Source organism: Dysgonomonas sp. Marseille-P4361 (assembly GCF_900343125.1).
Lineage (GTDB): Bacteria > Bacteroidota > Bacteroidia > Bacteroidales > Dysgonomonadaceae > Dysgonomonas.
This window is the reverse complement of record NZ_OPYL01000010.1, coordinates 1-102719: the sequence shown is the minus strand read 5'-3', so window position 1 is coordinate 102719 and position 102719 is coordinate 1. Positions and strand designations below refer to the sequence as shown.

Annotated in this window: 72 protein-coding genes, 1 tRNA gene and 2 pseudogenes; 25 read left to right on the top strand and 50 right to left on the bottom strand. The window is 35.1% G+C overall.

All coding sequences use genetic code 11. From position 1 onward, the window contains the following. Positions 1-233: 233 nt before the first annotated feature. Positions 234-929: a S24 family peptidase gene (locus DHU68_RS13840; RefSeq protein WP_108823593.1), complete on the top strand. Its 696-nt coding sequence runs from the start codon at positions 234-236 to the stop codon at positions 927-929. Positions 930-1660: 731 nt separating this feature from the next. On the opposite strand, the gene DHU68_RS13835 is transcribed toward DHU68_RS13840, so the two are convergent. Further along, positions 1661-2173 (bottom strand): hypothetical protein, encoded by a 513-nt coding sequence (locus tag DHU68_RS13835; protein WP_108823592.1) that lies wholly within the window; start codon positions 2171-2173, stop codon positions 1661-1663. Between the two features lie 148 nt (positions 2174-2321). Here DHU68_RS13835 and DHU68_RS13830 point away from each other — a divergent pair, with 148 nt between their 5' ends. Both DHU68_RS13830 and DHU68_RS13825 read left to right on the top strand, forming a co-directional pair. Then, positions 2322-3635: a YihY/virulence factor BrkB family protein gene (locus DHU68_RS13830; protein ID WP_108823591.1), complete on the top strand. Its 1314-nt coding sequence runs from the start codon at positions 2322-2324 to the stop codon at positions 3633-3635. Then, positions 3636-5009: an MATE family efflux transporter gene (locus DHU68_RS13825; protein WP_108823590.1), complete on the top strand. Its 1374-nt coding sequence runs from the start codon at positions 3636-3638 to the stop codon at positions 5007-5009. Positions 5010-5011: 2 nt separating this feature from the next. Here the strand turns inward: DHU68_RS13825 and queF are convergent, their stop codons facing one another. Next, on the bottom strand, positions 5012-5479 hold the full coding sequence (gene queF / locus DHU68_RS13820) for a preQ(1) synthase (RefSeq protein ID WP_108823589.1): 468 nt from the start codon (positions 5477-5479) through the stop codon (positions 5012-5014). 1 nt (position 5480) lies between these two features. Further along, the gene (gene queC / locus DHU68_RS13815; RefSeq protein WP_108823599.1) at positions 5481-6137 is read right to left on the bottom strand and encodes a 7-cyano-7-deazaguanine synthase QueC; all 657 of its coding nucleotides are present in this window, start codon (positions 6135-6137) and stop codon (positions 5481-5483) included. 147 nt (positions 6138-6284) lie between these two features. On the opposite strand from queC, the gene DHU68_RS13810 reads away from it, so the two are divergent. Continuing rightward, a tRNA-Lys gene (locus DHU68_RS13810) sits at positions 6285-6357 on the top strand. A 308-nt stretch (positions 6358-6665) separates the two neighbouring features. Here DHU68_RS13810 and DHU68_RS13805 read toward each other — a convergent pair. The 5 genes from DHU68_RS13805 to DHU68_RS13785 form a co-directional block, all read right to left on the bottom strand. Continuing rightward, positions 6666-7142, bottom strand: coding sequence for a hypothetical protein (locus tag DHU68_RS13805; RefSeq protein ID WP_108823588.1), 477 nt, complete (start codon positions 7140-7142; stop codon positions 6666-6668). A 151-nt stretch (positions 7143-7293) separates the two neighbouring features. After that, positions 7294-8316 (bottom strand): BT4734/BF3469 family protein, encoded by a 1023-nt coding sequence (locus DHU68_RS13800; RefSeq protein WP_108823587.1) that lies wholly within the window; start codon positions 8314-8316, stop codon positions 7294-7296. 54 nt (positions 8317-8370) lie between these two features. Further along, positions 8371-9273: a phage/plasmid primase, P4 family gene (locus tag DHU68_RS13795; RefSeq protein ID WP_160111156.1), complete on the bottom strand. Its 903-nt coding sequence runs from the start codon at positions 9271-9273 to the stop codon at positions 8371-8373. Between the two features lie 6 nt (positions 9274-9279). After that, positions 9280-9927, bottom strand: a complete 648-nt coding sequence (locus tag DHU68_RS13790; RefSeq protein WP_108823585.1) for a hypothetical protein — start codon at positions 9925-9927, stop codon at positions 9280-9282. Beyond that, the gene (locus DHU68_RS13785) at positions 9924-10241 is read right to left on the bottom strand and encodes a hypothetical protein (RefSeq protein ID WP_108823584.1); all 318 of its coding nucleotides are present in this window, start codon (positions 10239-10241) and stop codon (positions 9924-9926) included. Before DHU68_RS13785 ends, DHU68_RS13790 begins: the two co-directional genes overlap by 4 nt. Positions 10242-10352: 111 nt before the next feature. Between DHU68_RS13785 and DHU68_RS13780 the strand changes: the two genes are divergently transcribed. Further along, on the top strand, positions 10353-10952 hold the full coding sequence (locus DHU68_RS13780) for a hypothetical protein (RefSeq protein ID WP_108823583.1): 600 nt from the start codon (positions 10353-10355) through the stop codon (positions 10950-10952). A 244-nt stretch (positions 10953-11196) separates the two neighbouring features. On the opposite strand, the gene DHU68_RS14230 is transcribed toward DHU68_RS13780, so the two are convergent. The 12 genes from DHU68_RS14230 to DHU68_RS13730 all read right to left on the bottom strand — a co-directional run bounded on the left by DHU68_RS14230 (position 11197) and on the right by DHU68_RS13730 (position 24672). Next, positions 11197-11364, bottom strand: coding sequence for a hypothetical protein (locus DHU68_RS14230; RefSeq protein WP_160111155.1), 168 nt, complete (start codon positions 11362-11364; stop codon positions 11197-11199). 99 nt (positions 11365-11463) lie between these two features. Further along, positions 11464-11649 (bottom strand): hypothetical protein, encoded by a 186-nt coding sequence (locus DHU68_RS13775; RefSeq protein WP_108823582.1) that lies wholly within the window; start codon positions 11647-11649, stop codon positions 11464-11466. A 43-nt stretch (positions 11650-11692) separates the two neighbouring features. After that, complete coding sequence (locus tag DHU68_RS13770) at positions 11693-11905, bottom strand: hypothetical protein (protein ID WP_108823581.1); 213 nt, start codon at positions 11903-11905, stop codon at positions 11693-11695. 52 nt (positions 11906-11957) lie between these two features. Beyond that, positions 11958-13157 carry a tyrosine-type recombinase/integrase gene (locus DHU68_RS13765; RefSeq protein ID WP_369831348.1) on the bottom strand — a complete coding sequence of 400 codons (1200 nt, stop codon included), beginning with the start codon at positions 13155-13157 and terminating at the stop codon, positions 11958-11960. Positions 13158-13697: 540 nt separating this feature from the next. Then, positions 13698-13853 carry a hypothetical protein gene (locus tag DHU68_RS14225; protein WP_160111154.1) on the bottom strand — a complete coding sequence of 52 codons (156 nt, stop codon included), beginning with the start codon at positions 13851-13853 and terminating at the stop codon, positions 13698-13700. A 236-nt stretch (positions 13854-14089) separates the two neighbouring features. Continuing rightward, the gene (locus tag DHU68_RS13760; RefSeq protein ID WP_108823579.1) at positions 14090-17323 is read right to left on the bottom strand and encodes a T9SS type A sorting domain-containing protein; all 3234 of its coding nucleotides are present in this window, start codon (positions 17321-17323) and stop codon (positions 14090-14092) included. A gap of 86 nt (positions 17324-17409) precedes the next feature. Beyond that, positions 17410-18357, bottom strand: coding sequence for a fimbrial protein (locus tag DHU68_RS13755; RefSeq protein ID WP_108823598.1), 948 nt, complete (start codon positions 18355-18357; stop codon positions 17410-17412). Continuing rightward, positions 18293-19696, bottom strand: a complete 1404-nt coding sequence (locus tag DHU68_RS13750) for a fimbrial protein (RefSeq protein ID WP_185117525.1) — start codon at positions 19694-19696, stop codon at positions 18293-18295. The genes DHU68_RS13755 and DHU68_RS13750 overlap by 65 nt, the downstream gene beginning before the upstream one ends. Before the next feature lie 37 nt (positions 19697-19733). Next, positions 19734-20714: a FimB/Mfa2 family fimbrial subunit gene (locus tag DHU68_RS13745; RefSeq protein ID WP_108823578.1), complete on the bottom strand. Its 981-nt coding sequence runs from the start codon at positions 20712-20714 to the stop codon at positions 19734-19736. A 161-nt stretch (positions 20715-20875) separates the two neighbouring features. After that, positions 20876-22534 carry an Mfa1 family fimbria major subunit gene (locus tag DHU68_RS13740; protein WP_108823577.1) on the bottom strand — a complete coding sequence of 553 codons (1659 nt, stop codon included), beginning with the start codon at positions 22532-22534 and terminating at the stop codon, positions 20876-20878. A 77-nt stretch (positions 22535-22611) separates the two neighbouring features. Continuing rightward, complete coding sequence (locus DHU68_RS13735) at positions 22612-24078, bottom strand: DUF3868 domain-containing protein (RefSeq protein WP_108823576.1); 1467 nt, start codon at positions 24076-24078, stop codon at positions 22612-22614. Positions 24079-24084: 6 nt separating this feature from the next. Beyond that, complete coding sequence (locus DHU68_RS13730; RefSeq protein WP_108823575.1) at positions 24085-24672, bottom strand: DUF3575 domain-containing protein; 588 nt, start codon at positions 24670-24672, stop codon at positions 24085-24087. Positions 24673-25342: 670 nt separating this feature from the next. On the opposite strand from DHU68_RS13730, the gene DHU68_RS13725 reads away from it, so the two are divergent. From DHU68_RS13725 to DHU68_RS13710, 4 genes are all read left to right on the top strand, one after another. Further along, positions 25343-26386 carry a linear amide C-N hydrolase gene (locus tag DHU68_RS13725; RefSeq protein WP_108823597.1) on the top strand — a complete coding sequence of 348 codons (1044 nt, stop codon included), beginning with the start codon at positions 25343-25345 and terminating at the stop codon, positions 26384-26386. Positions 26387-26421: 35 nt separating this feature from the next. Further along, a complete protein-coding gene (locus DHU68_RS13720) occupies positions 26422-26811 on the top strand; it encodes a hypothetical protein (RefSeq protein ID WP_108823574.1) in 390 nt (129 codons plus the stop codon). Beyond that, positions 26756-27619 carry a hypothetical protein gene (locus DHU68_RS13715; protein WP_108823573.1) on the top strand — a complete coding sequence of 288 codons (864 nt, stop codon included), beginning with the start codon at positions 26756-26758 and terminating at the stop codon, positions 27617-27619. Before DHU68_RS13720 ends, DHU68_RS13715 begins: the two co-directional genes overlap by 56 nt. A 438-nt stretch (positions 27620-28057) precedes the next feature. After that, positions 28058-29278, top strand: coding sequence for a site-specific integrase (locus tag DHU68_RS13710; protein WP_108823572.1), 1221 nt, complete (start codon positions 28058-28060; stop codon positions 29276-29278). Positions 29279-29487: 209 nt separating this feature from the next. Here DHU68_RS13710 and DHU68_RS13705 read toward each other — a convergent pair whose 3' ends face one another. Both DHU68_RS13705 and DHU68_RS13700 read right to left on the bottom strand, forming a co-directional pair. Then, complete coding sequence (locus DHU68_RS13705) at positions 29488-29793, bottom strand: helix-turn-helix domain-containing protein (RefSeq protein WP_108823571.1); 306 nt, start codon at positions 29791-29793, stop codon at positions 29488-29490. A 24-nt stretch (positions 29794-29817) separates the two neighbouring features. Continuing rightward, the gene (locus tag DHU68_RS13700; RefSeq protein WP_108823570.1) at positions 29818-30084 is read right to left on the bottom strand and encodes a helix-turn-helix domain-containing protein; all 267 of its coding nucleotides are present in this window, start codon (positions 30082-30084) and stop codon (positions 29818-29820) included. A gap of 476 nt (positions 30085-30560) precedes the next feature. Between DHU68_RS13700 and DHU68_RS13695 the strand changes: the two genes are divergently transcribed. From DHU68_RS13695 to mobB, 3 genes are all read left to right on the top strand, one after another. Continuing rightward, positions 30561-30875, top strand: a complete 315-nt coding sequence (locus DHU68_RS13695) for a DUF3408 domain-containing protein (protein ID WP_108823569.1) — start codon at positions 30561-30563, stop codon at positions 30873-30875. A 221-nt stretch (positions 30876-31096) separates the two neighbouring features. Continuing rightward, complete coding sequence (locus DHU68_RS13690; RefSeq protein WP_108823568.1) at positions 31097-31534, top strand: hypothetical protein; 438 nt, start codon at positions 31097-31099, stop codon at positions 31532-31534. Beyond that, positions 31519-32766, top strand: a complete 1248-nt coding sequence (gene mobB, locus DHU68_RS13685) for a conjugal transfer protein MobB (protein ID WP_108823567.1) — start codon at positions 31519-31521, stop codon at positions 32764-32766. The genes DHU68_RS13690 and mobB overlap by 16 nt, the downstream gene beginning before the upstream one ends. 35 nt (positions 32767-32801) lie before the next feature. Here the strand turns inward: mobB and DHU68_RS13680 are convergent. Further along, positions 32802-33116, bottom strand: a pseudogene (locus DHU68_RS13680) (ABC transporter permease); the annotation flags it as partial. Between the two features lie 3 nt (positions 33117-33119). Here DHU68_RS13680 and DHU68_RS13675 point away from each other — a divergent pair. Continuing rightward, positions 33120-34775: pseudogene (locus DHU68_RS13675) on the top strand (glycoside hydrolase family 92 protein); the annotation flags it as partial. Positions 34776-34789: 14 nt separating this feature from the next. Here DHU68_RS13675 and DHU68_RS13670 read toward each other — a convergent pair. The 9 genes from DHU68_RS13670 to DHU68_RS13630 form a co-directional block, all read right to left on the bottom strand. Further along, complete coding sequence (locus tag DHU68_RS13670; protein WP_108823564.1) at positions 34790-36634, bottom strand: hypothetical protein; 1845 nt, start codon at positions 36632-36634, stop codon at positions 34790-34792. A 213-nt stretch (positions 36635-36847) separates the two neighbouring features. After that, positions 36848-38905, bottom strand: a complete 2058-nt coding sequence (locus DHU68_RS13665; RefSeq protein ID WP_255412515.1) for a hypothetical protein — start codon at positions 38903-38905, stop codon at positions 36848-36850. A gap of 26 nt (positions 38906-38931) precedes the next feature. Continuing rightward, positions 38932-39873 (bottom strand): alpha/beta hydrolase, encoded by a 942-nt coding sequence (locus DHU68_RS13660; RefSeq protein ID WP_101690427.1) that lies wholly within the window; start codon positions 39871-39873, stop codon positions 38932-38934. A gap of 113 nt (positions 39874-39986) precedes the next feature. Continuing rightward, the gene (locus tag DHU68_RS13655) at positions 39987-41837 is read right to left on the bottom strand and encodes a right-handed parallel beta-helix repeat-containing protein (RefSeq protein WP_108823563.1); all 1851 of its coding nucleotides are present in this window, start codon (positions 41835-41837) and stop codon (positions 39987-39989) included. 111 nt (positions 41838-41948) lie between these two features. Next, positions 41949-43076 carry a sialidase family protein gene (locus tag DHU68_RS13650; RefSeq protein ID WP_108823562.1) on the bottom strand — a complete coding sequence of 376 codons (1128 nt, stop codon included), beginning with the start codon at positions 43074-43076 and terminating at the stop codon, positions 41949-41951. A 15-nt stretch (positions 43077-43091) separates the two neighbouring features. Continuing rightward, a complete protein-coding gene (locus DHU68_RS13645; protein WP_108823561.1) occupies positions 43092-44651 on the bottom strand; it encodes a RagB/SusD family nutrient uptake outer membrane protein in 1560 nt (519 codons plus the stop codon). A gap of 11 nt (positions 44652-44662) precedes the next feature. Then, positions 44663-47794 carry a TonB-dependent receptor gene (locus DHU68_RS13640; protein ID WP_108823560.1) on the bottom strand — a complete coding sequence of 1044 codons (3132 nt, stop codon included), beginning with the start codon at positions 47792-47794 and terminating at the stop codon, positions 44663-44665. A gap of 17 nt (positions 47795-47811) precedes the next feature. Beyond that, entirely contained in the window at positions 47812-49062 is a 1251-nt protein-coding gene (locus DHU68_RS13635; protein WP_160111153.1) for a hypothetical protein, read from the bottom strand. A gap of 189 nt (positions 49063-49251) precedes the next feature. Then, on the bottom strand, positions 49252-53364 hold the full coding sequence (locus DHU68_RS13630; protein ID WP_108823558.1) for a hybrid sensor histidine kinase/response regulator transcription factor: 4113 nt from the start codon (positions 53362-53364) through the stop codon (positions 49252-49254). Between the two features lie 410 nt (positions 53365-53774). Between DHU68_RS13630 and DHU68_RS13625 the strand changes: the two genes are divergently transcribed. The 6 genes from DHU68_RS13625 to mobA all read left to right on the top strand — a co-directional run bounded on the left by DHU68_RS13625 (position 53775) and on the right by mobA (position 64149). After that, entirely contained in the window at positions 53775-55445 is a 1671-nt protein-coding gene (locus tag DHU68_RS13625) for a right-handed parallel beta-helix repeat-containing protein (RefSeq protein ID WP_255412514.1), read from the top strand. 663 nt (positions 55446-56108) lie between these two features. After that, positions 56109-57362, top strand: a complete 1254-nt coding sequence (locus tag DHU68_RS13620; RefSeq protein WP_108823556.1) for a site-specific integrase — start codon at positions 56109-56111, stop codon at positions 57360-57362. Positions 57363-57517: 155 nt separating this feature from the next. Next, positions 57518-57748 (top strand): hypothetical protein, encoded by a 231-nt coding sequence (locus DHU68_RS14220; RefSeq protein ID WP_160111152.1) that lies wholly within the window; start codon positions 57518-57520, stop codon positions 57746-57748. A gap of 208 nt (positions 57749-57956) precedes the next feature. Further along, the gene (locus tag DHU68_RS13615) at positions 57957-59063 is read left to right on the top strand and encodes a PDDEXK nuclease domain-containing protein (RefSeq protein WP_185117524.1); all 1107 of its coding nucleotides are present in this window, start codon (positions 57957-57959) and stop codon (positions 59061-59063) included. Between the two features lie 39 nt (positions 59064-59102). Further along, positions 59103-62918 carry an SIR2 family protein gene (locus tag DHU68_RS13610; protein WP_108823554.1) on the top strand — a complete coding sequence of 1272 codons (3816 nt, stop codon included), beginning with the start codon at positions 59103-59105 and terminating at the stop codon, positions 62916-62918. A 787-nt stretch (positions 62919-63705) separates the two neighbouring features. Next, positions 63706-64149: a conjugal transfer protein MobA gene (mobA, locus tag DHU68_RS13605; protein WP_108823553.1), complete on the top strand. Its 444-nt coding sequence runs from the start codon at positions 63706-63708 to the stop codon at positions 64147-64149. 137 nt (positions 64150-64286) lie between these two features. On the opposite strand, the gene DHU68_RS13600 is transcribed toward mobA, so the two are convergent. From DHU68_RS13600 to DHU68_RS13575, 6 genes are all read right to left on the bottom strand, one after another. Beyond that, positions 64287-65138, bottom strand: a complete 852-nt coding sequence (locus DHU68_RS13600; protein ID WP_108823552.1) for an RteC domain-containing protein — start codon at positions 65136-65138, stop codon at positions 64287-64289. Between the two features lie 177 nt (positions 65139-65315). Beyond that, positions 65316-66029 carry a LytTR family DNA-binding domain-containing protein gene (locus tag DHU68_RS13595; protein ID WP_108823551.1) on the bottom strand — a complete coding sequence of 238 codons (714 nt, stop codon included), beginning with the start codon at positions 66027-66029 and terminating at the stop codon, positions 65316-65318. After that, a complete protein-coding gene (locus DHU68_RS13590; RefSeq protein ID WP_108823550.1) occupies positions 66026-67081 on the bottom strand; it encodes a sensor histidine kinase in 1056 nt (351 codons plus the stop codon). The genes DHU68_RS13595 and DHU68_RS13590 overlap by 4 nt, the downstream gene beginning before the upstream one ends. A 5-nt stretch (positions 67082-67086) precedes the next feature. After that, positions 67087-68145, bottom strand: coding sequence for a histidine kinase (locus DHU68_RS13585; RefSeq protein ID WP_160111151.1), 1059 nt, complete (start codon positions 68143-68145; stop codon positions 67087-67089). A 9-nt stretch (positions 68146-68154) separates the two neighbouring features. After that, positions 68155-69597: a serine hydrolase gene (locus DHU68_RS13580; RefSeq protein WP_108823548.1), complete on the bottom strand. Its 1443-nt coding sequence runs from the start codon at positions 69595-69597 to the stop codon at positions 68155-68157. 12 nt (positions 69598-69609) lie between these two features. After that, positions 69610-70515, bottom strand: coding sequence for a DUF6268 family outer membrane beta-barrel protein (locus tag DHU68_RS13575; protein ID WP_108823547.1), 906 nt, complete (start codon positions 70513-70515; stop codon positions 69610-69612). A 256-nt stretch (positions 70516-70771) separates the two neighbouring features. Here DHU68_RS13575 and DHU68_RS13570 point away from each other — a divergent pair, with 256 nt between their 5' ends. From DHU68_RS13570 to DHU68_RS13550, 5 genes are all read left to right on the top strand, one after another. Then, entirely contained in the window at positions 70772-71116 is a 345-nt protein-coding gene (locus tag DHU68_RS13570; protein WP_108823546.1) for a helix-turn-helix domain-containing protein, read from the top strand. A gap of 12 nt (positions 71117-71128) precedes the next feature. Further along, positions 71129-72400: a hypothetical protein gene (locus tag DHU68_RS13565; protein ID WP_108823545.1), complete on the top strand. Its 1272-nt coding sequence runs from the start codon at positions 71129-71131 to the stop codon at positions 72398-72400. Between the two features lie 90 nt (positions 72401-72490). Next, complete coding sequence (locus DHU68_RS13560; RefSeq protein WP_108823544.1) at positions 72491-72751, top strand: hypothetical protein; 261 nt, start codon at positions 72491-72493, stop codon at positions 72749-72751. Next, entirely contained in the window at positions 72712-73671 is a 960-nt protein-coding gene (locus DHU68_RS13555) for an SUMF1/EgtB/PvdO family nonheme iron enzyme (protein WP_108823543.1), read from the top strand. The genes DHU68_RS13560 and DHU68_RS13555 overlap by 40 nt, the downstream gene beginning before the upstream one ends. A 46-nt stretch (positions 73672-73717) precedes the next feature. Then, complete coding sequence (locus DHU68_RS13550; protein ID WP_108823542.1) at positions 73718-74650, top strand: fimbrillin family protein; 933 nt, start codon at positions 73718-73720, stop codon at positions 74648-74650. Between the two features lie 210 nt (positions 74651-74860). Here DHU68_RS13550 and DHU68_RS13545 read toward each other — a convergent pair whose 3' ends face one another. From DHU68_RS13545 to DHU68_RS13525, 5 genes are all read right to left on the bottom strand, one after another. Then, positions 74861-75865 (bottom strand): DUF4973 domain-containing protein, encoded by a 1005-nt coding sequence (locus DHU68_RS13545; protein ID WP_108823541.1) that lies wholly within the window; start codon positions 75863-75865, stop codon positions 74861-74863. A gap of 36 nt (positions 75866-75901) precedes the next feature. Next, positions 75902-77902, bottom strand: coding sequence for a RagB/SusD family nutrient uptake outer membrane protein (locus tag DHU68_RS13540; protein ID WP_108823595.1), 2001 nt, complete (start codon positions 77900-77902; stop codon positions 75902-75904). 13 nt (positions 77903-77915) lie between these two features. Beyond that, positions 77916-81062 (bottom strand): TonB-dependent receptor, encoded by a 3147-nt coding sequence (locus DHU68_RS13535; protein WP_108823540.1) that lies wholly within the window; start codon positions 81060-81062, stop codon positions 77916-77918. A gap of 26 nt (positions 81063-81088) precedes the next feature. Next, complete coding sequence (locus DHU68_RS13530; RefSeq protein WP_108823539.1) at positions 81089-82516, bottom strand: IPT/TIG domain-containing protein; 1428 nt, start codon at positions 82514-82516, stop codon at positions 81089-81091. A gap of 1035 nt (positions 82517-83551) precedes the next feature. Beyond that, positions 83552-84748: a site-specific integrase gene (locus DHU68_RS13525; protein WP_160111150.1), complete on the bottom strand. Its 1197-nt coding sequence runs from the start codon at positions 84746-84748 to the stop codon at positions 83552-83554. Between the two features lie 565 nt (positions 84749-85313). On the opposite strand from DHU68_RS13525, the gene DHU68_RS13520 reads away from it, so the two are divergent. Next, entirely contained in the window at positions 85314-89336 is a 4023-nt protein-coding gene (locus tag DHU68_RS13520; RefSeq protein ID WP_369831347.1) for a glycoside hydrolase family 2 TIM barrel-domain containing protein, read from the top strand. Between the two features lie 206 nt (positions 89337-89542). Here the strand turns inward: DHU68_RS13520 and DHU68_RS13515 are convergent, their stop codons facing one another. From DHU68_RS13515 to DHU68_RS14400, 7 genes are all read right to left on the bottom strand, one after another. Next, entirely contained in the window at positions 89543-92083 is a 2541-nt protein-coding gene (locus DHU68_RS13515; RefSeq protein WP_160111149.1) for a TonB-dependent receptor, read from the bottom strand. A 379-nt stretch (positions 92084-92462) separates the two neighbouring features. Next, a complete protein-coding gene (locus DHU68_RS13510; RefSeq protein ID WP_160111148.1) occupies positions 92463-93530 on the bottom strand; it encodes an Ig-like domain-containing protein in 1068 nt (355 codons plus the stop codon). A 21-nt stretch (positions 93531-93551) separates the two neighbouring features. Then, positions 93552-94490 (bottom strand): BT_3044 domain-containing protein, encoded by a 939-nt coding sequence (locus DHU68_RS13505; RefSeq protein WP_108823534.1) that lies wholly within the window; start codon positions 94488-94490, stop codon positions 93552-93554. Between the two features lie 87 nt (positions 94491-94577). Continuing rightward, positions 94578-96605, bottom strand: a complete 2028-nt coding sequence (locus tag DHU68_RS13500; RefSeq protein WP_108823533.1) for a RagB/SusD family nutrient uptake outer membrane protein — start codon at positions 96603-96605, stop codon at positions 94578-94580. 25 nt (positions 96606-96630) lie between these two features. Next, a complete protein-coding gene (locus tag DHU68_RS13495) occupies positions 96631-99738 on the bottom strand; it encodes a TonB-dependent receptor (protein ID WP_108823594.1) in 3108 nt (1035 codons plus the stop codon). A 27-nt stretch (positions 99739-99765) separates the two neighbouring features. Next, positions 99766-101190 carry an IPT/TIG domain-containing protein gene (locus DHU68_RS13490; protein WP_108823532.1) on the bottom strand — a complete coding sequence of 475 codons (1425 nt, stop codon included), beginning with the start codon at positions 101188-101190 and terminating at the stop codon, positions 99766-99768. A 1195-nt stretch (positions 101191-102385) separates the two neighbouring features. Beyond that, positions 102386-102719, bottom strand: a 334-nt coding sequence (locus tag DHU68_RS14400) for a tyrosine-type recombinase/integrase (protein WP_160111147.1), incomplete at its 5' end; no start/stop codon positions are given.

Sequence of the window (102719 nt, the reverse complement as noted above, 5' to 3'; positions counted from 1 at the left end):
TTGCAAACTTCCTGACAAACATGATCGCCGCTATTGCTGCATACAGTTTCCTCCCTAAGAAACCTTCGATCAAATACTACACGGAAAAGACAAATCAACTTGCTTTTTATTAATCGAACTCAGGTTAGTAAGGAATTCTTTTTCTATATTTATATATTTGTTTCCAACTTCAAGACAAAGAAAGTTGAAAATTATCAACTTTCAAAATAAAACGACGATAATTTCCGGTTGAAATGAGTGGAATTTTAAATAGAGTAATGCAAATTGCTGAAAATGAAGGTATATCTATAACGGCATTAGAAAAGAATATTGGTGCTAGTAAAGGTGTGCTTTCGAGAGCATTAGCAAAGAATACAGATATTCAAAGTAAATGGCTACAAAGTATAGTTGAAAATTATCACCAATATAATGTCGAGTGGCTTTTGACTGGAAATGGTGATATGCTAAAGGGAACTAGCTTAGTTGATGATACACCTGCAATATATCACCTAAAACCCTACGAAAAGAAATATAATAAACAAGACATACCATTATATGATATTAATGCAGCAGCAGGATTAAAAACACTTTTTGCAGGAGGGAAACAAAATATAATTGACACATTGCGTATTCCTAATCTATCCAAAGTCGATGGTGCAATGTTCCTAACTGGTGATAGTATGTACCCCCTTATGAAGTCAGGGGATATTATTATATTTAAAGAAGTTCACAATTTAGACTATTTACATTTAGGTGATATTCATATATTAGCTTATGAAATTGATGGTGATGAATATGTGGTTGTCAAGTATGTGAATAAATCAGAAAAGGAAGGATTTGTGAAACTTGTATCATACAATGATCATTACCCACCATTAGATATTCCAATTTCATCCATCCTGACGATAGCGTTAGTAAAAGCAAATATTAGATACAACACAATGCAATAACAGCACAATTTTGATATTTTTTTGCAAAATGAACCAAAACAAGATAACGCACACAGTTATTTAAGTAGAAAAAGACATATTAAGACCACTGACAGCTGATTATAAATACTTTATGCTGTTTATCCCGTGCGTATCGTTTAAGATTAAAGGTCTTAACTCAAAGCAAAACAACCTTACTTTGATACATTTTCAATCTTTATTGGTCAATACTGAATATATTTCTATATCATATTTTGTTCACCCTCTGTTCACCCTTTAGTACATCCACGCACTTTTTGGTATGATTTTCAAGAACACATCAAACGATGATATAAATGCCGTTTAATTGGCTTTTATATCCGGTTTAAATGGTTATTAAATCGCTGTTTTAGTATAATGTAAGCCGTTTTTAGCTGTATTTAGGGTGTGGTCAACAAAAAAGGGTGCATTTAGCACCCCTTTCCATATTGCAATCACCATGCAATCCACATAAAATGTACAATTCATTTTAAAATAAAAATGTGTCCTTTTTCACTTGAAATGCTTATATATAAACGATTTGCGAGCATTTTTAATGCGAAAAATTTTGCGCTTTTTATTCTTTATACCCTACTCTTGTAAGTATCTAAACGCTTACCCGACAATTCTATGAATAATATGGGATTATTCCAACATTTATTTACCTGATGATACGGCTGAGTGAGGTCAATAGCATATTGCAAAAAACACTGACAGTACCTATAAAGAGATTCTTAGTATCCCTTATAATTGGGATTGGAGTAAGTATAGCTAGTATAAGATATATTTCCCTTTCTGCCTCCTTTTTCAAAAGAGAACCGATCAACCATATATCTTAATAGTTTGATTTGATTATTTAATCTTGGGATTCCTTTTACCTCAAAAATATTAAAAGTAAATTTCTTCTCAGAAAACTGCATAATCAGAGGAGCCTGAACATTTATTTTTGCAACATCTACACCCTTTATATATTTCAATTCATCCACTGACGATTCGTACTTTTCTTCTCCATTCATAAAAATGGAAATTCTATTTTCTTCTGTTATTAACACTTTAACCCTCTTCACTGAAATGACCAAAGACAAAATTATATAGACAAAAACAAAGATCATTATATACAAGAAGTTTGCTTTGAAATAATCCTGTGCTAAAAATGTAAGATAAAATAGTAACAGAAAAAAGAGAATAGCAATAGGATAATAATATTTCAAAGGAATGGTATTCGCCCAAAATTTGAATTCTTTCATAGTCTTTCTTTAAGTTTATTCTTTCCCAAATATAAAGATTCTATGCTTATCAACTCTCCTACGTTCTAAACAAAGTGGAGACTAAATACGTTTTCTTAAAAAGAACAAACTATCTTTGTTCAATATTTTTAGGTAAAAAGATATACCGATGATAGAAAAGATAAAAGCATTCGTTACCAAACTTATCCGATTTTTGACCTATGACATTTGGCGTGTCAGCAAAAAAGACGGCTCGGCAAAAAAGATAGGCTTTTACAATATCGTCAAAGCTTTTATACTCGCCATCCGAAATATTGACGGACAACAGCTTTTTCCTAGAGCATCTGCCCTCACCTACAGCACTCTATTATCAATAGTTCCCACGTTAGCAATACTGTTAGCTATTGCATCCGGTTTTGGCTTTAAGGAGTTGCTAAAGAAAGAACTCACCGACTACTTTGAAGGTCAGCAAGAGATCTTGAATAAGGCAATGGAAATAGTAGACCGTTCCATCGAATATGCTCAGAATGGTGTATTTGTCGGAATTGGTATTGTCCTCCTCTTATATACAGTGATCAATCTACTGTCTAGTATAGAGTATAACTTTAACAAGATATGGCAGGTAAAAAAAGGAAGAACTTATTACCGAATGTTTACCGACTATTTGGCTCTGATTATCATTACTCCTGTATTTCTTATCTGTCTGTTTGGTATAAATATATTGTTAAGCTCTACGGTCGAACAGCAATATCTGCTGGGACTAGTAATGACCCCAATAATGAAGGTTATTCCGTTTGTTCTTACCATATTACTTTTCACTATTCTGTTCATATATATCCCAAATACAAAGGTAAAATTTATGAGTGCGTTACTTGGCGGCATTTTTGCCGGAGTATGTTTTCAGGTTTTCCAGATGCTCTATATAAGCGGGCAGATATGGGTGTCGAAATACAATGCCATTTATGGTAGTTTCGCTGCATTACCGTTGCTACTTTTATGGTTGCAGCTCACTTGGTTCTTTATCTTGTTTGGGGTACAATTATCTTTCGCTTATCAGAACGTACATAAATATAACTTCGAACACGAGACTTCGAATATTAGCCGTAGATACAAAGACTTTATCACTCTGCTGATAATGACATTGATCGTAAAACGTTTCGAAACGGGGGAAACGCCATATACTGCCGATGAACTGTCGGAACATTACAAAATTCCTACAAAATTGACGGGTGACACACTATTCTATCTTCAGCAAATTGGACTGATAGTGGAAACACCAACCGAAGATGCGCTGATACCGGCTTACATTCCGGCAATAGATATAAACCAGATTAGTGTCGGCTACTTATTCGACAAGATGAATAAGACCGGCTCGGAAGATTTTGCAATAGATACTAAACTTGAGTTCAAAGACGAGTGGGATACTATTCTTGAAGTCAAGGAAATCTCTTCTTCAAACCCCAAATTATTGAAAGATATTTAAATGAAATCAGGTGTTCAAAACCTTACGGAAGGAAAAATATTTTCCACCCTGCTTCGTCTTGCTCTTCCCTTGATGGGAACAAGTTTCCTGCAAATGGCATATACTCTGATGGCGATGTCGTGGGTAGGCAGACTTGGCTCTGTATCCGATCCCGAAATAGCAACTAAATCGGAGGCGGCAATTGGGGCAATAGGAATGATACTGTGGCTAACTTCATCTGTAGCTTATCTAGCTATGATTGGTTCGGAAGTAGCTGTCGGTCAATCGATAGGAGCCAAAGAGATGAAGCGTGCGGCTATATATGCCTCCCACTCTACTACGGTATCTATTATCCTTGCAGTACTGTGGGTTTCTATACTATTCATATTTGCATATCCTATCTTATCTTTTTTCAGACTAGAAGCGGATATCACAGCCGATGCTGCATTATACCTGCGAATATTGACGATAAGTCTTCCATTTCAGTTCTTATCCTACAACTTTACGGGAATATACAACGGAGCCGGAAGAAGTATTGTCCCGTTCAGAAATAATGCAGCAGGACTGATACTGAATATGATACTCGACCCTATACTTATGTTCGGCATGGACATGGGGTTACATGGAGCTGCTATTGGCACAGTTGTGGCGCAATTATTTGTGTTCGTTTTATTCTTTTACCAAATTAAATTCGGCAGTCGTATCTTAGGAAATTTCTCTTTTTTTATATGGCCAAAAGCAATTTACCTGAAAAGAGTATTCTTTCTTGGAACTCCCGTTTCTGTAATGAACTCTCTGTATGCCATCATCAATATGAATCTGGCACGAGTGGCTTCTATACATGGAGGACATTTGGGATTGATGGCGCAAACCACAGGCGGACAAATAGAGGCTGTGACATGGAATACCTCGCAAGGTTTTTCTACGGCTCTCAGTGCTTTTGTAGCACAAAATTATGCAGCAAATAAGATAGAACGAGGCAAAAAAGCCTATCTCTATACCATCAGGGTAATGCTATTGCTCGGGATATTTGTCAGCATTTGCTTCATCTTTTTCGGAGCCGAGATCTTCGGAATAATAGTACCCGAAGAAAATGCGATGAAAGCCGGAGCCCAGTACTTGTTTGTAATGGGATTGGTACAAGTGTTTATGATGCTGGAGCTTACTACTCAGGGAATGTTTAACGGAATAGGCAGAACAATAGAGCCTGCTGTTATTAGCATCACATTCAATGCCCTGCGTATTCCTTTAGCTTATTACTTAGCCGGTCAGATGGGAATCACCGGTGTTTGGTGGGCTATTGCTATATCCACCATTCTGAAAGGAACGATCCTACCTCTTTGGTTTTATGTCGTTTACAAACGAGTTAAAAAGAAAAGGCCAAAGGTAGGGTAATCTTACTTATAAATTTGTTGAGGATTGTGTCTCATCATACGTTCCTCAGCCAACTTTTCGTATTTCGTGTTTGCACGTCCATAATTAGCATACGGATAGATACTAATACCCCCACGAGGAGTGAAAATGCCGACTACTTCGATATATTTAGGATCCATCAACTTTATCAAGTCTTTCATAATAATGTTGATACAGTCTTCATGAAATGCGCCATGATTGCGAAAACTAAACATATATAGTTTCAAGCTTTTACTCTCTACCATTCTCACATCGGGGATATAATTGATATGAATAGTAGCAAAGTCAGGCTGTCCTGTAATGGGACATAGACTTGTAAACTCAGGGCAGTTGAAAGTTACCCAATAATCGTTTCCTTGATGCTTGTTTTCGAATGCTTCCAATACTTCGGGAGCATAGTCGTCTTTATATTCTGTTTTTTCGCCCAAAAGGCTTAATCCTTCTATTGACATTTTATTTTCTAATCTTTAAATAGTTTTCTAATCCTTCTCTACGCAATTTACATGATGGGCAATGACCACAACCATCAGCCATCACGCCATTGTAACAGGTCAATGTTTCGTTTCGCACAATATCAAATACGCCCAATTCATCAGACAGTTGCCATACGGCAGTCTTATCACGCCACATCAATGGTGTATGTATCTTGAAATGTTCATCCATAGCCAGATTGATAGAAGCATTTGCCGAGAGAATAAACGTATCTCTACAATCCGGATAACCACTATAATCTGCTTCCGACACTCCAGTAATGATATGACGAATACCGTGCGAGCGTGCTATTACAGCAGCAAATGTTAGGAAAAGCAGATTTCTACCCGGTACAAATGTATTGGGGTATGAGTCCGCTGGCTTCTCCTGATCCATTACAATATCGCTGGTCAAGGAATTGACTGATAGTTGACTGATGATAGAAGCATCTAGCAGTTGAAAAGGTACATCTGCTTTCTCAGCAATGGCACGAGCGACATCAATCTCTTGAGAGTGACGCTGTCCGTATGTAAAACAGAGTGTGCGAACTGATGAAAAGTATTTTTTAGCCCAATAAAGGCAAGTTGTAGAGTCCTGTCCTCCAGAGAACAAGACCAATGCTGGTTCGTTTTTAAACATTTTATCTTTGTTTTTTACGTGGTTATTCCTAAGATACACGGAACAGGTGTTATCCTTTCGGATGCAAATTTATTACTTTTTTTCGGACTTTAGCCCTGATTTATTTTTCTAAAAAAAATAAAAGTGATACTTTTGCATCACCATCAAGACTTCGTAGCTCAGTTGGTAGAGCAACTGACTCTTAATCAGTGGGTCGAGGGTTCGAGCCCCTCCGAGGTCACCTCAGAATCAAGCAGTTACATACACATGTAACTGCTTCTTCTTTTTAGTTGCACACGTTTTGCACACGCTATCATTTTTGTCAAAACTACCACATAAAGACATCATAACCAATACGTTACGTTCATTATTAGTCATTTTGTAATTTCCTCAGAAAAACGAGTTAAATCACTGTAAATTGCATATTTAGAGATCGTTCTTGTTTCTCCTTCGAATATGCAATTCTGAGAGATTGATGCCCGGTGTGCATATTTAGCATTTCGATAATATTTTCAGCTTTGTGTGTTATTTGTGTGCAAAACCTCCATTCTATAATTTTTGTTCTTCAACTGTTGGGAATATACTAATCAAGAATACGGTCCAAAACCCATTTGTCCGCTCCACCTTGAAACCGATCATTTCGAGTTTTTTACGGAAAAATGTCCGACTCCCTGAATCATATTTATTTTCATTACAGATTTTTTTATAGGAATCGAACAAAATATCGACAGAGGTTCTCTCCTTTTCTGAAACTTTAGCACCGATACTAGCCAGATATTTATTCACAACCGAAGGATTTTCGGCCAGATATACGAAAACCTTATCATTTACCCTCTCCATCGGACATTTGATTTTTTCCAGGTAGACTGAATACTCTTTATAATTCATAGTCGAATAGTTCAAGTCTTTTGCAAATGCCAAGTATGAATTATACAAATTACGTAACTCGTAATATTCCTGCGCCTTGATTATTGTTTTTATATAGTAGCTAATTGATAAAAGCTTTTTTTGTTCATCTTTTTTCATCTGATACTGAGTTTTAATAATGAGGCAAGTGAGTTAAGTTAACATCCTTTTAATAAATAAATTAAAGTCTTTTTCTATTAAAGATATATTTTATAAGAATAGAAAAAAATGTTTTATAAAATAGCTTAACTTAACTCACTTACTTAACTGTTTATAATTTGATATTGTATTTATCCAGAATTTCGAAGAATCTGTCAGTGTTATAATTGTATTTGTTGTTTAACATACCATCATAGAGATCATTGCATTCTTGCTGCGTATAAAAATATTTGCCTTTGCGGTAGAATTGACTTATCTGATGAAAGAGAATCCTCCCGTTCTCGCCAAAATAGCGGGCAATAATTCCACAAATTTGAATCCAATCTGATCTTTTATAGGTTATATCAACTTCAGATGCAACAACCTTCATTATATAAGGGAATAGAAGTTGTTTTTTATAATCATCAGGTTTCTCACAAATTATCGGATAATTACTGTAGTCAGGTAAGGGCTGCCCGATATAAGACATTTCGTCCATAAAGTCAGTCTGTTTACGGCTTATTCTTATATCTGCAACAGAATAAGATATAGCTGTATTATCTTTGTCAGTTTTTCGTCTTGGACTTTCTTTGATATCTGTTCTGTCCAGCTTATCGGTATAAGAAGTTGCTTTGTGATTGAAATACGGTTTTTCATCGTAAGATTTGTATCTGAGACGAGTAACATCTTTACATGCAGCATCTACACTAATCTCCAATTCTTTAAACTCTTTTTCAAGTGCAAAAAAATGTTTTCTGTGGCACTTCGGTTCTTCAATCGGAATAATACACATAAGTCCCTTTCCACTAACAGATAAACCGCAATACAAGATATAAGGCAATTCAGAGAGCTTTATTTTGAGATCTTCCATATTTGTGACGTGCGGATTATCTGCCCCGTCAATGTCTATACATATAAGCCCAGAATGTTGCATTAATCCATCCGAATTTCTGTTATAGAATATACCGGATATCGTCGCACAAGGTAAAGATGCCTTTAATTTCCGTTGTTCTTCCTTGTCTTTGCACTGCCTTATTTTTGTTATTAAAGGCAGATAATTCTTATCGGAGTAAAGCCACCACCATAGATTGATATTCCCTTCAGGGAACCTCCTTGAATGATTTGAGAAATACGAGATTTCGATGTTTTTATACATAATTTTATTGTTTTAGGAGGTAGCCCGGACCGGGCTACCCAATGTTATTAATTTTTACAGATTAAATGCTTGCTTTACAACTTCATCTGTGCTTTCGTCGTTTAAGTCTATTACTCTTTCACAGTGAACATAGGTTATATTTTGAGAACCTGGTTTAATCTTAAATCCTAAATTTCTTAGACGCTTTGAGAAAGTTCTTTTTGAGACGATTCTGTATCCACCCTCTTTGCAATGCGCTTTATAACAATCATATAAACCTGCAAATGTTTCGCGCGTATCAACAGACGGCTTATAGTTTTCATCATCTATAAACATCGCAACAGAATCTGTTTCTTTCTTCATTTCTGATAGCATCCGGGAAGCTTCTGGAGATTCTGTAAATCGTTCATTTTTTCTTATTCTGTAAAGACCTTCAAGAGCCCAGTTGAAGATTCCACTCAACTCTTCCCGAATGATTTTTTTTGCAAGATTTTTGTCTTGCTTCTCTTCTGGTATTTCAACTCCGAAATTAAGAATGATAAAACGTCTGTAGTAGGCTCTTGTCTGTTCTACATCGGATGGCATAGAGTTGGTATTGAACATAAATTTACAGTAATCTTCAATCTGATATGGCTCTCCATATGGGAGACGGGCACTTATTGGTTCATTACTAATTAGTTGTTTTACAGTATCTGGGCTACAGTCCTTACTTCCAAGTTCTGAGCAATAGTTTAGAAGTTTATCTTTCATTGACGCCCTGAAATAACCGCTTTCATTACAGAGATTTTGCAATGTGAACGAACAGATATTATCCCTTCCCAACAAAGCACTTATTATGTCGAAAACAACGGATTTACCATTTCCTCCGGGACCAATAAGCACTAAGCATTTCTCAAGTTTAAGACCTTTGGTTAACACATATCCAATATATTCTGCTAAAATCATTTGAGATTCTTTCTCTGGTAAAACCTCATCCAAAAATGCCTAAAATTTAGGAGCTGTGGCTTCTGTATCATAATTGAAAGGTAACTGATACTTAAAAAAATCGTCGCTACTGAACTTTTCTAATCTAGGCTCATCATTCTCTTTAATCACAAAAGTTCCGTTTTTCAGGTTTATTTTTATCAGATTTTTTTCGTATTCTACAACTGGTATTGCAGAAGAATAACGAAATTGAGACAACAAAGATTCAATTTGACCTATCACTTTAACACTGTACTCTTTTAACCCTGTTTTCAAAGCTGCATTAAGGAGTAATTCCTTTATTAGATTTCTATGAACAAGTTTCCAATAACAACCATTGTAAACATAATGGTCTGAGGCATCTGCCCCTAAACTAAATCCTATCGAATCTGCAGCATCCAATAAGGCATCTGCTAATATTGCATTTTTTGAAGCATTATTCGGATCATACCTCTTAAGTCTTTCTCGAATATCCTGCTTCTCATTCTGATCTGTCTCCTTCTCTAATTTGGCACGTAAATCCAGTATATGAGCTATTAATTCAGGTTTTTCTTTATGATATATAAGTGTGTAATCAAGTTCCTGCATTTTATCTAAAATACTTTTAAAACTCTCACGTCTAAGTAAATCTATTGTAAGTTTTCTTGTGTAATTTATATTCTCTATCATGATTTTTTCTTTTTATTAATTATTACTTCTTGTGAATTATGGTCGCACCAGAGCAATAGTTCTCTGGAAGTAAAAACAAGCCTGTTTGCGAACTTCCTGTGAGGTATCTTTCGGTCAGCTGTCAGCTTGTACAGCTGGGATTTACTGATCGGATAGCCTTGTTCCAATAAGAATTCAAGTGCTTGTTCTAAACTCATATTCTTTGGGACTTCTTTTGGCAATTTTATTTGTACTTTTAGAAGCCTTTCTATAAATTCGACTTTCTCTACGATTCTGTCGATCTGTTCGAATAAATTTCCTAAGTTTGTCTTCATAATTTTTTTTTATTTTTGTTACGAAGGCGAAAGTACAATCCAACCTTATGCATTATTTTAGCATAGGTTTAGCATCTTTTTAGCATTTACAAAACACTTAAATATCAGCATATGGAATCCTTATCTTTCTCAGAATTGGAAACTCTAGTAAACGAGATAAAAGAAAAACTCAACTTGGAGGGAAGAAACAACAATTATATAGCTTCAAAGATTGCGACTCAGCCTGGTGTAGTAGTTAGTGTTTCCCAACTGAATCGTATTTTGAGAGATATTGATGAAAAAGAAAAAGACACATTTGACAAGAGAGAGGACACTATAAATGATTTGGTTAGTATCTTAGGTTATGAGAATTGGGCTGAGTACAAAAAGAAACAGCATGAAAAGATTTTAAATAATATCAAATCTGCAGGTGTTTATTACCCAATTGATGTTGATATTTCAAATAAAATAGGAGAGACTATTACATTGGGATGGGAGTCTAAATATTCCAAAATAAAAATAATAGACGGATTTGAATGTAAAGTTATTGAGAGTAAAGGTATGCATAAACAAGCGGGAGATAGTTTTTTTACGCTTGGTTTCAGTCTTAAAGAGAATCCTCCGGGACTACCTGATATTATGCTTGATGACTTTGGTGAAGGCTATTTCGATATGCTGAGAAACGATAAGGATAGTAAATTCAACCCTGATGATGAATATTTTTATCTGTAAAATACAAAATATTATCTTCTTACGCCTTGATAAAAATAGTTAGGTAAGTGAGTTAAGTTAACTACTTTAATAAACTTTTTAAAAGGACAAAAGAGTCTTATAGTCTATTATAAATTCACATATATAAATAAGATTAGAATATAGGCTAACTTAACTCACTTACTTAACTGTCTAAAATTAATTTATAGACAAAAAAAGAGACAGAAAATCCTGTCTCTTTTTCAGCTTAATAATATTGATTGGTTTATTCGTACACAAATTCCATAGAGTCACCGAAGCCGTCAACGCCTTTCAGGGGATAGCCTTCTGAATCATATTCGTAAGTATAGTTATAAGTCATCCCATCATACACCAAGGTCTTGGTATTATTTGCTCCGACAGGCAAGATAGAATCAGCTTTCTCTCCGTCCATGATCCAATAGAATGGAATACCTAATGATTGAGCATAGGATTTTTTGTCATCGTAGGTGTAGACATAAGATCGCTCTCTGGTAGAATCTATATCTTCTGCTTAGAGCCATTCGAGTAGCTCTCGTATTGCTTCTTTTGTATCTTTCGTAGCCTTTTCAGGCAGCAGGTTGAAGAGTTCTTTTTCTATCTGTTCGTCCCGGCTTATGTTTGCGGGTGACAGATCCAGTGCTATTTCCTGCTCTACATCATCTATACATCCCATAACGTATGCTGCGAATCCTTTCATGTCTTTTTTGTTTTAATGGTTTATAATATCTGTAATTTTATTCTCAATGGGTAAGCCAGTACTGTTCAAGAAGTATTCTGAATGCCCTGGGCTCGTCTTCGGATCCGATATCAGGGAAGACGATATGTACCTGAGCCTTTATCATCTCTGCTATATCTTGCCATGAGGGTGCAGAATTATGTATCATATCACACTCTCCTTCGCTTAATGACCTGAGTACTTCTTCAACAGTTCTTTTCATACGCTTATTATTCATTGTTACCGGTTATTATATCCCTGAAAAAGCAGATATATAAGCGTACAGTCATTTATTTGTGCATGAATCCGGATAAAAGACGCGAATTCTTTACACGCTCATCCTTCTCGAAATTGGCAAGGTAGTGTTCTGTCGTCTTCAGGTCACTATGACCGAGGCTCTCACTGATATAAGCGATATTCGCTCCGCTGCGTTTCAAAGTCGTTGCAAACGAATGTCTTGCCGTATAGGTAGAAACAGACACACGTCCGATACCGACTGCATCTGCAATCATTTTCATTCGCTTGTTGATGCGGCGGGTAAGTTCCATCGTGATCTTTTTGCGTTCGATGGCTGTTTCATTGCCTTTCAGATAGGGAAAGATGTAATTATCGGGATCGGGCTTATTACCCCATTTCTTAATGATTGCCTTTGTCTCTTCCGTCAGAGGTACACTGATTGCTTTTCTTGTCTTGGTTGTACGCTCGGTCTTCTGACGGATAAAGCAGATTTCATCATCCCTGATATCAGAGTATTTCAAACGGACAAGATCGGCTACGTTGATTCCATTGCAGAAGTAGATAAAAAACCAAAGGTCATGATACTTTGCAGAGGCTTCGAGTCCATCCGAATAATTCCAGAGCAATGACATTTCTTCGGAATTCAGGGCACGCTTTTGGGATTCTCCCGTCCTGATTTCGTATTTGTTCTTTCCGAACGGGTATTGGCTGTCTTTGATCACTCCTGTGCTTCGTGCCTCATTCATCAGGGTACGGATATTGCGCATCTGTATGCCGATGGTTGTATATCCCCTGCCTTTGGACAGCCAGAAGGTTTCGCAGCGTTTAAGCCACTGCGGTGTTATCATATCGAAGCTGATGTTGTCTCCTGCAAACTCATTCAGCTGGCGAAGGGTTTCTTCATAGGTCTGCTTCGTGCCGATACGTTCTTCTTTTTCTAAGGACTTAATTCTGGAACGGATTGCATTGTTCAGGGTATCGCCCGTTGATTTGCCCATCCGCGTGTCAAGCAGGTGGAAAGAGAATTCGCCTCTTTCGAGCAGGGATGAAACGTTGTCTTTGACCAGATAGAAACTGCTTTCGATTTCTTCTCGAAGGCATTTTGCTCCTCTTGATCGTTCTGTGGGTAGTTTCTCCCACTCTTCACGTGTCAGCGATTTGCCTGTCGGATAATATTGTCTTACACGTTTCTGATTGACTCTGATTTTAACGGGATATTTCCCTTGTGCATTGGCTTTGCGCGTATCGATCATTGCGGCGACCGTTACGCCGTCTTTGGAATAGGTATACATACGAATGTTGTTTTTAAATTACATTCGATATATCCCTTAAAAACGTTATATATAAGTTGAACGGACGTGTTTGGGATTTTCGAGAAAGGAATGTTTGAAGGGGTTTGATAAGAATTATTTAAGAATGTTTGATATGAAAAACACTTAAGATCTAGTGGTGCACTTTAGTTTGAAGACATACAATCTTCATACACAGATCTGATATCATATTCGCCGAGATTGAATGTTCTGTCCATTTTCTTAAGCATGCATAACAACTGAGAATTTACTAATCTTTTCATGTCATTCTTTTTTTAGGTTTTTATTAAATGTCGATATGACTAATAAACTAATTATAAGATCCTTTTGGTTAAATATTCGATAAAAGATTATTATTTGCTCTGAGAGACGTACTGTGGTATCTTTATGTACTACTTAATATAATAGAATATGTATGTCATTCTTAAAGTTCACATTCAGTAAACTCTGTTGAATTACACGAAATATCATTTAAGAATTTAACTATAGGTACATAAGTTGAATATCTATTTGGCAACCTTCTCCACAAGCAGTAAATAAAGAAAAGATTCCTATAGCTATAAGGATATCAATGCCGAGGATTACCAATATACCAGCAATTTTGATCCAATCATATTTTTTGAAAAACTGTTTCACCATTTAAATCAGTTTTACTTTGTTTTTCCTTTTTATTTAATTTTCTTTAAAACTTTATTTTAAGATCATATATCTCAAACCTACGATTAGAGATGCATCTATTATCTATAGCGTTTGCTATATCATCCGCATAGTTGCATAAACCGCGCGAAATATCACATCTCACGCGGATCATTCTTAACACAAACTTTACAAAACTACACTGCTACCAATATTTAATCGGTAGCATTTTTCTTTTTTCACCTCAATAAAACACGGTCTGTTTTGTTGATAGAATTACTCTCTCCAAGAACTTTTACAATATAGACTCCAGTTTTATTTTGATTGATATTTGTAAATTCAGTAATTTGACTTTTGGGAGCTTGTTTATTTGCAACTAATCTTCCCATCAGATCGTAAACCATAACTGAACAATCCTCTTCGCTCTGATTATCTACGATGATAATGTTATTCATCACATAAATATTTATTGGGGAAGACATGATGTCTTCGTCGATTAAACTAGAGGAGGATGCTACAATTTTGAATCTATTATTATTCGAATTATTTGTTCCATTAATTACATATTCAGCATTATTCTTTATTGAATAGTTACGCCCTGTAAAAAGGTCACGAAGGAAAAGATTCCGGGATTCCACATCCGGTGTTACGGAAAAATTGATTGAATAGTTTTCATTCAACCCGGAACTGACACCAATCGTTGTGCCGATTATTTCAGGAACAGTCGCTATCTGATAATCGGATTGGTCACTACCCAAAACATATGTCTGAATAAGGTCTCCCTCTTTCATCTTATAACCATCCCAACCATTGTCAAATTCGGTGGTAGCATCAGCCTTTTCGAAAAGCCATACGCGGTCTGCCGATCCATTACTGATGACATCCATCACAATATGGGGTAACTGTATCGTACTGCTTCTAAGTTCCGCGGATTTCCAGGGTTTGACTGTCGATGCATTCAGTTCATTTTTTAGCAACTGGTCATATTTCAGTGTAATATTACCAGGAGTTTCTACATCCAACATAAATGTATGCATGGATAATATCCTGTCCGGTATCTCGGCTTGTCCGGCAAGATCGAACGGAACAGCTTGATATTGCCCTGCTGCAATTCCACTTGAAACTCCACCATTCAGTTTTCTCCATTGGTCGCGCGTACCGGTGTTAAATAGATATACTGTCTTTTTCCAATGGTCATATTTAATTGCATCTGCCGAAATAGGTATCGCCGCAGTAAATGAATTAGCAATCAGGTTCATACCCTCGTAGTTTACACCTGATGTTTTAGTCAAGTAAACTTCCGCATCACCCACATTCAATTTTCCTTTAAACTCATAGATATGTTCTGGCTGAGTCGTTGATTTATTATTGATTTCATAACCTACAAATGCTTCTAAATCACCTGTCGGTGTAATCCACTTATTACCATTGGTTGGCTCGTCCCATTTGTGAATGGTTTCCAATAAGGAATGTTCATTTGGAATATACGGAAATTCTGCACTTGCTACCGGAATCCCAAAATATTGCCATTGTTTTTTATAAAACCCACAAGTAGCACATTCGTAAGCCTTATTATAAAATTCGACAGTAGCATTTACATGCCGGTTATCACTAGGATTGGAAAAGAGCAATGTTCCTGTCGGTTCATTAGTTGAAGTCTTCACTACAATAGTCCCTTCGTTCGGATTATCATCTTTTACCACACCGTTGATAGTAAGTTGGTTCCCAGTAGTTACCAGTAAATCTACATTCGAATTATTAATAAGGTTTCCGATCTCACGATCTGTATCAAGATGTAAGTCACGAATTGCGGTTCCAAGACCATTTCCATTTCCTGAAGAACCATTATTGTCATCTGTAGCAAACTCGATATCTTCTCCTGTTGCAGGTACAAACTCTGCTGTCCAATTATCAATATTAGTCCATTCATTACTCACCGTTCCATGCCAATAATTTTTTTGCATTGAAGATGGTACAACTTTTATTGTCACCTTTGCTGGGTTAGAGGTGTGGCTATCTGTATCCGTAAAAGTGTAATTGATTGGTGTTGGTTCTTTGCTAAAACCATTTATAGGAGTAAAGGTTAGTTTGCCATTTTCGTATTTCCACTCACCTTCTCCATCGACCATCATAGGACCATTTTCAACAGGTATAAGGGTGTGTGGATTAATCAAAGTGACTTTTTTTATTTTTGCTGGATCTACGGGTGCCGGTTGGTTCGCCGGTTCATCGTTAGCAAAGATGTCTATCGGAATCGGTGTACCTGGTTTGATTTCTGTTACCTCTTTAATATCATCTACGGCTCGAGGATTACAATCACTAAAGACCTTGATAAATGCCCTGTTAGATCCACCACCTGTTTTACGGTTATACAAACGATAAGAAATAGGGGATGGATTTCCTGTAAATCCTACTTCGGGTTTAAATGTAAGAGTATGATAATATGTCTTAACACCAGATTTTAAAAACCAAGTACCTTCACCTGCAACAATAACTTCTTCTTCTTTGGCATCTCTCCAACTATCATCTCTTACTACATGTTTTGCTCCTACAGGGACATCTAATCGAACAATAAAATCTTCAGCAGAAACAGGGGCTCCATTCTCATCTTTATCATTGAATAAAAAACCAATATGCAGTTCACCTGTATGATTACATTCCATTGCAACTTCATCATCGAAAGCAACAGGTTCATTTATGCCACAATTAACCTTAGCACTCGGAGGTAGAGCATCTTTTATTGATTGCTCTACATCTTCCGGCTCATACACTTCGAACAATAGATCATCAATTGCATAGTCATTTCCCTGATCATCTTTATGTGCATTTTCTATCGAAATCGTATAATTTCCAGAAGAACAATTTTCCGGCATAAAAAACCAATAATCCTGTTGTTTCCAATTACCGTCTGCATATTGAGCAGTACCCTCATAAAGAGCAACAGAAGTTCCACCACTAGAGCTCAAAACACGATGATTAATTTTTACCGAAGAGTTTTCAACGAATAATTGATAACGAAGACGGTAATACTTTCCTGCTTGAAGATCTACTATACGCGCATAAAATGCAGCTAGAGTTGTCCCTGCATTAATAATCATTGCTCCACCATTTCCTTCGTGCCCTTCAGTTATATCTCCTTTCTCTAGAATAGATTTCCAAATTTTAAAGGAATGTTCAGTAATACCAGTGACACTTGTATATATATTTCTAGGGCAAACAACTGCATAAAAGTTATTGTCTATATGCTTTGCTTCCGGCCAGCCATTTTCATTTCCAACATCTTTAAGATTCTTTGCATCAGGATGAGCAAATACAAAAGTATTTATACCGACAGGCATATATGGCCAGATTTGTCTCTGTTGAACCCCGGGTCCGGGAGCTCCGAAGTCATCACTAAATATGCGGGTTTGAGTAAAAGCTTGCCCCCATATATTCAGTAATAAAAATAAAATTAAATATATCTTTGGTTTCATAAAAATTAGTTTTAGATAGATGCTCCCCCTTGTTGTAGATGCAGAATTTCTCGTTTAAGGAAATACCCGAGAATTTGCTCATCACTTCATATATGTATATCATATTTATACCAATGATTCCGTTCAATTTTAGTTGGTAACTGTAATTTATACGTCTCGTCTCCAAACTCTGGTGGAGGTAAGAATCCCCCGTCAAAATAAGGTAGACTGAGTTCTATGCTTGTTCCTGCATTATCCCGTTCGTTGAGGTAAGTTGTCAGGGTCAGTTTTGTTACTTTTCCATCGGCATCAAGCGTATAGGATGTTATATCATCGTTCCAGCTCACCCAAGCCGATGAACTAGTCAAATTATCAGGTTTTGATGTGGGTTTCAACACATAGGTATCCTTGTCAAAGTTGATAAACTTGTATTTATATTGGTCACTATTGTCTTCACCCGACGACGGTTTCCCCTGATGCACAGATGTAAGATTTACGTTGAGTTGTACCTTCGCAACAGCACGTATTAATTTAACATTATTAAGCTGATAATTTTCATTGAAATTATGAGTCTTATTGCCCGACATCAGGATAGGAGTTTTCAGTATTGTAGACCATGGCATTTCGTTCGTTTGGAACACATTTTGTAAATCAGATAATAGCTTTACTTGATCAAGTTTTTCTTTTAAACCTGAACAGTTCGCTACAATATAAACATTTCGGGTACCAGCCTCAGCCTGTGTTAGGTTCAGTGACACTTTGTTATCCGTACTGTTCCACGAACCGCCAGTGAAATTCGGCGACTCTATATAATATTTATTAAATGATTGTGTATCTGACGTAGGGAACAAGAAAACATACAAATTCTTAATTTCCTGTTCAGCGTCAGAACCATTGTCTGCAGCCGCTTTCAGATTACCCTTAACAAAACTGTTTACCTGAAATGAGAGTGTTATATTTTCATTATCAGAACTCCCTCCAAGAAAATCATCACTTGATGAACAAGCTGTTAGCAGCAGGCTTAAGAACCCTATTATGTATATATACTTTTTCATATTCATTCTCTTTTTTACTGAATGTCTTCACCGGATTATCATTGTAGTATACCTCAAGATATGCACCATCATCCGTTTGAGGGGTAGGTTTCAATCTATATCCGGATGAAGCATCCGCTGCAAGTGTATCAAATATCTTTTCTGTTGTACCGTCATCGAATGTGAACGGCGAAATAGTTTTCAGTTTTACCGAGTGAGGAGCACAAACATCTACTGTATTACTTACTGTTACATATCCGTCATCATCAACGTTTACATTATATCCGTAACCCATATAAGTAGTACTTGTCTTTACTGTCCAGGGATCAATGGTATAAATAACTTCTATCGTCTGTAAATTCTTTATAACATAATAGTAGTGCCTGTTACGATAGATATTATAGTCGGGTTTATCTGTGTTTTGTCCTGTAGCAAAGGCTAAATAATCTGTAGCGGTTATCGTACGGTTATCGGTTATGATCGGTATTTCATAATGATGACCATCAAGAGTTTCAATCAGAAAGTAATTAATCGGTTTGTGATCTGTCGTAGACCAGCTTGGAGTTACGCTTGGAGTTACCATCATTGCTTCCGGCATATAATACAGGTATGAATTATCGACTTTCTTTAATGGCTTATCTTCATCATAATACCCAACTGTAACAGAAGACACTTCGGAAAGAAGACTAAACTGTCTGTATGCATTTTTATAATAAATGTTTTTAACACCGGAACCGATAGATGCTCCATCTATTACGACTTCAAGCTTAGCGACGGAGCGAATCAGCCTTACTTTATCTTCTGGTGTTCCATTGACAACTGGTCGAAAAGGTTTTGGCTGATAGATATTCCCTCCTTCACTTATCGTTTGGTTCAGATATACTCTGGACATCGGAAATCCCTTATCTTTCGTAGCTGCAAGATACAGGTCTGTATGAAGATCACGAAAAGCAGCCATATAGTTATCCATCTCTGATTTTGTAGAGATTTTTTTCAGATCTTCTATAGGCATATTGGCTACAAAATAAAAATCACGTGTACCTGAGGTCATCTTCACGGTAAAAGTTTTTTCTTTTTCCGTAAAAGGTATTCCTTCATCAAAATATTGACAGACTTTCTCTCCTTTAGGTGATGAATTGAAGACCAACAGAGCCAGGTCGTGTACACGATCCTCATAATTCGTTTCATCTTCATTTATTGTTTCTGTATCAGCTGCCTGTGCCCTGGTAACAGATAGGTAGACTTCTTGTCCTTTAGTTTGCTTATCTATCTCATCCTGATTTTCGAAGATGAAAGAGTCGCAAGCCATAAACAGTAGCGGCAGGAAACACAGAAATATATATCGTATTTTTAATTTCATAATCGTTTGGATTATTCAAGCCCGGCAGGCTCAAATTCTATAAATCAGTGCTATAGCTATGAACAAGCCAGTTGTTGACATATATGGAGCAACTAAAGTGTGTCCAACACTCTGCACAATAATCCTTAATCAGGAATTTGATTGTAAAATCATTTTCACAATCGAGATTCACTCCTTTGTCAACAGCTCTTAAGAGGATACTGGCAATCAGGTCTCCATCAAAGACGGTTTCCTCTTTATCATTTCCCGTATATGTTATATTTAGTTTGTTGCTGTAACCGGTAGAAAGATCAAGCATGGCATAATTCCATTCACCGATATTTCCTTCCAGATTTGTATATATTGACGGATAAGTTAGTACCGGTGTATTCATAGGCATCGTTCCATCTATGCGTACCGTACTGTTAGCTGATGAAACAGCCACATTAAGTTTTGCAGGATCATATGATTTCATGGTCGCTTCATCAAACTCAATGATAATTTTAATCCGGTTGGTAAGTTCTTTCAAATTGACGGCAGTATGTTTATACATCGAGCCGTATTCTTCAGGATCAGGAAGAAAAACAATAGGACTTTCGCCATGCCATATACGTTCGTCAGAGGACAAAGCTTCCGCCACATTGTTTATTGAATTAATAGTCATCATCACATCCTCTTTGGTAGTTACCCCAGAAGTGAAGGTATATTTATTGAATTTATCATTTATCCCTGCCCAGCCAATGAATGAATAGTTCCCGTCAGATACGGGCACAAGCATTTCAAAATCTCGGTTCAGGTTTACATTTTGTTGTTGTACTGTAGTTGATAGCTTGCCATTCTGATCGAATGCAAACACAGTAAGTGAAGGCATATTTCCTATAAATAAAGAATCGTCCGCACATGGGGTTTTGGAGTAGAATTTTACATAAACACCCTGTGGGCAATCTTTCAGGTCATCATAGATAAGGGAATCGCAACCCCAGAAAAGAGCCCCTGTCACAAACAATGCCATTATAATCCTGATTCGTAAATTCTTCATCCCTTGCACTTTTTATTAATTTATTGTTTGAAGGCCGAGGCCTTTTTTTATTCTTTTAATAAGTGAAACAGCTAAAATATAAGACAGATTTCCTATTCTTTATTTTAATAACCTGCATGGAGCTGCCACTCCATGCAGAGGTTATTATTATTATTTTTAAATTAAATTCCCAGTTCTACTTCATATGAGTGAAGCTTCCAAGGAAGAACCTTCACATCTACACTCATCCATGTTTCAGGGGTAGTCAAAGGATCTGTTGGATCGATCGGGTTCTCCGGTTCCTCCACAGGAATTTCGGGACCGCCGGGATTCTCAGGATCTGGAACCGTAACATTTGGTTTCGGATCTGGATTCTTTGGATCTTCAATATTATTTGGGTCATCCGGATCATACTCTGGGTGAGTAGGGTCATAATATTTTGGATCCTCTGGATATAGTGGATTCCAGTTGGTACCGATGGTCTTGAAGCCGGTGATGTGAATGTGGTAAATATTATTTCTCAATACGGGAGAATTATACCATTCAGGAATCTCATCCGGGTTGGCCCACGCGTAGTAAATCACTTTTCCGCCCACATACTTGGTCACTTTTTGAGTGACCCCGTTTCCGGCAGGATCATAAGCAGCTTTAGCAGAAGTATAGAATTGACCATTAGCACCCAAATAAAATGTACCGTCTTCATCAGGTTCACCGTCATCAGCAAAAGCCCCGGGAGTAAACTTCGCGCGGATCATCGCATAAACGGTATTTCCTTTTTTAAAGCCGGAAGCCTCGCCTGTTGCAATTTCGTGCGTAGTAGGAAGAACAAATTTGCCATTAACAGCATTGTCATCCAAACCTAAAGAAGCTAAAACTTCTGCTTTGTTATCTCCAGCAGCATTCAATGCAGCATAAGTTGATAGCTCAGGAACTGTTGTTCCACCAAATTTAGTAGCTGCGTCGTAATTCTCAAAAAGACCTGAGTAGTCATAATTATCACCTGCTTTCCAATAAGCTTCATCAGTTGTTGGGACGAAATCCCATTTAGGAGTTACCCAATCGGTTTTGCGCTGTATGAATAGTGAGTTTTCACCCTGTGCCAATACCCACGTAATATTGGAGATCTTACCAATGGTTGTTCCTCCATCAGCAGTAACATCATACGAGGTAGCGGCGGTGGTAACCATTACACGGGCCACCGCTCTTTCCACGTTGATGTTAACTTGGTTCTCGCCGGCAATGGTGGCTGCTTGATCCACGTTGGGATACACTTCGATAGTTTGAGGCTCCACGTTGGTCATCATAATTACATCATAATCATCATCTACCTTGGCAATCTTTGAAGCAGAGGTTTCAACAGGATCATGCGCAGTGCCTGAATTTTCCAATTTAAGGACAGCGGCATAAGCAGCTTCAAAAGCGTTGGCACCAGTACCGGCGGCTGCTATTTGATTCAATGCATCCTCAGTTGCGTTAACTAATACAAACACTTTCTTCGGCCCGGCAGTTGTTTTAATCGCGGCGGGTGCCAGAGGTTTTAAGAAGTTGCCCTTAACTACGTAATCTTCCCCTACAACAAAATTATGAGTTGTAACTGCACTCATATTAGAAACAAAAATTGTAATTGTTTCTACTTTGTCTTTACCTGCCCACTCACCAACTTCATTATAATCATTTGGAAGTGCACGGGTAGATGCTCCTCCCAGCTTAAGGGCTACACTCACGTGGGTGTTGCCTTTCTCTTCTCCACCTGATGTTGAAATATCATCATCATTGCTGCATGCACTCAATCCCAATCCAAGGACTATTGCTACAGTTAAAAATAATTTGGTTACTCTCATTTTTTTTAATTTAAAATTAAAAATCTATTTTTGTTTATTTTGTGAATAATGCGGTTTATCAGTATTATATATTATTTCTATTTGAGGACTCTATTAATAATTTCCAGATTGGCCTTTGCATCTTTGTCTCCGTTATCTGCCGATTTATTGAAATACCCTAAAGCCTTTTCCACATCCCCTTTCAGGATATAGGCTACGCCCAAATTATTCCAAGAGATTGGTTTGTCTTCTATCTTTTTCAGACGTTCGATGGCAGCATTGTAATTTTTATTTTCAATGTCTGCGGCAGCTGAATTCATAATTGCGATTTCACTGTCAGGATATAATCTGACGGCGATATCGAATACTTCCCTGAATTCTTTACTGTTTGACGGATAGCTCTCAGCTACCAGATACATTTCGTTCAGGCTGAGAAGTTTCGGATTCTTCTTGATGACTTCTCTGGCTTCTTCCACATTAAAGGCACGCACCACATAGGCTACGGTATATTCCGTACGTCTCAAAAGTGGATAATAATTATTAAGTAGTGTTTTGTAAGTGTCTCCGTTTGAAAGTTTCAACAGTTCAGTATCTCGTGCATCTGGATTCTGAATCCGATCAATGATATTCAAAATATGCTGTTTATCTGCCAGATATGAGACGGAAATAGCTTTACGCAGGCCCTCCCAGTCTTCGCCTTTACTCTCAACCGTAAATTTATCGCGTGATATATCAAACTTGGATATCAGATAATGGGCGAAAGAATTGGCTCTATTTTCCGCCAGTATGCGGTTATGCTCAAAACTGCCTTCAGGAGATGCATACCCAGTAATGGTGAATTCAGTTATTTCAAGGTCTTGGTTATCTCTTATTTCACCAATAACCCTGTCTACTTCATCAAATTGAACTTTATTATTCCTGTAATCCCTTAGCAGTTCATAGCGATCAACATGATAATTGAAAGTCGCTGTGTGACGGTCACTACGTGCTTTTACCGGCTCTACTTCAGGTATGATAAATGTCAATTTATAAGATGCAGGGTCTGGCTTTGGCAAAATATTTTGAACGATTAATTCACTGCCTGCCTCATCATAACAATTAGCGCATCCGGATACAGCTTTTTGAACTGTTAGCGAGGCATTATCCATCCATGCCCTATAAGCAATGGAAGTATTATATTTAATGGTTTGAGGCGTATTATTTTCCTTTTTCAGAATAGTTTGTGGTTGCCTTTCAAAAGGAAGCTGATCCATATTCCCCAATTTTTCCTTGCGGTTAATAATTTTATTACGCAAAGTTCCGGTTATAACCACCGGTGCAAGTGATAATACTTCTCCATTAGGTTCATTTGATTTAAGAACAGGAGTTAAAATAACCATTTCATTTCGTTTAACGATCAGCTCATCCAAATCAATAACCATCGAAATAGATACATGATTGCTTTCTTTACTGATATGTTCGGACGAAACCTTAAAATCTCCTGATTGTATCATCTGGGAACGAAGAGGTATTATAAAGCCTAAGAAGATTACAATCAGTATTGCTTTCATTATATTATTGTTCATTGTGTCCTATTTTATTATGTAAATAAATGAGAGCTCAGCTTTTGTCACACCCCAAAAATTATAATTACCTTCATCCTGCTTAGTTCCGCAATCTTTGCAGGGGTATTCATTATAATGAATGCGGGCATATCCTGCTCCGATATTGAACTCGAAGTTCCAACGATTACTCAACACCCATTGATAACCATAACTAAGGCCTCCACCATACAGATAACCCTCATAGCGTTTATCTTTAAAGACATCCAGTCTACCGATAGGAATATCCCATCCTCCTACATTAAATTGAGCACCATGTGCGTGCACTCCAAGAAAATGTCCGTTAAAGGTTTCACAGAACCACCAACGGTATTCCGGTTGAACGAGCCAATGCTTGAACCTCTTATTATCTGAGAATTCAAAAGGATTGAAACCTCCGCTGATTTCAAGTGTACTCTTTTTGCCTAAAGCAAACTCCATTCCCAAATTAGGTGTTGTAGTAGCCCAATAAGCCAGATTAGTCTTTATTGCAACCTCTTGGCCCCGAACTTGCTGGTTACAAAAAATAAAGATTAAAATGACGACGTAGACCTTGTTTAATTGATTGCTGAAATTCATCTTTAAGTTCAATTGTTAAAGTGTTTTACAGCAAGAAGCCTCTTTCTTTGTGGGAAAGAGACTTCCAACTGTGTCTGAAATATTTGCGGCGCAAAGATAATTATATTTTTTTTTAAAATTCGACAAATATAGACAACATTTATTAACTATCAATTCGTAAAATAACCGACAGATAAAAAAGATCTAATTATATAATAGGCGAATAGACTATTAATCAACTCGTTCAATGAAATCGATTCGTAAAACAACCGACAGATTAAAAAATATTTAATTAAGCGATGGGTCTATAGTCTATCAATCAACTTGTTCAATGAAATCGATTCGTAAAACAACCAGCAGTTGAAAAACATTATATTAAGCTGCAAAGAATCAAGGAAAAGACAATCAGAAAAAGAAGAATGAGCTATCAAATGGAAAAACTGTGTAACGCAATCACACCAAATTAAATGGTTGAAGTTTTTAAACGTCCTCCCACAAAAAAAGAGGACTTAAAAAACAACAACTATGAAACAATTTTACTATGTTTAAAAACCAAAACACTTAACACCTAATGGTAAACTTTAGTTTGAAGACATACATCATCATAACATTTACTTTTGCAATACCAACATTAGAAAATAAAATTATAGAATCAAAAGTAGTTTTAATCGCAATTAAAGAAATTATAGAAATGAAAAGAATTTATTTATTTATCGTATGCTTTATCTGCCTGGTAACAATACCTAAAGCGAGTGCATGTACACGTGTAGTTTATACAGGAACAAACGGAATGGTGGTAACCGGTCGGACGATGGACTGGAAGACGGAAATGCATAGCAACATCTGGGTTTTCCCCAGAGGAATGGAAAGAAACGGTGAAACAGGGCTTAATTCTCTAAAATGGACATCCAGATACGGAAGCGTAGTTACCTCCGCCTTCGAAATAGCCAGTACCGACGGGATGAATGAAAAAGGGCTGGTGGCAAACCTGTTATGGCTGAACGAATCTGTATATCCGGCATGGGATAAGAGTAAGCCGGGACTAACTATAGCTGCCTGGGTCCAATATATGCTGGATAATTTTGCCACGGTAGATGAGGCTGTATCTTTTGCAGAAGAAAATTCTTTCCAGGTAGTTTCTGATAAGATGCCTGATGGATCCAGGCTGGCAACATTACACCTTGCTATATCTGATGCTACAGGCGATAATGCCATTTTTGAATATATAAACGGGAAGCTAAATATTTACCATAGCAAGGATTACAAAGTAATGACCAACTCTCCAACGTATGATAAGCAGCTGGCATTGAACGACTATTGGAAATCAATCGGTGGATTGACTTTCTTACCCGGAACTAATCGTGCTGCCGACCGTTTCGCCAGAGCAAGTTTCTATACCGGTGCGCTTCCTCAAACAGACGATCAAAAATTGGCAGTCGCCAGCGTATTCAGTATTATTCGCAATGCTTCTGTCCCTTATGGAATTTCTACTCCTGATAGCCCTGAAATTTCTACTACACAATGGAGAACGGTATCGGACAGCAAAAACCTAACTTACTTTTTTGAATCAAGTCTGACTCCGAATATATTCTGGGTAAACCTTCAGGATATGGATTTGTCAAAAGGGGCTCCTGTACTTAAATTATCTTTAGCGAACGGAGAAACTTATAACGGAAATACGGCTAAGGACTTTAAGGTGGCACAGCCTTTTAAATTCCTGGGAGTAATAGATTAAATAAAAAGATTGAAAAGTCCATAAAAAATGGGGTTATGAAAACAACGAAAATCTTAGCGGTTTCCATTGCTCTTCTTTTCAGTTCATTATCAGGTTTGAAGGGTCTTAATTTCGGGGCTATAGCCCCGATACCCTTTCCAAGCTGTCAATTGGATATTAAAGAAGTTACATTTAAGAGCAAACATAGGGTTAGTATTTTTTTGGATACAAATATTCTAGCTGATATTCTTGATGAAACATTTGAGAGTTTAAACTATTCTATAAATTATTTAAAGGAATCTTCTTTTGTTACCCTAAAGTCTTCTCATTATGTCATTTTTGAGTTAATCGAAGTTCGAAAAAGAGAACATTTTTTAAGGAATGTAGTTGATGAACTTCGAAATAAAAAAGTGTCTATTTCTAAACTTTTATCAAAAAATAAATAACTGGAAGTTTGACAACATAAATTATAATAATTATAAAGACGATGTAAAACAAAAAGTACTCGAAGATAAAGAAAAAATCACATCTGACTTCGGTATAATTTGGGACGATAATATTTTACATGATGGTCTATTAAATCCTACTCTAACTTTATGTCTAGAATCAACAATATCTCGCGAGGATAGTCTTGTATTATTGTCTTGCGCATATCCGCAAAAAGAGAAAAAAGAGGAGCTTGTTTTACTTCTAAGTCGAGATAAAGGATTTAATGATAGTTATAACTCTCAAAATATATCAGAGGTACTGATCGGCTGTGATCTATCTATGCCTGAAATGTTAAAAACAAGTTCTTTGTTTTGTGATAGTGGAACACAAATTAATTTAAATGGAAATGGAGTACACTCCGAGGCTGAAATTAATCAGTTCTGGAATAATAAAATAATTGAAGGAATAATAAAAAAAAATGCAAATACATTTTTAGGCTATACATATACATATGGAAGTAAAAATGGAAGTGCGGCAAAATGTGTGTACTTTAAACATCAACCTAATTGCCTATTAAATAGAAATATTGGGCTAACGATTATTGGAAAGAACCTCGATTTTATTTACAAAACGAAAATTATTCATGAGTTTTGGAATAATACTGTTATTTCCCAATATCCTTTCGTCGAAGATCAAGTAGCTAATATTTCATTTAAACCTTACGATTTAAATGACAATAATGAAAAAACTGATTTTATGAATATTGAATTGCTTAATAAACTTAGAGAAGAGGGGAATCTAGTTTTTATAAATCAAGATTCTTAATTCTTAATAAAAAAACTCTGTTGCACACGTTTTGCACACAACTTCGAAGAAACAATGAAAAAGGATGTAAACGAGAGAAAATCAAAAATTGCATAAAGGCCTGGGAACCAGCAACCCATTGACTATTTGAAAAGAGAAGAAAACGTCTGAAAACTAGTCAATTGCGACTCTTAATCAGTGGGTCGAGGGTTCGAGCCCCTCCGAGGTCACACTTCAGAGAAGAAGAATGCAGCAAACTCCTAATAATCAATCGATTTTAGGAGTTTTTCTTTTTACAAACCTTCCAAAAATAGCATAATAAAGCACCTTAACGGTGGTGAAAAAGGTGGACTTTATTTTCATGCTGCGTTGTCCACCTACCAGAGCCTTATTCGCTGATTCACTGCTTTTTGCATAGGTTGATTTCGAATTATAAAAACTAATTTTAAATCAAATTAAATGCGTATGAAACGGAATTATTTTTCAGTGCTGTTTTTTATCAAGAAATCAAAACTATTAAAGAATGGAGAAGCTCCTGTATGTCTCCGCATTACAGTGAACGGACAGCGGGCTGAAGTGCAGATCAAGCGGAGCGTAGATACCCATAAGTGGAATAACAAAAAAGAATGTGCCGTGGGTAAAGATCGGCAGTCTCAGGAATTGAATCATTATATCTATACTGTTCGTACTCGGATTCTACAAATACACCGCGAACTGGAGATGGACGGAAAACCGATTACCGCCGAGATTATCAAACAGCAGTATTATGGAGAAAACTACAAGCCGAAGATGTTATTGGAAGTATTTAACGAGCACAATCAAAAATGCAGAGATCTATTAGGAAAGGATTATGTCTTGGGAACAGTGCTTCGTTATGAGCGGACTGTAACTTATCTTTCAGAGTATATGAAAAAAGATTACCGCATCTCCGATCTTCCCATTCGTGAATTGGATCAAGCTTTTATAAAAGGGTTTGAGCATTTTATAAAAACAGAGAAATCATGTGCCCAAAATGCAACAGTTAAATATCTCAAGAACCTGAAACGCATAACCCGCATTGCTTTAGCCAATAAATGGATGGATACCGATCCTTTCTTTGATATCCAATTCAAGTATACACCAACTAATCGGGAGTTTCTGGTAGAAGAAGAAATACGTCTACTTTTAGAGAAAGAATTTGCTATTCCCAGACTTGAAGTTGTTCGTGATATCTTTGTTTTTTGTTGTTTCAGCGGGTTAGCATTTACCGATGTACAACATCTCAGAGCAGAACACATCTTTTGCGATAACAACAATGAGTATTGGATTCGCAAGCCCAGAGAAAAAACCAGCAATATGTGCAATATCCCTTTACTGGATATTCCCAAACAGATATTGAAGCAATACAAGAATCATCCAGAATGTCTACGAAAGGGTTGTCTATTACCTGTCCCTTCCAATCAGAAGATGAATGGATATCTCAAGGAAGTGGGTGAATTGTGCGGTATTCAAAAGAAGCTCTCGACTCACGTTGCACGTCATAGTTTCGCTTGTCTGACTTTGGCGAACAAGGTTTCTATGGAATCTATAGCCAAAATGCTGGGACATACCGATATCAGAACAACTAAAATATATGCACGTGTTCTAGATCGTACTATATCGGATGAAATGCAAACTTTAAAGCAGAAGTTTGCAATTTAAATTGGATCATAAATTAATAGAGAATCTTTTTTCTTCTCTTCTCACAAAAGAACAGGAAGCGAATAAAACGCCAAACTCCAGTCCTTGCGGATTTCTGAACGAAAAGGTTGTCTAATTTATTCACTTCCTGTAAGGGGAAGGTTATCAGATAAGAAAAAAGAAAATAATATTTATTGGAGTTGTGTGGGAGTGGGATTTGGCTGTGTTAGTTAATCTTGCTCCCATGCTTTGTAATAGTTATCCTCCAGCATCTTTTCAATATCCGATAATTTGTAGAGAATCTTGCCTTCCAATTTGTAGAAAGCAACTCTACCCTTGTCCCTGTAATCCTGCAAAGTACGTTGACTTATATGAAGCATCTCGCAAACCTGATTATTGCTCAAATAACGCTCTTGACTGTGAGAAGAAGATAAACAATCCAAGCCTGCTTCCAGATTCTCGGCTACTTCATCAATAGCAGCCAGTAGTTCTTTTATCTCTTCCGAAGCCGAGTTTAGAAAATCGTTTGATTCCATATTTTTTACCTCTATATTTTTAGACTATCTTTTTGACTTCTCAATAAACGAATGAATGTCATTTGCTTTATAATAGCACTTGTGCCCAATCATCGAATAAGCAAGGATTCCTCTATCCCGATAGCTTTGCAAGGTTCGAAGTGATATGTTAAGTAACTGACAGACATCCTGATTATCCAACCATTCTTCCCTATTGCGATAGCGAGCCAAACCTCTGCTCTTTTCTAGTAAGTACTTTATACGCCCCTTTATCATTTCTAAGGTTTTCCCTTCAATAATTTTCAATTCCATTATTTTATAAATCGGTTATTCTTTTATTCGTCTGCAAATAAATAGATTAATTTTCACAGTATCCCCTTGTTTTTAGTTACTGGAAGCTTGTGTCTGCTTATGTCCGGTGTCAGTGTTATTTTTTATTCAAGCAATTTGAAGTTAAAACAGATTTCAATCTTTATTTCAATACTGCATTCACAAAGTCCATCATTATTCTGTTCACTCATACATTCCTACTTGAGATATACTCCTGTATCAATGGGAATTATCAGGACAGCAGAATCAAGTAATCCAATCCTCTTTACTATATGATTGAAAATGAGAATTGCAGCAATATAGCGAATAGGCCTCTCTGATAATACATTGATAACTAGAGTCTAAAATCTTATTTGTTTCTTGGGGATGATTCTTTACTTATTCAGGTCTTCATTGCAAAAATGGACAAAGTATAGGAATCAATAAGTCCATCATTTATTCACTCTTTAATTCATTAAATGATGAAACATAAAAAGATTTCTAAAGAGAAATACATCGCTCTATTCTGTCGGGACAAGCGTATTCGGGGACGTAATGCGATCTACGTCAGTCCCGAAGTACACAGAAGACTGAAAAGGATAGCTGCTTTATTCCGATTCGAGCATTATACCAGTCTATCTTCTTTAGCTGATCGGATTCTGGATCATCACATTGAAACCTATGGGGAACTTCTGACTCAACTGAAGGAAGAAGCCGACAATAGATTCTTGAACGGTTCAGATTATTCAAAGAATAATGAGGATCTTATCGAAGATCCTGAAGAAAGCGATTGATTGTTATGCACTACTCAATCTTTCCACTTAATGAATCCGCCTCACAGCGGATTTTCTTAGACACTGGTCTAAGGCGAGTTGTATTTTGAGCCACCGGAAATAAATTCCAGCCACTCAAAATAACTCGCCCACTCATCTGTCGATTCGGGGGAGGACAGCTCCCAAGTCGCCGTCCGAATAATAAGTTTTCTATAGAATAAAAACTTAAAGACTTTTTCTCAATGAAAAAAGAAAATCAGAATATAGGACGAAAGTCCAAAGCTGGCAGGAAACCTAAAGTCAATCCTGCTATCTATCGCTGTGATATCCGTTTGAATGAGACAGATAACTGTAAATTTGAGACCTTGTTCGAATTATCAGGCTTCAAATACAGAGGACATTTTATTAAAGATAGAGTCCTAAATACTCCCTTGAAGATTATAGAAGTTGATAAAATAATCAGCGATTATATCATCAAACTATCTCAAATAAGAAGTCAAATAAGAGGAATTGGGAATAATTACAATCAGGTTTTACACTTACTAAAAGATCAGTTGGGAGAACGAAAAGCATTGGCCTATCTCTACAAATTGGAAAAAGCCATGATCGAGCTGATACTCACCTACAAAGAAATAGAACAACAGTTACAAATACTAGAGACAAAATGGTTGCAAAAATAAGCTCGAATAACTCTCTTTTTGGTACACTTTTATACAACAAAAACAAGCTGGATAAGGAGGAAGCGAAATTACTTTCTTCTAGAAATGTATATGAAAGAGTAGACGGGTCATTCTCTATGCAAACGACAATCAAATCCTTTGAGCCTTACTTGATAGCCAATAAGAGAACCGAAAAGCCAATCTTTCATGTATCACTAAATCCGAATCCAAAAGACATACTCACAGATGAACAATATAAAGCCATAGCTGACCGCTATATGGAAGATATGGGGTACAGTAATCAGCCTTATATAGTGTTTAAGCATACGGACATCTCAAGAACTCATTTACACATCGTATCTATCAGAGTAGATGAATCGGGAAAGAAATTGGATTCCAACTTTGAGAATATGCGTTCTATGAAAATATGCAGGCAGATAGAAAAGGATTTTAACCTCCATCCGGCTACCAAGCAGGAACAGCAAGCCTATAGCATTCCAATCAAACCGCTCAATAACAAAGAAGGCAATGTAAAACAACAAGTGGGTAATATTGCTAAAGCTGTGTTGAATAACTATAAATTCCAATCCGTTGAAGAATTCCGAACACTTTTAGAAAAAATGAATGTAAGTGTGGAAGAAGTCAAAGGCTTGAAAAATGAGAAGTCTTATCATGGGCTTGTCTATACAGCTCTAACACATGATTCAGTAACAATGAAAAAAGAAAAAGTTGGCACTCCTTTTAAGTCTTCTCTCTTTGGTAAATCTATTAATTTACAAACTCTTGAAAAGCACTTTGAGAAATCGAAGCAACAGATACAGGACAATAAGACAAGAGAATACCTCAAATCCATACTATTTAAAGCGATGCAGCAATCAGAATCAATGGATGAGTTCAAATTGCTGTTGAAAGAGAAAAACATAGAACCGGTATTCCGTCAGAATGTAGAAGGACGAATCTATGGCGTTAGCTTTATTGATTATCAAAACAAGGCGATCCTTAATGGCTCGCGATTGGGTAAAGAGTTTTCGGCAAACGCATTTCATGAAAAGTTTGCGGATGAAAATAGAGTTTTGACTATATTAACAGAGCAAACAGAGAAGAAGATTGAATCTGAATCGGATTTTATTACTTCCCTATTTCCTTCATTATTTGAGCAACACAGTACAGATTATAATGTTGAAAATTTTGCTAGGGAAAAACAAAGAGAAGAAGAAGTAAGAAAAAGAAAAAATAGGCAAAGAAGACTATAAGGTTAGGAAATACACCTCTCTCATTAATTACTTTTCTAGTAACTTATTGTTAACCAGGTATTTATCGTTGTGACAAATCCACACAATGTAAGAAATTGAGCTAATAAATCCATCAACCCACTCCCTTTAAGATATATACCTCTTAGAACTTGCATAAAATAGCTCAATGGATTGATTTTTGTTATCCACTGAGCCCATTCAGGCATACTATTAATTGGTGTGAATAAACCACTAAGAAGAACAAGTATGAGGATAAAGAAAAACATAACAAACATTGATTGTTGCAATGTATCCGAATAGTTAGATATAATGAGTCCTAAGCCTGAAACGTCCAAGATACCGAATATCATCCAGATATTGAAACTTTACAAGGAACAACAGAAAGTACTCCGAGAGAAAGTTCTGGTTGGACTTATCACGACGCACCTACATCGGGTGTCAGTGCCAAGTATAAAGTCAGAGCAGGTGATCAAATAAAGATAAAAATGGCTATTTCTTATGCGAGTGTTGCCAATGCAAAGGAAAATCTGCTGAATGATTGTAATCACTGGGATTTTGATACTGTAAGAAATAGTTCACAAAAAGAGTGGAATGAATGGCTCGGCAAGATTGATGTAAAAGGAGGTACGGATGCTCAGCGAATTAAATTATATACTGATCTCTGGCATACATTACTGAGAAGACATAAGCTGGATGATTTCAATGGTCAATATCCCGATTATACCCAGGGTGGCGAAAGAAGAGGATCACATACCTATGGGGTACAACTGAAAGTAAGACAATTACCTAAAGATAAATTAGGCAAATCTATTCATCATATGTATAACTCCGATGCCCTTTGGTTGAGTCAGTGGAACTTGAATACACTATGGGGACTAGCCTACCCTTCCGTACTAGATGACTTTGCTGCATCTTTTATTCAATACGATACAAATGGAGGCTTGTTGCCACGCGGACCAAATGCTGGTGGATATTTTTACATTATAACTGGTTGTCCTGCAACCTCACTCATTACGAGTGCCTATCAAAGAGGTATTACAAAGAAATGGAATCCGACTATTGGCTATAACGCCATAAAGAGAAATCATGCTAAAGGAGGAATGTTAGCTTTAGATATGGATAAAGAACTGGACTTTTATATAAAAAATGGATATTGTCCCGATCAGGCAGGCTTAACTATCCAATGGGCCTTTGAAGATTGGGCTTTAGCCGAAATGGCATTAAAAATGAAAAAGCCTAGTGATTATCAATATTTTCATAAAAGATCATCAGGATGGCATCATTCTTTTAATAAAGACCTGAAACTTATCTTACCTAAAAGAGAGGACGGGACTTGGCTGCATACCAATCCACTGGATGGTTATGGATATGTTGAAGCCAATGCTTGGCAAGCGACATTTGGACTTTCACATGATATACCCCTATTAGCCACACTGATGGGAGGGCAAGATAGTTTGTGTCATATGCTGAATCATGCATTCGAAGAAGCAATCCCTAGTGATTTTGTTTATGGCTACGGAGGCGGGTATGTAAGTTATGCAAATCAGCCTGGATGCTCAAACGCTCATGTATTTTCTCATGCCGGTAAACCATGGTTAACTCAATACTGGGTTCGTCGTGTCAAAGAACAAGCTCACGGAGCAATTACGCCCAACAAAGGATATGGTGGACATAACGAAGATCAGGGACAAATGGGAGGAATCAGTACACTAATGGCAATAGGCCTCTTTAGTTTGGATGGAGGATCAAAAAGCAATCCGACTTATGATATTACAAGTCCTGTTTTTGATGAAGTAACCATTAAGCTTGACCCTACCTATTATAAAGGAGTTGAATTTAAAATCAAAACACATAACAATTCGAAAGAGAATTGCTACATACAACGCGCACTCTTAAATGGAAGAGAATACAATTCCTATCAACTTCTACACTCAGACTTCAGAGAAGGAGGGATCTTAGAATTATGGCTGGGTAATACACCCAACAAAAATTGGGGTATTAAAAATTAATGACATATAGAATCTTATTGAATATCAGCACAATTCAATTCCTTTATAACAAAACCACTTCGTTTTTTAGTTTTAACGTCTGATTCTTTCATATTCTCTATCAGGATATTTCTTGTAGTATATGCTTCATCAATCCGATTTTCACCAATCACAACTTGTCGGCAACCATTCAATAAAAATGCAGATTTCTGCCACGTATAAGGCTTGTAATCATCCGTTTTGATTATTTTGTTATCAATAAAATATAATCCATCGACAGAAATAGCCCTTACCAGAGGAGCATCGAAAACTTTGAAAATATTATTCGATATATTAATATTCTTATGGTAAGTTTTATCATCTATTGTTCGTGGCACATACGATGGAGTGATAGTTATTATAGCTTCACCCCATTCACTACGAGAGCCACTCTTATTTCCCGATGTCAAGCAATTGTCAAATATATTATTCCTAATCAGAACATTATTATTGGCTCCTGCTTCATACCAATAATCAAAATCTCCTTCAAGCAAAATAGCAGCACCTGCCGATGCAAAATAATTATCTTCTATGATAACATCTTTCGGAGTCGTGACAAGTATTCCTCTTGCTCTATTTCGTTTTAATACCTTACAATTACGAATTTCTAAACTTGCACTCCATGTTTTACATTCGATAAAATCTCCACCCTGAATATTCTTCGGTATAGGTTTAGCAAAAGTGAGTAAATAATCTCCCCCTTTTTCGTCAGTTAAAGAGTCCTTCTTTATTACTTTATTAACCTCTCCACGTTGAGCATCGTCTAGTTGGATGAACCAGTATTCATCGCCAACGGTTACAGACATTCCATTACCTTTACCATTAGAAGCAACTCTCAAAGTATAATCATCTACGACATCAGTTATCTTAACATTAGTTCCATGTACATTTATAAAATCATCTGCCTGTCCAGTATGCGCACAATTTTGGACTAGAATAGTTCCTGCACATTCAGCAAAATGAGAAGCATCAGCTACAGAGCTGAAATATCGACCTTTTTCGTCATTAACAATCACTGATGCATTATCCATTGTTATATTTTCTGTGCGATATCCCAAGAATGCATTGCCCAAACTATGATATAATTTGATATCCTTTAGCAAAATATCTTTACTATGAGTCATCACAATACCATTTGCAAAATAACGCACATGAAAGAGAGTTACAACCATCTTATTGGGATCCGGTTTTATAGCAGGTTTTCCGTAAAAACGGATAACACCTTTACTTATTTCTTCTGCAGGTTGTTCAAATATATCACCTAGAGTAGAATCCCATGTATTGTACGCTATCTCTTTACTGTCTTTGTCATACAATGTAGAATACATCGTTATAATAGGTAATTCCCACCCTTCACCAATAAAAAGGACTTTTCCATTTGTCACCTTATAAGGATAATTATCCTTATCTACTTCAATATCGAGATAGTTATCCTGAGCATTAATAATTTCAGCTTGCGATATCATCGGATGGTCCCAATCTACAGAAAAGTTTTTTAATATTATATCCTGACAATTATGGACAGACATTATTTCCATCTTACCATGATAAATGAATTCAGAATCGTTACCATCTAAGGTAAAACCAGTAAGTCCCTCAAAATTTATACCAATTGTTGCTTTTTGCTTAAGAATATTCTTTTCTTTTAATTGACCTTTATCTGGATAAAGGTCATATCTACCTTTAGGGAAAGTAAGAGTTCTTATCCTTTGCTCTTTACAGACTTCCAAGGCTTTTATAATGTAAGGACGAGCATCTTCTCCTGTATTAGGCAGAAGTCCAAACTCACTTATTGATATAAATGTTCTTTTCTGACAAGACAAGCTTGTACCTATAAGCATCGTCATCAAGATTAGAGCACAAAAATTTCGCAATTTTAATTGATAAACATTTCTCATACAATAGTTAATCTTCAAAGAAGCATCCCTTTGAACTCACTCAATTATAAAATACCAAACATATACCTTTCTCTGGCTAACAACATTAACCTGCCTTTTCTAGTTGACAGGTAATGTCATTAGATAAAGTTCAAATTCCACCTCCACTTTTTAGAGTTAGTGAAGTACTACTTTTATAGTATTTCCTGCGTGTATACGGAATTGTTGCGTTTTTCTACCTTTCTGAGTTATATTGACCTGCAAACGTCCATCAGAAATACGCTGTACAATAATATCGAAATCTGAATCAAACGCTTTAATATGTTTTAAAGAAGCTTGATCCCATTTTGTTGGGAGTGATGGAGTCAGATCGAATGAGCGGAGTCCTGTAGGACGAAGTCCAAATAAGCCTTCAGTAATAACTCTACAGTAAAGACCACTCTCGGCCGAGAGATGTCTTTGTTCACCTTCGGGCCATGCTTCAATAGGGTATGGAACATGGTCTCCCAACAAACGTCGTTCTGAATAGTGATGTAAAAACTCAGTAGCACGATCTGTCTGCCCTGCAATGTAGATACCTCGTAAGGAGTATAAAGTTGATCGATCCCAGAAAGTTGTACTTCCTTGCTCTGTTAACAGTCCTTCTTCAGTCATTAATTCTGGACCTAAAAGAGCTTGTACTGTCCCTTCTGTTCTACCTTTCAATCCTGCGATGAGTGGCATACATATCCATGAACGCAATTTCGTATTTCCATCGTAGTATCGATATGTTTCATATCCTCCAACATTCGCACCAAAGTAATTTTCAATAGCTTTTGCCAATACCTCTGACTGTTGCTTATACTCCTGTATTTTTTTTGTAGACTTTCCAAGTTCTTGAGCTAAATATATTGTTGAACGAAGTGCATCATAATAGAGTGTTGAGGTACAAAGATTTGCCTTACCTGCAGGGAAACGTCCTTCCAGTTCATCGGTATCTGAAGCAACTACACCCTCAGGAAGGAGTTGTCGACGACAGTATTCAAGACACCATTCAATAAGTGGCCATAACTCTTCAGCTTCAGCTCTCACTCCTCTACTCAGGGCATAACGTGCAGCTCCGTACGCTATCATCGAAGCGTCGCCACGATCTCCAGCTCCATTCCAAATATCGTCGCCCTCAGCAATGATAGAACTTGGTATTGCCTTGTAATCTGGGCTCATAAAACGGGCAAAGTGACGGAAAGAGTTTAATGCCGATTCGTTTCCGATATCATATCCTAAGAAAGGGAAAAATGGATTGACATATTCGGCTTGGTCATTAGCCCATATGGCAGCATAGTAACATTCTCCTCCAGGAGCATGCATATATCCCCTTCGAGTACGGAATATACTCTCTGATGCACGGAATTTAGCATAACGAAATTCGGTATTAATAATCGGATCTGGAGTTTCCAAAATTAACGATCCTCCAACATCCTGACGTGCGAACTCCATACGAGAAGCGTATTCCTTTGCAACATCTGGCCACTGAGGCTCCTCTCCATCTCGGTATGCCTGCAAAACAGCATCAAATACAATCGAGTCATTAGGTTGCAAACGGTGATTTCCAGTTCCCAAAAGATCTGCACGCAACACATATGCCTGTTCTACAGGGCTTTTTGCCGGATCGGTTGTAATGACTTGCGAAAATTCAGGAATTGTAACCTCAAATGGTTTCGAACTGATATTTCGGATTATGTAACGCTCACAAACAACCGGCAATGTTCGAGACGGAAAAATAGTCCGAACCATTTCTATAACCGGGTCGGGATCTTCAGAATATGATGATCCTGCTCCAACCGAATTGAAGCTCCACATACTTTGCACAGTAAGTGCTCCATCAATAGCCACAGTCTTAACTTTTTCGAATTGTAAGGCTGAGGCATTGAATCCAACTGGATTAGTATTAATAGCCAGCATAGATGCAAAATTGGTTGCAAAGCGACTCATTAGACTGGCGTGCGTATCATTTGGAAGTACACGTAACATGGGAAACACTAATGAGCGTTCAGCATGAAAAGCTCCTTTTTTATCTACACCCCACCGGAGGATTACCGAAGTCTGCTCACCACTCATTTCGATGTGATCGTTGTGAGGCAAATCACCACTCGGATGCCAGACAATTCCTCCTCCAGCATCTATTTGCCAACGTTGGGCTGAGACTGTGAGTATGGATGTGGCGAACATAATTATAAATAATAAATTTTTCAACATATTTTTTAGATTAAAGTGTTTGACAATCATTCAAAATAACTCTCTATAAAAGTACGCACACGCTCTGTATAGGCTTCTGGCTGATCAAGATAAGCAGCACCATGATCCACATCTGGAAGAATCCACAATTCTTTTTCTCCAGGTTTGGCTTCGTATAGACGATGTACCATCTCTACTGGCAACAAAGAATCCTTCTCGCCATGAATAAAGAGCATTGGAAGATTACAGTTGCTCATACAGTTAAGAGGCGAAGCCTCAGCAAAGCTCCATCCATAGAGAATTTGACACCACATATCACCAAGGTTAAATAATGGGAATTTCAGATATTTCAAATCTTCGTTCCACGAGACAGAAAAAGCATCCTTAACCGAGGTGTATCCACAATCTTCAATCGCACATCGTACTGTTGATGGTAATTTTGAATCTCCTGCTGCAATCATAGTCGTAGCTCCACCCATCGAGATTCCTTGAATAACGATTTGCGTATTTCCTCCAAAGATTTCATCAGCAATTTCTATCCATCGAATCACTTCGTGTCGTTCTGCCCACCCCATATAAGTAGCTCCACCTTCGCTTTCACCATGCCCTCTTAGATCAGGAAGGAGAACATTTAAACCTAGATCATGATTGAACATGTAACCTATCATAAGCATTGATAATCCCGACCCCTGATAACCATGTAAAATTACTGCTGTTCGATTAGTTGGTTCAGCTGCTGCAATCCAACGTGCATACAATCGCTCATTCTTATCGTTCAAGATCGTCGTATCACGTAATGCACCATAAACTTGAATTGAGTCGAGCCATTCTGTAATTTGCGGATACGAATGTCCCATACTTTCATAAGTAGCCTTATCACGAGGTGGATGCAGCGCAATATAACAAAGCCGATAGCTCCAGAATAAAGCAATGACTAACAATATAACAGCTACTGCTCCACCCCAATATAATATTCGTTTTTTAACCATGTTTATTTTATTTATAAATACAGATGTCTTGCAAAAATTTACATCTCAAATACACAATTTGAAAACATAAGTTTGTTATAACTACACAGAGAACTATTTACCACATATAGCCACTAGTTTTCGTAAAAATATTTATTTGTATTATTCTGAATCTCTATTTTTTCAACATCATTTCCTCCCACATTTTTACATTCTGTAATGCTAAATGAGAAATCGGGTTTCCACTTGCTAAAATCATTATTGTCAATAATAATATGATTACAATATTGAGCATCAATGACAGATAAACTTGGGAATATAGCTGAATGAGTTTTTGAGTCTATAAACTGATTGCCTTTAATGATCAAGCTATCAACACTAAGTGCGTATATCACCTGATTATCGAAAGTCTTTATAACATTATTCTCGAAGATAACTTTGCCATGGAATATCCCATCGGCTCTATTATCTTTAGGGATAACCGGATCAATCTGAAGAATAGCTTGTGGATTATGCCCACCTTTGCCTAAATCTTCGAATGTATTGTTTTTTATTGTAACATCGCTAATACGACCAGACTCGAACCAATAGTTAGCATCTCCACAAATACGAATTCCTGCCATCATGGATGCAAAGTAATTATTCTCAATATTTACTCTACCTGAAGTAGATATTAGTAAACTTCTTGCCCTATTGTATCTGACTGAACAATTGGAAATTTCCACATCAGGGTAATATGAAATATTATCGACAGCAACCGATAAATTCTGATAAGCAGTCAAATCTTGATCCACTTCTAGTACATAATGATTTTCGTCGATTTGCTCTAGTTTTTTTATGACAGATTTCGATAAAGGCATTAAATTAGCCCTATTGAGAAATAAAATACTATCGCCTGGTTTACCCAAACTGAAGCCTTCTTGTTGAAAATGTCCAAACGAAAGAGCAACTTTGTTTTCTCCCAGATGTTCTGTTACACACATATATGTTCCATGTATATTTGTTGCATCATCAAGCATACTTTCGAATATGCACTTATTTAGCTTAACAAGACCACTACAATTTACAAAATGAGTTGCATCAGCAGAAGCTGAGAGCATTTTACCCGAACCATCATGTACTTTTACTTTATACGAATCGAGCGTTATATTTTCAGATTTCTCTGCGATTAGAGCCATCGCTCCAGCTCTAAATACAGTAACATTTGTCAGATTAATATTAGCTGATTCTTGAATAGCAAATCCAGGAACTTCTCTATTCTTGCCATGAGGCCCTTTATCCGTATATATTGCCCCAACAGGTGGTACATCCACCGATACTACACCCGATAAGCGTACTACTCCTTCTGCAACCTCATGTGCTGTAACCTCATGTGAATTTCCTATCTCGTACTTCGAGGTAAAATATATTGGAGAACGAGTTTCACAATCAAATACGATGTTCTCACCCAAACCTATCTCCCAATCATAACCTTTGAAGAATAGTTTATTGTCTTCTATTTTGTAAGGTGTATCATCATCTATTTTAAGATCAAAACTCATTTTCTCCTTATCGTTAGCAATAACAGTACCTTCAAGCACAAAAGGATAATCGTAATCTATTTTTATATTCTCAATACTTATATTCTCGCTTTCATAGAGAAAAAATGGGACTAATTTTCCATGAAACATGAAACTTGTATTTTCAGTACCTTCTATCGTCACATTTTTCATATTTTGAATAGGGAAAACTATTCGTTTAAGTCCATTATCATTATTGGATATAGCCAAATACTTTTCATATGCCTTTTCAGGATAAAATTTATATGAGCCATCGCCAAATTTTATTTTGATATTACCCTTAGGATTGGACTTTAGAATATCCCATATCAATGGAGTATAGTCCTCTACATCTTCAGAGAAAGGTACTTCGACTGTTTTTTCTGATTGAGGCGAAGCACATCCTATCAGAAGAACTGTAAATATGAATAATATTATAATTCTCATTTTATTATTTTTATACAAATGGGTTGTCTAGCTGGGACAACCCATTTTTATCATTAAACTTGTATCTCTACATTCAATTTATTGAAACTTTATTACGTAGATATAGTTACACTATTTATAAGTAATTGTTCTATAAGCGAAATCTCTAATTCCTAAATTATTTTGATTTGATCCGTAATAAATCTTAACTATAACAGCTCCTTCCAAATCCCCTTTGCTGCTTATCAGATTAGGGTAAGTTGCAGGTTCTTCCTTGTCAGTTATACTTATAGGCTTTTCCCAGTTCAGACCATCTTCACTAGTGGACATATATATGGCTTGTCCCCAACTAGAATAAACCATTACCCATCGCTTAAGATAACTATTCCACATCACAGACGGATTTGCCCCAGCAATAGAAGATAAACCTTCTATCTTGTGATCAACCCCTCCCAATCCGGTGGCAGCATCAAATCCTGAGATAGCAAAATCACTTCCATTCCATTTCTTCCAAGAACCTGAGACTCCATCATTTGCATCAGATGCAGCCATACAGATTTTAAAGTCTTCATCTTCGATATGAGCTGAGTAATAACAGATAAATTTACCTAACTCTTTATTATAGACAACACAACCATCACCTAGACCACTCCATGTAGGAGTAGTTGGTTTTGGAAAATTCACATTCAGTATTTTCTCTCCCGAAGTCCACGTCTTTCCATTATCAGAAGAATAAGCTACCCCTACGCTTTTATAAGCTATTCCATCACCCGGCCAATGGCTTTCGGCATGAAAGAAACCGGCTAAACGTCCATCAGACAATTTATGCACACCTATAAACCATGAACCTCCATCATTAAATCCGGCTATATCACTAATACCTTGTCCGAATACTCTGTTAGCTTCTGTTACTTGTGATATATGATCTTCTGGATAAGGAGTATCAGCTTCTGTGCGATAACTATACTTCTCACCCCAAAAGCAAATATATTTACCACTTGTATCATCTTTTATTATAGATAATTTACCATCAGGCCAGTAACCCTTCATATCTGCATCCACTTGATTTATAATACTTTTATCAGATAATGTAAATTGATCCCATTCTCCGACTTTATTAGGATTATAATTATCATCCGGATCAGGAATTATAGTGCTCTGACTATTGTCGTATTTAGTATCCAACCCAAGCTCTTTGTCACATGAATAAAATGTGATCGTTGCGGCCACTAATAACATTCTAGATAATATATGCTTCATAACTTTAATTTTAAATTATTTCCACAAAGGATTCTGTGTTATTTTACCATTTGACGTATCTATGACATCCTGAGGTACAGGCAATACAATATGCTTTGCTTTGAAATTTACGGCTTGCTGAGTATGTTCTAAAGTTTGCTTATATTTGCTAAGCGACTTAACGGCTTTTTCAAGTTTTCCAAATCTAACAAGGTCAAACCAACGATGTCCCTCGAAACAGAGTTCAAAACTTCTTTCTTGTAAAACAGCATCCATAAATTTATCATATTCCATGGTTGGTAAATCGACACTAGCATTAGGAGTGTTAATATCAACTCCAAAACCACGTCGTCTTACTTTATTGAGATTCTCCAAACCTTCGGATGTCGGATTTTGACCTGCTCTAGCCGAAGCTTCGGCTTGCATAAGAAGTACATCTGCATAACGTGTTATAGGAAAGTTTATCGGATTGGACCAGTTGACCCATGTACTACCTCTGTCTGCCTCATTCAATGGGTGTCTAAATTTATAAACGAAGAAATTATTTTCGAGAACAGAAGGAGTTCTATCCACAACTAATTCATCGCCTTGAAGAATATATCTGAAATCAGCTATGCTGTTACGTCTGTTATCTTTAGAATCAAACTTCTCATAAAATTCTTCACATGTTCTTACTTTTTGCCAATACAAATCATACGGTGTCGAAATGCCATCCACAGTACCAACCTGTCCTCCGTAATGAGTTGCATCTTGGGTATTCGAGAAATCAACATCAAAGATGTATTCTGAGCTATATTCATTACTTGCATCGAAGAGGCTAAAATAATTATCAACCAAATTAAATGACCCACTATTAATTACTCTCGATGCGGCCTGTTCTGCTAAACTTGCTGCATTAGGATCATTCAACGGCTCGCCGGCCATTTGTAAATATGCTTTAGCAAGAAATGTTGTAGCCGCATATTTATGAGCACGACCATTTGTGTTAGTTATAGGAAGTAATTCTTCAGCTTTTTTGAAATCACTTATTATTTGGTCATACACTTGTTCTAACGAAGCTTTCTCCGTATTGAGAGTACTTACATCTACCACTTCATGTAAAACAAGAGGTATTTCGCCAAAATATCTAGCTAAGGTGAAATAAAAGAATCCTCGTAGAAAATAAGTTTCTCCTAATATTCTATTTTTGTCTGTTTCCGACAATTTAACATTACTTGTTTCGTATCTATCAAGAATAGTATTGGCACGAGAAATTCCAACATATTGAACAAACCATGTTCGCGATACAATGTAATTATCCGGAGTATAGGTATAATTAGATATCTGTTGATCGTAATCTCCATATATAATGTAGCACTCATCGGTACCAACCCTTCCCAAATATAACAGTCCTTCGAAATAATTTCCCCATCGATGTCCGGCATCCCATTCAGCCGATGTGAGTGTATTATAAACACCTGTCAATGCCATCTCAAAATCCTCTTTTGTTTTAAAGAAGTTTGATGTTGAGATATTACTTTTAACTGGTGCATCCAAAAAGTCGTCACAAGACCAAAAGCTAAAGGTGACTAAAAGAATCAATATATATTTTTTCATCTTATTCTTATTTAAAAAGTGATATTAAAACCTCCTGTAAATATTCTTGCTTTAGGGAAAACGCCATAATCAAAACCTGAGGTAAGAGCTCCAGACATATTCTCTGCTTTTTGTGAACCTGTAATTTCAGGATCATAGCCCGAATATTTGGTAAATGTGTAAATATTATCAGCTGCTACATATATCTTAACATTTTTCACAAATCCTATTTTATTTAGTACTTTAGAGGGAACAGAATATGTTAATCTAGCTGTTTTAAATCTAAGGTATGATGCATCTTCAACAAAGGCCGATGATATAGTACCGAATAGCATATCGGAGTATTGTGTACTTGTCGGATTATCCGGCGTCCATCTATCTTTGAAAAATCTCATTTGATTATATTGCGTAGAGCCAAAGCGTGCAGCTTGCACATAATTCGCATTATATACATCATTGCCGTATGAATACTGAAAAACAAGATCCAAATTGAAGTTTTTCCATCGCAGACCCGTGCTGAATGCTCCGAAGAAATCAGGAAGGGTATTGCCTATTACTGTTCTGTCATCCGATGTTATATTACCATCCTCTGATATATCTTTATATTTAATCCAACCAGGCTTCTCTCCTATTCCTGCAATAGCTACATTCTCTTTAGCTGTCCCATCATTATAGAAGTCATTTGCTCCATATACACCTTCAGCCCGATAACCATATATTTCACCAATAGAACCTCCTTCTCGTAAAATTATTGCCTGCTGTCCTTGAGATCCCGACAAATAACTTATTCCGAGATATATAGGAGCTCCATTTTGCCCTAGTTCTTTGATCTTAGAAATGTTCTTTGAGAAGTTCAGATTAAATGTCAAACCTAAATCTTTTTTATCAATAATCACAGTGTTCAAACTGAGTTCGATACCACGATTATTTAACTTCCCTATATTTCCCCATGCCTTATCAAAACCTGAAATATTCAGAACTGGAGCTTCAAGCAACAGATCATTCGTTGTTTTATCATATAAATCGGCTGTCAAAGCTAAACGATTATTGAATAATCCAACTTCAAGCCCAATATTCCATTCTCGTGTTTTTTCCCATTTCAGATTCTCGTTTGCCAAACTAGCGGGCGATTGTCCCACCGATATAGAATTATTGAAACTATAGTTTGTCGCATACAATTGAGAATAAGCTCCTGTAGTAGGGACATTTGAGTTACCGACTTCACCTAAACTTAATCGAAGCTTAAGATTTGATATTTCATCTATTTTCTTGATGAAATCTTCTTCCATTATGTTATAAGCTAAAGCACCCGAATAAAAATTACCCCATTTGTTATTTACAAAAGCTGATGTACCATCTCTACGCATAGTAGCTGTTGCTAGATATTTCCCTTTATAAGAGTAATTTACACGACCGATAAATGATAAATATTTAGTTTCTCCAACACTTGTGTAAATCTTAAAATTTTTTGCCATCTGGGCATTATCGTACCCTAGAGATTCGTTATCGAATGAAGAGAACTCGCTTCTTGAATAGTTACTTTTCCAACCCTGTTCTGTAACACCGCCTAAGATATTTAAGCTATGACCACCTTCGAATTTAGGCATCCATGTTATAGTATTTTCGTTAATCCAACTATCATTATTGATATTAGATACTATACCCAATCCATTATAAAATTTACCTGTAGGCGTTGATTTAGGATAAAATTGTTTTTGATTTAAATTATATGTATTATATCCTCCTGTAATTTTCAAAATTAAGTTATCAAGTATTTTGTATTCCGCATAGGCATTAAAAGTTGTATTTTCCATTACTTTGTTCATGTCTATACTTCTAACCATATTTAATGGATTATCACGATAACCAGCTAAGTCACTATCAATAGTACCTTGATCAACTCCAGCTCTTCTGAAGTAGGCTTGTGTCGTTTCGTCTAGAATAAAAGGACGTGCAAGTATAGTACCGATGATCGTACCGATTGCAGAGCCATCTCCTCCTCCTGTAGGTACTCCTTTATCACTCACTCTATTGTAGTATATATCGGCACCAACTTTAAGCTTACTTGATATCGAATGATCTACACCCATCTTTGCTGTAAATTTTTTCCAGTCTGTTTCTTTTATGATAGATTGATTTTGCATGAAAGATGATGATATCATGAAGTTTGTCTTTTCCGTCGAGTTCTGCATCGACAATGAATGGTTTTGAATGAAACCTGTACGATACACTTCATCTTGCCAATCGACTGAACGTATATTGGGATCAAAGTTGTGCATTTCTCCAGTCTTCTGATTAACGAACATACCATTATTCGGACTAGTCAAAGCCTGAAACTCGGCATATTCTTGGAAGTTCATTACATCGTATTTACGAGGCAGATTTTGAGAACTATAATATGAGTTATATTGTATTCTAGCTCCACTACCTATCCCCTTTTTAGTCGTGATCAGAATGACACCATTTGAGCCTCTATTGCCATAAATAGCTGTAGCTGAAGCATCTTTAAGAACCTCTATTGACGCAATATCATCAGGATTTATAAGAGAGAAAGCGCTACTACCTCCACCTTTATCATCCATTCCACCACCTGCACTAGTACTATTTTCGAATAAAGGGAAACCATCAACAACAATCAAAGGTTGTGTAGAGCCGGTCAAAGAGTTTGCTCCACGTATAAGAATATTAGAAGAGCTACCAGGTTGTCCGCTACCTGATTGGACCATCAAACCAGCTACACTTCCCGATAAAGCATCATCGAGCGATGAAAGAACACTATTTTCTAAGTCTTCTGAACGGATCGATGAAACCGAACCAGTAAAATCCCTTTTACGAGTAACTCCATATCCAACAACTACCACTTCATCAAGTCCGACAACATCCTCTTTCATTACCACTTTAAGGTGTGTACCGTTACCTACCTTAATACGCTCTGGTTTAAATCCCATCATTGAGAATTGAAGTATACTTTCTTTTCCTAGTACATTTATACGAAATGCACCATCAATATCTGTAACTGCATTTGTCTTTTCGCCAACAGCTACCACTACTACTCCAGGTATGCTTATTCCTGTTTCATCCAAAACCACACCTGTTATTTCTGTTTGGGCATACGTTGCTATGCTCAAAAGTAAAAGGCATAATGCTATTATATGTTTTTTCATATTTTTAGTCATAAATATTATTCTTCAATAAGGTTTATCATTATTCCATCAATATATATCGATCTGGGCTGATCGGATTCAATAGCAAAGGATGGGAATACGTTTAATAATCTATTTGGAAGCGATACTCCAATTAGATCTTTGTCTCCAACAGTAAATTCATATTTAAACTCTTTCCAACTAGTTGTAATAGGTATTTTTTCAGCATATAAAAGGACAGTTTCATTTTGTACCTCAAATGGTATTTCAGGGAAATAGTCAACCCAATTATTTCCAGCATGAGCTCCTAATAATTCATTCCATGACCATTCTGGTAAATTATTCATAACAAATACCTCCTTAAGAAGAAAATTAGCATCTGCCTTCATCCAAAATTTGAATTCGTATTTTTTACCTTTCTCAAGTTGCGCATTATTAATCCAATTATCACGAGTAAAGAACTGCCAATGCTCATTTGCTTTATTATATTTTATTTCCAAGCAATTAGCCGATCCGTTGGCACCACCTGAAACACGTACAGCTTTGCCATTTCCTACTTCGTCTACACCTGCAGGTCCATTCCAGACAGTCCATTTTCCGAAACTTTTACCTGCATCGAAATTCCAGCTATCCATATCCGCCTTAGTATATGCAACAAGCATCGGATAATTACCTATATAAAGGTCTTTGTTCAACCTGACAGATGCCCCATCTGTTTCGCGATAAATCTTAACGGAAGCTTTAACAGGTCCCTCTTTAGCAAATCTGATAATAGGATTGGTTTCGATAGATGTGGATGGATTCCCATTTTCGAACTTCCACTCAATAGAAGAGTAACTTCCCTCGATTTCCAAAGAAAACTGAATATCTTCATCTAGTGGTAAGCATCCTAATGGAGTCAATTTCTCAATATTTATTACTGCAACTAATGGCTCCTTAACTTCCAATTCCATTGTTTGACTTTCAGTGGTTCCATTATCATATACTAGGTTTAGTGTCCATTTTTTTTTACCAGGTTTGGTAAATCGGACACTAACTACCGGATCATTCGATGTTGCAGGATCACCATCTTCAAATTCCCAAATTCTGGATTTCACACCTAATGATAAGTCCGTAAAAATAAAAGGTGCATTTTGCATAGCAACATCATCCTCAAGTTCGACTTTCAACTCGCGTATATCACTGCGCCATTCTTGGTCCTCATCATTACACGATGTTATGAAAAAACAAACAAATAGGAGCACAAAGATTGCACTCTCTTTTAAGCGTATTTTACTTACATTTTTCATATTTGTAAAAGATTTTAATATATACGGAACAAACATACGAGATGATTGATACAAAGCTAAGATCGGAAACGTTCAAAAACTAAAAACAACTCAAAAAAAGCAGATATACCAAATCGTTCAAAAAATTGCATTTTTTGAATTTCAAGCATTATATAGCCTCTTGCAGTGTTCTATAAGGGCTAGCAAATTTTATTCAGATTTATTTTCGAGACCGTATTGCTTTGGCGTACATCCAAATTCTTCCTTAAATACTTTGGCGAAATACGAAGCATTATTAAACCCAACTTGAAGCATTATATCAGTTATAGAATAGTTATCCTGCTTTAGGATTTGAGCAGCTCTTTTAAGCCGGATACTACGAATAAAATGTACTGGAGATAGTCCTGTATATGACTTAATTTTCCGATAAAGTTGAGGACGGCTAACACCAACTTTTTCACACAATTCTTCAACTCCAAAATAGACATCTTGCATATTTTCTTCAATAGTATCAATACATTTTTTCAATAGTTTCTCATCATATGATGAAATAGTTATTTCAGATGGTTCAAGATTGATTTGTGATTTAAATATTTCCCTACGCATACTCTGCGCTTTAATAAGATTATCTACTCTGGTTTTAAATAGTTTCAGGCTAAAAGGCTTCGTGACATAAGCATCGGCTCCAATCGCATAACCTTCTATCTTATGCGATTGCATAGTACGAGCGGTCAACAACAAGACAGCAATATGTGACGTAGAAGTATTTTCTTTAATTTTTTCACAAAGCTCTATCCCTGTCATTTCGGGCATCATTACATCACTTATTATCAAATCAGGTTGTTCAGCTATAGCTATTTCATAAGCTTCAAGCCCATTTGCGGCCTGTAGAATATTATATTGAGGCTGTAATATACTTGCCACATACTTCCTAAATTCATCGTTATCATCAGCCAATAAGACACTTGCTTCTTTATCATATACTAAAGAACTGGCTTTTTCCTCTAAATTCTCAAATTCATGTTTCATAGAAAACTCATCTGTAATAAAAGAAGATAAGCTTTGAGGCTCTTTGATTGTTATCTCAGCGGAATTATAATGATCTTTCCCTTTTTTCAGTTTTACGTAGAAAGTAGTTTTAACTCCCGGTTCAGACTCAACCCATACTTGCCCCTTATGTTGATCAATTATATACTTAACTAATGATAATCCAATGCCCGTTCCTCCATTAAGAGAGTTGTTACTTTGGTAAAAAGGTTCAAATATTTTTTCAGTATCTGAGGCGTCTATCCCTTTTCCATTATCAGTTACCGAAAAATATACTGATGTTTCATCGTCCCAACATTTAAAATCTATTTTCCCATTTTCGGGAGCATAATTTGCTGCATTAATAAGTATATTCGATAGAACTTTTTCTATCTTATCGCTATCAACATAAAGATTTATGCGATCTTTTGAAAAGTCACTACTGATAATAACTCCTTTATTTTCAACATAAGATGCAAAAAGAATAAGTATTTCTTTCATAGCAGGTACAATGTCAACTTCTGAAATAGTGATCGTCATCGCACTTTTTTCATATTTTCTGAAATCTAGAATCTGTTCTACTAGTTTTACTAATCGCAAAACACTTTGATTTATAATATTTAGTCTCCAACGCGTTTTTTGCCCGATATTTGGACTATCTAATAATTCTTCTACGGGGGCAGATATGAGAGCCAAAGGTGTTTTTAGCTCATGTGATATATTTGTAAAAAACTGCAATTTGTTATCATAATCTTTCTGCTGTTTCTCACGTAGACTTCTTTCCATCTCTAAGCTAAGTTTCTGTCTAGCCTTTTTCAACGTAGATAATCTGATAAAATATAAAAACAAAAGAAACAATAAGAAATAACTGAAATATGCCCATTTTGTTTCCCAAAAAGGAGGTGTAATTTCGACTTCTAGAGTAGCTGGTATTTCAGTCCATACTCCATCGCTATTTGCACCATAAACTACAAAGCGATATGTACCATGTCTCAGATTCGTGTATACAGCTTGAGGGTTACTTCCATCCGTATAATACCATTGCTCGTCAAATCCTTCCAGTTTATATTTATATTCGTTGTTGTGCGGAGAGGCATAATGCAGTAATGAGAACTTAAATGTTATGCTATTATTCTTATGAGAGAGTGTGATGTGATTTGTCTCTGCTAATGATTTCGAAAGCACGATGTCTCCATTGATGGTGTCATTAATTCCAACTCTATGCTCGAATATAGACAGCCCTGTAAAAAGAATCTGAGAAGTAACAGTATTATCTTTAAGGCTATCGGGATAAAATATGTTGAATCCTTTATTCCCGCCGAAAATCATCTCTCCATTTTTCAATTTACATGCAGCCCAAATTTTGAAAGAATTGCTCTGAAGATTATCTTTAGTATTATATACTTTAATCGTATTGCTATCCGGATTAAATTTAGTTATTCCTCGTCCTCCGATCCAAAAATTTCCATGATTATCTTCCAGAAGAGATTCAAGTTCATTATCTACAAAATTACAATTGCTATTATCATAAGAAATGAAGCTAGGTATAGTATCATCAAATCGACCATTCACCATCTGATAAAGTCCACTACCTAAAGTAGCAATCCACAGTCGCCCTTTGGAATCAGAATGAATTACTGAAATAAAATCTTTATTTTTATCCTTGTCTCTAAACTTTAGTTTTTCGATTTGCCTGATTTTAACTCCAATATCTTCGAAAGTCAACTTATTGAGTCCTTTTCTTGTCCCAATCCAAATAGTTTTTACTTCACTTTCCGTATCAGCATATATATCCGTCACAAAATTATCCGTAATGGAATTACCATTAAAGGGTTCATGACTATAATGGATAAAGTTTCCCCGATAATAGTTATCTACTGAAGGAATGTAGTGATAGACTCCGTTGGACGTACTAAGCCAGATATGAGAGTCACGATCCGAATGAATCTTATAGATACTTATGTCTAAACTTGAGAATTCAGGATGTATGTTAATAAAATTAACGTTTTGAAGAGACATTATATTATGAGTTTCTTTAGGAGACAGATAATATAAACCTTTCCATGTACCAATCCACATGGCTCCATTTCTATCCTGATAAAATGCCGAAATATCTTCAGGCCTTATATTCATTTTCTTCGAATCTATTAAATTGATTCTTCGCCCTGTCTTACGATCTAATATTTCTATTCCTCGACCTCTAGTCCCAATCCACAACAAATTGTTTCGATCCTCAATAAATGTTATAGTTTTAGTATAAGTTACCCTGCCTTCAACTCTATTTTCAATAGTATAATATTTTATCGGTTTACTAGCTAGATTCATTTTAAAAGCTCCATCCCCAATCGATCCGATCCACAGTATTCCAGATCTATCTTCAAATAATGATTTGATCTCATTATTTGTAATATAGTTTGGAACTGAGATATCCGCTTGAAATGTCTGAATAATCTGAAGATCTCTATTTAGAAAACATAAACCATTATTACGGGTCCCAATCCATATATTCCCTTTCGAATCTTCTATTGCGGAAAGAGCTTCTTGATCGGAAATATAACTAACTTCATCTCTATCTGGATCGTATTTAAATAATCCATTCTTGGTTCCTAACAGAATATCGTTTGTCGAAGATCTCTTCAGAATAGTATGTACATAGTTTTTTATTTTATCTGAATGAAATGGCATACATTCTCCTGTTTTTGTATTCAATTGTAAGGCTCCATTACCGGTTCCAAGCAACAATGTTTCACTATTCAGAGCACATCCTGATGTTATTCTTTTGTCATTACAAGATGGATAAAATGACTTGAAACTAATCTTATTCGCCCCATCTTGTACAACTTTAGATATGCCATTATTCGTACAAGCCCATATATTTTGTTGCAAATCTTCAAAAAGATGAAGTATCGTATTTGAAGATATTGTTGTCTTATCTTCATATTGATGTAAGTATGATTGGAAAGAATCGGAAGCTGAATTATAAATATTGAGACCACCTGTTTCGGTACCTATATATAATAAAGAATCCTTTCCCGCATAAAGACATTGAATTCTATTATTACTTAATTTAGAATTGTCAATTCGGTAAATTTTAATTTCATTGCCATCATACTTACAAAGTCCATTATAGGTAGCAAACCAAATAAAACCTATTTGATCTTGAGTTATATCTGTGACATCACTATGAGATAGTCCTTTATCAACAGATAAATTCGCAAAAACAGCATAATTTACATTGGACAACAATAAATAATTTGTTATGAATAGAATAACAATACAAAGTGCTCCCTTTTTCATGGAAATAGCATCGATTTTTAATTAATTATACAAGATTACATAAAATTAAGGACAATTCAGATAAAATACTAACTGAAACAGCTATTATATGAAATAAGTAAGATTGTTTTATAAACACATATGAAGATTATTATTCATTTTTCGAATATTCTTTCACATAAAATAGACTTCCAAAGAGGAAATATAAAACAATTTAACTATGTTTGGAATGTAAAGTACATAAGTTGTAATGGTAAGCTCCAAATTCTAAAGCCATATAATACGATAACTCCGGAGATTTCAATAAGTTGTTTCTTCATGTCATGAAAGTATACTCTTAATAAAAATTTTCTTTTTTAATAATAACAATAATAAGTAGAAGAATAATGTGTAATAAACAGTATAGATACATATTAATTTACCTCATTTTTTTGGTCTTTTTATCTGCTACAGTAGTAAAAGCGCAGAATAGTAAAATATTTAATATAAAAGAATATGGAGCGATACCAAATGATGGTATCGATGATTCCCATTCATTTATAAAAGCTCTAAACGAGTGCAGAAAGAATCCCGGAGCAACGCTCATTATCCCTCCAGGGAACTATAATTACAGAAATGACAAAGCTTTAGAGTATGAATACAAAGCTATAAGTGGTCAATATGGAGAGGATGTTCAAGGGTACTTTTTTAAGCCAAAGGGTGAATATGTAATTGCTTTAGACTTAGATAGGTTTAATAATATAACAATAGAAGCCGAAGGTGCAACTCTTATACAAGAAGGCTGGTATGAGGCTATTTCAATAACTAATGCTAGTAATGTTACTATAAAAGGCCTTAAACTAATGCATAAGAGGACTCCATTTACTGAAGGAAAAATCATACAATCTACGCCTACCTACTTTGATATGAAAGTAGACACAGTTAATTATCCCTACTTTACAGATATAGCAACAGGAAGAGTCCACTTCTTTGACACAACAAGACAACGTGTATATGCTGGAGGTTGGCATGAAAAAAAAGAACTGTTAACTGATAAACAAACAATTAGAGTTTATTCGAATATTAATCCTAGAGTTGGGGATATTTGCATTCTTAGACATTGTGGACATAATAGAGCAGGAGTATTAATAAAAGAATCTTCAAATATTCTTTTAGAGAATATAGTTATCCATAGTCAGCCAGGAATGGGCGTTGTAGGACATAGATCAGAAAATATTACGATGAAGAATCTACAGGTTATTCCAAGTCCTGGAAATGTAACATCTACAAATACTGATGCCACTCATTTTACGAGTTGTAAAGGGAGAATATTGTTTGACGGATGTAAATTTGGAGGACAAGGTGACGATTGTACAAACATTCACAATTACTATTGGAGTATTTATAAAGAAAAAGAAAATAACAAGATACGATTGACTGTCGAAAATGCAGATTTACACGCATTATCTTTAGATTATCCAGATGTTGGAGATGTCATAGCACTTGTTGACAACAAAAGTTTAAGCCCAATAGAACACTATATTGTAGAGGGAGTTGAAATATCAGTAAATGATTGGGAAGTAATTGTAACCCTTGATAAAGCGTTTGTTTCTGATCCGAAAGAATACTATATGATTAATTTGACTCGTCAACCTTCAGTGGAAATACTGAATAGTACTGTTCGAAGTCATATGGCAAGAGCCTTTTTAATAAAGACAAGTAATGTGCGAATTGCGGGTAATGTAGTGCAAGCTAGTAGTGGTTCGGCAATACAATTAGGAGCAGAGGCTGGATGGAGAGAAGGTAATCCTGTTACAAATATACTTATTGAGAATAATTGGTTTATTGATTGTGGTTATGGGCATGGGAGTCAAAAGGGAAGTACAATAAGTGCAGAGATAAATGGTCTAAAAGTGCGTCCTGATCAGTTGAATAAAAATATTACAATAAGGAATAATGTCATTCGGGCATTAGGAGAAAGTGCTATATATATATCTGGTACAGAAGACATCACAGTAATCAACAATGAAATATCAGGGAGTTCTAGAGCTGTTGTTGTGGAAAACTCTAGCGATATAATTGTTGCGAACAACGGAGTCCTACCAGTAGAAATTAAAGAGTAAATCTAATAGCGCTATCCTAAATTTCGAATAAGTGAAATCAATAACTAGTTTTCAAGATTTAAAGCTTATTAAAAGTGATAAACCATCATTTAAAATCATTGATTTTTATAAGAAAGTCCTTTCAATTAGAATTAGATACTCAAACCTATTTTAATATTACTTTGAATAAATGCCATGATTCAATTGATAATCTTAATTATATATAAATGATTTTATAAGTATTGTACAACTTGCAAAAAAAAATGTTACTTTACATTGAAAAATCATCTGCAAAATGACGAATTAGAATTAAGGTGAAATAGGTGGAGTTTGTAAAAGATTACCTTTAAAGGCTCTGAATAAGTGTCCATTATAAAAGGAGTTTGAGCCCCTCCGAGGTCACCTAAAGGACAGCAAGTTGGAGACAACAAACTGCCAAATCAAGACAAAACTCTCTAGAATAGCATTTTAGGGAGTTTTTTATTTTCTACACAAAGACATCATCAGCCACTTTATTACCTATTAAAGACAACGAATCGTTACGGTATCGTTACGGACTTCACATTTTAATAAAACCGTAACGAATAAGGTCATAACTATTTCATTTGTCGAATATTGGCAGCGTTTTGTCACCCTGACTTCTAACAACAAATTCTAGTTTTAAACACTTAAAAAAGATGTGTTATGAAATCAACTGTTACGAAGTCTACGTTCAGAACTTTATTCTATCTAAGAAAGAACGAAGTGAACAAATCAGGTAATTGTTCCATTATGGTCAGAGTTACGATTAATAAGGAGCAAGTTCAATTTAGTTCCAAGTTGCAAATCAAACCCGAACTTTGGGATACTACAAATAGTAAGGTACTGGGTAGATCAGCTGATTCTATGAAGATTAATCGCTTATTAGATGCTATGCGAGTTAAAATAGATGAAATCTACCACAGACACCTGAATGATTATGGCTACGTTTTACCTGAGAAAATTAAAAATATTGTTCTAGGTATTGACACAGGTAAAAAGAAAATGCTTCTGGTACATTTTGCGGAACACAATGAATTTTATAAACTCAAGGTCGGCATACAAACTACACATACAACTTATTCCCGCTACGAGCTGACTAAATTGCGAGTGAAAGAGTTTCTTGAAATAGAATACAAATTATCTGATATTCCAGTAATAGGACTCACTCCTATTTTTATTGAAAAATTCTTTCTATTTCTTCAAAGTGAACATAAATGCAATAATAATACCGCTATGAAGTTCATTCAACGTTTTAAGGCAGTTTTTTACTACATAAAGAATACGGGTGCAGATATCAAGGCAGATCCTTTTGCTAATTTTAAATTTAGATATGAAAAGGTTGTTCGACAAATATTAACTCAAGAGGAAATTGACTTGATATACCACAAAGAATTTGAAATAGATAGATTGGATCAGGTACGAGATGTATTTATTTTTTGCAGCTATACGGGACTTAGTTACATAGATGTAGCCAATCTGACTAGCAACGATATACAGGAGGCTTTTGATAATAATTTATGGATTATAACTAAACGTAAAAAGACCAATGTTGATATAAATGTCCGTTTATTGGATATTCCGAAAGCCATTTTAGAAAAATATAAAGGGAAATTGGCTAACGATAAAATTCTTCCTGTATGCTCTAATCAGAAGATGAATGCGTATTTGAAGGAAATCGGTATTTTGTGTGGAATAGATAAGCCGATTACCTGCCATGTTGCAAGGCATGTTTTTGCTTCGACAATTACTTTAGCCAATGGAGTCCCTATTGAAACTGTATCTAAGATGCTTGGACATACAAATATTAAGACGACACAGATATATGCAAAAATTGTTGATAGTAAGCTCAGTGCAGATATGGAAAATCTAGCGAATGTTTATAGGAATAGAAAAATGACCCACAAACAAGCTTTATGAAAACAGGATATATCAAATTTTCAGAAACGAATACCATCGAAATTGAGTTGATAGATGGAACTGTTTGGATGACTGCAAATGAGATTGCTGATTTATTCGGAGTGTGAGTCTGCATTATCAACAAGACTATTCATCGAATACTAAAAGAGAATCTTTTGAGAGAAAGTGAGGTTACAAAAGAGTATCGTTACACTTGTCTGATGCATGGAGAATGTATTCGGGTATATTACAATTTAGAGGTAATTGTTTTTCTAAGTTTTAGAATAGAAGCACTCTACACAAAGTCCTTTCGTGAATGGATATTCTATTCGTTAGGAAAATCTCAAAATAGGATTCTCGACTGTGATTTAATAATCGGAGAATATTCATCATTCGATTTGAATTAGTATGGAATTACAGAGAATAGAGGAAAATATTTGAGGGATGATTATGTAACTAAATAATTTAGGGTTGAGAGGATACTTTCAGCCCTTTTATTCAAAATTAACACCCGCTTATTGCTAGAAAGATTAAAAGATATATTCAGAGGGGAAGACTTATAGGAATATAATCAGAATTAATTGATAAATTTACTGAATAAAGCATAAATATATAATGGCATACGAAATAAATAATACACAAAAAGAGTTTAAGGAAATATATTCTATTATTTCTTTTCATCGTAGCAGAGCCTATCAAGCTGTAAATACCGAAATTATTTTAACAAACTGGGAAATAGGCAAATATGTATCAAATAAGATTCGTAATTCAGATTGGGGTACAGGAGTTGTAAATAAGCTTGTTGAGTATTTGAAAGAACAGCAACCTGATTTAAAAGGATATAATAGAAGAACTATATATAGAATGGTTCAGTTCTATGAGACATATAGTTCTCCTGAATTTGTGTCAATCGGATTGACACAAATGGATGTTGCCAAAAATAATCAATCTATAATTATGTCAAATGAATTGACACAATTTGAAAAAGATGGAGAAATCTTAAAACTACTTGTACTTATAAATTGGTCTTCCCATCTAGAAATTCTTTCGGGATGTAAATTGGATGAAGAACGCATATTCTATATTTTACTGGCTTATAATGAGAAATTATATGTAAAAGAGCTTCGCCGTCAGATAGATTCTGGCGTTTATGAACGTAGCCTACTGGGAGAAACAAAACAATCTCCAAAGTTAAAAGAGTCCTATCCATTAGCCAACCAGCTATTCAAAGATAGTTACATGGTTGACTTTCTTAATCTACCAGATGTGCATAGTGAAAAATCTCTACAACAAGGTTTAGTAGAACAAATGAAGAAATTTATACTGGATTTGGGTAGGGATTTCATATTCATGGGTAATGAATACCGTTTACAAGTTGGAATGACTGATTATAAAGTTGATCTGCTATTCTATCATCGGGGCTTACAATGTTTAGTTGCGATGGAACTTAAAACGACCAAATTCAAGCCAGAATATATGGGACAACTAGATTTTTATTTGGAAGCGCTTGATAGGGATGTACGAAAAGAAAATGAGAATCCGAGTATTGGTATCTTACTTTGTAAGAGCACAAACAGTGAAGCTGTGGAATATAGTCTTAGTCGAAGTCTTAGCCCAACAATGGTTGCTGAATACAAACAGAAGCTCATTCCTAAAGAGGTTCTCAGAAAGCATTTGAGAGAGTATTATGAGGGAATGATAAATACTTTGGAAGAGGAATAGATATATTATTACTATTAAATTACATAAGCTTATCTAATTATGAGTGAATACAAAATATCTAGTAACATTGTTAGTTCATTGAATGATATATCACATAAGCTTTGGAATGGCAGGGCTAGTGTTATGATTGGAGCTGGTTTTAGCAAAAATGCGAAAAATCTAACAGAAAAACACATACAATATCCATCATGGAATGAATTAGGAACTACTTTTTTTCAACATATTCATAATCGTCCAATAGACCCGTTAAAAGATGGTTGTTATATAAATGTGCTAAAACTTGCAGAAGAGTTTGAAACAGAATTTAGCTCTTTAAAACTTAAAGAGCTTTTAGAAACTGAAATACCCGACAAATCGTTTGAGCCATCTAATCTGCATTATAAATTACTTGAATTACCATGGGTAGATATATTTACAACAAATTATGACACCTTACTAGAACGAGCGTCTGCAAAAGATAATAAATATGATTTAGTAACAAATCAGGTTGCTTTAACTCAAGCAAAGAGACCTCGAATAATAAAACTTCATGGCACTTTTCCAATAAGTGAAGAGCCTCTCATTATCACGGAAGAACATTACAGAACATATCCTCAGAATTACGCCCCATTTATAAATACAGTCCAACAATCTTTGCTCGAAAATACTCTTTGTCTTATTGGATTTTCGGGAGATGACCCTTATTTTAATAGTTGGGTAGGATGGATTAGAGATAACTTAGGGGAAAATGCGCCATACATTTATTTGATAGGAGTCTTTAATTATATTACACCTACACAGGAAAAATTACTAAATAAACGAAAAATAAAATTAATAGATATATCTTGCTTTAGATCGAAAATTTCTGAAAAAAATAAAGAGAATAATCTTTCAGCAGAACAAATAGTAGAAAGAGATAATGTTCCTTCTATAGATTACAAAGAAGTCTTCTTAAATTTTTTCAATTATTTATTGTCTCAAAAACAAGAAGAAAAAGACCTAAAAGAAAATATTCATTCAATTAAATGGCCTTCTAAGGAAAAATATTTTCACATAAAGTTAAATGAAGAAGTACACCCTCAATATAAAGAGATTATAGAAGCATGGGCTACTGATAGAGAGGAATATCCAAATTGGCTTATTGCACCAAAGGATGTTCGAGAGAGCCTTTGGTCAAATACAGAATATAGTTTTTCTTATATTTATCATTTAGACAAAATAGAAAAGCCTTTAGATATATGTTTCTTGTATGAATTTAACTGGAGAATAGTGAAATCCCTTTATCCTATTTTAAATGATTGGATAGAAATATATGAGAGTGTAATTGCAAAGTATAGTGCTTTCTTTCGACATGACAATAAGCAAGTTATTCCAGAAACTATTTTGGAGTATGTTAGCCTTGATCAATTAAAGGAATACTGGCTTGAATTACAGCTATCAATGTTACGATATTATAGAGAAGAGGGTTGTATCGAGAAGTGGGAAAAGCTAAGTATAGCTCTTCAACCCTATCTAGAAGAATTTACTCAAGATAAGCTCGACCAATATTTTTATGAGCAGTGCCTTTTTTATATGTTCCTTTTGGATATTCCAAAGGTAAGAAGAGAGCTTAGTAGCTGGAATACAAGAAGTAGTGAGCCTTATTGGTTGGCTAGAAAAGCTAGCTTATTAACTGAACTAGGAGAGGTTGACAAAGCAAAAAAACTTTTAGAAAAGGCATATTCTAATATAAAAGAAAACAGTAAGACATATTCTAATAAGACTGATTATAAGTATGTTTCACAAGAAATATATTTACTTTTCTTAATAAAAGAAATTAATTACTCGATATTCTTGTCTTCAAAGATCTACTCATTAAAGGATTTAGAGAGAGACAATGATTATTATGAGAGTAGATGGAACGAAATTGCTTATATTAAGATTAATCCAATTGAAGAACATGCTGATTTTGAAACGTATCTAAGTACCGATTCACCAGATAATTATAAACAAAAAAAGAGTAGATATCAGTTTGGAATAGGAAGACGAACTACAACTTATAGTACAGGCAAAAATAAATATATCACCAGAACATATGCATATTCACGATATAGAGAAGAAATAGGTTTACCTTATAAATATCCTGGTGTTTCGATAGAATATAAAGGATTATTTAAATCAATCACTTGCTTAGGTGCTTGCTCTCAATTTTGGGCATTCAACTCTCTTATTAGAAGTGGAAACTCCCAGAATATAGATGATATTTGGGGAAGAAAGACTTTAGCCTTGATGGAATGTGAGGAAATAGATAGATATGCAACCTTATCTATTAATATTTTACAGAACTCAAGAGAAGAAATCATAAAAGGGAACTCAAGGGATGGAGCGTTAGCAATTCTAATAGCAGAAATAATTCCACAAATATTATCTCGCCTTTGTGTGAAATGTAGCTATCAAACAAGAGAAAGAATGTTAGATTTATTAAAATCTATCTATTCTTTTCCTGATAGAAATAAATATGGTAAAATACACGATAATGTTAAGAATCTGACTTATAATCTAACATCTTCTTTTTCAAAAAAAGAATTACAAAATTTACTTCCGACCTTTTTCGGCTTCCAAATAGTAGAACAAGATGACTCATGGGATTCTTTCCCAGATCCAATAAGGTTGATTCCTTTTGATGTATTTTCATTTTCAGAGTCAATTCAGTATCATGTCAAGGTAGAGGAAGTTGACACAATGATTACTTCACTTGAAGATATGGATAATCTATTTAGAAAGCCATATTTTTACAGATTGTTAGCTATGCATAAGTGTGACTTGTTATCAGAAAATCAGTTAGAAACATTTGCTGAAAATATTTGGGCAAATGTTGGAAAAGATGGATTTCCTATAAAAACAGGGTTCTATTATTTCGGTTTTTTAGGATTCCCTTGTCCTCCCAATATAGACCCAAAGGAATTACTAAGGAAATATATTCTTAAATCAACATTACCTATACAATCAGAAAAAAATAGCTCAGCAATAGGAATTACTGATGGTAGAATTGATTTATTTAACAATATCAATGGTACAGCATCTAATAAATATAAATATCAATGGAATGCTGATGACCTAAATGACCTACTCAAAAAAGTAATTTTATGGTGGAATTTAGATAAGCATTATCTGAAAGACACAAGAGATCACTTTATGGGAGATTCTACTGCTGACGAGTTTAAGAATCGATTCACGAATATGATCCATTTCTTTACTAATGTAGTGTGTCCTAATCAAAATTTAATTGTAACCGATCTGTATGAGAAGATAAAATCATTGCTAAATGAATTGAAAGAGTTTGGCATGGTAGATTTACAGGCTAGAAGTTCTTTTTTAAAGATATTCCCTGATACAAAAGAAGGAGTGTACAATGATATATCAAAACAACTATTTTCAAAAGATGATAAAAGAATATTAGATGCTGTAAACTCTATATCATTATTATCTAAAAGTATTGATAATGACACTCATAACTTCCTATTACTAATAAGTCAACACATCAGAAGTCGAAGCGATATTGAGTTACATAGATTTATAGAAGTAATGGCTATTATAGGAAAGAGTTCTCCTGATAAAATAGAAAAAGAGATACTTTGGAATATTGAAACAGGCTTAGAATATCTTCTTGAAGAAGTAAATATTACACATGAAGATTCAGATGAAACACTACATAATAAATTAATTTATAAAAAGGCTGTTGCTAAGCTAGTTATTGTCTTGAAAAAATTGTCCGTAAATAAGGGTGAAAATATTCCATCATATATTCAAAAATGGGAAAGTAAATTATTAGATAAAAATGAATTTACAGAAATTAGAAATGTTGTATTAAATGGAATCGAGAATATCCTGAATTAATTGCTTTCTATAAAGATATAGATAGATATTCTAAGGCTGAGAGCATACTTTCAGCTTTTTCCTTTTTTCATCTGAACACAAAGGTATATTTCAAGAATAAAACGCCAATACCAAGCCTTACAGATTTTTATCAGGAATCTCCACCCAATTGGGTAGTATTCCCTCAAAAGTATTGTCTATTTTATTCTTCTCATAGGAGAAATGTTTATCAGTTGAAAAAAGAAAAACAAAACTCAACGATTGTGTTTTGATGTCAGTGGTTAATTCATTCTTTAGTGAGCTAGTGAAAGCATGGTATCATGAATTCATGGGTTAATTCACTGACTAAGCCATACATTCATACAAGAATTATTGTATTCTATCATTCTGTAAATAATGATCTAGAGAAATAATTCAATAACAAATTATCTAGAATCTACATTCATTAGATAAAAAACTACTGTTAGGTTAAGTTAGTTAATTCACAAGTTAACTAACTCAAAATCCACTAAAAAAACAAATTTATAGCCATAAAGTTAACTGTCATCTAATGACCCCTGCCGTCATCTTTTGTCTGATAAAACAATGATAGACATTCGATTAGCCAACCCTACCTTTGTAGGGTGATAATAATCTCTCCAATTTGGTTTTGGGCAATCCATCAGCGGATGAATTTTAGTATTCGTCAGAATACAGCAAGGTATGTTTTGAAGCACTTGAAATAAATTTCCGTGCCTCAAAACCCTTGCCCTTTCAGGGGGAGAAAATTATTCCGAAGTCATAATTTTATTCATTAATTTTTTGTTGTATGAAACCAAACAATGATCCTCAAAAACGTAGAGTAGGCAGACGTCCAAAGAACGATCCTGCAATACATCGTTATGTAATTTATCTCAATAGCGTAGAAAATGCGAAGTTTCTTTCCCTATTTGAACAATCTGGTAAAGCTATGAAGTCACACTTTATTACCTCTTGTATTTTCAATAAACCTTTCAAAGTGGTCAAAATAGATAAAGGTGTACAGGATTATTATATGCGATTAACTACCTTTTTTGGTCAATACCGCATGGTTGGGACGAATTATAATCAGATTGTGAAAGCTCTAAAGTCTAATTTTTCAGAGAAAAAAGCATTGGTTTTTCTCTATAAATTGGAAAAAGCGACACTTGAATTGGTCGCTTTACAAAAACAAGTAATATTATTGACAGATGAATTTGAGCAAAAACATGAACATCAATGGCTGCAAAAATAAGTGTGGAATAGCCTCTTAGTTATTATCTTCTTCTTTTCAAATCCCCTCCCCAAAAACCAAGAGGGTGTTTGAGGAGAAGAAAATAATTGTTTGCTATAATAAAAGTTTTTAAACTACTAATATTCAGTCCTATTCCTTTATAATTTATTATCTAGACTATCCATCCTTTCATTAAGATATTTGATAAGCTTGTCTAAGAATTGAGTCCGACTACCTTTACGTTCCCTGATTTCAAGGAATGTATGATAAAAATCGCCCAAATTGATATTGAATGCAGATTCAATATACTCTGCTAACTCTTTTATATTAGTATTTCCGTTATTAAAGCACTTTGCAGTATCCCAAGAATATATAAGTTCTACAAGCTCCGATTTCTTCCCTGTCCATGTTAGTTTTACCTTTGGTATAGAGTTGATTGTATCAGTTGGAAATTCATTTTTGTTTAATTGAATTAGCTTATTATTTAGATACACTGTGAGCATCTCATAAGCTAGTATTTTTGAGACCTTAAAATCATGACTCGTTGAAAATTTAGAATCTCTCTCAAAATAGAAGCTATCTAAAAGTAATTGTATATCAGGCTTACTCCTGAGAAAATAATATTTGTCCAAATGCGTACTTCCTGAACGATAATAGTGATAGAAATCAAAATTCATTTCGAAGAAATATTTTATCCGTCCAAGGATATTCTCTAAATATAGTTTTTTGTCATTTACAGTTCCATTGGGCATTCGCATCTCAACGTTGTAAACCTTATTGTAATAAATCAGCAAACTGAACATCTGAGGTTTTACCACTTTAAAAAACTGTATTTCTTCAGACTGGTCTTTAAATATCAGGTTGGTTACAAACTTTTTTAGCTTTTCGAAAACCTCTTCTAATACAGAAATAATCTTAGTTGATTCTTTTATAATATCATATTCCGATTGTTGAATATTCTGAATCTCTTCATTAAACTCTTGTCGAAGATGTTGAATAAATTGCTCCATAATAATTTTACTATCTACTGAAGATTGATTATCTATGATACGAGAATAGTTCTAATATTTTATGCTTAGCAAGCATACGATAATTAATACTATAAATGTAGAGTAATTTACTATATAGATCTGCAAATGTAGACAAACAGACCTTTTCTACATATCAAAGCATATGAATGATAGATGTTAGATTTTCTGTTGCGACATTATTATTTTATAAAACTCTTCTTGATAAGTCTTTCCTATGGCTATTTCGTGTTCTTTTATGTAAATATCGTTGTTATCGAAAGAATCTATTTTCTCAAGATTTACAATATATGATTTGTTTACCCGTAAAAATCGTTTTTGAGGTAATAAGTCCAAAATTGATCGGACATACATTTTAGTGATAATCCTTTTTTCATTTGTGTGGATAATTACATAGTCTTTTAATCCTTCTATCAATAAAATATCATCAAAATCTACTTTAAAGTAGCGACGCTCGGATTTAACAAAAATAAAATCAGTGTTGGCTTCTATCTCTTCTCCTTCAGCATCTATCAGTAGAGCATGATAAGTTATAGCCTTGTCTACAGCTCTTCTAAATCTGTCAGGATTAATAGGTTTGACAATATAATCTACGGCATCAACATCGTAGCTATCGAGTGCATATTCTGAGTAGGCTGTAGTGAATATTATAAGAGTATTCTTAGGAATATTACGTGCAAAATCAAGCCCGTTGATTTCAGGCATTTCTATATCAAGGAAAATCAGATCGACATTGGTAGTCTTTATATACTCAGAAGCTGATTCTGCTGATTCAAAGCTGCCGACAAGTTCTAATTGAGGGGTAATTTCCTTAATCATTTTTTCTAAACCTTCATGAGCAATAGGCTCATCATCTACAATAATGCATCTCATATCTTTAAATATAAATTGACTATATAACTCTCGTTTGAATCGGTTATTTTCAACGTATAAGCATTGCCATACAATAAGTTTAACCTTCTTTTTATGTTCTCTAATCCTAAACCTCCTGATTTATGCTTGATTGGTATAGTTGGTTTGGTATTTTTACAATAAAAGTGTAAATCTTCTTGTTCTAAGTTAAAGACTATATCAATAATGGAATTTTCTTTGGTCGTTAAACTGTGCTTTACGGCATTCTCTACAAAAGGAATAAATAATAAAGGAGGTAACATTAGGTTAGCGACTTCTCCGTCAACACTTAACTGATAACTAAATTTACTTCTCCGAGTTTTTTCCAAGTCTAGATAATCTGACAGAAAGGAAATTTCATCTTCCAATTTGACTTCATTGTTTATACTATCCTCTAGTTGATAACTAAGCAAATCTTTTAATTTGTTTATGATGTTGAAAGCCGACTCAGCATCTTTATCTGCTTTTATATTAGCGTTGTTAATGATGTTAAATAGAAAGTGCGGATTGATTTGGCTTTTTAACTGCTGAAGTTCTGCTTCTGTAGTAGATGCTTCAAGCTCGTAGATATACTTATTATGTTTACTCCATCCACGAAAAAGAAGATATATTGAAGTAGAGACAAGAATTAACCCTATAGACAGAAGATTTCCTGTTATATTCAGTAAAAGATAGCTAGAGGCGGATTCGGCTGATGAATAATACAGTATGTTCTGTGTAAGTACAATAAAGAGCAATGCGATTATGGTACATACCATAATAAAACAAATATATTTTGTCAATTTACCTTCTAGCAAGTAGTTCGGCACTAATACTTTCAGATTCGTATATATAATTGCTGTGAGAATAATAAAATAAGCAAGCCATTCGTAGAATAAAGAATATTCATAGTTATTATATTCATTAGGGCTATTATAAATCAAACCAAATGCAATAACAGCTACAACAAATAGCAATAGACTGTTTTTGAGCATTTTAAAATTCTCGTTCTTTAAATACTCTGTTATTTTTATATTTATCTTGTTAAATGCCATAAAATCTATAATTGATATTGAAACACAAGGTTATACTGATTAGTAGCATTTTCAAATTGAGAACTCAGATTGTATTTTTTATTCTGTAATAACTCCAATCTATTCGATATGGTAAGATTTTCTTTTGTTATACTACCTTTTCTGTTATCTGAACAGACAAATGTTAGAGTATCATCGGAAATAGAAAACTCAATACTAATTGAAGACTCTCCATCTTGTTGGGCTAGGACGCTTAAAGCATCTTCAATAAATGAGATAAACAATAGAGGTGAAACAAAACGATTCAATAAACTTTTCGGGCGAGATACACTAAAGGTTAATCTATCGTTGCAAATTTGCTCTAAAGTCAAATAATTTTCAATAAACTTGATTTCAGAACTTAAGAGCACATTCTCTCTATTGCAATCATATAGTTGATATCTCAAAACTTGACTTAGTTGTAATAAGATTCGAGAAACATTTGTCGGTTTTATAGAACACTGCTCTGCTGCCTTAGATAGTTTGTCCAAAAGAAATGTCGTACTTATGCGGTTCTTGAAGTTGTCTAAATCTGTCTGTATTTGCTTTGCTTTCAATTGATCTAATTTCTTTGAATTAAGTAGCCAATGTTTGTAGAAGACTATTGCTGCAACACTGATAAGATATAAAGCAAAAATAACAAAGCTATAGACTATACTTATTATTTTTGATTGAGTTTCTGAAAAGATAGAATATCTGCCAAAGGGAATCTGATAATATTCATGAATCTTATATTCAGCATAAATATTTCCTGATATAATAAGAGAAAGTACAGCAACAAGAACAAAAGTATATTCCAGATACCTTCCTCTTAGTAATAAATGGGGAATAAAAAGGTATAGATTGATATACATTATTAAGAGGCTAACAACAATATAAGATATCGTTATTGCGTATATGTTGATGGAAGCTGTTTGTCCTTCATACGTCAGGAAGATATGATTGGTTAATATTATACCTATCGAAAAGATAAATACAAGATGTCTGCACCATCTGAATTTTGAATTTATCAGAAAGTGAAATAAAGGATTATTTAATTTTATCATAGACATCACTCAATATTTATTCAAAGTCTGTATCAATCCAAAGCAGAGATTGTCAATATTCTCCTTATTAGGATTAAAGGCTGAAACATTAGATAGTATGATTACCCCATTTTTATTTTCAATATCTAAAAGCATGGATGAGCTATACCCCCCTGTACCTCCATTGTGCCAATGTAATTCTTTGTCGTTTTCGGTTGTTATAATATGCCATCCCAAACCAACTTTTATTTTTTCGTTAATAGTAAAAGTCGGAGTTCTAGTCATTGTCAATTCTTTATTATTTGTATTGAATTGAGCCAAAGCAAACTTGGCTAAATCTGATACTGTTGATAATATACTTCCTGCACCTAATAATGTACTTGTGTTCCATTCCCAATTTACCGTTTCGGTTCCTTCATTGTCCAACCCCTTGACCAGTCCAGTTCCGACTTGATTTATGTTTGTGCAAGAATTAAGCATTCCGTATTTATTGAAGATCTTATTTTGTAATAGCCTTTCATAGCTAGTATTCTCCACCTTTTCAAGAGTATATCCAAGTAGCCCAAAACCAAAATTAGAGTATGCATATTTATTGTATGGTTCATTTTGTAATTCTAATTCGCTTTTCAGGTACGAGTCTATCTTCTTTTCGTCATACTGCTGATAAGGATTGGATATGCCTACTTCAAGATTATGCATCAAACTACTAACAATATCCAGATTGGATGGATATTGGCAGAGTCCGGATGTATGATTAGCCAAGCTCTCGAATGGAACATTTATGTTCTCACTGAAAGGAAAGTTGTAATACTTATTTATATTCTCTTTTAGGCCTATATTCCCTTCAAGCACAGTATTTGCAAGGAGAGTAGCTGTGAATACTTTTGAGATAGAGCCAATCTCAAAAACTTTATCTTCATTATCAATCCGCATAATGCATCCATCCTTATTTAATACTCCATAAAACATAGCATCCCCATTCTTTATAAACGCTATAGCTAGTTGGGTATTGTTCGGGAATCCCTTTATTTGGCTAAAGATCAGCTCAGATTGCTCTTTTGATAGATTCGTTAAATCGTTAGTATAAGAGATTCTTTTAACTACATACTCTTTGAATGGCTTTAATAAAAAGATATCTATTTGACCATTATCATTAATAGAAATATCTAGTGTAAGAATAATTTTGGCAAAGGATATCTTATAGGAACTAACTGCTTCGTTATGTATTTTAATAAGTTCTTTATCTGTTATATTACCTGCATAAGATTTAAGTCTGGATAAAAAATCAATGTTTTTTTTGGATGGTAATATACTTTGCATCTCATCGGAGTACATAGATGAGATAGAATGATAATCACCTGAATTATAATATTGGGAGAATTGATCTAATGTTTTTTTAGATGATACGTCTTGTGGAAATAAAGGACTTACGACAAGATTTATTGTTAGTAGTAATAAAAATATTCTGTTCATTATTCACTCTTTTTAGAAACCATACTTGAGACCTACCGAAAAATATGCAGACATACCAAAATGAGGATAACTGTCTTTGGAATCATAGAAAGCTTTTAAGCTTTTAGATCGAAAATAAGTATCTCTTGAAAAAGAGATTCCTGCTGTAAAAGGAATAGAGAATGATTTTCCTAGCAATAACTCTGGTTGAATGCCGACATAACCATATTGAGTAACAAAATACATATCTTTTCCTTCTTTTTCGATAGCTGACATTAATCCTTTTGCTTCTCCAATTAGACCTATTCTGAATTTGTCATTAAGTTGTGTGTTAATAGCAAGCTCAAAAGAATTATACATTGACAATTTGAACTGATATTTACCTTCTAACTTCCAATCTAAATAGAATGAAGGAAAAATCATTGGATAGCCTAAAGCGTTATTTAAGGCTACACCAACGCCCCAATCCAAGTTTGGTTTAGCATGACGGATAAACAATATACCACCCTGACCTAGAATCGTTTTTCCTGATATTTTATCTAAATCTGATGAGAAAATGCCAACACCAAGTACTGCCATCATAGACCACTTCTTATTGAGTGGTCGCAAGTGTATTAATCCTAATTGTGCATTCAGTATTTCTGACTTGTAATAATTTTTTGATAGATTCTTGTTATCCATTGACGCATAAGTGCCACTAAGAGCAATAGCCCAAGCCGTAGGCTTGTTATTCTCATTCATCTTCATGTAGACTGGTAGTTGTATTCCGCCGTCAATGGCTTTTAGATCCCCTTTACCTCCAATGTTGTCTCCTCGCTCGTCTTTAAACTTGGATGGTGCAATATACTCTGATTTTAGGTATATCTGTGCATACCCATTACTTCCTACTAATAGAAACAGTAAGACTAGAATTATTGTTTTCACTGATTTGCATTGCATAATTACCTCTTTTAATTTCAAAAGTAAATGTATGCAATAAGAGAAGTCTAACTTTTTAATGTAGACCAATGTAGGTTATTGGTAGACAAATATAGATACTCAAGGATAGATTATTAATCAAAGATAGGATATTCAGAGTCCTTATAAGAAATTTTACTTTTACCATAAAGAATCGATAATATTATTCTTTAGTATAGTTCTTCGCCAACACTATTCTTCGTATTTTTATAAATGAAAACCACTTAAATTAGCTATTATGGAAACTTTGAACGATAAAGAAGAATTAACTCTACAAAATGTTCCCAAAGCTGTAAACTACCTGATCAATGAGATTGCCGAAATGAGAGCCGTCTTAACGAGTATTGAAACTGGATTAGGATTAGGAGCACATAAACATAGCCCTATTGGTATTGAAAGAGTTTGTGAAATTTTAGACCTAACAGAACGTACTGTAAAGAAGATGATGCGTAACAACACAATTCCTTATTATAAAGTAGAAAAGAAAATTTACTTTTTTGAAGATGAGCTGATCAAATGGGTTGAGAAATCCCGTATCCCTACTTTCGATGAAAGATATGCCAATACCAGAAAAAGATATTAAACGCCTTTAAACATGAAGCTCTCAAGAAAAGAATTATACGATTTAGTTTGGTCAGAACCAATGATAGCTCTAGCCAAACGTTTTGGACTTTCAGATAATGGATTAAGAAAACACTGTAAGTCTATGAATATTCCCACACCCCCTGTTGGCTATTGGAGCAAATTAGAGCATGGAAAACCAGTAAAAAAGACTCCTCTTTCTGAAAATTATGAAGGTAAAAAGACAAACGTAAATTTGAAAGAGGTAGATCAAACTCAGACTCCAGATGAGATTGTAGATTTAGAACCCGAAATCAATAGGCAAGAACAAATAGAGCAAGAAATCAAGGTAGGAGATCTATCTATATTTGTTGTTCCTGAAGTTCTATATGCCAAAGACCCTCTAATCATTGATACGAAAGAAAAACATCGAGAGGATATGATTCCTTGGAGTCAAAGAAAAAGTCCTTATACAAGCAAAATAAAAGAAAGTCTCAATGTATATGTAGGTGAAAAATCCATAGATAGGTCTCTTTGTATATTTTCAACTATCATTAAAGCCTTGCGATTTAGAGGACATGATCTTAAGATAATTAAGGGAAACGAATATAACTCATCTACTTATGCGGTGGTTAAGGAAGAAAAAATCCAAATAGAAATCAAAGAGCGAAAAAAACAAAAAGTAGATAGCAAAAGTGCCCGAGATTTAGAGTATTGTGGAGAACTCAACTTTAATATCCATTACAATTGGTACAGGAAGTTTACTTATAAGGATACAGCTCATACTCGCTTGGAAGATAAGATCATTTCTATTATTGCAAAATTGGAAGTTATTGCAGAAGAAATTAAAGAAGAACGCATCGCTGAAGAGGAACGTAAAATTCGACAAGCAGAAGAGGAGCGTATTCGCAAAGAAAGAGAAGCAAAGGAAAGAGAAGAGCGTGAAAAGTTTGAAGCCAAGCGACAAGCAGAACTTAAAGAATTTAGGATGATGTTAAATATGGCAGAACGACTTCGTAAGGCTAATATACTTCGACAATATATTGCAGATTATGAAGAATATTTAAGTACCAGTGATGCAATGGATGACGAAGTTGAAAAGAAATTAGAATGGGCTCGAAAAAAAGCAGATTGGCTAGATCCGTTTATTGATATCGAAGATGAATATCTGAATGAGGACGATAAAGACTGGGAAATAGAATTAAAGAAAACAGAATCAACTACTAGAAGTCCATCTACTAGCCTTGAAGGTAATACATCCAATTTCTGGACTAGACCATACCGTTGGTTTAATAAAAAAAGATAAATTTTTGAATAACGAGTAAATATACATTTGCTACGCAAAAAGAATGCATAATGAGAATATATCTTTGTCATAAATCCATACTCAATAACAATGAACTATAATTCGAATCAAAAACATTCTAAAGAAATAAAAATTATTGAAAATATAATCAATTCAGATTCTAGTCATATTTCAATCTATCAGAATAATAAATTACTATCGGAAGGTCAAATCTTTAGAAAAGGACGTAAGAATTGTATTTCGACACCTATATACTTAAAGGAAATGGAGGAAGTTGAGATAAAAAATCAGGAAGCCAAGCTGTATTTAAATTGGGAAGAGATAGATTCCAATGGGATATATCAGATATAGACTTTACACAAGGGAAACAATATATCTATACTATCACTATAAATAAAACAGGAATATCAGTAAGTAATAATATTAGCATAATTGATTGGGTAATTAATGGAGAAAAAGAAGAAGGTAATGCAACTCTACCTCAAATAGATATAGAGTATGTAGATATCCCTTCCGGATCGTTTAAAATGGGTGATGATAGTGGTCTCGATAATGTAAAACCTAAACATACGGTGTACCTTACTAACGGGTTTGAAATGAGCAAATACGAGATAACAAATGCACAATATGCTGCTTTCTTAAACAATAATCTATCAAAGATAGGGTATAGAACATTTGGTGTTACAGATAATGTGTATGGAGCTTTTTTCCTATCCGACCCAGATAAAATACTTGTCAGAGACAGTAACAATGCGACAGAAAGAGGAATATGGAGAGATGAATATGGGGTTTGGCATCCTTTCAAAGGCTATGAGAATCATCCGGCAATCTATGTTTCATGGCATGGAGCTATGGCTTTTGCAAAATGGGTTGGAGGAACATTACCTACTGAGGCACAATGGGAATATGCATGTCGTGCCGGCTCTAATGATAAATGGCCTACTGGAAGCAATGGAACTACATCAATTGTGCAAGAATATGCTTGGTTTAAATATAATTCTAATTCATTAACACAAGGCGTCGGGCAGCTTAAGCCCAATGAATGGAGTTTGTATGACATGTATGGAAATGTGTATGAGTGGTGTTTAGATGGACATAGAGTCTATACATCCTCTTCGGTTAACGATCCTATTGGTCCTGTAGATATAGATGAAACAACTATTAGAGGAGGATCTGTTAATCATGTATCATTTTCTGCAACGCAAACTCAAAGTCGTCTCAAAACGGCAAACTCAAATATCATTGGATTTAGAATAATACGCTATAAGTAAACGGCATTTATTAATCGATATAATAAACAACTAAAATACAAGATTTATGAAAGTAAGATTTTTTGCAACCTTATTGATTGTTCCTTTATTCATCTCATGCGGTAGTGACAATGAGGAAATTGAAAATGAAGGGAAGACTCCTAACCCCACTCCTACTGAAGTGAAATTCAGTTCTGGAATAGTTGGCTCGACTAAAATAGTAGGTGATGACGGGAATCAATGGGAAGGGAAAGAGAATATTGGTATATTTATGTTGTCTAATAACACAAATAATGTCTTAGAAAGAGCTCAGAATGTCAATTATAGAGCTCAAACGTCTGGGGTAAAAACAAATCTAACTGCGGTTGATCAAAATAAGATAATCTTTTACCCGCTTCTTGATAATCAAAAAGTAGATTTCTTAGCCTATTATCCTTATAAGGGATCTGCTAATAATTTTATTTATGATTTAGATATAGCGTCTCAATCTCCGCAGACAAATATAGATCTGATAATAGCTAAAACAAATAATGGAGGGAAAGGATTTGATAAAACAAACGAAAGTCCTGTTAATTTAGTATTTAATCATGTGCTATCAAAAGTCATATTAAATGTAAAAGCTGGAGATGGGGTACCTAGCCTTTCCGGATTAAGTGTCAAAATAAAAGGCTTTAATACTAAAGCTAATGTAGATTTAAAAACGTTAGGAATCCCTATTCAAGGTACTACACCTCAAGATATCATACCATTTACTAAAAACACAAATACTTATGAAGCAATACTCCTTCCTTCGGTATTGGGAAATACTCATATTGTGGAATTTACAGTAAATGGTAATACCCATAAATGGCAAATTATAAATAACACTTCTAACATAAAATCATTAGATGCTGCGAAAAAATATACTTTTGATGTAATCATTCAGAAGAATAAGGTTCAGGTAGAAGGTTCAATAATACCATGGGAAATTATAGGAGGAGGAACAGGAATAGCTGATTAAATCAAAATTTTGAAATAATAAGAAAAAACTGTTCACTAACAACCCTAATATTAGACACGTAAGAAAGTCGGCAAACGATCTGCGTCAGGAATACTCTATTGGACAGTTATGAAGTAGATTTCATCCGTTAATATATATATATATACTAACCTCTTTTAATAAAATACGGCTGATAAAAATTTACCAGCCGTATTCAAAACAGATATTATTTTACCAGACAATTGCTTGATCTTCATCTGGTACTAAAATATTAATATTGCGCTGCATAATCATAGAACCATCGCATCTATAAGGCTGTCGTCTTGTTGATATAGAAGTATAATCCTCGTATTTATAAGACATTCTTAATGTAATGAAACGCTTTTTGATATGGGGCTTATCAATATCCATCTCTTCTCTTATTTCATAAGTTGGTTCAGAAAGTAATTCTAAATTTATCTCTGGATTATCAGAAGTTAATTCTAATTTACCTATTTGAGATCCGTCTTCACTTACTCTATCAACATCTTTAAATTTGACAAATATTTTATATTTACTTCTATTTATATCTTTCTCCTCAGTAAGTCCCGCATAAAAGAACACTGTATTATCATCTACAACCCGAGCCTCTCTAGAAGAAACAACCGTTTGATTAGATGTATCATCCCCATAATATATATTCATACCTGTAGCTGAATAGTCCCCTGAATAATCATTGAAAGGCAATATCCATAATAATGCTTTCCTTCTACCTTTATACATATTCATTACATACGAGGGATCATCTTCTATTGTCAAGGGTAAAACCCATTTTTCAGATAAGTCAATTCCAGAGAACTTAAAATTGATATTAAAAAGTGCTACATTCGAATCTGTCGGAATATGACATACATTTGAAGGGAACTCGAAAAAAGATTCAGGAAGCTGTTTGTAATATAAATCTTCCCTATGAGTATATCTAGCATAGTTCAAAATTGCTAGCGTATCGTTATCTACTCCAATACGCACATTATAATCTCTATTATTTATTTTTGAGCCACTTACTATTACAGGTAGTTTATAACTAACTAATCCTTCAGGCTTATATCTGAGGTATATGACAGACACATCATCTCTATTGATTGGAGCCTTTAATGAAACCATATTCGTATACAGTTCATCTTTCCACTCATCATTACATGAACTCAGTAGAAGTAATGTGCTTAATACTATTATATAATAATATATATTTCTCATAATTTTTCTTTTAGTAATGTACTTAATCTACTATAATTAATCAAAAGATTGCCATCCTGGAGCCTGTGTCAGGCGTTTATTTCTTTGTAATTCGTCATAAGTTACAGGCCAGAAATACATCTTTCTGGAAAATGAAGCTACCAAATGAGGAATCTCTACTTGTTCATAGAAAAGTTCTGCATTTTCTTTTGTAATAAAGGTATTACACCCATATATTGGTTTCGCTTCTTCTTCTTGAGCATCCAACCAACGCCTAAGATCATAATAACGTTGATTTTCTCCTAAGAATTCAATTTGGCGCTCATGCTTTATAGCTTTACGCAACAGCTCTTGGCTCTCATATGTTTGAGGATTAATATCATCATAATTAGGTAAACCTGCTCGCAAACGCACAGGAAGTATTGCCTCTTTCATTTTTGCTACATCGCGAGAAATTTCATAAGTCCTTTCCCCATCCCATGATTTTACCTGATAAGAAGAACCCTCATTTAGCTCATTTAAAGATTCAGCATACATTAACAGAATATCAGCATAACGAATAACTGGATCGATTTTTGGGTATGCGATACCGCTACTAACATAACTATCTTTAGGATTCACATATTTCATCATACTAATTCCTGTAGGTTGCCAACGTTCCGAACTTGCTGAACGACCATCCTGCTCTCCTCGATAATACCAGGTTTGATGATTGCGATATTCAGATTTATCTGAACTTGCTAAAGGAAACACAACTCCATTATAAGCAATAGAAGCATAGAAACGAGGTTCTCTATTTGCATATTCTTTCCAAACACCAGCTTTTAGATGAGGAAACTCATTGTCAGATTCTGTAAATCCTTTCATTGCAGTTTTACGATCAAAAGGTTTTCCGTCGTTCATAACATAAGCATCACATTGCTTACCTGTTACTCCATGACAATTATATCCTCCTCCGAATTGAGGCATTTGATGCCTTGAAATAGATAAGATTCCATATTCAGGGTGAAGTTGATTATCCCCACGTGTAAAAATTATTTCCGGATTTTCGGCTACATACAAGTCCCCATTAAATAAAGCTCGGTAAGATTCGAACGGATCTATATCTCTCCACCCTTGAGGCCAATCTTTATGCGAGTATTCAGGATGTTCAGGAGGGGAAACAGTTGCTGGATATATATCAGAGCCTGTAATACGTTTCACAGCTACATAAAGTTTGTATTGTCCCAAGTCTATAACATCTAAAGCCGCAGCGGCAGCTTTTGCCCATTTCCCTTCGTCATACTCTTGCGAAATTAGCTGTTTTCCTTGGTCATCAATAAAGTCGGCCATTTCTTTTGGATGGTCTCCTTTAGGGTTCATCAACGGACTGGCTGCATAAAGATACGCCTTTGCCCTAACGGCTAATGCCGCACCTCTGGTCGGACGAGAGGCACTACGAGTATCACGATTTAATGGCAGTAATTCGGCTGCTAGCTTCATTTGATTCGAGATGTATTCTACACATTCATCGTAGGTACTACGAGGAAAAGAGAGGTCATCATAGCTATCATCATAATCAATAGCTTTGTCAGGCAAAATAGGAATTGGCCCATATTTTCTTAATAATAACCAATACAGATACCCACGAATAAAATACGCTTGTCCCATTAGGTCTTTATACTCTTCTTCACTAATCTCATCTCCAGGATGAGCCAGTTCTATCATTATAGAAGCTTGTCGTATACCATCGTATGACTGTCTCCAAGAGCCTGAATAATGATAAGGTGTATAATTTCCTAATCGTATATCGGCATAAGTTCTACCTCCACTACCCTCATTAAAGACTGCATCGTCTGAAAAATTTGTAATTGTATATCTTATATGGCCTATTTCCAAATTGTAATTGAGCAATTGAAAATAAGCATTTGCCAACCATTCTTCAGTATAGTCCTTACTATTGAATATACGCTCTAATTCCTGTCTATCGTTAAAGTAACGATCTACATTTAAATAATCAGAACAAGATTGAAAACAAGTTCCCAAACAGATTAAAAGTAATATTATATATTTTTTCATAAAATTCATACATTTAAATTTTAATCGACAGACCTAAAGTTATTGTTTTTCCTAAAGGATATTTTTGTCCATTAGAGCTTCCCATTTCCGGATCCCATAATTTGAATTTAGAGAATGTTAGTAGGTTTTGTCCAATAAGATGGAGACGCACATTGTTTAGATATACTTTATTCACAATATTTTTAGGAACTGTATATCCTACTTCTAGCGTTTTCAAACGAAGATAAGAGCCATCCCGTAGCCAGTATGTCGAATTGCGGTAATTATTAGAGTTCCCTCCATAACTTAAACGTGGATATTCCGCATTAACATCCTCATTTTTGTCTAATATCCAACGATTCGATTCTACAACATCTTTTAAAATGTTTCCCCATTCTCCTTGTTGAAATGGATACACTGTAAACCCATCAATAAAGAAGTTAGACTTACCCGCTCCCTGAAAATGAATATTAACATCAAAGCCTTTCCAAGTAGCAGAAACTCCGAATCCGTATATAAGATTAGGTCTGGTAGTTGCACCAACAGGAACTATATCATCATTGTTAATTATACCATCACCATTAATATCTTTATATTTAATATCTCCTGGCATAACTTCACCAAAATCCTGTCGTGGACTGTTACGTATATCTTCATAGTCTTTGAAAAGCCCTAAAGCGATTAAGCCTTTAGCCTGATCTACACGATAACCTGTACGTTTAAGATACGGATAGCGACTATACAACTCATCAGCTTCTGTAATTTCATTTTTGCTATAAGTAAAATTACCTCGCATTTGAATATTAACATTTTCTACCTTATGATGAATACTGAAGTTACCATCAAAACCTTTATTGGAAGTTGCACCTATATTAGCATATGGTGTCAATTGTTGAAGGCCCACTGTTTCTGGCAAAAAATCGCGAGGCATATAAATTCCTTCACGTTTTTCGTTAAAATAGTCTATTGTAAGTCCAAACTTATCTCCAAATAGATAGATATCAACACCGAGGTCATGTTTTTTAGCTATTTCCCATGTTACACTATTAGACGCTATTGTATAATATGTCAATCCTCCATAAGAGAAAGGACTTCCTAAATCACCCCAGTTATAGCCCTTGTATATATAGTTTTTAGATTCATCATTGGAGCCTGTAGGCAAGTACATTGGATATCCAAAGCCTGCAAGGTATGGGAAGCGTACCTCATTATTCGCTCTATCTCTCAGATTGTCGCTGCCAACTTCCCCATAAGAGTAACGTATCTTAAACATTTCGAGCCAATCTACATTATTCTTCACAAAGCTCTCCTCTGCTATGTTCCATGCTCCAGAAACAGCCGGAAAAAAACCATATTGATTTCCTCTCGCAAAGTTTTCGGAACCATTGTAACCGAAATTAAAATTCACCAAATAACGATTTTTATAATCATAGGAAAAGCTTCCTGCAAGACCTTGATGACGTTTACTGATACCTTTTATGATATCACTTTGTATATCAGATGTATTGATGTATTGATCTTGAGTATATTTAAGTATGCCACCTACATTATGTACTTCAGCAAATGTACGTTTATAGATTAAGTCGGATTCAAAAAATTCTTTTCTTTCACCTTTCGCAGATGAATACTGATACATTATTCTTTCTGTCCGATAACGATTAAATACCAGATTACCATCTGAATCTCGAAGGCGTTCTACTCTCCACATCTCAGGATTTTTACGGCGTTGAATATAATTTTCATTAAAAGTATCATATCCAAAACGCGCATTAAACTGTAAGCCTTCTGTTATGAAATCCAATTTTTGTTCCAAAGTTATATTTGATTGGATTTTATTTTTCCATATTTCGGAATATCCGGTTTGTGTAGCTGCTACCCAAGGATTATATTCTCCTTCCCACAAATCATCTTCTCCGTATGGACGGTATGTCGGAATATATCCGTTCGAATATATTACAGGTAAAGAAATGGGATTGCTCCCGAAAAGGGAATTCCAAATGTCATCAGATTTTGCTCCCGCATGATTTGTCTTTTCTAGAGACCCTCCAATACCAACTGCAATTAAAGTTGATTTGGTTGGATTCATATCTAAATTTAAACGATAATTGTAACGCTCGTAATTTGCATTAGTATTATAATCTTTCATCGTTTTATCTACATGATACATACCACCTTCGTTCAGATAACTCCCGGAAAGGAAATAACGCGCAGTAGCACCCCCTCCTTGAATATTAACATTTCCACGAAAAGTAGGAGCACTGTCTTTTAATAATAAATCCACCCAATCGACATTTGGATATATGTCCTGATCTAATTTATTATGAAGAATGAATAATTCATCAGTAGTATAAGCAGGTCTTCTATTCCTAGTTGTAAGAGCCTCATTCATTAATGATGCATATGTTCCTCCATCTACAAATTCAGGTGTACTTGTACGTGTTGTATATGTATATTCAGCCTTGGCATCTACAGTTACTTTACCCTCATTACCTCTTTTGGTAGTGATTAGTATTACACCATTTGCTCCACGAGAGCCATAGATAGCTGTAGTAGAAGCATCTTTAAGTACAGAGAAGTCTGCAATATCTTCAATATTTAATTCGTCCAGACTACGTTCGAAACCATCAACTAATACAAGAGCAGAAGCTCCTCCTCCAAAAGTAGATATTCCCCGTATCCAGAATTCAGAAGTATTGGAACCCGGCTGACCTGATTTTTGCATAGCCATAACTCCTGATACATTCCCTGCCAAAGCATTAGAAATACTAGACACAGGTGTATTAAGCGTTCCTACATCTACAGTTGTTATGGCTCCTGTCACAGTAACTTTTTTCTGTGTACCGACCCCTGTAACTGTAACTGCATCTAATACTGTTTCTTTGGATTCTTCCATTACAATATTTAACACAGTGTTTTCTTCTTTTACTAAATGCTCTTGGGTTTGAAACCCTATGTAGGAAAAAACCAAGTATTGGAAACTAGTAGTTTTTATTTTATATTTACCATCAGCATCAGTTATAACACCTAATCCTGGCATATTTTTCACTGTAACGCTAACTCCTATTAAAGGTTCACCTTGTGAGTCAGCTACACTACCTGAAATCTCTACACTCTTACTTTGAGAATACATACTCATAGAGTATATAAATAAGCAAAGAATGCCTAAAATATATTTATTCATGTGTTTCTTGTGTTTTTATAGTTTAGTTATTCTATTGATATAGAGCGTATACGTTTGTTATTTCTATCTGCAATATAAAAAACGGCATTCTCCTCATCATAACAGATACCACTAGGTCTTCTAAATCGGGCCGTTTCTCTGACATCTCCGTCTATCCATCCTTCCACATTATTATCAGACGTTTGACTACCTCGGCCGGCAAAAGTAGAAACTAGCCCTTCAGGCGTTATTTTTCGTATACAATGATTACCCAGGTCACAAAGGTAAAAATCATAGACATCTCCTCTATTCTCCGCTACATAAGTTTCATTCTTAACAAATACTCCTTGTCGGACTTCTTCAAATCGAGCCTGTGTTCCTGGTGCATCACTATAACCTCCACTACCCCAAGAACCAGCCAAAATGGTTGGACTTGTCAATTCCTTAGTAGTTGGATTATAAATTGATTTAGAAACACAATTTGCACCTACTAAATATGCATAAAGACCATCTGGGTGCATTATAATATAAGTGTGGGCACTGTTATTATTTGCGTTTATATTGAATAATCTTTTACCCACCCATTCTCCAGAAGCGGCATCATATTCTCCTCGAGCTTTCAAAACTCCGGCATTAAACCATGTATTGTAAAAGAGATCTCCATATTTATTTTGAGCACAGGAATAGCCTGTTCTATCATAAATATATGGATATACTTTTCTGAAAGATTCTCCTCTTATTGAATAGTGAAGAACAGGCATTTCTCTGTTGTCTCGTCCATGATCGTCGGCAAAAAACATTGTGTCTCGAGTCGTATTAAATGTCATTGTTTGAAATGCTCTCATTCCTGCTTGTCCGTTTGTAAAAACAGTTGACACTGTTTTTTCGTCTAGATTTATTCTACGGAGAGATTTGCTAGGTTCTACAACATACAACATTCTTTGACCTTCGGGTGTTTTATCAAATTCTATCCACCAAGGATCTTCAAATTCTGCTTCTTCAAAATTCCCATCAATCATACTACTTGAATTTGTTGACGGATCTATTTTTCCAGTAAGAGTAGAAACTGTTGTAGTTAATTTGAAATTAAAAACTGAATCAAATTCATGTTCAACAGCTACATCCCCTTTTGCATTTAAGAGTGTAACTTTTACATCACCATCTGTAGCACGAGGAGGTACCATTAGGTATATAGATGTTCCATTACATCCTATAACAGAAGCATCCTTGCCCCCAATAGTAACTTTAATTTTGGATACATCTGTTCCAAAATTACTCCCTTCTATAAAGACACGAGTACGGACTGCTCCTTCCTTGGGAGAGAAATCATTAAAAACAACCGGTTTTGAAGGATCAAAAGGAGAACCTTCTTCTAAAACCGTCGGATCAACACCCTTCTCGGTACAACCTATTGTAACGAGACCTAAAGTGAGAAAAATCACAATAGAGTAAAAAAGTAATTTCCTGATTTTCATAATATAATATAATTAAATTGAGTTCATACATTTTGCATAAAATAGAGCTAAGAGATAATGCAAATGGGCAATTGTATATTTCTCTTTATTTGGTTAATTTTATTATTATATCTTCTGTTATTGTGTACAATAGTATGAATGGATCTTATAATGTAACCCCACAATAAGAATACTGCGATCTTTGGAAATTAGTTTAGTTATTATTAGGGCATTTAGGCATGTATAACTAATTAGCAATATGTTAAAAAGTAAAATATTTTTCATCGAATCAGATTTTAAGGCTATCATATAATTAATACTATTAACACACCTATTAATAAAAAAATTTGTAAATCAATCATATATAAGATAGTTATCCTTCCTATACATATTTTTCTAGATCAGATTTTAGGGCTCACTTCCTAAGTGATATAGTTCGCCGTTAAAAGTAGAATCTTTTTTATAATTTACCAAACTTTAATGATTGTTTTTTAATGTTTTATAACTCATCAAGTTTCGAATGAGCTAGAAGTTAAGAGGTTTATCTTTTTCCTCTATCACATATTTACAGATTAATATACTCACTATCAACAACATGATCACTTTACACAGAAAACTATTTTGTAACCTTATGCCATTCTTTAAGAATTACATTATCAATAAGTTAAAAGGAAGAGAAGTAAACATACTACTTTAATTTAACACTTAATGATTCTTGATTATGTAAACAACTAAGGATCAATATCTTTTTTTTCAAAACATCACTTAGGAAGTGATATTTTCTATTCTAGAATCAAGGGAAATTCTTTGATTTACTTCCAAATCTTCGGTTTTTATTACTTATAATAGGATAGGTTATAATAGATCTCTTTTATTATTTTCTGTTTAGTCATAGAAGGTTTCCTCCCATAACTTTTGTAGAAACAGGAATGTTATATTTTTAATATGTCTTTGTAAAATTTGGTGTTTTGGAATATAGTGTATTGAACATTTAGAAGCCTACAGCACGGGATACGATTTCATTTGCTTCGTCCAATCGTGTGTGATTAATAGAGGCTAGATAGATATAAGTAGTCTTAACAGATGAGTGCCCCAGTCCTTCCGAAATAGTCCAGATGGGTAAATCTCTTCTTTAGCTATTGTTGCCCATGTATGTCGAGCCACATGTGAGGTTATCCGCCTTTTTATATCAGCCAATTTTTGAATTTGTTTCAAACACCTGTTTTGTCTGCTTAATGCTGACAGATACTGATTATATGCACTCTTCTCTTGACTTCTGATTATAGGGAATATATATGGGCTATCACCCGTTATTCGAGCATATTTGTTAATGATTTTTCTTAAGGAAGTGTTAATTTTGATACTTAGCTCTTGCCCTGTCTTCTTCCTTCTATAGGTAAGGATATCATCCTTAATATTTGATTTTTTCAGGAATGATATATCAACAAAGGACATTCCCCGTGTATGGAAACTGAAAAGAAAAAGGTCACGAGCCAGCTCTAGTTCTGATTGCTTTGATGCATTCATCGAGAGTTCGCTAGATTTTTTTTCTATAAGTTCAGAAAAATCCAAAGAGTAAATCTTACTGACATCTTCTTTCGAAAGAGCCCTTTTGGGTGTCGATTTAACTCCTGTATAAACTTTCTCAAAAGGATTATCCAAACTTGGGATTAGTATCTTATCTGCGATAGCCTTATTGTAAATAGCTCTGAGATTACGCATATAAAAAGAAATGGTATTGAGACTTAATCCCTGATGGGAAAGTTCCCTTTCATAATTTTCTACAAATTCAGCAGTAATTTCGTTTAATGAGAAATCGCACTCCTGATTAAACTTTACAGTTCGTCTCATTACTGAAAGATAGGCTTCAGAAGTACGATAACGCTTTTCTTCTGCGAGCTTATTTGCTAATAACTTGGCATAATCGGAAAAGCTACTGGTAAAAGCATTGTGTTTAAAATCAGCTATTAACTGATCAATATTATTCATCTCTTTTCGTCGATGCTCATTAAGTATTTTTTCCAGGTATAAAATCTTATTCTTTAATGTAGCATTGAGTTGATATAGGTAGTTTTTTCTTTCCAGGGAAAAGTTTCTCAAAACTATGCGTGAATTTTCATCATCCCATTCTTCCTGCATTAATTTTAGTCCGGTGGCAACCTGACGCGTCTGACGTTTATGATAAATTCGGAGACTGAGAAAACCTTCTTCTTTGTTTTTTTTTGATGGTCGGAATACTATACGGATACTCATAGGTATGTTTTTTAGGTTAAAAAATGAGAGACAAAAATAGAACAAAAAACGATGCTCTCTTAGCATATCATCAAGACTATTTGTACGTAGAGACATTTATCTTAGTCTTTAAGAAGTTACCAGCAAAATACAGCTACACAATTAAGCAAAAAACAGGTAAATTTTGTAGAACACTACACTTCAAACAATTGAATATGTAACTATTGCGAAGAGGGCTCAAGCCCCTCCGAGGCCACCTGGAAATCATGCATTTAGATTAATCTCTAAACCTTTTTGTTTCGAATGTCCTCTCAAGAAAGAACAGGATTTGAAAAACGAAAAATATGAGACTATTTTATTATGTTAAAAAAACAAAACACTTAACGCCTAATGGTAAACTTTAGTTTGAAAATATATAAAATCTACCTGATGGCTTCAGTATACTTTTCACAGACCGATTTCGAACCATATATAAGTTAGCTTCTTGAAAATACTTCTATTCTGTTTATCTATAATCTTAACAAAGAGTGTTATATTTGTCATACCTTAGATACCAAAGAGTTATAACTAGAATTAAAATGCTATGATTCACAAAAATGCGTTAATTGTAATTTTCCTATTGGGATATTTCCAATTATTTGCCAACAATCCAATATTGGGAGGATACCGCTATGCTTCGGAAAAAGCCCCTACGGGCAATGAATGGGAATCTCCAGAAAGTATTGCTTTAAACAAAGAACAACCTCGTTCTTATTTCTTCTCATTCCAAGATGTTGAAAGTGCTCGAAAAGTTTTACCGGAGAACAGTGAATATTGGCTTTCTCTAAATGGAGAGTGGAAATTTAATTGGGCACCGGATCCAAATTCACGCCCAAAGGATTTTTTCAACACATCCTACAACGCTTCATCATGGGATGAAATACAAGTCCCTTCGAACTGGAATATATACGGAATACAAAAAGATGGTAGTTTGAAATACGGACATCCTATCTATGTAAACCAACCTGTTATTTTCCAACATTCAGTAAAGGTTGACGACTGGAGAGGGGGAGTAATGCGCACCCCACCTTCCAATTGGACGACCTATAAACACAGAAACGAAGTAGGTTCGTACATACGAGAATTTGAAGTTCCTGAAAATTGGGACGGACGCGAAGTGTTTATCAATTTCGATGGTGTTGATTCTTTTTTCTATTTATGGATAAACGGTCAGTATGTAGGGTTTTCTAAAAATTCACGTAATGCTGCTATTTTTAATATTACAAAATATTTGAAAAAGGGGCAAAACAAACTAGCTGTAGAGGTATATAGAAATGCGGACGCTTCGTTTTTAGAAGCGCAAGACATGTTTCGTCTTCCTGGTATCTTTCGTTCAGTCGCATTAACTTCTACACCCAAAGTACAAATTCGAGATTTAGTAGTTATCCCTGACCTGGATGAGTCTTATACAGACGGATCACTTAGTATCAGTGCAGATGTTCGAAATTTAAGCAGCAAAATAGCAAAAGGGTATAGTCTCACCTACTCTCTTTACGAAAATGAGCTATATTCCGATGAAAACAAATTGGTTACGGGTGTGACAATTACAGAAGCTATAAATCAAATCAAATCGGAAGAATCTGCTGTAAATAATTCGATACTGAATATAGAAAAACCAAAAAAATGGTCTGCCGAATACCCTCATAGATACACCTTGGTAGCAGAGTTGAAAGATGCAAAAGGTAAAGTTGTTGAAATCGTTTCATCCTATGTAGGATTCCGCAAAGTAGAGATAAGAGACACACCAGCTTCTGAAGACGAGTTTGGTCTAGAGGGTCGTTATTTTTATGTAAATGGGAAAACCGTAAAACTAAAAGGAGTAAATCGCCATGAGACTAATCCGGAAGCAGGACATGCTATCACTCGCCAAATGATGGAAAAAGAGATTATGCTCATGAAGCAAGCAAATATTAACCATGTTCGTAATGCTCATTATCCTGATCAACCTTATTGGTATTACCTATGCGACAAATATGGTATTTACCTGGAGGATGAAGCAAATATAGAATCACATGAATATTATTATGGAGAAGCATCGCTCTCTCACCCAGTAGAATGGAAAAATGCACATGTGGCACGTGTGATGGAAATGGCACATGCTACAGTAAACAGTCCATCAATTATTATTTGGTCTCTGGGCAATGAAGCCGGACCCGGAGAAAACTTTGTTCATGCCTATAGTGCACTTAAAACATTTGACAAATCACGTCCTGTTCAGTATGAACGTAATAATAATATTGTAGATATGGGGTCTAATCAGTATCCTTCTATCGGATGGACACGCGAAGCTGTTAAAGGAAAGTCGAACATAAAATACCCTTTCCATATCTCAGAATATGCACACTCTATGGGTAATGCCGGAGGAAATCTAGTTGACTATTGGGAAGCAATAGAGTCAACTAACTTCTTCTGTGGTGGTGCTATTTGGGATTGGGTAGATCAAGCTTTGTATAATTACGACCCCACAACGCGAGAAAAATATATGGCTTATGGTGGAGACTTTGGAGATACACCTAATGACGGGCAGTTCGTTATGAATGGAATTGTATTTGCAGATCTGGAACCTAAACCTCAGTACTATGATGTCAAGAAGGTTTATCAACATATTTCGGTTAAAGAAATAGACAAACAACAAGGTATCTTTGAAGTATTTAATAAATATTATTTTAAAGATCTATCTGATTATAGTACCAAATGGGCTGTATATGAAAACGGTAAAGAGGTACTATCAGGATATATTGACATTGGAGATATACCTGCTCGTACAAGAAAAAACATTACTATTCCATACCAATGCAGCAAGCTAAAACCTGATTCTGAATATTTCATCAAGGTTCAATTTACACTAAAGGAAAAAATGCCGTGGGCACCTAGTGGATTCGTTGTTGCAGAGGAACAGATTCTGCTTAAAAAAGCTACCGAAAAACCTCTAATCAGCGAAGTTTCAAATAGCAATGAAAGACTACAGCTTATCAAGTCTTCTTCTGATATCAAGACGGTTAAAGGAAATAATTTCTCTGTCCAGTTTGATACCAAAACCGGCTCTATACACAGTTTGACATATGGAAAAGACTGTATCATAAAGGAAGGAAACGGACCTAAAGTCGATGCATTCCGCGCTTTCGTTAACAATGATAACTGGTTCTATTCTCAATGGTTCGACAATGGGCTTCACAATCTGATCCATAAAGCCACAGACTGTAAGATAATAAAGAGAGTGGATGGAAGCATACTTTTAGCTTTTACCGTAAAATCTCAAGCCCCTAACGCTGCAAAAATACACGGAGGTACCAGTTCAGGCAAAAACAGTATAGAGGAACTGACTGACAGAATATTTGAGGCAAATGATTTTCTATTTACAACAAACCAGATATGGACTGTATATGAAGATGGCTCAATAGAACTACAATCCAGCATTACTTCTAATAAACCCAATTTAATATTACCACGTTTAGGCTATGTAATGCAAATACCCAAAGACTATTATCAATTTACATATTATGGTCGAGGACCTGTAGATAATTTTGCAGACCGAAAAAGTGGACAGTTTATTGAAGAGTATACCTGCAAAGTTGCTAACAATTTTGTAAACTTTCCGAAACCTCAAGATATGGGCAATAGAGAAGATGTACGTTGGTGTGCTTTAACAAATAAGATTGGTAACGGAGCAATCTTTATATCTACTGATAAAATGGCTGTTTCAGCTCTACAATATTCAGCAAAAGATCTTATTTTAGCCTCACACATTTATCAACTGCCTCAGGCTGGAGATACTTATCTACATTTGAACACAGCGGTAACCGGCCTCGGGGGAAACAGTTGTGGACAAGGAGGCCCATTGCTTCAAGACAGAGTATTTGCCAACAACCACAATATGGGATTTATTATTCGCCCAACTCAAGCACGCAATTTATCGGCAATAGCAAATGTTGCTCCTGCCGGAGATATTCCTCTTACCATAACTAGAGATAAAAAAGGAACAGTAGAAATATTATCTCCTAGAGAAAATGCTGAAATCTATTATACTCTAAACGGAGAAAAACAAAAGCAATATACGGAGCACATACCACTTCGCGATGGAGGAACAATAACGGCATGGTTTAAAGAAACTTCGGAATTAAAGGTTACAGTATCTTTCGAAAAGATAGAAGGTATACAAACCGAAGTTATTTACACTAGCAGCGAAGAGGTTGGTGAGGGAGATGCTAAACACCTAACGGATGGTGATCCAAATACTATTTGGCATACAATGTATTCAGTTACAGTAGCACAATACCCTCATTGGGTGGATCTTGATGCTGGAGAAGAAAGGATAATTAAAGGATTTGTTTATTTGCCAAGACAAAGCGGAGCAAACGGTCGAATAAAAAAATACCGTATACAAGTGAGTAACGATGCTAAAAATTGGAGTGAATCTGTTACTGAAGGTGAATTTGATAAGTCAGGAAAAGAGAAAAGAATAATATTTGAAACACCAGTAAAAGCTAGATATATACGCTTTACTGCATTAAGTGAACAAAATAGTCAAGATTTTGCATCAGGAGCTGAAATAGAGATTCTTGCTGATTAATAGTCATAAAAAGACAAGCTAGAAAAATTATTTTTTGATATAGTTTTAAAATACTAATGCCCATATCCAGAGTAGATATGGGCATTAGTTATTTATATCTTATCATTTTTTTGAAGTAGGGTGTAATAATTTCCTTCTGCTGATTTTATAACATCATCAACAATATGCTTCACCTAAATTCCATAGCTATATCTATGATCTTGTTTTTAATGTTCGATATGAGAATCCTCCCTTTTTATTTTATAAAGAGAGTGAATTAGACGCCCTTGTGTTGTTATACCCTCTATTATTACAGAGTAACTCGTATTCGAATCGGCTGTATAGAAATTTAGATTAACATTTCCTATATCAGAAACTTTTACACTCGGATTCCAATAAATAGTAGAACGCAAATCCGGATTTTTATTATTTTTCTGATTTGTAGTCTCATATTGAGGAGAATAAAACTCCTTTGTAGACTGATAGCCTAAAGGTGATACTGATTTTATATTAAATTGTTCAGCAGGGCGATTTTTAATTCCTCTCTTCGTTGTTATTAGTATAACACCTGATGCACCTCGAGAACCAAACAACACAGTACCAGCATCTTTCACTATTTCTACCTCATCTACATCTTCAATAGAAATATTTCCGAGCATATTAATATCGTAAGAAGTATTATCAATCATGACTAAAGGAGATGAATTTCCTCTTATCGAGACATTCTGTCCAACGACTGTAACCCCTGCAAATCTTGATAATAACTGATACAGATCTCTAGCTCTGAACTGTTCTATTTGTTCGAGAGTATATCGAGTATTAAAAGACGATGAATAGACAGATTTACCAACTCCGGAATTCTTTTTTAAGGCTGTAATTTCTATATCTTTGAGATATATCATTCTCATACCATTATCTAGAATAAACTTCTGATCTGCCTTGTTTAAATAATCTCTGAAAAGAAGATTTTTCTTATTATACTGAGGAGGATAGGAGAATACAGACTTCGGGAATGTTTCCTGATCTATTGTAAGCCAAACGCGATCGCCTCCCTTCTTCGTATTACCTTGGACAACGAACTGAGTACTGTCCGGAAATTCGAAACCATTAAATCTGAAACGCCCCAATTCATCAGTCACTGTTTCATCAAAAAACTTTTGTTTCAAAGCCAATAATCGTACAGGATAATTAGCCGATTTTCTATTCATAAGTATACCTCCCTCTATTGTACCTGAAATTTCCGGACCTAATTCTAGATAAGTCGAAGGTTTTTCGAATTCTTGCTTTAGTATTTTTGATGTATTATACCTACTCCATCCTTGCGTCATCATCAACAGATCAAGGTTATTTAGAACTTCACTTCCTTTATTTCTAAAATAATAAGCAGGATCTTCAATATATCCTTTCAAATCAGATGTAATAAGTATCGTAGAAAGAATATTTACACAACTATCTGTTTTTACATCTTTATCGTCTGTGACAGATAATGAGACATTAGCCAATTCATTTATTTGCTCTACATTATTTATTGCAAATTTAACGTTGACTTTCTCTCTACTCCCATAGTTACTCTTATCTGTTCTAAAATCAATATCAGCAAAACTATTTTCATTTATATTGAACACTAAACGCTCACTTATAGGATTCATTCTACTATCTACTAATAGCAACTGGCTGATTCCAGTTGGTAACTGCTCTTTAGATAAAGAAACAAATTCCCGACTCTTATCCCATTCAGAAACACTTATTGAAATCCCTCTAGATTGTATCACTAAAAAAAGAGGTTCCTGAATAGGAGTATCTGCTGACTTACTTAGTGAGATATATAAATTATTTCGTTGCCAGTTTGCTCGTAAAGCAACTATCCCTTCTGTCGCAGATGGTAATTCAAAACGTTTTTCAATCCCTTTTTCGTTACGGCATAGAGCATATAATTTATCACCTTTTGTTTTCTGATAAATATAAAATGCTCCCATCCCCAGATGTTGACTAGAAAAAGTTGTTAAGGTATCTCCAGCCTCATTGATAATAACACCTTGGATCTTTTCGCCGATACCATCTGAATTCAATGCCTTAAATGCTACCTTATTATTTTCTTTCAAAACAATATGTCCTCCTTCCGGTAAAAAAGAGACCTCATAATCCTCTGGATTGGGAATTGAGATATATTCTTTATGAAATTTATCTAAATAGTCAAATTCGACATAAATAACATTCTTATTTTCGATCCTTTTCTGAGTAAACTCAACATCACCTTCATTGTTACAAGTCATGACTTGAAGTTCGCCTTTATCATTTTTCACACGAACTTCTTGCGGCAATATTTTCTTTCCACCATCTATTTCGTTGAAGGATAATTTAACTTTCACTTTTTTATGATTATCTAAATAAGTATGCTCCATGTTTATTTGATATAAAGCTGACAAAGGATCTCCGATATGGACAGTACGTTTAAAGAAAAAGTTATCCCCACGTCCTTCCATGAATCTTGTATAAAATCGTAATTGATAATCACCAGAGGGAAGTTCCTCGTCTAAACCAATATATCCGAAATAAGCCCCTGATTTAGGTCGCACTTTCACTCTCACCTGTACAGAATCTAAAGGGTCTATCAACTCTCCATATATATATCGACTCGTTGTATCAGGCAACATAGAAAAGGCATCTACCAGATGAGCTCTAAACCAAATATCTTCCCCTACTATATAATAAGGTTTATCTATCTGTACATACAGTTTTTCTTGTGGATATAATTGAACTTGTTTCAAAAAACTATGTTTTACAGAATCTAGAATCCTTTCTTTATTCGATTGAGAAAATCCCAAAATATGAAAAAGAGAAAGGATAAAAATAAATATAGAGCATTTCATAATTAGATAATTTTCATATGATTATATGATTCTAAAGTACATATTAATTTATTAATTACATAACAGAAGCTATTCAAATTTAAAATATCCCTCTGATGGTATATAGCTCTGTATGTAAAATATACAGAAGTGCTTGGATGGAGGAAGTATATTTTATAATTAACTAGAATTAGAATATTATTCAAATGGGTAATAGAAAAAGGACCCCGTTACTATCATAATAACGAGGCCTTTTTGCCATCTTATATACTCCTCTTTAAATGATATAAACAGAGTGTTAATCTGCATTGTAAACACTAAAATCTCCTACCATAGCATAATTGTTTTCACCTTTAAACTTTTCTGCTATATAAACTTTAATGTATCGTGCCCTAGGGAAATTATTTAAAGCTTGCATTTGAGATCCATTTATCTTAGGATTAAAGCTAAACTCTCCTTGATCTTCCCAAACCCATTTTGTTGGATCATTTAAGTCTGTTGCATTACTTTCTTTACATGTATATATCTGGTATCCTTTTTGCCCACGATTATCGTCTTTTCTTCTAGACATAGATACTTGAGCAATCGTTGTTTCCCTTCCTAAGTCTATTATAAACCAATGAGGATAATTACTATTTGGACTACCATAACTAGCGTGCCAATATGTTGAAAGATCTTCATCTATAATAGAAGGAACACCTCCTCCATCGGATCTCTGTTGAGAACTATAACCTATAGTTCCTTCATTGCTGTTAGCATCATATCCAGGAATACTCCATTCTTCTTTAGACATTTTTTCAGGAACTAATACTGTTATTTGTTCTTCCTTACCTCCACCTTTGACTGTTACTGTAGCAGATCCAGCAGCTAGTGTTTTTATAACCCCATTGCTGTATACCATAGCAACTTCGTTGTTCGACGTCGTCCATTCTACGTCTGTCATTGTTGCATTTTCAGGTATAGGCGTAAGAAATACTTTGTTTAAAGCTTGCCAAGAACCGATTACCACATTAGTACTCAGTGTAAAACCCGTGAGAGGAATATACTCTTTTACCGTTACATCAATAGTAGTCTTGTCGTCTTTCGATGCTACGGTGATAGTTGTAAAACCTTCCTTTACGGCCTTTACCAAACCGTTTTGATCTACCGTGACAATAGATGGATCTTGACTTTCCCATGTATAGGTTGCATTGGTAGGACTAAACTCTACTTGTAAAGAGTTTCTATCTCCTGCTCCTTCACCTATGTATAAATTTATTGATGTATAATTTACATAAGGTTTATCGGTTGTAACTAACGGGTCAAAGTCATCACACCCAATCATTACAGTCAGGATTATGATGTATAGATATTTTAAATATTTCATTTTCATATCATATTATTTAATTTATTCTTCTCTTTCATTAAATTCCAATCTTAACTCTTCCTGCATTCGATAAGTTTTTTTATCATCCGGATCAACATAGTCATAGCGGAGTAGAAACGTTTTGAAGGTTTTATATCCAGTATCTTCTATAAAGAAAATATTGGGGTATAAGGGGTCATCATCGATTTGATTGATCTTAATCCCATACTGAGATGTATTCCAAGGAAGTATTGTCACTTTATTATCTTCTCCAACCACGAGCTTAATCGACCATTGGTTTATTAATTTTTCTTCAGACTGGAATTGTTTGATACCAGCAAAAGTTCGCACCTCATTTTTGGCAACAGGAAAAACAGGTTTCTGTAACATCGTGCTGATACCATCCTTTACTCCTTTATGGTTGTAGTATGTATATCCTGACTTTGTACTGGCATAATAATTCTTCAAAAATATACGATACAGTATCGTGCTCTTTTCAATATTCATTTCGTAAGCAGAAATGGTATTTGCTTTAAAAGGGATCAGATAGGTAGAGTCAGGAGATAGTCCTAATACATTTAGCTGAATTTTCATTCTACCACCTCTTTCCCCTGCAGGTATTATTATCTCTGAATTATCTATATTATATCTGTCCTTATCCAAGTAGATAGCATAACGCTCAGCTTCAGTATCGAAGTTACTAAGGTTGTATGCATCGATGAGATTCTTATCTTCGATAATCTCAATTTGAACCGGTTCTGTAATTGGCAAAGCACCTCCACAAGACGCAGATATATAGCCATTAGGGCTTTCTTCAGAAAGATCTATCTCCTCTGAAAAAATATTAAACCCATCATCACTGAGTAAAGCTATAACATTCTTGTATTGTTCTCTTTCAAAAACTTCATCTTTATTACAGGATAATACTGTTGAAACAAGAGCTACAAGAAGTAATGATTTTATGATTTTTTTATATTTCATTTGAATAAAATTTAATCTTTAAAATACTAAATGCCATTATATAATCTATATACTATTGGCTTTTCATAGTACAAATGCTATTAATTACTACCATCCAGGGTTTTGATCAAATGAAGGTAAGCGTCTCATTTCGACCTCAGGTATAGGAAGAAAAATCATCTTTCTATGAACAACTCTATTAGATATACGATTGCTTATAGGTACTACCCTCTGATAATAAGATTCCCTTGTTCCTGCTGTGTTCATCCCCTTTATAGGTTCACTTTCAGAAGATTCATAATCACCCCAGCGTCGAACGTCAAAATATCTGTGATTTTCATGAAGTAATTCGACCATGCGTTCTTTCTTGATTTTATTTAATACCTCTTTAGCATCAGCCAAGTCTGATTCTTTATATCCAGGAAGACCTGCACGATAACGAATCAAGTTGATAGATTTTCTTATTTCATTAATATCTCTTGTAAATATTTGGGGTTTCCCTTCTACCTCAATTGTATAACTTTCTCCCCCAAGCTGATTCAAAGCTTCGGCATAAGCCAGTAATATTTCAGCATAGCGTATGATCGGAAATCCTTTCGGAACTCTTTGGTTTCCTGTCCCAGCCCATGCATCCAGCGGATTGATGTATTTCCTTAATACATATCCCGTAGCAGGATGATCGAGAGGATTCGATGCTCCATCTTTCCCGTTAGGAGAGTCTGAATAATAGGTTACAGTAAGCCTTTTCTGACTATTGTCTGTTGTTGATGCCATTTCCCAAAAACATTCGCTAAACCCAATAGAAGCATAAAATCGAGCCTCACGATTAACATACATATTGTAAACATTCGCATTTAAACGATAGCCACTGTAAAGTTCAGACACAGAGGATGTAAATCCTGTTTCATCATAAGGATACTCTGAGCTTGAATTGTTAATGGTTCGCCCATCTACCATATCATATGCATCTATGATTTTTTGAGGAACTGCCAAGCCATTCCAACCTCCATTAGCAACAGGGAAAGAATGTTGTGTATATGATGTTATCGCTCCAGAACTTCTAGCCCAAATAAACTCCGGATTTACATTGACAACAGTTTCTCCATTAAACATATCAGCATAAGAGTGGAATGGATCAATCCCCCCTGCTCCATCCGGAAACGGTTTGTGATAATTAGGATCATCAACATTTGTAGGCAATGGACGAGTCTTATCATTCTTTTCCACAGTATGCAGCTTATAAAGACTTACACCACTGTCTTTTAAATCAATAACTCGCTTGGCAGCAGCTGCTGCTACTGCCCACCGTTTAGGATCTGCTGTTTGCTGAATATAATTCTGTCCATCAGTCTTACGCTTCCAATTTCCAAAATACATACGAGCACTTGCTCCTCCATTGTAAAGGTCGCTGGCATGTATCAATCTTAGCCGGGCTACTAAGGCCAATGCAGCTCCTTTTGTCGGACGACCGTATTCGACAACAGAATTTGTTTTTGCAGGTAAATATAGAGAAGCCTCCTCAAATTCGGTACAGATGTATTCTATACAATCATCATAAAGGTCGCGCGGACGATCATAATATGGCATGTCTTCATTATTGTTGAGAGTTTCATCTCCGAGTAAGACAACCGGACCGAAATTCATCACTAAATTGTAGTAAGCATAGGCTCTTATAAACCGGGTGTGAGATAAGATATTTAATCTCTCTACAGCTGTCCAGTCCGAGGCTTCATCAATGCGGTTCAATATAAGATTGCATTGGCGGATTATTACATACCATCGTTTCCAATTATTTAAACTCCCTAAGTTGGAAGAATTGCGTTCTCCTAAAACATAAGCCATGCCTTGAAATTCTCCGGCACCAAAAAGGCAGAAAGCTTCGTCGGTTGCCATCGGCCCTGGTGTATAAGGATATCCATATATGCTTCCTTCATCATGGAACTGGCTCGCTGCATTCCACATAAATGCTTCAATATAACGCTTGTTTGAGAATATTGAATCGTAAGGCAACTCGTCATCAAGATATTTATCGATATTAAGATAATCGCAGGAATTTAAACCGCATGTGATTGCTATAACAATACAGAAGATCTTGGTTGTTATAGTTTTTTTTATAGTATATACTTTTACATTCATATCTGTTTTTTTATAATATTACTATCTAGAAGTGTAGGTATAACTGGAATGAATATACCGAAGGAATAGGGTATTTTTTTCCTGTATGATGGGCTTGTTCCGGATCGAAATCTTTCACTTTGTCCCATATTATCAGATTGTTACCAACTAGCTGTAAATCCATAGAAGATATACCTACTTTCTTCAGATATTCATTCTTTAGGTTGTAATTAATCACTACTTCCTGAAGACGTAGATATTTGGCATCCCCCTTCCAGAAATCTGAAGTTTGCATATTATTTTCATTCCATCCGTATTGCAAGCGAGGTAAAGTTGCATTCGGATTTTCGGCTAACGATAGGTCTATACCATTTGCTTCTGCATAAGATCTTGGTATCCATCGAGTAGAAGGATCGTTGAAACGAGTAAGAACATTTCCTAATTCACCATCCGCAAAAGGCACATATCCTACACTATTGCGAAAATAATCGGTCTTCCCTGTACCTTTAAATAAAAATCCAAGAGATACATTTTTGTAGCGAAACTCTCCTCCAAACCCATACATAATCTGAGGTAGTCTTTCGTGAGCAATAGGAACTTGGTCGTCCACATCTATTTTTCCATCGCCATTCATATCTTTGTATTTAAGATCTCCCGGCAACACTGTGCCCCAGCTTTGTTTAGGGCTGTATTTAATATCATCTTCATCTTTGAAAAAACCAATACATTGGTATCCTCTTACTGTATTAAGGGGAACACCTGTAAGGTCTTGATATGGGTATTTATTATATGTTTGCTCCCAATTTTCGATCTTGTTTCTTGTGAAAGTGTAATTCCCACGTATAGTAAAAGACATGTCTTTGTTGATATCATGAGTATACGAAATAGTTCCGTCTGATCCCCATTTTGACATTTCCCCCACATTCCCGAAAGGATTGTTTGTCAATCCTACATAATCAGGCACTTGTACACGCTCTTGAAATATACCTTCACGTTTGTCTTTGAAGAAATCTACTGTTAATGTTAATGCATTTTTTAAGAATTGAAAGTCAAAACCTAGATTGGTTTTTTTCTCTTTTTCCCATATTAAATTATTAGCACCAACCAAAGAAATACCAATACTTTCAAGTCTTCCGGAGCCCCATGGGTAAACGTATCCTGAATTAATTCGGTCTAAATAAGGGAAACGACGTAGCTTCCCATCCGGATCCCTGACGAGTTTATCGTTCCCTACTACTCCATAAGATGCTCTTATTTTGAAAATATCAAGCCAAGGGAGGTTTTCTTTTACCCATTCGTATCCGGTTGGAATCCATCCGATAGAGACTGAAGGGAAAAAACCAAATTGTTTTCCCGGGATGAAATTCTCTGTGCCATTGTACCCAAAGTTAAGAGCTGTGAGGTAAGTATCATTGTAACTGTATTCTACTTGACCTGATAGGCCTATATATTTTTCGGGTATCATCGCTAAACTCCGGTTAAGATTTAAAGCTGTTTGGTCTGACCACTGTTTGTTTTCTATCTCGAATCTTAATAATCCTCCTACCCGGTGTTTTTCATCGAATATTCGATTGTATAATGCTTTAGATTCGAAGTAAAACTTTCGGTATTGCTTTTCATAAGAGCTATAGAAAGCATCTGTACCTTTCGCTACTATTTCGCGGGTCAGCAATTCGCCTTTACTGTTTCGTCCGATCGCTCTGTACTGAGCAGGCTGATAATAGCGTCGCTCTGTAAGCTCCCCTTCTCGGTCATAAGCTCCTTGTACATGAACGGATAAGCCTTTAGTTAGCATAGACAGGTCTTGCTCGAGACGCATGGTGAATTGTTCTGTATTACGATTGATATCTGTCTTTCCCGAATGGTTTATCATAACGTACGGAGAGGATCCGCTTGTAGTTGTGGCTGCAGGTAACTGACCATTAGAATATTGAAGAGGGAAAAGCAGAGGTGTATATGCAGCCTGAGCAATCCATATACCGTCTGTATTCATCATTCCCGGGCGTTTATTCATTGATAAATAAGCATTTGACCCGAAATATAAAACAGTACTTTTTGTAAGGTTTATATCTAAGTTCAAACGGAATGAATAGTCATTGAATCCAGCGTTAGTGGCATAAGGATTATTCTTTTCTGTTTTATAAGCAGCTGATTCATTAGAAGCATCGAGGCTTACAAAATATCTGGCTACATCACCTCCTCCCTGAGCACTGACATAATATTTTTGTTTGAATGATACATTTTTGACAATTTCTCCCTGCCAGTCAACATCCGGATAAAGATCTGTGTCTAATCCATCTTTGATTACTTGCATCTCAATAGGGCTGTAAGCTGGATCTTCATTTCGCGCCTGATAGGCTTCATTTGTGAGCATTGCATAATCATGAGCTCTGAGATATTCAGGAAGACGTCTTAAGTGAGATACCGATACATTAGCTCTACCCGTAATTCTCAGTTTGCCTGATTGTCCACGCTTCGTTGTCACAATTATTACTCCATTTGCACCTCGAACTCCATACACAGCTGTTGCCGAAGCATCTTTGAGAACAGAAAAACTTTCAATATCCGCAGGGTCAATTGTATTTATATCTCCAGGTAAACCATCGACAAGCACAAGAGCTCCATCGTTTGCACCAAAAGTACCTCTTCCCCGTACCCAAAATTCGGCAAGATTCTGACCTGGCTCTCCGCTACTCACCATAGAAATAATACCAGCTACTTTTCCTCCTAGCATATTCGCTATTGAAGGGCTTGGCGTTTGCAGCTCTGACGGAGAAACAGTAGAAATCGCAGCTACAGTAGATATTTTTCGTTGAGCTCCTGTTCCTGTTATCACAATTTCCTCCATCTCTTGGGTTTTGACAGCTAATTTTATGTCTAAGTCCTTTTTGTTTTCTGTTACAAGCCACTCTTGAGTCTCATAACCAACATAAGAAAAAACTAACCAGTCTCCACGGGAAGCTTTGATTGAAAATTTCCCATCTATATCGCTCATGGCTGTCCCTATCTTACTTTTAATTGATACTGTAACACCAATTAAAGGTCCCATCTCATCATAGATTTTTCCTTCTATTGTGTAAGTCGATTCTTGTGCAGATAGTGAGGAGGATACTGCTAAGAATAAAATCAGTAAACAATAATATATTTTATGCATATTACTCATTATTTAAATATGTTTTATTTATTCAATCGCGATTCTGCGTACTCTATTATTCCCATAATCTGATACATATATAATTCCTTCAGCATCAATTACGATTCCATGAGGCTCTTTAAACATTGCTTCATCCTTACTTCCATCTTTAAAACCGCTCTTTTCAGGTATACCGATTATGGTTTCTACCATCATTGTATTTGTATTAATCATACGTATACAATGATTTCCGTTATCACCTACATATAGATTTCCATCAGCATCAAAATTGATCATACGTGGCGATTTGAATTGGGCCATCGATAGAGGACCGTCTCTGTGTGCGCCATTGGTTGCACCAGAGAGTTTTTCAAACGAATCTAGAAGTCCTTTTTTATCAACTCCTACTGTCTCGGAAGTAACATCTACTCTACAGATACTGTGAGATACCTCTCCTGATCCGCTATCATAGGCTAACCATAATTCATTTTTATTTATAGGATGCATTGCTGCTCCATAAGTGACACCGCTAGGAGTCATTCCGACTGCTCTGGCATTCCATGTCTTTGGGTCTATTCGTACCAATAAGCCATTGTTGTAGCGAGTGTAATAGTTGCCATCAGCTTCGCAATATAGACAAGCGTAATGAGTATGGTTTGTACCTGTTGGAGACTGATAACCATTCCAATCCCACTCTTTTATGAAATATAATTTTGGAATCCAACCGGCATTTGGGTCACAAAAAATAAATTTATCACGATTATTCTCGTCCTCAGCTCCCATCTGTAAAACATTGGTTACTGGATTAGCAATAGGAGCACAACGATGGTTGAATCCTTGAGAACCATTTGCTACTACTGTTATACTATTTTCTGCCTCATTTATCCGAACAAGATTATTTTGGTTATCTGTAACAAAAATATTGAACTCCTTGTCCATACCTATATATACAGGACGCAATTGTGATTTGCTTAACCCCTGATCATAGACTGGCTTATCTCCAGGGTCGTTACCATTTCCTGCAATTGTAGTTACGCTAGCTGCTATTTTGTATAGGAAATGATTTGTGTATTCCCCTTTCTGATCACCAATTTCCACTTTAATAGAACAAGTGTCGCCAGGAAGGCGGGGGACTAATGCCAAGATTCGGGTTCCGGTAGAACTAAGAACGACCGCCTTTTTTTCATTGAAAGATACTTTTATTTTGGAAGTATCTGTACCAAAGTTTTCTCCATCTAATAGAATCATTTCCGCAATATGACCTGAGTCAGGACTAAATGATGTAAGAACAATAGGACTATTAGGGTTATGGGTTATACTTATGGGCTCATCGTTTTTACAAGAAACGAAAATAACTGTAAATGTAACTATACATAAGAGAAGATGGGTTATCCTATTTTTTGCAGTAATTTTTCTTAAAGGATATGGAAGTCTCTTAATAGCTGCCTCTGTGTAACTTGGTGTTTTTTTCATATTAGATTATAGTTATTAAAATCTTTATTTCATTGTATTATAGATTTTAGAAGGGATAAGTCAAGCTTAACTTAACTTTTAGATCGAATGTGGAAATTTTGTTCATACCCATTCACAAAATTTCGACATTTTGCAAATTCATATTTTTTCATAATTAGAAGACTCAAAGTCAAGACTCCTATTTCTTCTTTTAGGATAATAATGTATGCCTATTCAATTTTGGGGTTGTTTTTCATGATAAATAGATTTTAAGGTTCTGTATATTAAATAACTTGTTAATATTTATATTGCATGATTAATGCGATACAAGTATGTATTCTTATAGTATTCAAAAGAAAGAATGATTCTTTATGATATAAACTCACTAACTTTCTAATTTCTGAAAGGTCTTTCAAGTTAACTCGTTTACAATAGGTACTTTTGCTATTATTAGAAGATTTATATTCATGTAGTTAATTAGCAATATGTTAAAAAGTAAAATATTTTTCATTGAATCAGATTTTAAGGCTATCATATAATTAATACTATTAACACACCTATTAATAAAAATTTTATAAATCAATCACATATAAGATAGTTATCCTTCCTATACGTATTTTTCTAGATCAGATTTTAGGGCTCACTTCCTAAGTGATATAGTTCGCCGTTAAAAGTAGAATCTTTTTTATAATTTACCAAACTTTAATGATTGTTTTTTAATGTTTTATAACTCATCAAGTTTCGAATGAGCTAGAAGTTAAGAGGTTTATCTTTTTCCTCTATCACATATTTACAGATTAATATACTCACTATCAACAACATGATCACTTTACACAGAAAACTATTTTGTAACCTTATGCCATTCTTTAAGAATTACATTATCAATAAGTTAAAAGGAAGAGAAGTAAACATACTACTTTAATTTAACACTTAATGATTCTTGATTATGTAAACAACTAAGGATCAATATCTTTTTTTTCAAAACATCACTTAGGAAGTGATATTTTCTATTCTAGAATCAAGGAAAATTCTTTGATTTACTTCCAACCTTTCGTTTTTTATTACTTATAATAGGATAGGTTATAATAGATCTCTTTTATTATCTTCTGTTTAGGAATAGAAGGTTTCCTCCCATAACTTTTGTTGAAACAGGAATGTTATATTTTTAATATGTCTTTGTAAAATTTGGTGTTTTGGGATATAGTGTATTGAACGTTTAGAAGCCCACAGCACGGGATACAATTTCATTTGCTTCGTCTAATCGTGTGTGATTGATAGAGGCTAGATAGATATAAGTAGTCTTAACAGATGAGTGCCCCAGTCCTTCCGAAATTGTCCAGATGGGTAGGTTCTCTTCTTTAGCTATTGTTGCCCATGTATGTCGAGCCACATGTGAGGTTATTCGTCTTTTTATATCAGCCAGTTTTTGAATTTGTTTCAAACACCTGTTTTGTCTGCTTAATGCTGACAGATACTGATTATATGCACTCTTCTCTTGACTTCTGATTATAGGGAATATATATGGGCTATCACCCGTTATTCGAGCATAT

Bases quoted from the DNA above. Each gene is read 5' to 3' on its own strand.
- DHU68_RS13560 (WP_108823544.1), top strand. From the start codon at position 72,491: ATGAACTATAATTCGAATCAAAAACATTCTAAAGAAATAAAAATTATT.
- DHU68_RS13655 (WP_108823563.1), bottom strand. From the start codon at position 41,837: ATGAGAATTATAATATTATTCATATTTACAGTTCTTCTGATAGGATGT.
- DHU68_RS13535 (WP_108823540.1), bottom strand. From the start codon at position 81,062: ATGAATAAATATATTTTAGGCATTCTTTGCTTATTTATATACTCTATG.
- DHU68_RS13840 (WP_108823593.1), top strand. From the start codon at position 234: ATGAGTGGAATTTTAAATAGAGTAATGCAAATTGCTGAAAATGAAGGT.
- mobB (WP_108823567.1), top strand. From the start codon at position 31,519: ATGGTTGCAAAAATAAGCTCGAATAACTCTCTTTTTGGTACACTTTTA.
- DHU68_RS13755 (WP_108823598.1), bottom strand. From the start codon at position 18,357: ATGAAAAAGTATATATACATAATAGGGTTCTTAAGCCTGCTGCTAACA.
- DHU68_RS13725 (WP_108823597.1), top strand. From the start codon at position 25,343: ATGAAAAGAATTTATTTATTTATCGTATGCTTTATCTGCCTGGTAACA.
- DHU68_RS13600 (WP_108823552.1), bottom strand. From the start codon at position 65,138: ATGGAGCAATTTATTCAACATCTTCGACAAGAGTTTAATGAAGAGATT.
- DHU68_RS13740 (WP_108823577.1), bottom strand. From the start codon at position 22,534: ATGAGAGTAACCAAATTATTTTTAACTGTAGCAATAGTCCTTGGATTG.
- DHU68_RS13720 (WP_108823574.1), top strand. From the start codon at position 26,422: ATGAAAACAACGAAAATCTTAGCGGTTTCCATTGCTCTTCTTTTCAGT.
- DHU68_RS13500 (WP_108823533.1), bottom strand. From the start codon at position 96,605: ATGAATGTAAAAGTATATACTATAAAAAAAACTATAACAACCAAGATC.
- DHU68_RS13545 (WP_108823541.1), bottom strand. From the start codon at position 75,865: ATGAGAAATATATATTATTATATAATAGTATTAAGCACATTACTTCTA.
- DHU68_RS13710 (WP_108823572.1), top strand. From the start codon at position 28,058: ATGCGTATGAAACGGAATTATTTTTCAGTGCTGTTTTTTATCAAGAAA.
- DHU68_RS13575 (WP_108823547.1), bottom strand. From the start codon at position 70,515: ATGCAATGCAAATCAGTGAAAACAATAATTCTAGTCTTACTGTTTCTA.
- DHU68_RS13670 (WP_108823564.1), bottom strand. From the start codon at position 36,634: ATGCTTATAGGTACAAGCTTGTCTTGTCAGAAAAGAACATTTATATCA.
- DHU68_RS13495 (WP_108823594.1), bottom strand. From the start codon at position 99,738: ATGCATAAAATATATTATTGTTTACTGATTTTATTCTTAGCAGTATCC.
- DHU68_RS13595 (WP_108823551.1), bottom strand. From the start codon at position 66,029: ATGAGATGCATTATTGTAGATGATGAGCCTATTGCTCATGAAGGTTTA.
- DHU68_RS13590 (WP_108823550.1), bottom strand. From the start codon at position 67,081: ATGGCATTTAACAAGATAAATATAAAAATAACAGAGTATTTAAAGAAC.
- DHU68_RS13505 (WP_108823534.1), bottom strand. From the start codon at position 94,490: ATGAAATATAAAAAAATCATAAAATCATTACTTCTTGTAGCTCTTGTT.
- DHU68_RS13610 (WP_108823554.1), top strand. From the start codon at position 59,103: ATGAGTGAATACAAAATATCTAGTAACATTGTTAGTTCATTGAATGAT.
- DHU68_RS13730 (WP_108823575.1), bottom strand. From the start codon at position 24,672: ATGAATTTCAGCAATCAATTAAACAAGGTCTACGTCGTCATTTTAATC.
- DHU68_RS13750 (WP_185117525.1), bottom strand. From the start codon at position 19,696: ATGAAATTAAAAATACGATATATATTTCTGTGTTTCCTGCCGCTACTG.
- DHU68_RS13510 (WP_160111148.1), bottom strand. From the start codon at position 93,530: ATGAAATATTTAAAATATCTATACATCATAATCCTGACTGTAATGATT.
- DHU68_RS13630 (WP_108823558.1), bottom strand. From the start codon at position 53,364: ATGAAAAAGGGAGCACTTTGTATTGTTATTCTATTCATAACAAATTAT.
- DHU68_RS13690 (WP_108823568.1), top strand. From the start codon at position 31,097: ATGAAAAAAGAAAATCAGAATATAGGACGAAAGTCCAAAGCTGGCAGG.
- DHU68_RS13580 (WP_108823548.1), bottom strand. From the start codon at position 69,597: ATGAACAGAATATTTTTATTACTACTAACAATAAATCTTGTCGTAAGT.
- DHU68_RS13660 (WP_101690427.1), bottom strand. From the start codon at position 39,873: ATGGTTAAAAAACGAATATTATATTGGGGTGGAGCAGTAGCTGTTATA.
- DHU68_RS13665 (WP_255412515.1), bottom strand. From the start codon at position 38,905: ATGTTGAAAAATTTATTATTTATAATTATGTTCGCCACATCCATACTC.
- DHU68_RS13565 (WP_108823545.1), top strand. From the start codon at position 71,129: ATGAAGCTCTCAAGAAAAGAATTATACGATTTAGTTTGGTCAGAACCA.
- queC (WP_108823599.1), bottom strand. From the start codon at position 6,137: ATGTTTAAAAACGAACCAGCATTGGTCTTGTTCTCTGGAGGACAGGAC.
- DHU68_RS13620 (WP_108823556.1), top strand. From the start codon at position 56,109: ATGAAATCAACTGTTACGAAGTCTACGTTCAGAACTTTATTCTATCTA.
- DHU68_RS13745 (WP_108823578.1), bottom strand. From the start codon at position 20,714: ATGAAGAATTTACGAATCAGGATTATAATGGCATTGTTTGTGACAGGG.
- DHU68_RS13645 (WP_108823561.1), bottom strand. From the start codon at position 44,651: ATGAAAAAATATATATTGATTCTTTTAGTCACCTTTAGCTTTTGGTCT.
- DHU68_RS13585 (WP_160111151.1), bottom strand. From the start codon at position 68,145: ATGATAAAATTAAATAATCCTTTATTTCACTTTCTGATAAATTCAAAA.
- DHU68_RS13830 (WP_108823591.1), top strand. From the start codon at position 2,322: ATGATAGAAAAGATAAAAGCATTCGTTACCAAACTTATCCGATTTTTG.
- DHU68_RS14225 (WP_160111154.1), bottom strand. From the start codon at position 13,853: ATGGTGAAACAGTTTTTCAAAAAATATGATTGGATCAAAATTGCTGGT.
- DHU68_RS13525 (WP_160111150.1), bottom strand. From the start codon at position 84,748: ATGAGTATCCGTATAGTATTCCGACCATCAAAAAAAAACAAAGAAGAA.
- mobA (WP_108823553.1), top strand. From the start codon at position 63,706: ATGAAACCAAACAATGATCCTCAAAAACGTAGAGTAGGCAGACGTCCA.
- DHU68_RS13705 (WP_108823571.1), bottom strand. From the start codon at position 29,793: ATGGAATCAAACGATTTTCTAAACTCGGCTTCGGAAGAGATAAAAGAA.
- DHU68_RS13635 (WP_160111153.1), bottom strand. From the start codon at position 49,062: ATGAAAAATGTAAGTAAAATACGCTTAAAAGAGAGTGCAATCTTTGTG.
- DHU68_RS13775 (WP_108823582.1), bottom strand. From the start codon at position 11,649: ATGAAAGGATTCGCAGCATACGTTATGGGATGTATAGATGATGTAGAG.
- DHU68_RS13570 (WP_108823546.1), top strand. From the start codon at position 70,772: ATGGAAACTTTGAACGATAAAGAAGAATTAACTCTACAAAATGTTCCC.
- DHU68_RS13700 (WP_108823570.1), bottom strand. From the start codon at position 30,084: ATGGAATTGAAAATTATTGAAGGGAAAACCTTAGAAATGATAAAGGGG.
- queF (WP_108823589.1), bottom strand. From the start codon at position 5,479: ATGTCAATAGAAGGATTAAGCCTTTTGGGCGAAAAAACAGAATATAAA.
- DHU68_RS13800 (WP_108823587.1), bottom strand. From the start codon at position 8,316: ATGTATAAAAACATCGAAATCTCGTATTTCTCAAATCATTCAAGGAGG.
- DHU68_RS13825 (WP_108823590.1), top strand. From the start codon at position 3,636: ATGAAATCAGGTGTTCAAAACCTTACGGAAGGAAAAATATTTTCCACC.
- DHU68_RS13835 (WP_108823592.1), bottom strand. From the start codon at position 2,173: ATGAAAGAATTCAAATTTTGGGCGAATACCATTCCTTTGAAATATTAT.
- DHU68_RS13805 (WP_108823588.1), bottom strand. From the start codon at position 7,142: ATGAAAAAAGATGAACAAAAAAAGCTTTTATCAATTAGCTACTATATA.
- DHU68_RS13615 (WP_185117524.1), top strand. From the start codon at position 57,957: ATGGCATACGAAATAAATAATACACAAAAAGAGTTTAAGGAAATATAT.
- DHU68_RS13770 (WP_108823581.1), bottom strand. From the start codon at position 11,905: ATGAATAATAAGCGTATGAAAAGAACTGTTGAAGAAGTACTCAGGTCA.
- DHU68_RS13790 (WP_108823585.1), bottom strand. From the start codon at position 9,927: ATGATAGAGAATATAAATTACACAAGAAAACTTACAATAGATTTACTT.
- DHU68_RS13715 (WP_108823573.1), top strand. From the start codon at position 26,756: ATGAACTTCGAAATAAAAAAGTGTCTATTTCTAAACTTTTATCAAAAA.
- DHU68_RS14230 (WP_160111155.1), bottom strand. From the start codon at position 11,364: ATGGACGGAGAGAAAGCTGATTCTATCTTGCCTGTCGGAGCAAATAAT.
- DHU68_RS13785 (WP_108823584.1), bottom strand. From the start codon at position 10,241: ATGAAGACAAACTTAGGAAATTTATTCGAACAGATCGACAGAATCGTA.
- DHU68_RS13550 (WP_108823542.1), top strand. From the start codon at position 73,718: ATGAAAGTAAGATTTTTTGCAACCTTATTGATTGTTCCTTTATTCATC.
- DHU68_RS13530 (WP_108823539.1), bottom strand. From the start codon at position 82,516: ATGAAAATCAGGAAATTACTTTTTTACTCTATTGTGATTTTTCTCACT.
- DHU68_RS13765 (WP_369831348.1), bottom strand. From the start codon at position 13,157: ATGATCGATACGCGCAAAGCCAATGCACAAGGGAAATATCCCGTTAAA.
- DHU68_RS13735 (WP_108823576.1), bottom strand. From the start codon at position 24,078: ATGAACAATAATATAATGAAAGCAATACTGATTGTAATCTTCTTAGGC.
- DHU68_RS13760 (WP_108823579.1), bottom strand. From the start codon at position 17,323: ATGAAACCAAAGATATATTTAATTTTATTTTTATTACTGAATATATGG.
- DHU68_RS13540 (WP_108823595.1), bottom strand. From the start codon at position 77,902: ATGAAAAAATATATAATATTACTTTTAATCTGTTTGGGAACTTGTTTT.
- DHU68_RS13695 (WP_108823569.1), top strand. From the start codon at position 30,561: ATGATGAAACATAAAAAGATTTCTAAAGAGAAATACATCGCTCTATTC.
- DHU68_RS13780 (WP_108823583.1), top strand. From the start codon at position 10,353: ATGGAATCCTTATCTTTCTCAGAATTGGAAACTCTAGTAAACGAGATA.
- DHU68_RS13490 (WP_108823532.1), bottom strand. From the start codon at position 101,190: ATGAAAAAAACACCAAGTTACACAGAGGCAGCTATTAAGAGACTTCCA.
- DHU68_RS13650 (WP_108823562.1), bottom strand. From the start codon at position 43,076: ATGAAGCATATATTATCTAGAATGTTATTAGTGGCCGCAACGATCACA.
- DHU68_RS13640 (WP_108823560.1), bottom strand. From the start codon at position 47,794: ATGAAAAAACATATAATAGCATTATGCCTTTTACTTTTGAGCATAGCA.